Raw genomic sequence first — 113,606 nt, 5'->3', positions numbered from 1 at the left:
TGCGCAGCACGATGCGTTGATCTTTGGTGTTTTCCGGAAACAGCACGGTTTCCTCAAAGAATGTGCCCTCGGGGATGGCATTCTCGGGCCATTTGACGGCGCGCACATCTTCGCGGGTGAGGGGCTGACCGTATTTCAGGGGCTTGTCGGCCACCCAAACGGTTTTGGTCGGCACCACTTGCGCCAGCGCAGCTTGGGCCTGCGCGTTCGCGGTTTGATACTGTGAAATCCGGTCTTTCGCCAGATAAACGGCCCCGCCGGCAAGCGCTATGCCCACCAAAAGAACCAATCCAAATACGGCTCGCATGTCGTCACCTCTTTGCTATGGGAGCGAGTCTCGGCCCGCTTTGATCACCTCGGCAGATTAGCCGCCGAATATGGCGAGATTTGGTCGCCACGGCGGCGATGCGATGAAGCTTGCCGTGGTGCGTTTGTGCGGCGCCGTTGTCTTAAGCGGTCAGCTGGACCCGGATGTATTCGACAAGCCCGTCAAGGCTGTCTGAAAATACGCTCAGCACCAAGATCGCCAGACCCACCAGCGCGGCGGTCAGGACAACCCAATCAACGCTGACGGCGCCGTTTTGGTCACAGAAGAATTTCTTGAAATGGCTGCGCATACGTACCCTATGAATAGATGTGCTTTACCTTGGCATTGAAAAAGGACCGCGCCCCAAGAGGGAGGCGGTCCTAAATCTTCGTAGAACCTATCGGTTTCGCTCGGGCGTAGACTTAGGTGCCGGAAGCAGCGGGTGTCCGCGTTGCCGAAACGCCATCAATGGCGGTACCAATTTCGGTGGTCAGGTCTGCTGTGTTGTCACCGATTGTGTTGAAGGCAACCACGGCCAGGCCAACGATCGCAGCGGTCAGAACGACCCAGTCAACTGTCACAGCACCGTCTTCGTCTTTGCGGAAGTTTTTGATAAAGTTCATCATGTCATGTCCCTCCAAGGATCACTGAATAAAAGGTCTCAACCTCGCCGTCCGGTTTGCCTCGTTCTCTCATTGAGGCTGTCCGACTTGGTATGACCCTATATAGCCGTCAGATTGGGGCGCGAATTTGGCAGCAACTGCGCCTTTTTCAGACCGTTCTCATTTTTCTTGCAAAAACTTATTAACCCGTTGTTTAGTCTAGGTTTATTTGTTCTACTGCAGCTTCCTGCTGCGCTTTCCCGTCGTCTGAGAGGGTAATTGCGGCGAAATCGCCATGATCCCCGCCTCAAACGCTGGCCCGATTCCACGATTCGTGAGATATTGCCGAACAAAGGCGCGTCAGACGCAAGGTAGAGCAGGCATGTATCGTATATTGGCATTCTCGCTGGTCACGGCCCTTATGGCCCCTGCCGTTGTGGCAGAGGGCCCGAAACCCTTTCCTGAGTTTTCCGCCAAACGGGTCGGCCCGCCCAAGACGGGAGCGAAACGTATCACAGTGCAAATTGACCCAGCCGCACGCGCAGCTGCCGCGGCAAAGGTCGACACAGGCCCCGCCGTGGCCGCCACGCCAAGCGGCGCGATTGCGCCTTTGAAGGCGGGGCAGTTCGATTGGTTCTGGGATAAGGTCTCTCCCGCAGCAGACCGCGGCGGGGCGGGGCGGTTGGCGCCTGCGATGGCGGCGCTTTCAGCGGGCAAGGTGCCCGCGCCGCGCCTGCAGCACCTGCAAGATATCGCGCGCAGCAATGGGGTGGACATCCTGCGCGCCACGGTCGGCACGAATGTCTCTCCGGCGCTCGTGCTTGCGGTGATCAGCGTGGAATCGGCGGGACGTACCGATGCGGTAAGTCGGGCCGGGGCGGCTGGACTGATGCAATTGATGCCCGATACCGCTGCCCGCTTTGGCGTGGGCGACAGTATGGTCGCAGCTGAGAATATCTCAGGCGGGGTCAAATACCTTAATTGGCTGATGGGTGAGTTCGACCGCGATCCGATTCTCGTACTGGCGGGCTATAACGCGGGGGAGGGGTCGGTGCGCAAACATGCGGGCGTGCCGCCTTTTGCTGAGACGCGCGATTATGTGCCCAAGGTGTTGGCCGCTTTTCAAGTCGCGCAGGGGCTTTGCCTGACACCGCCGGAACTGATCAGCGATGGCTGCGTCTTTGCCGCGATGAACTGATCGCGAAAGCCGTGCCCCCGGCGGATGCCGCCGAGGGGGGCCGCCGGGGCGGTTGTTAAACGATGGTCGCTTGGGTCGCGGCGCGCAGCTCGTCCTCGGTCACGCCATCGGCGCATTCGACGATCTTCAGACCGCCGTCGACCACGTCGAGCACGCCAAGGTTGGTGATGATCCGGTCGACCACGCCTTTGCCGGTCAGCGGCAGGGTGCATTCTTTCAGCACCTTCGACTCGCCCGCTTTGTTCTGATGGTCCATCACCACGATGACCCGTTTGACGCCGGCGACAAGGTCCATCGCGCCGCCCATGCCTTTGACCAGCTTGCCGGGGATCATCCAGTTCGCCAGATCGCCGTTCTCGGCCACCTCCATGGCACCGAGGATCGCCGCCGCGATCTTGCCGCCGCGGATCATGCCAAAGGACATGGCGCTGTCGAAATAGGCCGTGCGGCTGAGCTCGGTGATGGTCTGTTTGCCAGCGTTGATAAGGTCGGGGTCTTCTTCGCCCTCAAAAGGGAAGGGGCCCATGCCCAGCATGCCGTTCTCGGATTGAAGGGTAATGTCTTTGTCGCCGACGTAGTTCGCCACCAGCGTCGGAATCCCGATGCCGAGGTTCACATACATGCCGTCTTCGAGTTCCTCTGCAGCCCGCGCCGCCATTTGATCTCTATCCCAAGGCATTATGCTTCCTCCCGCTGGCGTGTCGTGACCTTTTCGATGCGCTTTTCGTGATCGCCTTGGATGATGCGATGCACGTAGATGCCCGGCAGGTGGATTTTATCGGGGTCGAGGCTGCCACGCGGGACGATCTCTTCGACCTCGACGATGCAAACCTTACCGCACATGGCCGCTGGCGGGTTGAAGTTGCGCGCGGTCTTGCGGAACACAAGGTTGCCAGTGTCGTCGGCTTTCCATGCCTTCACGATAGACAGATCGGCAAAGATGCCCTCTTCGAGGATGTAATCCTCGCCCCGGAATTGTTTGACCTCTTTGCCCTCGGCGATCTGGGTCCCGACGCCGGTCTTGGTATAGAAACCCGGGATGCCCGCACCGCCCGCGCGCATGCGCTCGGCCAAGGTGCCTTGGGGGTTGAACTCCAACTCCAACTCACCGGAGAGGTACTGGCGCATGAACTCGGCGTTTTCGCCCACGTAGGAAGAGATCATCTTCTTCACCTGCCGCGATTGCAGCAGAATGCCGATGCCGAAATCATCGACGCCCGCGTTGTTCGACGCAAAGGTGAGGTCTTTGGCCCCGTTTTCCTTGATCGCCTGCAACAGCAATTCCGGAATGCCACAAAGGCCAAAGCCCCCCGCGGCGATCAGCATGCCATCCGACAGAACGCCTTCCAGCGCTTCGGCGGCGGATCCATAGATTTTGTTCACGGGCGACCTCCCTCTGGTTTCGTTGCGCCATATGTGACCCTGCGTCGTCGCAGTGTCAATTACGTGGTGCTACGCAGCGAGGCCGCCCAGAAGGGTCAGATGATACGCACTTGCGTGCCGACGGGGCACATGCCGAAAAGCTCTTCGATCTTCTCGTTGTAGAGACCGATACAGCCGTCCGAGGAGCGACGCCCGATCTTGCGGGTGTCATGGGTGCCGTGAATGATATAGGCAGGCCAGCTGAGATACATCGCGTGGGTGCCGAGCGGGTTATCGGGGCCCGGCGGCATATATTTGTAATGCGGGAAGCGTTCCATCATCGACGCGGTGGGGGTCCAATCGGGGCCCTCTTTCTTGCGCACGATCTCGGTGTAGCCGCGTTTGGTCAGCTCTTCGGTGGCGGGCACGGAGGTCGGGTAAACCTTGTAGGTCTGGCCGTCGGCGCTCCAATAATGCAGGGCGCGGCTGATGGTGTCGGCCACGATCGCGCCTTTGCCAAGACTGTCAAAGTGGTCCTGCCAACGCTGCGTGGCAAAGCTCGACGCATTGCGCGAAACAGGGGCTTCGTTGGAAAACTCGCGGGCCGCTTGGCCGAATTCCTGCGCGCGCAGGATCTGCGGGGTCATCAGCGCCGCACCGCTCGCGGCGATCACGCCACGTCGGGTGAATTTAATGCCTGACATCTATCTGCCTTTCATATTGGTCTTGCCGCCTCCCCTGATCTGAAAATCGAAGGGAGATGGCAAATCACATATTCATGATGTTGGATGTAACCGCCGTCCACAGGCGGAACCGCGCCGATTGTCGGCGCGGCTGCTGTGGTCTCAGCGCGTCATTACGCGCTGTCGGCCTTTTTCGCCGCTGGCTTCTTCGCGGCGGGTTTCTTGGCCGGAGCCTTTTTGGCGGGCGCTTTCTTGGCTGCCGTCTTCTTTGCTGCGGTTTTTTTGATCGCGGCTTTTTTCGCCGGTGCCTTCTTGGTCGCTGCCTTGCGTTTGGCGGGGGACTTGGCGAGCTTCTCTTCGATCAACTCCACCGCGCGCTCCATGGTCAGGTCTGCTGGTTCGATCTCTTTCGGGATCGTCGCGTTGACCTTTTCCCACTTTACGTAAGGCCCGTATTTGCCTTCCATGACATTGACCGCGCCGCCCATATCCGGGTGCTCGCCCATCTCACGGATCGGTTTTGCGGCCTTGCCACGGCCACCACGGCTGGCAACCTTCTCGGCCAAAAGCTGCACCGCGCGGTTCATGCCGACGGTCCAAACCTCATCGATGCCCTCAAGGTTGGCATTGGTGCCGCCCCGGTCCGAGGTGCTTTCGGCGTGTTTGATGTAAGGCCCGTAGCGGCCGATATTGGCCCAGACCATCACGCCGTCCTCGGGGTGGGGGCCGATTTCACGCGGGAGCGACAGCAGCATCACGCCCTGTTCAAGCGTCAGATCCTCGGGCACCCAATCCTTGGGGATCGATTGGCGCGGGGGTTTTTTGTTTTCCTCGGTCACCGGCCCGCGCTGTACGTAAGGCCCGAAACGGCCTTTGAAAACGCGGATTTCGTCGCCCTGATCCTCACCCAAAAGCTTGCCATCAGGCGGAATGGCCGAGGCTTCGGCCTCCGGATCCGGCGGGCCAAAGGGGCGGGTGTAACGGCATTCGGGGTAGTTCGAACAGCCGATAAAGGCGCCGCCCGAACGGGCCGTGCGCATCGACAGGCGGCCAATTTCGCAATTGGGGCAAAGCCGGGGGTCGCCACCGTCTTCGGTCGGCGGGAAAAGATGCGGCTCGAGCACCTCGTTGATCTTTTCCAAGACCTCGGTGATGCGCAATTCGGATGTCTCTGCAATCGCCGCCGAGAAATCACGCCAGAAGCGACGCAGCACTTCCTTATAGGCGGCATCGCCCGCGCTGACCTTATCAAGCTGGTCTTCGAGGTCGGCGGTGAAATCATAGCCGATGTAGCGGCGGAAGTAGTTTTCGAGGAAGGCGGTCACGAGCCGTCCCTTATCCTCGGGGATCAGACGGTTGCCGTCCTTGCGGACATATTCGCGGTCCTGAATCGTGGTGACGATGCTGGCATAGGTCGAGGGGCGGCCGATGCCGAGCTCTTCCATGCGTTTGACCAGCGTGGCTTCGGTGTAGCGCGGCGGCGGCTGGGTGAAATGCTGCTCCGGGGTGACGGCGCGTTTGTCCATCGCGTCGCCTTGGCTGATCTGCGGCAGACGCTTGTCGTCCTCATCGACCACATCATCACGGCCTTCTTCATAGACCCGCAAGAACCCGTCGAACAGCACGACTTGACCATTGGCGCGGAGGCCAACCTGACCGTCGTCGCTGCCGACCTCAACCGTGGTGCGCTCCAGCCGGGCGCTTTCCATCTGACAGGCCAGCGTGCGTTTCCAGATCAGGTCATAAAGCTTCGCCTGATCCGCATCGAGCTTCAGGGTCTTGGCGTCTTTGGTCATATCCGTGGGGCGGATACATTCGTGCGCTTCCTGAGCGTTTTTCGCTTTGTTTTTGTAGATGCGCGGCTCTTTCGGCACGTAATCCGCGCCAAAGCGGTCTTTGATCGCATCGCGCGCCATGCTCACCGCTTCGGGCGCCATGTCGATGCCGTCGGTCCGCATGTAAGTAATGTGACCAGCCTCGTAAAGGCGCTGCGCGGTTGACATGGTCTGGCGCGCGCCCATGGAGAATTTGCGGCTGGCTTCCTGCTGCAGGGTCGAGGTCATAAAGGGTGCCGATGGGTTGCGGCTGGCGGGTTTCGCCTCGACGTTCATCACTTTCAGCGCGCGGCTGGTGATCGCCTGCACGGCCATCTCGGCCTGCGTGGCGTCGGCCAGATCGAAGCGATCCAGCTTTTTGCCTGCAAGCGAAACAAGGCGTGTCTCAAACTCTTGGCCGCGCGGCGTAGCGAGCAGAGCTTTTACCGACCAGTATTCACGGGCGCGGAAAGCCTCGATCTCCATCTCGCGCTCAACGATCAGGCGCAGGGTGACCGATTGCACACGTCCGGCGGATTTTGCACCGGGCAGCTTGCGCCACAGCACGGGGGAGAGGTTGAACCCCACCAGATAGTCCAGCGCGCGGCGGGCGAGATAGGCCTCGACCAGCGGCATGTCGACCTGACGCGGGTTCTGCATCGCCTCGGTCACGGCCTTTTTGGTGATCTGGTTAAAGACGACGCGGCTGACGGGCGTGTCTTTCTTGATCGACTTGCGCTTGGTCAGCGCCTCTTGCAGGTGCCAGCTGATCGCCTCGCCTTCGCGGTCGGGGTCAGTCGCGAGGATCAGTGCGTTGTCTTTAGCCAGCGCGTCGGCGATGGCTTTGACGTGTTTTTTGCTGTCAGAGGCGACTTCCCATTTCATGTCGAAATCGGCGTCGGTGTCGACCGATCCGTCCTTTGGCGGCAAGTCCCGGACGTGGCCGTAAGAGGCGAGAACGGTGTAATCGTCGCCCAGATATTTGTTGATCGTTTTGGCCTTGGCTGGGGATTCGACAACGACGACGGGCATAAATACAGGCACCTTAGATCAAAAGTGAGGGCGGCTTTGCGCTGTCTCATGTGGGATGGCGGGGGTGTTTGTCAATGCGGCTGCTGCGGATGAGGGGTTTGGCGCGCAGCGGTTTGGCAGGGCGGATGGGCCGTATTGCCGCCAATGACGGGCGGCTTTCGGCGGCGCCTTGGCCGGGGCCGTGCCTTGCGGAGGCGCCACGGCGCAGCTATGGTTTGAGCGGGCCGAAATGTGCGACGCCGTCAGGCGGGACGGCTTAGCAACCCGCCCGGCTGACGCTGAATTTCCCCCTCCATCTCAAGATCAAGCAGGGCAGGGGCCACGTCACTGCTGGGCACTTGCAGATCGCGGATCAACTGATCCTCTGCGACTGGGGCGGGGCCGAGGCGGGCGAGGATTTGCGCATGGAGCTTTGCGACGGGGCCGCGGTTTGGCGGAGGCGTTTTTGCCCGAAGTGGGGGCGGTGCCGGCTTGCGTCGGGGTATTTCGGACCCCGGTGTGGCCAGCTCCGGCAAAACCTCCAACACGTCAGCGGCGGAGCGGACCAGCACTGCGCCGTCGCGGATCAGCATGTTGCAGCCCGCCGCGCGCGCGTCCATCGGGTGGCCGGGCACCGCCAGCACGTCGCGCCCCTGATCCAATGCATCGCGTGCGGTGATCAAACTGCCCGAGCGGGCCGCCGCCTCAACCACCACGGTTGCCCGGCTCAGGCCAGAGATGATGCGGTTGCGGCGTGGGAAATGCCGCGCCATCGGTTGCAGCCCCATTGGTTGCTCTGACAGGCGCAGCCCCTGCGCCGCGATCTTTTCCGCCAGTTCTGCATTCTCGCTTGGGTATATAATGTCGACCCCGCCCGCCTGCACGGCGATGGTGCCATGGGCCAGCGCGGCCGAATGGGCAGCGGCGTCGATGCCCCGCGCAAGGCCGGAGACGACGACAAACCCGGCCTCCCCAAGCTCTGCCGCGAGGGTGCGTGCCATGCGAAGCCCAAGCGAGGAGGCATTCCGCGCACCGACCAATGAAATCATAGGCCGGTTGAGGAGGGATGGGTCACCGATCACCCACAAAAAGGGCGGGGCATCATCGAGATCTTTCAACAGGTCAGGGTAGGGTGTTTGTCCCTGAACCAACAGCCGCGCCCCGGCGGTGCGGGCAGCATTGAGTTCGGCCTGAACAACCCCTTCGGGGCAAATGCGATAATCCGAAATGCCTGCGGCCTGCGCCACTTCGGGCAAGGCGATCAGCGCATTGATCGCAGAGCCATGTTCATCCAGCAGACGCCGGTAGGTGGAAATGCCCACCCTGCGTGAGCGCAACAGACGAAGCCGGGCAAACTGTTCATCTTCCTGGGTGGGTGGGAGTGGGGGGTGAGTGGAAGAAGGATGTAGGTCCTTGTCAGTCATCCCGAAGCTCCGTCCGTTGCAGAATCAGGTATAGGATTTAGTGCTTAACAACCTATGAATTTTCTTCCACTCATTCGATTCAACTCAGGCGTGTCGTCAGGTCGCGGCCCCGCCCACGGTCAGCCCGCCGATCATCAGGGTCGGCTGGCCCACGCCCACTGGCACCCATTGGCCTTGCTTGCCGCAGTTGCCCATGCCGGGGTCCAGCGTCGGGTCATTGCCAATGGCGCGGATCTGCTGCAGCGCCGTGGCCCCGTCGCCGATCAGTGTGGCTCCTTTGACCGGCGCGCCGATCTTGCCGTTCTGCACGCGGTAGGCCTCGGTGCAGGAAAACACGAACTTGCCGTTGGTGATATCGACCTGACCGCCACCAAATCCGACGGCATAAATCCCATCTTTAAGGTCGGCCACGATGTCCTCCGGTGCCGCATCGCCGCCTAGCATATAGGTGTTGGTCATGCGCGGCATCGGGATATGCGCATAGGATTGCCGTCGTCCATTCCCGGTCGAGGCTCCGCCCATCAGCCGCCCGTTCTGACGGTCCTGCATATAGCCCACCAGCACGCCGTCCTCGATCAACACATTGCGCGCCGAGGGGGTGCCTTCGTCATCGACCGAGATTGAGCCGCGCCGGTCGGGGATCGTGCCATCGTCCAGCACGGTCACGCCCTTTGCGGCGATCTGTTGGCCCATCAGCCCGGCAAAGGCGCTGGAGCCCTTGCGGTTGAAATCGCCCTCCAGCCCGTGGCCGATGGCCTCATGCAGCAGGATGCCGGGCCAGCCGGGGCCAAGCACCACGTCCATCACGCCGGCGGGGGCAGGAACGGCTTCGAGGTTCACACAGGCGATGCGCAGCGCTTCGCGGACCTTGGCCTGCCAATCCTCCGGTGCCAGCATCCCATCAAGCCCGATCCGCCCACCACCGCCGACACCGCCGCTCTCCCGGCGGCCGTCCTGCTCGACGATGACCGAAACATTGACCCGCGTCATGGGGCGCACGTCGCGCACCGAATGCCCCTCGGGGCGGAGGATCTCAACCTCTTGAATGCTGGCGGCGATCGTGGCGCTCACCTGTACCACGCGGGAATCGAGGCTGCGGGCATAGGCGTCGATCTCGCGCAGGGTATCGACCTTGACCGGAAAGGCATGGCCCGCGATCGGGTCTTCGTCCGTATAAAGCCGTTTGTTGCTGGCCTGCGGAGCATCGGCCCATGTGCCGCCGCCGTCGCCCACCGCCAGCCGCGCCGTTTCTGCCGCGCGGCGCAGGGCGGCTTCGCTCAGTTCGGTCGAATGGGCATAGCCTGCCACTTCGCCGCGCACGGCGCGCAGGCCAAAGCCTTCGGCGGCATCGTAGCTGGCGGTTTTGAGACGTCCGTCGTCGAAGACCAGTGCCTCGGAGCGGCGCCGTTCGAGGAACAATTCGCCGTCATCGGCACCGGCCACAGCCTCGCGCAGCACGCTCAGAGCGGTTTCTCGGTCCAGATCGGCCTCGAAGGGGGTGAAATGCGCGCGGCTCATTGGGGGTATCCTTGCTTGCTGTCACAAAACTGTCTCGCGCGGCTCTATGACGCAAGCATGTGACTTTATCTTGTAGCCAGAATATGATTGTAAGCACTTAGGATTACAACGGCACCGGATCGCAGCAGCGGTTTGGGGTGCCTTATCGGCTTCTTAATGGTCACAAGATCAGGACGACATATGAAACATCTACTCCCCCTTTCCGGTCTTTTGACCAGCCTTGCCGCCCTGCCTGCACTGGCACAGGACAGCCTGCGCATTGACGGGCTTGATGTCATCGGCAGACCTGTTGACGGCGAGACAGGCTTTCAACCCGCTGTGACGCGGTTGGCGCAGGATATTCACGATCTGGATTACCTGATTCTCGTGATCATCACGCTGATCACCATTTTCGTAACCGGTCTGATCGTCTGGGTCATGATCCGCTACAACAAAAAGCGGAACCCGAACCCCTCGTCCTTCACGCACCACACCCCGATTGAGATCGCTTGGACGATCCTGCCGATTCTGGTCCTTGTGCTGATCGGTGCCTATTCTCTGCCGATCCTGTTCCGCCAGCAGGAAATCCCCGAAGCGGACATCACCATCAAGGCGATCGGCAACCAGTGGTACTGGACCTATGAATATGTCGACGAAGAGATTGCCTTTGACAGCTATATGATCGGTGCCCCAGCCACGCTGGGTGACGGCGACGAAGATGTGACCCCCTTCGTGTTGAACGACGCGATGGTCGCCAAGCTCGAAGACGAAGGCTACTCCCGCGAAGACTTCCTGTTGGCCACCGACACATCGGTGGTGATCCCCGTGGGCAAGACCATCGTCGTGCAGGTCACGGCAAGCGACGTGATCCACTCTTGGACCATCCCTGCCTTTGGCGTGAAACAGGACGGCGTGCCGGGCCGTTTGGCGGAACTGTGGTTCACCGCCGAACAGGAAGGCGTCTACTTCGGTCAGTGTTCCGAGCTTTGCGGGCAGGCCCACGCCTATATGCCGATCACCGTCAAAGTCGTCTCGGAAGAGGCCTATGCGGAATGGCTTGGCAACGCCAAGGCGGAATATGCTGGCATCGAACAGCCGCTGACCGTCGCCTCTAAGTAAGCCAGTGCCACGGGGCAGGGCGCAGGCCCGTGCCCCGTGTTTACCCTTGGAAGGTTCGGGATGACTGACATCACCAATACGCCAACACGTGAATACGACGCGCAGCTGGGGGATTACTTCGCCCTGCTGAAACCGCGCGTCATGTCGCTTGTCGTCTTCACGGCCTTCGTGGGGCTGTTGGCCGCGCCGGTCTCGGTCAATCCCGTCATCGGCTTTTGCGCGATCTTGTTCATCGCCATCGGCGGCGGCGCCTCGGGCGCGCTCAACATGTGGTGGGATGCCGATATCGACGCGGTGATGCGTCGCACGCGCGGGCGCCCGATCCCCTCGGGCCGTGTCCAACCCGGGGAGGCGCTGACCCTCGGTGTGGCGTTGTCGGGTCTGTCGGTGATGATGCTGGGCTTGGCGACCAACCTTTTGGCGGGGGGGATGCTGCTCTTTACCATCCTGTTCTACGCCGTGTTCTACACCATGTGGCTGAAACGTTTGACGCCGCAGAACATCGTCATCGGCGGCGCCGCCGGGGCCTTCCCGCCGGTGATCGGCTGGGTCGCAGCCACCGGCAGCTTCTCGGTCGAGGCATGGTTGATGTTCGCACTGATCTTCATGTGGACCCCGCCGCATTTCTGGGCGCTGGCGCTCTTCATGCGCTCTGACTACGACGATGCCAAAGTGCCGATGCTGACCGTGACCCACGGCCGCCCGGCGACACGGCTGCACATCCTCGTCTACACGGTCCTGCTTGCCGCACTGGCCATTGGCACGGCCTTTACCGCCATCGGTGGCATCTTCTACTTCGCCGTGGCGCTGGTCTTGAACGCCGCCTTCCTGCTGGGCGCCTGCCGCATCTGGAAGCGGGACGAGGTCATGGCCGAGGGTGACGATTATGCCGAAGAGCGCAAGTTCTTCCGCCTCTCGCTGGCCTATCTCTTTTTGCACTTCGGGGCGATTCTGGGCGAAGCGGCCCTGCGCACCTTTGGATTGGGGGGCTGGTAATGGGCATTCGACCAGAACACGAGCTTCACGAACGCCGCCGGGGCCGCAACATTGGCGTGGGCCTGATGCTGGGTGCCTTCGTGGTGCTGATCATGGCGCTGACCTACGTCAAGATCACGCAAACGGATTTTGAATTGCCAGCTAATCAGCGTGAGGTGACCCAGTAATGGCGCTTTCCGGTCCTCAGAAAACAGTAATGCAAACCGTGAGTGTCGTGGTGCTGATGGGCGGTTTGGCTTGGGCATCTGTTCCTTTTTACGACTGGTTCTGCCGCGTGACAGGCTTCGGCGGGACGCCGGGGCAGGTATCGGCAGGCAGCGCGGATGTGCTGGACCAGACCGTCAAGGTTCGCTTTGACGGCTCGCTCAACGACGGCATGCCGTGGGAATTCAAACCCGTGGTGCGTGAAATGGAAGTGCGGATCGGCGAGACCGGACTGGCCTTCTATGAAGCCTACAACCCCACCGACCACGCCGTCGCGGGGCAGGCCAGTTACAACGTCACCCCCTATACCGCCGGGCCGTTCTTTGAAAAGATCGACTGCTTTTGCTTCACCGAACAGGTGCTGGCACCGGGCGAGCGCGTGCAAATGCCAGTAAGCTTCTTTGTCGACCCGGAAATGGTTGAAGACCGCGATGGGAAGTTTGTACATACCATCACTCTGTCCTATACATTCTACGAAATTGACCTGCCCGAGGGCTATGCCGCCCTCGATCAGGACAGCGCCACAACAACGAATTAACGACCTGATTAAACAAAGGTGAGGGACCCGCAACCATGGCCCATGCAAAAAACCACGACTACCATATTCTCCCCCCCTCGACCTGGCCGCTTTTGGGGTCGGTAGGCGGATTTGCCATGCTGGCGGGCGCCGTCCTGTGGATGCACGGAATGACGCCCTTCGTTTTCTTGGGCGGGCTGGTCGCTACACTTTACGTCATGTTCGCATGGTGGGCCGAAGTGGTCTCTGAAAGCGAAGTGGGCGATCACACCGGTGTGGTGCGGATCGGCCTGCGCTATGGCTTCATCCTGTTCATCATGTCCGAGGTCATGTTCTTCGTCGCGTGGTTCTGGTCCTTCTTCAAACAGGCCCTTTACCCGATGTACGAATATGTCGGCTCAGAGTACGTCCAGCCCGAAATCCACGCGGTTGACGCCTTTCACCTGCCGCTGATCAACACGCTGGTGCTGCTGCTGTCGGGCTGTGCCGTGACATGGGCGCACCACGCGCTGGCGCATGAGAACAACCGTAAGGACCTGATCTCGGGCCTGACCATCGCCGTGATCCTCGGCGTGCTCTTCACCGCGTTGCAGGCTTACGAATACTACGAACTGCTGGTCCACGACGATTGGACATTCGGTGGCGACATGTATTTCTCCAGCTTCTTCATGGCGACCGGTTTCCACGGCTTCCACGTTGTGATCGGCACGATCTTCCTCTTCGTCTGTCTGCTGCGCGCCATGCGCGGCCACTTCACCCCCGAACGCCACGTCGGCTTCGAGGCGGCGGCGTGGTACTGGCACTTCGTTGACGTGGTCTGGCTGTTCCTCTTCTTTGCCGTCTACATGTGGGGCCAGCCCTAAACATAAGGCGGGGTTGCATCCGCGCCCCACACCCGTAAAACCCAAACGCGCGAAGCCCTCTTCGCGCGTTTGTCGTTTCAGCCAGAGAGATTCGAATGCGGCGCAGCCTGTTCTTCATCATCGTCGGCCTTGGCGGGGCAGCCATCCTCGTCGCACTCGGGGTCTGGCAGGTGCAGCGGCTGGCGTGGAAAGAGGCGATCATCGCCGATATCAACGCCCGGATCACCGCCGCTCCGGTGGCCTTGCCCCGCGATCCTGACCCACAAGCAAACGCCTATCTGCCCGTCATGGTCAGCGGAGAGATCGGGGCCGATGCGCTGCATGTGCTGATCAGCCAGAAGCAGAAAGGCGCAGGCTACCGTGTCATCGCGCCTATGACTTTGGAGGATGGCCGCCGCATCCTCATCGACCTCGGCTTTACCGCCACAGCGAACAAAGACGCCATCGCCCCTGCGGGCAGCGCCACCCTGACCGGCAACTTGCAATGGCCCCAAGAGGTCGACAGTTTCACGCCCGAAGCCGATACCGAAAGCAACATCTGGTTCGCCCGGGATGTGGAGGTCATGGCTGACGCGCTCAACACCGAGCCGCTCCTCGTCGTGGTCCGCGATGGCAGCGGGCCGGGCCCCAAGATCACGCCGCTGCCCGTGGATACCGCCCGCATCCCCAACGATCACTTGCAATATGCGATCACCTGGTTTTCCCTCGCCGCCATCTGGCTGGCGATGACCGTTCTTTTCCTGCGCCGCCGCCGCGCCCCTGCAACGCCGAAAGTCGACTGACCCTATGCGCTATATCTCTACCCGTGGCTCCGCCCCCGTTCTGTCCTTCGAAGAGGCGATGCTGACTGGCCTTGCCCGTGACGGCGGGCTCTATGTGCCTGAAACGATCCCGACACTCAGCGCGGACCAGATCACTGCCATGCAGGGCCAAAGCTACGAAGAGGTCGCCTTTACGGTTATGCGCCCCTACATCGGCGACACGTTTACCGATGACGAATTTCGCGCGATCATCGCCCGCGCCTACAAGGGTTTCGGCCACACTGCCCGCGCACCCATGGTGCAACTGGCCCCGAACCACTTCCTGCTAGAACTCTTCCACGGGCCGACATTGGCGTTCAAAGACTTCGCCATGCAGTTGATCGGGCAGATGTTTCAGGCCGCTCTGGGTCGCAAGGGCGAGCGGGTGACCATCGTCGGCGCGACCTCCGGCGACACCGGCTCGGCTGCGATCGAAGCCTTTAAGGGGCTCGATAACGTCGACGTCTTCATCCTCTACCCGCACGGCCGGGTGTCTGACGTGCAGCGCCGCCAGATGACCACGCCAGCGGAGTCCAACGTCCACGCGCTGGCCATCGATGGCGATTTCGACGACTGCCAAGCGCGGCTCAAGGACATGTTCAACGACTTTGACTTCCGCGATTCCGTGCGGCTGGCGGGGGTGAACTCGATCAACTGGGGCCGGGTGCTGGCGCAGGTGGTCTATTACTTCACCGCCGCCACTAGCCTCGGCGCGCCCCTGCGCGAGATCAGCTTCACTGTGCCCACCGGTAACTTCGGTGACATCTTCGCGGGCTACATCGCCAAACGCATGGGCCTACCCATCGCCGATCTGGTGGTCGCCACTAACCAAAACGATATCCTGCACCGCTGTCTCTCAGGCCAAGGCTACCACAAAGGCGGCGTAACCCCCTCGATCAGCCCCTCGATGGACATCCAAGTCTCGTCCAATTTCGAGCGCGCCCTCTTCGACGCATACGACCGCGACGCCGGGGCCGTGGCGCAACTCATGGACGAATTGGGGCAGGGCGGTTTCGATGTCTCCCAAGGCGCCATGCAGGCGCTGCAAGACACCTACCGCTCGGGCCGCGCCTCGGAAGAAGAAACCAGTGCCACCATCACCGACCGCCGCCGCACCACGGGCGAGCTTCTCTGCCCACATTCCGCCGTTGGCGTGAAAGTCGCGGATGAGCAGCGCGACCCGGCCACCCCGATGGTCACCCTAGCGACCGCGCACCCGGCGAAATTCCCCGACGCGGTCGAAGCCGCCACCGGCATTCGCCCCCCGCTGCCGCCCCGTATGGCGGACCTTTTCGACCGGGACGAACGTTTCACCCGGCTGCCCAATGACCTCGACGCGCTGAAAGCGCATATCAAAGGAAACCTCCCCGCGTGAGCCTTCAACAGACCAAATTGCCCAACGGCTTCCGGATCGTCACCGAACATATGGAGGGGCTCGCCTCCTCCGCCATCGGCGTCTGGGTGAACGCTGGCGCACGGCACGAAACGCCCCAACAAAACGGCATCGCGCATTTCCTTGAGCATATGGCTTTCAAAGGCACCGCGACCCGTTCCTCGCTGCAAATCGCCGAAGCCATCGAAGACGTGGGCGGCTATATCAACGCCTATACCTCGCGCGAAGTCACCGCCTATTACGCCCGCGTGCTGGAAAACGACGTGGCGCTCGGCCTCGACGTGATCGCCGACATCCTGCGCAACCCGGTGCTGGACCCTTCCGAAGTCGAGGTCGAACGCGGCGTGATCCTGCAAGAGATCGGCCAAGCGCTCGACACGCCCGACGATGTGATCTTCGATTGGCTGCAAGAGCAGGCCTACCCCGATCAGCCCATCGGCCGCACCATCCTCGGCCCATCCGAACGCGTCTCGGCCTTCTCCCGCGACGATCTGAAACTTTTCATCGCAGATCACTACGGGCCTGAACAGATGATCCTCTCAGCCGCCGGGGCGGTGGACCACGACAAAATCGTCAAACTCGCCGAAACCCTCTTTGGCGACATGCCGTCCAAGAAGCTCTACGAAGTCGACAGCGCCCGCTTCGGCGGCGGTGAGTTCCGGCAGGTCAAACAGCTTGAGCAGGCGCATTTCGCCCTTGGCTTTGAAAGCCCCGGCTACCGCTCCGACGATATCTATATCGCGCAGATCTACGCCTCTGCCTTGGGCGGCGGCATGTCCTCGCGCCTGTTTCAAGAGATCCGCGAAAACCGCGGCCTCTGCTACACGATCTTTGCCCAAGCAGGCGCCTATGCCGATACGGGCATGACCACGATCTACGCCGGCACCAGCGCCGAGCAACTGCCCGAATTGGCAAACATCACCATCGACGAGATGAAGCGCGCGGCCTCTGACATGTCCCCCGCCGAAGTTGCCCGCGCCCGCGCCCAGATGAAAGCCGGGCTGCTGATGGGGTTGGAAAGTCCCTCGAACCGCGCCGAACGTCTGGCCCGCCTCATCCAAATCTGGGACCGCGTTCCGCCCCTCGAAGAGACCGTGGCCCAGATCGACGCCGTCACCACAGGCGATGTGCGCGATTTCGCCGAGCGCATGGCGACCCAAGCTCCGGCGGCATTGGCCCTCTACGGCCCGGTCGACAGCGCACCAACGCTCGACGAGCTTCACAGCAGACGCGCTGCCTGATGCTGCTGGGGCGACGCAAACTGCGGATCGAAACGGAACGGCTGACCCTGCGTCCGCCGATCCATGCCGATTTCCGCGCCTGGTCCGCCCTGCGCCGCGCCAGCAACGATTACCTGCGCCCGTGGGAGCCGACATGGGCCGAGGATCACCTGACCCGCAAAGCCTTTACCAACCGTGTCTACTGGGCGCAGCGCTCGGTCTCCTCCGGCAACGCCATGCCGCTCTTCCTGATCCGGCGCAGCGACCAAAACCTCGTCGGTGCCATCACGCTCGACAATATCCGCCGTGGCCCCGCGCAATCCGGCACGCTCGGCTATTGGACGGGCGAACCCTTTGCCCGCCAAGGCTACATGCGCGAGGCGATCGAAGCGACGGTGCATCAGGCCTTCACCCGGCTCGACCTGTCGCGCATCGAGGCCGCCTGCCTGCCGGAAAACCAAGCCTCCCGCGGCCTGCTCGAAAAGGCGGGCTTTAAATACGAAGGCGTCGCGCAGAGCTATTTGCAAATCGATGGCCGCTGGCGAACCCATGTGCTCTATGCCTCCCTGCGCAAGGATCGGCGCGGGCGCACAGACGTAGGCTAAGCCTTAACGCGGAACACCTCGCTGCTAATAAAAGCACCGCCGGGGCATTATTGCCCCGCCTCACGCCCCGCATTCTCCCAGCCGTTCCGGCGCTTTGCTCTTGCATCCGCGCGCCCCGCGCAGGATCAAAGGTCCATGACACTGAACCCCGCCGACACCGCCTTCATCGACGCCCTGCGCGCACAACTGCCAGACGATGTGCTGCGCGACCCCGAACAGCGCTACCTCGAAGAACCCCGCGGCCGCTACGCGGGGCAGGGTGGCGTCCTGGCCATGCCGCGCAACACCGAAGAGGTCGCCTCCCTGATCCGCGCCGCCCATGCCGCCCGCGTGCCGGTCGTGCCCTATGGCGGCGGCACCGGGCTTGTTGGCGGGCAGATCAGCAGCGATGGCCCGGCACCGCTGATCCTCTCCCTTGAGCGCATGAACCGCATCCGCGCCGTCTTACCCGAAGAGAACGTACTGGTCGCCGAAGCGGGCGTCATCCTCGCTGATGTCCAAGCCGCCGCCGAAGAGACAAACCGCCTCTTCCCCCTGTCCCTCGCCGCCGAGGGCACCGCGCGCATCGGCGGCACGCTTTCGACCAACGCGGGCGGCACTGGTGTACTGCGCTACGGCAATGCCCGCGACCTCTGCCTCGGCCTCGAAGCCGTCCTGCCTGACGGCCAAATCTGGCACGGCCTCACCCGCCTGCGCAAAAACAACACCGGCTACGATCTGCGCAACCTGCTGATCGGCGCCGAAGGCACGCTTGGGGTGATCACCGCCGCCGCCCTCAAACTCTACGCGCGCCCGGCCCGCAGTGGCACCGCGCTGATGGTCGTCGAAAGCCCAGGGGGAGCGCTGACGCTCCTCTCCCTCGCGCGCGCCCACTTGGGCGAAATGATCAGCGCTTTCGAATTGATGCACCGCAGAGGTTTCGATTTCCTTAACGAAACTTTGCCCAACATCCGCCAACCCTTCGCCGAAACGCCCGAATGGTGCGTCTTGCTCGATATCGGCACCCCCGGTGAGATCGACACCGACGCCGCGCTAGAGGCGCTCTTCGCCGCAGCCCTCGACGCGGGCCTCGTCTCAGACGGCCTCATCGCGCAAAACGCCCAGCAGGCCCAAGACTTCTGGACCATCCGCGAAACCATCCCCGAGGCCAATCGCCTGATCGGCTCGGTCTCAAGCCACGACATCTCAGTGCCCCTCGGCGCGATCCCCGAATTCATCACCCGCGCCACCGATGCGCTCTCGGCGCTCGGCGACTTCCGCATCAACTGTTTCGGCCATGTCGGGGACGGCAACCTGCACTATAACGTCTTCCCCGCAAAGGGCAAAACCCGCGCCGATTACGAAGATCAACGCGACGACGTGAAACGTCTGGTCCACGATCTCGTACATAAATTGGGCGGGTCATTCAGCGCGGAACATGGCGTGGGCCGCATCAAGGTCGACGACCTCGAACGCTATAGCGACTCCGCCAAACTCACCGCCATGCGCGCCATCAAAACGGCGCTCGACCCCCAAGGCATCATGAACCCCGGTGCCGTCCTAAGGGCTTAAAGCCCGTCAAAAGCGCAGAGCGCATGGACCTCTTTGCCAAGCGCTTCCAACCGCTTGCGCCCGCCCAATTCGGGCAGATCAATGATAAACGCGCAAGAGACGATCTCGCCCCCCAAACGCTCAATCAGCTTGATCCCGGCCTCTGCCGTACCACCCGTGGCCAGCAGATCATCCACAACCAAAACCTTCTCACCCGGCTTGATCGCATCGTCATGCAGCTCAACAATGGCCTCGCCATACTCAAGCTTATATTCCTGACTGATCACCGTGCCGGGCAGCTTGCCCTTCTTGCGGATCGGCACAAAACCCACGCTCAACTGATGCGCAATCGCCCCGCCCAGAATAAAGCCACGCGCTTCGAGCCCCACCACCTTGTCGATATTGATCCCCGCATAGGGGTGCAGCATCTGGTCGATCGCCATGCGAAACCCGCGCGGATCGGCAAAAAGCGTTGTCACGTCACGAAACATGATCCCCTCATGGGGGAAATCTACGATCGTGCGAATATAGTCCTGAACCTGTTTCATGCCGCCCTTCCGCGTGTTTGACCGGACCCGTCTTAGCGCAACGCGCCGCCCGGGCGAACCCCCCATCTGCGCCCGCCGCACAACATCCGAAAAGGGGCGCCAAACCCCCTCCCTTCATCCTTTCTTAAATACCTTCCGCACTCAGCCAAGCAGAGCCGCCGCCCGCGGTCAAAACATCCGCCCCGCCACCGCATCCAGCTTGGCCAGCAATTCCGGATCCCGCGCATCCGGCTGGGTCAGGATCGCAAATTCCAGCGCCCGGTCACAGCCATGCGGGCAGGGCGCGCGCTCGGCCCCCAAAAGCGCGGGCAGCCGCGAAACCATGGCGCGGCCCTTGTCGGCATTGCCCATCAGCGTGGCGATGATTTGGGTCACATCCACCTCGCCGTGGTCGGGGTGCCAACTGTCGTAATCTGTGATCATCGCCACGCTCGCATAACAAAGCTCGGCCTCGCGGGCGAGCTTTGCCTCGGGCATATTGGTCATGCCGATCACATCCGCGCCCCAGCTTTCGCGGTACATTTTCGATTCCGCCAGTGTCGAGAACTGCGGCCCCTCCATTGCCAGATAGGTGCCGTCGCGATGTACGTTGATGCCCGCGTCCCGTGCGGCAGTCTCGCAAGCGTCGCTCAGGCGCGGGCAGGTGGGGTGGGCCACACTCACATGCGCCACGCAGCCGGGGCCGAAAAAGCTTTTCTCGCGGGCCATGGTGCGGTCGATGAACTGATCGACGATCACGAAATCCCCCGGTGCCATCTCCTTGCGGAACGACCCGCAGGCGGAAACGCTGATCACATCGGTACAGCCCAATCGCTTGAGCGCGTCGATATTCGCGCGGTACGGGACAGAGGTCGGCGTATGCACATGCCCCCGGCCATGGCGCGGCAGAAAGACCATGGCGACCCCGTTCAGCGTTCCGGTCAGCACCTGATCCGACGGCGCGCCCCAAGGAGTCTCAACCGTGACCCAATCGGCATCCTGAAGCCCGTCGATGTCGTAAATGCCGGAGCCGCCGATCACGGCGATTTTCGTATCTGTCATGGAGGGAGCCTGTGCCTTGGATGGTTGCCGGTAAGGCCCAAAGAACCTCATAGAATGCCACGGGGATCAAGTGTTTTTGCCACGAGAGGCGACACGTCTGCGTCAGGGGATGTCGGTCCTGCGCCGCTTACTCGGCCCGCAAAAGCGTTTCTGCATTGCAGCAAACTCTGCCCGGGGGGAGGCAATACGCTTTTCTTCGCGGCGAAATTCCTCTAGATGCAGCCCAAAGCGCCCCGCATCCGCGGTCAGGGCGCTATATCCGTTTTCCGAAAGTCAAAGGACGCCCCTATGCGCGCCACGCTGCACAATTTTGCCAAGAACCTTGATGTGACTGATCTGCGTTGGATGCCGGACGACGGTTTCTCCATCGGGCGGCTGCGGATCGAACTGCTGTCGGGGCTAACGGTGGCGCTGGCCTTGGTGCCCGAGGCGGTGGCTTTTGCTTTTGTCGCCGGGGTACACCCTCTGGTCGGGCTCTATGCTGCCTTCCTCGTGGGTCTCATCACCGCGCTGATTGGTGGTCGGCCGGGTATGATCTCGGGTGCCACGGGCGCGCTGGCGGTGGTCATGGTCGCCTTGGTGGCGCAGCATGGGGTTGAATACCTCTTTGCCACCGTGGTGCTGATGGGGCTTTTGCAAATTTTCGCAGGCGTCATGCAATGGGGGAAATTCATCCGGCTGGTGCCGCATCCGGTGATGTTGGGCTTCGTCAACGGTCTAGCGATAGTGATTTTCTTGGCCCAGATGAGCCAGTTCAAAGTGCCCGGCACCATGGTCGACACGGGCCACGGCATGGGCGGTGGCGAATGGCTTTCGGGCCAGCCGCTCTACCTGATGCTGGCTCTGGTGGCGGCGACCATGGCGATCATCTGGATCACCCCGCGCATTACCAAACTGATCCCCGCGCCGCTTGCGGGCATCGGGATCATCGCCGCTTTGGTGATTGGTTTCGGCCTCGACGTGCCGCGGGTGGGTGATCTGGCTTCGATCCAAGGCGGATTGCCGAGCTTGCACATTCCCATGGTGCCGCTGACGTGGGAGACCTTTGAGATCATCCTGCCTTACGCCGTCATCCTCGCCGCCATTGGCCTGATCGAAAGCTTGCTGACACTGAACCTTGTGGGTGATCTGACGGGCAAGCGCGGCGGTGCGAGCCAAGAGTGTATCGCCCAAGGTGTGGCCAATACGGTTACCGGTTTTTTTGGCGGCATGGGCGGCTGTGCGATGATCGGTCAGTCGATGATCAACGTGAAATCCGGTGGTCGCACCCGTGTCGCCGGGATCGCGGCGGCGGTATTCTTGCTGCTCTTCATCCTCATCGGCTCTTCGGTGATTGAACTGATCCCGCTTGCCGCCCTCGTTGGCGTGATGTTCATGGTGGTGATCGGCACCTTCGCCTGGAACTCGCTCACCATCCTGCGCAAAGTGCCGCTGATGGATGCTTTCGTCATCATTCTGGTGACGGTGGTGACCGTGATGGAAGACCTCGCCGTGGCGGTGGTTGTGGGCGTGATTGTCTCGGCGCTGGCCTATGCGTGGAACAACGCCCGCCGCATCCACGCAACCACGCGCGAGTCGGTGACCGAGAAGGGCGCCAAGGTCTATGAAGTCCACGGGCCGCTGTTCTTCGGCTCCTCAGACGGCTTCGTTGAGCTCTTCGACGTGGAGAACGACCCCGAGGTGGTGATCGTCGATTTCGCTGATAGCCGGGTGGTGGATCAATCCGCGCTACAGGCGATCGAGGCGATGGCCGCGAAATACGAGGCCGCGGGCAAACGTCTGCAGCTGCGTCATCTCAGCCGGGATTGCCACCGTCTGTTGAACAAGGCGGGGCATCTGATGGTCGATAGCGATGATGACCCCGATTATGAATTGGCCGTGGATTACGACGTGCGCACCGGGGTTCTGGGCGGGCACTAAGTTAAAAGCCCGGCGCCGAAAGGTGCCGGGTTTTGTTTTTTTGTTCGAGGTTACCACCGGCACGGAATCAAGCCGCAGGCGCCGGGCCATCGCCTACCCGCCCCACCGGGTAGGCGATTGAGAGAGGCTTTGCGCGACATTGAGAACACACATCACGGCTGAGCCATAAAGTGGCCCGACCCTAGCGTCGCATCGCCGACCCGCGGGCAGGCGATACCCCTCGTCATTCAATCATCCGGTCGCTTCAACTCAAACACATCCCGCACCACCGTGTAATCACGATACCCCAGACGCGACAGCGGCTGGAACCGGGTCACGTCGAACCGCCCATCGACCACGCAATCGTCGCGCATATGCACGCCCACGACCTCTCCGAAGACCGCGAAGTTCGCCTCTCCCGGCAGTTGCACGATCTGCGTCAGCTTGCATTCGAGGCTGGCTGGCGCATTGGCGACCCGCGCGCAGGCGATCCGTTCGCATTGGGCCTTGTCGATCCCGGCGCGGGCGAATTCGTCCTCGCCATGGGGCAGGGTGGCCGAGGTCACGTTCATTACATCGCGCGCCGCATATTCCACCACGTTCACGCAAAACACCCCGGTCTCGCGGATGTTGGCTACGGAGTCCTTGGTGCCGTCCACGTCTTCCTTGGCGCTGGTCGAGGCGAACATCACCTGCGGCGGCACATAGGCCACAGCGTTAAAGAAAGAATAGGGCGCGAGGTTGTCGCGGCCCTGCCCATCGCGGCTGGAGATCCAGCCGATGGGGCGGGGGCTGACAATGGCGTTAAACGGGTTATGCGGCAGACCATGGCCGTCTACGGGACGATAGAACATGAACACTCCTTGATGGTTTGCACCCATGGCTAGCCTCATGCTACGTCCAGCGCCACCCGCAATTGCTCCTGAAAGCCTCCGGCCTTGCATCAGACGCCCTACAAGATGACCCCGGAGGTGCCCGCCGACCATTGGGAGGTCGAAGCGCTTTATGATACCTGTTTTGCGCCGGGGCGTGAGGCGCTCTCGTCTTACCGGCTGCGCGACGGCGTGCCGCCCGTGGCGGGGCTGAGCCATGTGGCGCGCGATAGCGGTGGCATTTTGGCAGGCGCGATCCGCTATTGGCCGGTGCGCATTGACGCGACGCCGGCGCTGTTGCTGGGCCCCGTTGCCGTCCACCCCACACGGCAGGGCGAAGGGCTGGGCGCGGCCTTGATCGAAACCTCACTGGCGCAGGCGGCACCGCTGGGGTGGGAACGTGTGATGCTGGTGGGCGACGCGCCTTACTACAACCGCTTTGGCTTTACCCTGCTGCAAGATGTCGAGATGCCGCCGCCCACGAACCCTGCGCGCATTTTGGGCCGCGCCTTGGCCGAGGGGGCTTGGGCCGGGGTCACCGGCAAGGTTCGCCGCTGGCACGATTGATTTTACCCCAGACCCGACCCACATTGAGCCTAAGCTCAAAGAGGGACGCCCATGCAGATCGAAAGCAACCTGCCCAGCACCATCGACGTCGATGCACGACTGGACGAGATCGCCCGCCGCTATAAGCAGGCCGGGGGCGTGGGCATCCATGTGCTGAACCTGATCGGAGGCAGCGCGGATGGGTTGATCGACCGTTTGCCGGGGGCGGTGCGCCGCAACCTCGAAGGGGCGACGATGAAGGCGCTCGGCCATGCCATGCAGGCCGCCCATTCAAGCCGCAGCTATGTAAAGGACCAGCAGGGCTGGCTGAACCAAGCAGTCTCAACCGCCATGGGGGCCGCTGGCGGGGCCGGGGGGCTGCCCACGGCGCTGGCCGAGCTGCCGGTGACCACAACACTTCTGTTGCGTGTCATCCAAGGCGTGGCGGCAGAACATGGGTTTGATCCGGCGGCTGAGAATGTGCAGTTCGACTGCGTCCATGTCTTCACCGCTGCAGGGCCGCTAGCGGATGACGATAGCGCCGATTTGGGGTTTTTGACGGTCCGCATGGCGCTGACGGGCCGCGCGATGAACGCGGTGATCGCCCGTGTCGCCCCGCGGCTGGCAATGGTGATGGGGCAAAAGCTCGCCGCGCAGGCGGTGCCGGTGCTGGGCGCAGTGGCGGGGGCGGCGACGAATTATGCCTATACCAGCTATTATCAGGACATGGCCCATGTGCATTTCGGCCTGCGCAGACTGGCGATAGAGGCGGATATCCCCCAAGAGGAACTGGTTGCCCGACTGCGACAGAAAATGGGTCGGACGCCGCCCAAGATCTGATCAGCGCCCGATACTGCCCGGCGCTACGGTGGTGGCCTTGATGATGGCGTAGCACCCCATCCCCTCGCGCAGATCAAGATCGCGCACTGCCCGCGCCGTGACGCGGGCAAGCAGGCGGTCACCGCCTGCGTCGAGCGCGATGGCGGCGCCCGGCCCGTCACCGGGATGCACCGCATCCACCCGCACGGGCAGAATGTTGACCGAAGACAGCCCCTCGGGCCGCGCGCGGGACAGGATCACATCCTGCGCCAAGACTCGCAGCCGCACCCGCGTGCCAACCGGCGCTTGCACCCCCGGCAATTCCAGTTGCCCCGCCCGCACGGCGAGCGTCGAAAGCCCGTCTTCGGCATGGGCGATGACGTCAGCCTCCAGCACCGCACCCGCTTCGCGCACGCCGAGCAACGGCACGGCGGCGGGGTCGGCCATGACGTCAAACAGCGCGCCTTGCGCCTTTAGCCGCCCGTTTTGCAACAAGACCAGCCGATCGGCGAGCCGGGCGATCTCATCCACCGCGTGGCTGACGTAGAGGATCGGCAGGCCCAATCCCCCGTCGCGCAGCCGTTCGAGATAGGGCAGAATCTCTTGCTTGCGCGGGCCATCAAGGCTTGCCAATGGTTCGTCCATCAGCAGCAGGCGCGGATGGCAAAGCAGGGCGCGACCAAGGGCAACACGCTGTTTTTCTCCGCCCGACAGGGTCGCCGGGGCACGGTCGAGCAGGGGCTCTAGCCCCAGAAGCGCCACGGTATCCTCAAAGCCTGGACCTTGGTTGCCACGCGGGGCATAGCGCGCGCCGAAGGTCAGGTTCCGGCGCACGTCAAGATGCGGAAAAAGCCGCGCGTCTTGAAAGACATAGCCCAGCCTGCGGCGATGCGGCGGCACCCAGATGCCGCGCTGCGTATCCAAGAGCACCTCACCCTCCAACACCACGCGGCCGACATCAGGGCGCAGCAATCCGGCAAGCGCGTTGATCACCGTCGTCTTGCCCACACCCGAGCGGCCAAAAAGCGCGGTGATGCCCCCTTCGGTGGTGAATGACAGGTCCAGATCGAAGCCGTCGAACCGATGGCGCAGCGTGACCTCCAGCATCAGCGCGCCCCCGAGATGCGTCTGGCGACCCGCCGGGCCAAAGCTTCGGAAAGCAGCACGGCGGCCAGCGCCACCAGCCCGGCCAGCGCGGCCATGACCAGGGCACGGCTCTCGCCGCCCGGCACCTGCAGTGCCGTCCAAATCGCGCTCGGTAGGGTTTGAGTCTGGCCGGGGATATTGGCAACGAAGGTGATCGTAGCACCGAATTCGCCCATCGCTTTGGCAAAGCCCATCACCGCCCCGGCGAGGATGCCGGGAAAGATCAGCGGCAGGGTGACGCGGCAAAATACACTCAGGCGCGGCGCGCCGAGGGTGGCGGCGGCGTCCTCGATCCGGGGGTCGACCGCCTCGATCGCCAGCCGCATGGCGCGGACCATCAGCGGAAATCCCATGATCAGAGCGGCCAGCACTGCGCCGGTCCAATGGAAGGCAAGGCCGATGCCGAGGCTCTCTAACAGACGACCCATGGGGGCGTTGCGGCCAAAGCTGAGCAGCAGCAGATAGCCCGTCACCACTGGAGGCAGCACCAGTGGCAGATGGACCAGCGCACTCAGCAGACCCTTGCCGCAAAACTCCTTGCGGGCAAGAATCCACGCGACCCAAAGCGCCAGTGGCAGCGAACAGAGCATCGCCACGGTTGCCACCCGCAGCGACAACAAGAGCGCGGCCCAAGCGGCAGCGTCAAGATCCATGATCGGCCCGAAGGAAACCATGATCTTCAAGGATCGCCTGCGCCCTTTCCGTGGTCAAGAAGTCGACCAGCGCGGTGCCTTCCGGCGTCAGGGCCGTGGCGGGATAGGTGATGGGGGCATGGGTGTCGGCGGGCACCTCATAGACGATCTGCACGTCATGCTCGGCATGGGCGTCGCTGCCATAAACCACACCAAAGGGCGTATCGCCGCGCGCGACCAAGGCCAGCGCCGCGCGGACATTGTCGGTCTCGGCCAATTGGCTTTGCAGGCCCTCCCATAGACCCTCATGCGTCAGCCATTCGCGGGCATAGCTGCCTGCGGGCACCGCGTCGCGTTGGCCCATGGCGAGCCGACCCGTGGGGCCCAGCCGGGAGGGCAGGTCGGCTGGCTGGGACAGCGCGGCGGTGCCTCGGGGGGCGATCAGCACCAAGCGGTTGCGGGCGACGATCTGGGCCTTCTCGGCAGCGGTAACTCCTTGATCCGTCAGCCAATCCATCCAATCTGTGTTCGCGAGCAGGACGACATCCGCAGGCGCTCCGGCAGCGACCTGACGCGCCATCGTACCCGACCCACCGTAGGCCACGACCATTGGCGCGGGGAACGCTTCCGCGATCTCCTCCAGCGTGCCGCGCAGGCTGGCGGCGGCAAAGACGGTCAGCGGTGCCTCGGCCCGAAGGGGGAGGGCAAGGCCGCAAAACAGGGTCAGAAGGGCGCAAAATCTTATCATTTTGGTAGTATCTTTGATGCATTGAAGGGGGGCAAGTGCATATGGCCAGACAAGGATTGCCGCGCTAGGGTGAAGGCGAAAACAACCAGCCAGAGGGCGCGGCTGCGACGGATGACGACACAGGCACCGATATCGCTGAACGGCGGGCAAAAGGACGATCTGCGCATTCAATTTGCAGCGCTTTGCTGGCGTCGTAAACGCGGCAAGTTGCAGATCTTGCTGATTACCTCGCGCGGCAGCAAGCGTTGGATCATTCCCAAGGGCTGGCCAATGGACGGTAAAACCCCCGCCGCTTCGGCTCTGGTCGAGGCATGGGAGGAAGGCGGCGTCGTGGGGCAGGTGCGCGGGCAATGTCTGGGCGTTTATAGCTATGCCAAAACCGGGGAGGATGGGGCAGTGCCCTGTTTGGCGATGCTTTACCCGGTGAAGGTCAAGACATTGGCGAAACAGTTCCCCGAGAAGGGACAGCGCAAGCGGCTGTGGTGCTCGCGCCGGAAAGCTGCGCGGCTGGTGGATGCGCCCGATCTGGCGCGGCTGATCCGCGATTTCGATCCGCGCAGCGGCGGTCTGGCGGGCTGACCGCGCGACAATGGCGCGTGCGGGCCGATCCCGCCTGTCTTGACCTCTTTCCTGCGGCAGCCCATTTAGAGCAGAGAGTTCAAGGACCGGGTGAATGATCCGTTATGCGTTGAAATGCGAGGCCGGACATGGCTTCGACAGTTGGTTCCAATCGGCGGCGGCCTTTGACAGCCTCGCCCGCGGCGGCCATTTGAGCTGTGCCGTCTGTGGGTCGGCCGAGGTGCGTAAATCGCTGATGGCCCCGCGGGTCACCTCAGGCGAGAGCGCCCCCGAAGCGGTCGAGAAACCGCAGCCCGCAGAGAAACCCGTGCCGGCTTTGTCCAACCCGGTGAGCGATGTGGAAAAAGCGCTGACCGCGCTGCGCAAAAAGGTCGAGGCGACCTCGGACTATGTTGGCAAGAATTTCGTTCGGGAAGCGCGCGACATGCACGCGGGGCGCACGCCCGAACGCGCGATCTATGGCGAAGCGCGGCTGGATCAGGCCCGCGCCTTAGTCGAAGAAGGGGTCCCGCTGATGCCCCTGCCGTTCAAACCCAAACGCCAACTTTCTTAAAGGCGCATTCTCGCAAAGGCCCATTCTGATAAAGGACCCTCCATGACCATTGTGATCACCGGCGCGAGCCGCGGCATCGGCGCGACGCTGGCCGCACAGTATAAAGATGCAGGCGAAGAAGTGATCGGCACCGCCCGCGGCGCGGGGGCAGGGGCCGTGTTGGATGTGACCGACCCGGCAAGCCACACCGCTTTTGCCGCAAACCTCGCGGACCGTCCGCTGGACCTGCTGATTTGCAATGCAGGCGTCTATCTGGATAAGGGCGATGATCTGGACGCGGGCTTTGGGCCTGACCTCTGGACGCAGAGTTTCGCGACCAATGTGACCGGGGTTTTTCTGACGGTGCAAACACTCATGCCGAACCTGCGCGCGGCAAAGAGCGCGAAAATCGCGATCATTGCTTCGCAGATGGGGTCTTCGACGCGGGCACCGGGGGGCAGCTATATCTACCGTGCCTCCAAGGCGGCGGCGATCAATCTGGGACGCAATCTGGCGGTCGACCTCAAGCCCGAAGGCATCGCCGTGGGCATCTACCATCCCGGCTGGGTGCGTACCGATATGGGCGGCGATCAGGGCGAGATCAGCGTCGCGGAGTCTGCGCGAGGCCTTGTGCAACGGATTGCCGCGCTGGACCTCGCTCAGACCGGCGCGTTTGAGACATGGGATGGACGTCCGCATCCGTTATAAGCGGCAGAGCATAACCTCATGTTAAATAGGCTTGCCCTTGCCGTGCCGTGGGCTTAGACCGCGCTGGACTGTTGCGCGGGGGACAATATGCCTGTTCTGGTTATGAAATTCGGTGGGACTTCGGTCGCCACCTTGGACCGTATCCGCCGCGCGGCAAAGCGCGTCGGTGTCGAGGTTGCTAAGGGCTATGACGTGATCGTCATCGTTTCGGCCATGTCGGGCGAAACGAACAAGCTGGTGGGCTTCGTCAATGAGACCTCGCCGCTCTATGATGCGCGCGAATATGACGCCATCGTGTCGAGTGGCGAGAATGTTACCGCAGGGCTGATGGCGCTGACCCTGCAGGAGATGGACGTGCCCGCACGCTCGTGGCAGGGCTGGCAGGTGCCGGTGCGTACCACCGATGCCCATTCCGCCGCGCGGATCGAAGAGATCCCCACCGACAACATCAACGCCAAGTTCGGCGAAGGCATGAAGGTGGCCGTGGTCGCAGGTTTCCAAGGCATCAGCCCGCAGGGTCGGATCACCACGCTGGGCCGGGGCGGATCGGACACGACAGCCGTCGCCTTTGCCGCCGCTTTCGATGCGGAGCGCTGCGATATCTATACCGATGTGGACGGCGTTTACACCACCGACCCACGGGTGGAATCTAAGGCCCGCAAACTTGACAAGATCTCCTTTGAAGAGATGCTGGAATTGGCCTCTCTCGGGGCGAAGGTTTTGCAGACCCGTTCGGTCGAACTGGCGATGCGCTACAAGGTTAAACTGCGGGTGCTAAGCAGTTTCGAAGAACAATCTGACGATGCCGGGACGCTCGTCTGCGATGAGGAGGAAATCATGGAAAGCAATGTGGTGGCCGGGGTCGCGTTTTCCCGTGATGAGGCAAAGATGACTTTGGTGTCCGTGGCAGACCGCCCCGGAATTGCGGCGACGATCTTTACCGCGCTCAGCGAGGGTGGCGTGAACGTCGACATGATCGTCCAGAACATCGCCGAAGAAGGTCGCACTGATATGACATGGTCTTGCCCCGTCGATCAGGTAATCCGCGCCGAAAAGGCGATGGAGAAAGCCCATGAAGACGGCATCATCAACTACCAAGAGTTGATCGCTGATAAGGGTGTGGCCAAAGTGTCCGTGGTCGGCATCGGTATGCGCAGCCATACCGGTGTGGCTGCCAAGATGTTCAAGGTGCTCTCGGATGAGGGGATCAACATCAAGGTTATCACCACCTCTGAAATCAAGATCAGCGTGTTGATTGACCGCAAGTATATGGAGCTGGCCGTGCAGGCGCTTCATGATGCTTTCGAGCTGGATAAAGCCGCTTAAGCATCTGCGATCAAATGGGTTTTACGCGAGGTTGCGCCTTGCGTAAAACTGCAGCATCCCGCCGATATGCTGGCAGAGGATGCAGGGTATGTCGCGAATAGCATTTCTATCCTTGCGCGAGTGCGCTAAACCCTGATCCAGAGGGACAGGGACCAGATCATATGGCCGAACGGGTTGAGACAGAGAGCCGCAAGCTGCTGGGGCGGCTGCGCGATGCGATGGCCAGTGATGTGGCGGGGCAAGCGCGGCTGGATAAGATCACCCAGTTAATCGCCAACTCGATGGGCTGCGAAGTTTGCTCGATCTATCTGTTCCGTGATGAAGACACTCTTGAGCTTTGTGCGACCGAAGGTCTGAACGAGGCGGCGGTGCATGAAACTCGTATGAAATTGGGCGAAGGTCTGGTGGGGCGCGTGGCTAAGCGCCGCACGGTGATCAACACGCCCGATGCCCCGCAGGCCGCCGGTTTCCGTTTCATGCCAGAGACGGGGGAGGAGATTTATTCCTCGTTCCTTGGCGTGCCGATCCAGCGGTTGGGTGAGACGCTGGGCGTGCTGGTCGTGCAGTCCAAACAGGCGCGGGAATTTTCGGCGGATGAGGTTTACGCGCTTGAGGTCGTGGCCATGGTGCTGGCCGAAATGGCCGAGCTTGGTGCCTTTGTCGGCGAGGGCGCGGCGATGTCGGCCCGGCACAGCCAGCCGGTGTTGCTGCGCGGCACCGTGGGGCAGGAGGGCGTGGCCGAGGGCCATGTCTGGCTGCATGAGCCGCGCGTCGTGGTTTCCAACCCCATCGCCGATGACCCGGAACGCGAGACTGAGCGTCTGACCGAAGCGGTCGAGCAATTGCGAGTCAGCGTTGACCAATTGTTAAGCCTTACCGCCGACAAAGAGCAGCAACAGGTGCTCGAAGCCTACCGCATGTTCGCCAATTCCAAAGGCTGGATGCGGCGCATGGTGGAGGATATTCAAAGCGGGCTGAGCGCCGAGGCCGCGGTCGAGAAAGAACAATCCATGGCCCGCGCCCGTCTAGGGCAGGTCAATGACGCTTATCTGCGGGAGCGGTTATCGGATCTGGACGATCTGTCGAACCGTTTGCTGCGTCATCTGACGGGGCAGGGCAGTGACACGGGCGCAGAGATGCCCGTCGATCCGATCCTTGTGGCGCGCAACATCGGCCCGGCCGAGCTGCTGGATTACGGGCGGTCGCTGCGCGGTATTGTATTGGAGGGCGGCTCCGTCGGGTCGCACGCGGCTATTGTCGCGCGGGCGCTGGCAATTCCGCTGATTGTCCACGCGAGCCGCATCACCAATGACGCGCTGAATGGCGATCACATCATGGTGGATGGGGAACAGGGTGTTGTTCATCTGCGCCCCGACGATACCGTGGCCACGGCCTTTCGTGACAAGATCGCGATGCAGGCGGCCGCGCAGGAACGCTATGCCTCGATCCGCGACAAACCGGCTGAGACGAAATGCGGGCGGATCATCAGCCTGCAGATGAACGCGGGGTTGATGGCCGATTTGCCCTCGCTCGAAGGGTCGGGGGCCGAGGGCGTGGGGCTGTTCCGCACCGAATTGCAGTTTCTGGTGCGCAACCAGATGCCCCGCCGGACCGAGCTTGCGGCGCTTTACGCGCGCGTGCTTGATGCCGCGCATGGCCGCCGCGTGGTGTTTCGCACGCTCGACATCGGATCGGACAAGGTGCTGCCCTATATGAAGCCTCATGATGAGCCGAACCCGGCTTTGGGCTGGCGCGCGATCCGGGTGGGACTGGATAAACCCGGTGTCATGCGCATGCAGTTGCAAGCCCTGATCCGCGCCGCTGCGGGCCGCCCGCTGGCGGTGATGTTTCCCTTTATCGCCCAGTTCGAAGAATTCCGCGCCGCCCGCGCCGAGGTCGACAAGGCGATGGAGCGTGAGCGTATTCTTGGCCATGTCTTGCCCGAAAAGCTGGAGGTTGGAGCTATGTTGGAGACCCCCAGCCTCGCCTTTGCCCCAAAGAAATTCTTTGAAGAGGTCGAGTTCCTGTCGATCGGGGGCAATGACCTGAAGCAGTTCTTTTTTGCCGCCGACCGTGAGAACGAGCGTGTGCGGCGGCGGTATGACACGCTGAACGTTTCTTTCCTGACCTTCCTTGAAGGTATCGTCGAACGCTGCGCCGAAACCGATACGGCACTGTCTTTCTGCGGTGAGGATGCGGGCCGCCCGGTCGAGGCGCTGTGTTTCGCGGCCATCGGGCTCAAGACCCTGTCGATGCGCCCGGCCTCAATCGGCCCGGTCAAAAGCCTGCTGCGGCGCTGCAACCTTGATGACGTGCGCGAGGTTATCCACGCGGCGCGCGAGCGAGGTGAGATGTCGGTAAGAGGCGCGGTGATGGACTACGTGCGTCAGCAGCACCAGCATTGAGGCCCCGCAGCTATTTGCCGTGATAGTCGCGAAACCAAGCGACGAAACGCGCGATGCCTTCGTGAATGTCGGTTTGCGGGCGATAGCCGGTAAGCCGGTGTAGCAGCGTCGCATCGGCCCATGTGGCCGGGGCGTCGCCCATCTGCATCCCCATGCAATTGCGGATCGCGCGCTTGCCGAGCGCGGCTTCGATCGCTTCGACGAAATCAAGCAGGCGGACCTTTTCGGAATTGCCGATATTTACCACCCGGTAGGGCGCTGCGGGGGAGAGCGAATCCCATTCCGGCGGCGGCGGCGCGCTGCCCGGTTGGGGCGGAACGCAATCCATCAGCAGACGGATGCCGCGCACCAGATCATCGACACAGGTGAAATCGCGGTACATCTCGCCGTGATTGTAGATATCGATCGGACGCCCATCGAGGACCGCATCGACGAATTTGCTCAAGGCTAGGTCGGGGCGCCCCCAAGGCCCGTAAACGGTGAAAAAGCGAAACATCGTCGTCGGCAGGTTCCACAGATGGGCATAGGCATGGGCCATCCCCTCATTCGCCTTTTTCGTGGCGGCATAGATCGACAGGGGCCGGTCGGTGGCCCCGGTTTCGCCAAAGGGCATATCGGTATTGCCCCCGTAGATCGAAGAGGATGAGGCCATGAGCAGATGTTTGACCTCAAGCCGTCGCGCGGCTTCCATCACGTTGAAGGTGCCGGTGATATTGGCGTCGAGAAAGGCGCGGGGGTGGTCGATGCTGTGACGCACGCCCGCTTGCGCCGCGAGGTGGACGATCATGTCTGGCTGAAAGTCATCGGCCAGCGCATCGAAGGTCTCGCGGTCTTCCAGCAGCGCCTCTTTGGTCGTGAAATGCTCATGCTGAAGCAGCATCGCGTGGCGGCGTTGTTTCAAGGCGACGTCGTAGTAATCGGTCATCCCGTCATAGCCCTGCACCCGCGCGCCCTCGGCCAGCAGCAGGCGGGCAAGGTGAAAGCCGATGAAGCCGCCCGTGCCGGTGACCAGTATCCTCTGCGTGCTGTCCATTCTGGCATCCTCGCTCATGCGGCATGCCGGGCCCATTGAGCCTGCGGCTTGAGTCGCCTTTCCCATGTCCCGATCAAGGATGGGCGGTGAATGCTGAAAATTTGGTTAAACTTGGCATGGAAAACGGCAAAGCACTTGCTGGCGGGGCGTCAATCAAGCCCCGGCAAGGCAAAACGGTTCGCGGGCTGCGCGATCAGAGGGCGAGGGGAAGCGCGAGGATTTAAATCAGCGCGCGCGCTGAAACGTGATCTGACCGTCCATAATGGCGGTGATTGCATTCACTTCGGTAATCGTGTCGGCGGGCGATCGGGCCAGATCATGGCTCAGAACGGCAATGTCGGCGTCCATGCCTTCTTTCAACCGTCCGCGTGTATTCTCGGCAAACTCCGCCCAAGCGTTGTCGAGGGTATAGCTTGCGAGGGTATCTTGAAGGGTCTGGGTCTGATCCGGCCAATCGCCGCCGAGGTCCAGCGGCGCGATGGCCGCCTTGAGCGTGGACATCACATCTACCGGGATGACCGGCCAATCAGTTGAAAAGATCACCCGGGCCCCGGTGTCACGAATGGTTTGCCACGCATAGGCCCCTTTGATCTGTTCGGGGCGGATATAGTCCCCGACGCCAGAGGGCGGAAAGACATGACCCCGGGGCGCGTGGCCGGGCTGGAGGGAGGCGACGATGCCCAGCTCGGCGAGCCGGGGAATGTCATCGGGGTGGATCACTTCGATATGCTCGATCCGGTGGCGGCTGTCGCGTTTTCCATTCGCCATTTGGGCGGCCTCATAGGCGTCGATCGTTCGCCGCACGGCGGCGTCTCCGATGGCATGAACTGCGGTCTGAAACCCCAGACGATCCGCTTCGACACAGGCGGCGACGAAATGCTCTTGGGTGAAAACCTCATCGCCGCAATTGCCGTCTTTGCCCATCTCCCCCGGATAGGGCTGCAGCATCAGTGCGGTCCCGCTTTCGATCACCCCGTCGATGAACATTTTGACGTGACTACAGCGGACCTTATCCCCTTGAAAGTCATCGCGCAGGGCAGGGGCTTCGCGGGTCAAACGCGCGACAGGGTCGGTGCCTTTGAGGTGAAATGGCACATGACAGCGGCAGAGCAGGCGGCCCTCGGCCTCCAACTCAGACAGAAGTTCAAGCTGATAGCGGTTGCCATCCATCAGATGCAGACCGGTAATGCCCTGCGCGGCGCAATGGGCCAGCCCGCGTGCGATAACGTCCTTGTCCATCGCGCGCTGCGCAGGTGTGGCGGGCGGCTCGGGGTCGCGACCGGCGGTAAGGCCCAACATATCGCGCCCGCCATATCGGGTGAGCGATAGGATCGGGCTATAGGCGCCGGGCTCAAGCAGTTCCCCATTGGCGAGCCCATCTTCCCCCATCACGATTTCAGAACCTGCATCGACCTTGCCGCCTTGCAAGAGCCCTGCCGCCTTCAGCGCGGCGGTGTTGGCCCAGACCGTGTGGTGGTCGGGGGCGAACATGGCGAGCGGTCGGTCGGACAGGATGGCATCAAGGTCATGCCGGGTGAGGGTCTTGCCGGTGCCCAAAATGCCGTAGTCTGCCATGACGCAGAACAGCATTTTATCGTCGGGGTTTGCCTCGGCATAGGGCAGGATCGCGCGGCGCATCTCCTCCAGCCCGGTGAGGCCATAGAGGTTGAGATATTCCAGTTCGACGGACCCGCCAAAGAGATGCACGTGGCTGTCGATAAAGCCCGGCAGCACCGTGCCGCCCTGCGCATCAATCACCTTGGTGTCTGGGCCGATCAGCGCCGTGATCTGGGCATCCGACCCGACCGCCGAGATCTTATTACCGGTGATGGCCAAAGCGCTGGCTTGGGGCTGATCCGGGTCAAAGGTGATCAGCGCGCCGTTGTAAATGACGATATCTGCCGGCATGGTCTTAGGGTCCTTATTGCGATGCGCGCCCCGACCAAGGGCCGGGGCGCAATGTGTTTATCGAACAAAGCGCGCGTTACTTCTGAAGGTCGGTCCAGATCGCGGTATAGAGCTTTTGCGCCTCGGGCGGGCAGACCTTGGCGACATAGGCGGCGCCCTTCAGGTCTTCGGGCACAACCACTTCGGGCGCGGACTTCATGTCTTCTGGCATGAACGCCTCTGAGCCCTTGATGCCGTTGGCATAGCGGGCGAACTCGGACAGCATCGCGGCATTCTCCGGGTCCATGATGAAGTTGAGGAAGGTCTTGGCTTCTTCGACGTTCTGCGCGTCCGCCAAAATCGCGGCATTGTCCATCCAGACCGGGTAGCCCTCTTGCGGATAGCCGAAGGCGATGTCGGGGTTCTGGTTGCGGGCGCGGAAGGATGCGCCGTTCCAGTTCACCCCGGCGGCGAGGTCACCCTTGGCGTATTTCTCGATATTGCCGTAGTCCATCGACAACCAATTGGGCTTGGCCTCGCGCAGAATGTCGCGGACTTTTTTCAGCATTTCCTTGTCGGCTGTGCACTGCTCGCCGCCCGCATAGTGGATCGCCATACCCATGACATCGTTCATCTCGGGCACCACGTTAATCTTGCCCTTCAGCTCTTCTGGCGGGTCAAAGATCACGGCGGCGGTATTGATGTCGCCGTCATAGACCGCGGTGTTTACCGTTACGCCGACGGTCCCCCACTGCCATGGCACGGTGTAGTTGCGGCCCGGATCGAACTCCACATCGACCCACTGCGGGTCCATGTGCTTGAAGTTCTCCATCTCGTTGGGCTTGCTTTCCATCAGCAGTCCTTCACCCACGAAAATCGGGACATAGGTGCCCGAGGGCACGACGATGTCAAAGCCGTGACCGCCCGCTTTGATCTTGGCCAGCGCTGTATCGTTGCTGTCATAGTCCGTGATGGTGACCTTGATGCCGGTCTCTTTCTCGAACTTCTCGATCATGTCGGGGCTGGTGTAGTTGCCCCAGTTGTAGATGTTCAACTCGCCTTCGGCCATGGCGGGCCCCGCGAGGATGAGCGTGAGTGCCGTGAGTGTCTTTTTCATGTCTAGCTCCCGTTGGTTAATTATTTTTTGACTTTGCTGAGCAGGGTATAGGCGATCACCATCGTCACCGAGATCATCAACAGAACGGTTGAAATCGCGTTGATCTCAGGTGTCACCACCCGCCGTAGTTGGCCCAGCATATAGGTCGGCAGAGTGTCCTGCCCGGCGGATTTCACAAATTCGGTAATGACCACGTCATCAAGGCTGATGACAAAGGCCAGCATCGCCCCGGCGAGGATGCCCGGCCAAAGCTGGGGCAGGGTAACATGGCGGAAAACCTGAAACGGCGTGCCATAGAGGTCCGCCCCCGCCTGTTCGAGGGTCAGGTCCATGCCCTGCAGCCGTGCGCGGATCGGAAGATAGGCAAAGGGAATGCAAAAGGCCGAATGCGCGATGATCAGATACATCAGCCCTGTATAGCCCGTGACGACCTTGATCGAGGCAAAGAAGATCAGCAGCGCCACCGCGGTCACGATTTCGGGCACCATAAGCGGCTGGTGGATCAAGGCAAAGACAGCGGTCTGTCCCCGAAACTTGCCCGTGCGGGTGGTGCCGAGGGCGGCAAGCACCGCGACACTGGTTGAGATGGCCGCGGCAGAGACCGCGATGATAAGGCTGCGCACCGTGGCCTCTTGGACCATTTCGTTGTCCCAAGCCGAGACGTACCACCGCCAAGAAAACCCTTCCCAGATCGCGACCGACGTGCCCGCGTTGAAGGAATAGACCACCAGCAGGATGATCGGCATGTAGAGCATGAAAAAACATGCCATCGCGATGCTGGAAAAGCCCGTAAGCTTGCGAATGTCGAACCCGCGATTAGCCATGCTGCACCTCCTCATTTCCGGCGGCGCGGACATAGGCCAACAGTGCCACCATCACGATAGCCAGCAGCGTGATCGACAGCGCCGCGCCCAAGGGCCAGTTGCGCCCCTGTCCGAACTGCAATTCGATCAGATTGCCGATCATCAATTGATTGCCACCGCCCATGACGCGCGGCGTGACATAGGCCCCAAGCGAGGGCACCAGCACAAGGATCGACCCCGCGATCACCCCCGGTTTCACCAGCGGCAAGATCACCCGGCGCAGCACGTGAAAGCGGGTGGCGTAAAGGTCATAGCCCGCTTCAACGAGCCGGAAATCCAACCGCTCAAGCGAGGCATAGATCGGCAGAACCATCAGCGGCAGGTAGACGTACACCATGCCCAGAATGATCGAAAACTCGGTGAAAAGCATCTGGATCGGCTCATCAATGATGCCAAGCGCGATGAGGATCGAATTCACGGTGCCTTCGTTGCGGATCAATTCCAAAATGGCGAAGGTGCGGATCAGCAGGTTCGTCCAGAAGGGGATGATGATCAGCAACATCCAAAATTCGCGCTGCTTTTTCGGCCGTGTGGCGATGAAGTAAGCTGTGGGGAAACCAAAGAACAAACAGGCAAGCGTTGTCAGGATCGACAATTTGAGCGACCGCCAGAAGATGCTGAGATGGGCATCCGACCAGCCCAATGTGTCGTCGAAAATGTCGCGCTGCATCAGCACGCCAAACCACGCATCGGTCGAGAAATCCCAGACCACCCCGCCATAGTCGCCGGGGGTGAGGAAGGAATAGAACAGCGTGATCAGCAGCGGCCCGCTGGCGGCAAAGATCAGGATGATCAGCGCGGGCGTCAGCAGCAGCCAGCGGTTTCGGGCGGCGCGTTTTGCAACGGTGTTTGAAAGCTCTGCCATGGGTCAGTCCCTCAGAACCTGAGCGGCACCGGCGGGGAAGGACACCCCAACCCGATCGCCCGTCACATAGGAATGTGTGACCGTGGGGCCATTTTGTTGGCGCAGGACAAATTCGCTGCCATCGTCGAGGCCGACGTGAAAATGCGTATCGGTCCCGAAATAGACCACCTCGCGCAGGCTCCCGGCCAAGAGCCCATCTGCTTCGGAGGTCAATTCCGCATGTTCCGGTCGCAGGGCCAGCGTGACCCGGCCCGTGGCGGCTTCATTCGCATGGGCCTGCACAAGCTTGCCTGAAGGCAGACGCAACTGAGCACTCTCCACCTCGCGGCCAATGATTTCAGCCGGTAAGAAGTTGGTATCGCCAATGAAATCCGCCACGAACCGGTCTGCTGGACGGTCGTAAATCTCGCGTGGGCGTCCGACCTGACGCACCGCGCCGTTGGACATGACCGCGATGCGATCCGACATGGTCAGCGCCTCTTCTTGGTCGTGGGTCACGAAGATAAAGGTGATGCCGGTTTCGGTCTGAAGCCGTTTTAGCTCCAGTTGCATTTTCTTGCGCAGTTTGAAGTCCAAGGCGCTCAGCGGTTCATCCAACAGCAGGATCTTGGGCCGTGGCGCCAGAGCGCGGGCAAGGGCAACGCGCTGCTGTTGCCCACCGGAGATCTGGCTGGTTTGCCGATCCGCCATCTGGGTCATCTGCACCAGTTCCATCATCTCTTCGACGGTCGACTTGATCGCGGATTTGGGCGTGCCGAGCATTTGCAAGCCAAAGCCGATGTTTTCGGCCACGGTCATATGAGGAAACAGGGCGTAGTTTTGAAAGACGGTATTGATGGGGCGTTTGTAGGGGGGCAATGCGAGCAGGCTTTCCCCGAACATGTCCAGCCTGCCGGATGTGGGATGCTCAAACCCCGCGATCAGTCGCAGCAAGGTCGTCTTGCCACAGCCCGAAGGGCCCAGCAGCGTGAAGAATTCGTTGTCCTGAATTTCGAGGTCGATACTCGCGAGCGCTTCGACCGGCGGGTTGCCGGGATACACTTTGCGCAGCGCCTGTGCGGTGATTGCCTTGGTCATCTTTCCCCCTGATCGCCCAATTCGGTTCTTGGTTTTGAGCAAAGCTTGCCCTGCATGATTGCGCCAATAGTAATTGGTGAATATACCCCTTGTGGGGTAGTGTTCTTGAGATTTTGATCAGATTTTGGAGTATCTTTGGGCGATAGGCTGACAAATTTGGCGATTGAGCAATTGCGCGATGCGCTTCGGGCCGTCGGCAGCCCGGCTTTTTTCGAGGCCTATAAGACCTTTTTCAGCACCCGCATCGCCTTCGGCACCTTCTTGATGTTGCGCTTTGATGCGGACCAACCGCCCTTACTGCTGGATCACTGGATCGAGCCGGGCAAATTGATCGGGCGACCTCTCGAAGGCTATATGGAGAGCAGCTATGCCTTTGATCCCTTCTATCTGTATCGCAGCCTGCCGAAGGAGGGCGGGCTGTTTCGTTTGGCCGACATCGCGCCGGACCGGTTCTTTTCCAGCGAATATTATCTGCAATATTACCGTGGCACCGGGCTTTGTGACGAGGTTGGTCTGCTCATCCCGCTACAGGATGGCGGCGTTGCGCATCTGTCGCTGAGCAGACGGGATAGGCAGGGGCCATTTCGGCGCAGTGAGCTTCGCAGCGTGGAACGCTATGCGCCCTTGTTGCTGGAGCTTCTGGCGCAGCATTGCAATGCCGTGGCCCCGGCCCCCGTCGACCAGCTCGGAACGGCCCGCCCCCCGCTGTCCGATGCCATCAGAAGCCATGCTGCGGATCGCCTGAGCATCGGTCTAACCCTGCGGGAGGCGCAGATCGCGGGGCTGGTGCTGCAGGGCCATTCGAATGCCTCCGCCGCGAAACTGCTCGATATCGCGACGGAAACTTGCAAGGTCCATCGTCGGAACCTTTACCGCAAGCTCGTCATCTCAACACAGCGCGAACTCTTCGGCGTGTTCAAACATTTGTTGTAGTTGGTCTTCGACCCGATGGCTCTGGGCGGGGCATTCGAAATGTGCGGGTTGAGCGGCGATGGTGATACTTTGACGCGCCAATATTCGAAGCGCGGATGCGCAATCAGTGACCCCGCAGGGCGGGCGTTTCACATCTGCTGAGCCGACTGACCAGCCCTCACCTGTCCGCCACCGTCCCGAGCGGGGGCAGAGCGCGACACGCGAGGGCTGGGTTGATAGCTCAGATCCTGCCTGCCATCACTGTTGCGGAGGCGCGGGCATGGCTGCACGCAGGGCGTCTTCATCGACCCCCAAAGCCTCTGCGACCTTGGCCAGATCGGCGCCGCGTCCGCCTGCGTCTTCCATGGCCTGTCTCAGGGTTTCGGCATCCACGTTGAGGGTCTCGGCAATCGCGTCAAAATCGGGGCCTCCGCCCGGCCCACCGGGGCCACCGCCAGCATTCGCAGACCCGATGCCGTTTGCCGCATTGGTCGCGAAGTTGTCCTGCGCGACCACGCCTGCCAGACAGGCGGGCAGGTTCGGAAAGGTGTTGCCCGCGTGATAGTGATACTCGGCTTCTCCGTCCGCTTCGGTCAGGCCGACATGGCCGCCGCATTCATCCAGATCATAAGGAAGGGATCCGTCGTGGTTCAGCGGGCCAAACATCGCGAACCCGTCAAACGCAAAGCCAAACTGTGCCGTCTGATCCTGAGCGACGTTCACACATTCCGCATCGACACCTTCGGAGTCATAGATCGCGTTCACATCCGTGGCGGTCGCATGCCAGTGGTACCAGCCGCCCGGGTCGACATGGCCGCCGCAGGTATCGAGCGCGGGCATATGCCCGGTTTCCAGCACCGAAGGGGCGTCGGCGAAGATCGGGACGCCGTCCAACCCGATGCCGACCTTTGCAACAGTGCCAAGGCTGGTCGGCTCATCCGCCATCACCGGGTTCGTCGGAATGAGGACCGTCATCTCGACATCGGGATCGACCGAACCTTGGATGCACTCATGCGCCTCGGTCGGCCCTTCAATGCGAATGTCGAAAGAATAGACCTCTCCGTCTGCGTTGAAGAAGGTGTAGCCCTGCGCGTCCAACATCCGCAGGAAATCGTCGTCAATCCGGTAGAGCCCCGCCTCCTCGCCGTCCCAGTGCCAAATGCCGCCCTTGTCCTCCAAGGTTGCCGGACAGAACGGACCGATCTCAAGGTCTTCGGGCAGATATTTCACCACGTAGCGCGCGCATTGTGCAGCCTCTCCGGTCTCAAGCGTGCAATTCACGATCTCGGCGGGGCTGACCAGCGCGGCATCCGCCACCGAATGCGCGTCGGGGTGCGCAAACGCAGCTGCCGGTGTGAAAACTGCGCAGATTGCGCAGGAACGTAGAAATCTCATCGCCGGGTCTCCTGTCTCGTTACTTGTGGGGTGTTGTCGGACGCCAAGCCGGGCACCTTGCCGCCGAGGCGGTCTCGGAGGCGGCGATTGAGCGTGGCGTGCGCGGCGGCATCCTCCGCGCCCAGTGTCTCGGCGATCAGCGTGTCGATATCGCGCCAAGCGGCATGGACATCTGCCAGCAACGCGCGCCCGCGCGGTGTCAGTTCCACGATATTGCTGCGCACTTCGGTCGGATCGACTTTGCGGGTGATGATGTCTGCCGCGATCAGCCGCCCGGTCATGGTGCTCATGCTGGCGGGTGTAACGGCGAACTCGCGGGCGAGGGTGATTTGCGAAACGGCGCCCATTCGGGCAAGTGCGTCGATCACTCGGGCCTGACGGGGCGATATGCCGATTTCGGAAAGCCGGTGGCGCAGCTTTTCCTCTACCAGAGTGGCTGCATGGAGCAAATAATGTAATTTTACTGTGTCGAACCGCATGCTAACAGTTAGTAGGCTAATTAACTGCGAAAGGCAAGATTGGGCATGGCCGAGCCGAAGATAGGAGCAGCTGACGTGAACGCCGCGCATGGGGCGTTTGGCCCACGGGTTGACGGGAGCCGACATTTTTCATCGAAGCGACAATATTTTTGCGACGGAATATTCTTCGTCCTCCGTTTGAGAAGAAGCACATGTATCGCAAGGACCTTTCCAACACCCAAATTCGCACCGCTCGCCCCTGTTTAAATCGCTCAGCCACGCCTTCGTTCGCGGCCGGGTTGTTCTGACGCGGGGGGCGGTTTGGCAAGGCCATGAAACTTTATCCCACAGCGCCTTTCAGGAGCCTGAAGACTTTGAAAAGATTAACCTACGCCGTCCTCTCCATCGTCATCATTGCAGGCGCATATGGCATCGCATTCCGCGTGCCCGATGAGGTTGCGCAGCTTTGGGGCGGCAGTGTCACCCAGACGGAGGATGCGCCTCAGAACGCGCGGGCCGGGCGGCGCGGCGGGCAAGGACGGACGACCACTGTTGTGCTGACGCCACTGGAGGCGGGCGCTTATACGCTCGTCCTGCGCACGGTGGGCAGCGCGGTGTCCCTTCGCCAGACGGAAGTGACCGCGACCGATGCGGGCGAGGTGGTCGAAACCGCGCTTGCCGCCAATACGATGGTGGAAAAGGGCGATGTCTTGCTGAAACTGGACGACCGCACCGAGCGGCTGGCACTAGAGATCGCCGAGGCCAACCGCGATCAGGCGCAGGACACCGTTACCCGCTATGAGGGGCTGCGCAGCAACGGCAGTTCCGTGGTTACCGACGTAAGCCTTTCCGAGGCGCGGGTCGCCTTGCGCTTGGCCGAAGCCAATGTGGGGCTGGCCCAAGTGGCGTTGGATGACCGCACGATCAAAGCGCCGATCTCTGGCCGTTTGGGGCTGAGCGATATTAGTCTGGGCGATCGCCTGTCGAGCGGGGAGGCCATCGTGACCATCGACGACACCACCCGCCTGCTTGCCACATTCGAAGTGCCGGAACGCTCCATCGGTCTTTTGGCCGAGGGTAAACCGGTTCTCGTCTCCACGCCCACCTATGCGGGGCGCATTTTCGAGGGGACGATCACCGCCTTTGACAGCCGGCTCGACAGCGTGACCCGCAGTGCGACGGTGGAGGCCGAGATTGAAAACCCCGAGGGGCTGCTACTTGCCGGCATGACCTTTGCCATCCGCATGACCGAAGAGACCGACCCGCTGCCCGTTGTGCCTGCAACCGCCATTACATGGGACCGCAGCGGCGCGGGCATCTGGGTCGCCGATGAGGGCAGCACCGCCCGTGTCCCTGCTACCATCCGCTACCGCGAGGGCGACCGGGTCTGGGTCGAAACCGAAGCCCCCCTGGGCGCGCAGATCGTGGCCGAAGGCGCGGCGAAGCTGCGCGAAGGCGCGCAGGTTACCGCCGCTGGCGCGCGCGGGGGGCCAGACGCATGAGTTTCGAGAAAAAGGCGCACAAGGCCGGTCTTGCGGATATTTTCGTGGCGCGGCCCATCTTCGGGATCGTGCTGAACCTGCTGATTATCATCGCCGGGCTTGCGGCCTTCAGCAGTGTCGATATTCGCGAGATGCCGGACGTGGACCGGCCCGTGCTTTCGGTCAGAACCGACTACGAAGGTGCGGTGCCAAGCACGGTAGACACCGAAGTGACACAAGTCCTCGAAGACGCGCTCAGCGCGCTTGATGGCATGTCCTATATCGAATCCACGTCAAGCATGGGGTCAAGCCGCATCACCATCGACCTCTCGGATGGCACCGACGTCAACGTCGCCGCCAATGAGGCGCGCGAGATCGTATCGGGCGCCTTGCGGTCCTTGCCTGACGATATCGAAGACCCCAGCGTCAGCAAAAGCGACAGCAATGCCGACGCGATCATTCGCCTTGCGTTGCTGGGCGATGCCAGCCTCGACACGCTGACCCAACTTGCCGAAGGGGCGGTCTATGAACGGCTTTCGCTGATCGATGGCATTGCCGAAGTGACCCTGCGCGGGGACCGTGCCAATGAGTTCCGCGTGGCGGTGAACATGCCGTCATTGCTGAGCCGGGGGCTGACCATCTTTGACGCTTCCACAGCACTTGCGCAGCTGCGCGACGACACCGCTCTGGGCTCGCTTTCCAGCGAAACGCAGACCCTCTCTCTCAGGGTCGGCAGCAAGGACGTCACCGTTGAGACCATCAACCAACTGCCGATCAATGACACGACCCAAGTCGCCGATATCGCGTTTGTGCAACTGATCCCCGAAGACGCCAGCGTCTATACCCGTGTGAATGGGGAGACGGCGATTGGTCTTGATATCACCCGGCAATCGGTGGGCAACACGCTGGAGATCTCGCGCGATGTGGGCACCGCAGTCGAGGAGTTGCAGGCGCAACTGCCCGAGGGTGTGCAACTGCTGGTCACTTCGAACGACGGTATCTTCATCGAAGGGTCGATCAACGAGGTCATCAAATCCATCCTTTTGGCGACCGGCATCGTGGTGGTCGTGATCTTTCTGTTCCTACGCTCCCCACGGGCCACGTTGATCCCTGCGGTTACGATCCCTGTGGCTTTGATCGGGACGCTTGCAGCGATCTGGCTTACGGGGTTTTCCGTCAATACGATCAGCCTTTTGGCGCTGGTATTGGCAACGGGGATGGTCGTCGATGATGCTATCGTCGTGGTCGAGAATATCGTGCGCAAGCGCAAGTCCGGCATGGGGGCTTTCGCCGCCGCGGCTTCGGGCACGAACGAGGTATTCTTTGCCGTAATCTCCACCACCGCCACGCTTGCCGCCGTTTTCATTCCGATTTCCTTCCTGCCGGGGCAGGCGGGGGGCGTCTTTTCTGAATTCGGCTTTGTGCTGGCCTTTGCCGTTACCCTGTCGTCGATCACGGCGCTCACCCTTGCGCCCGTCCTGTCGGCTCTTTTGGACCCGGGAAAGACCTTGGGCGAGGCAGAAGCCGCCACGCCGGGCGCATTGGCGCGCGGCTTTGACCGGGTGATGGATTTCGCCATCCGCACGCCGCTGCTGGTTCTGTCGATCGCCATAGGCTTTGCCATGATCGCAATGGGGGCCGCGTTGACCTTGCCTTCCACCGTCACGCCAGAGGAAGACCGTGGCTTCTTTCTCGTACAGGCGCGCGGCGCATCGGACACGACGATCGATTACCTCGATACGCAGGTCGCGCTGGTCGAAGACATCCTCGCCCCGTATCGAGAGAGCGGGCAGATCGAGACCGTGCAAAGCATCATCGGCGTCGGCGGCGGCACCAGTGCGTTCATCGTCGTCCGCCTGCCGGATTGGGCCGAGCGCGACTTTACCCAGCAGGAGTTGATCGCGCAGATCAGTGGTCAGTTGTCCGCGGTCCCCGGCGTGCAGGTGAGCGCACGGTCGACCAACAGCCTTAACATTCGTGGCGCGGGCGGCGGGCTGAGTTTCGCGGTGACTGGCACCAATCTGGCTGAAATGACCGAAGCTGCCGACAGGCTCACGGCGGCGATGGCCCAGGATGCGACCTTTCTGAACCCGCAACTGTCCAACAACAGCGTGACCGCGCAATTGGAAGTCACGGTAGACGACAGCGCCGCTGGCGATATGGGGCTCAACAGTTCCGATGTCTCCTCCCTCGTGCGCGCCATGGTGCAGGGCGATGTGGCGGTCAGCGTCTTTTCGGATGATGTCGAAGTGGATGTGAACGTCGTCCCCGGTGGCCCGCCGATTGACGATCCGTCTGACATCGCCTCCATGTCTATCCGCCTCGACAGTGGCGCCTATGTGCCGCTGTCCGCGGTTGCCTCGCTCGAGACGGTGGTAAGCGACGCGCAGATCGAGCGTTTGGGCGGAGCGCTGTCCGTCGCAATGCAGGCGAACCTGGGCGAAGGTGTCGACCTGTCCACCGCGATGGACCGGGTGCTGACACTCTCCGAAGAGGTTTTGCCTGATGGGATGGGCATCACCTTCACCGGAGAAGCGGCGACCCTCGACGATTCCCAAGGCGGCATCTACATGGTTTTCGGCGTTGCGCTGATCGTGGTGCTTCTGGTGCTGGCCGCCCAGTTCGAGAGCTTTGCCAGTGCGGTGGTGATCATGATGACAGTGCCCTTCGGGATGGCTGCCGCATTGCTGGCGATATCGATGACGGGCGGATCGCTGAACTACTACAGCCAGATCGGTCTTGTGATGTTGATCGGGGTCATGGCCAAGAACGGTATTTTGATCGTCGAATTTGCCAATCAGCTGCGCGAAGCAGGCGAAGACATCGACAGCGCCATCCGAAGCGCGCTGCGCCTGCGCATCCGACCCGTGATGATGACGATGGTATCGACTGTTTTCGGGGGGCTGCCGCTGATCGTGACTTCTGGCGCGGGCGCCGAGGCCCGGATCGCCGTGGGCTGGGTGATCGTCGGCGGTTTGGGCTTTGCCACCGTGTTCACCTTGTTTCTCACGCCGATCTTCTACCGCTGGATCACGGTCTGGGGTGCAACCCCCGGAGGGTCTGCGCATAGATTGAAAGCCGAGGTGGAGGCGACTGCAAATGTGTAGCGCGACGGCCTTTGCGTATCGGATGCTTTCCCCTGCGCAAAGGCTGGGAGCGGCGAGAAGGTCCACGGCTCTTGCAGAGCTGACGGCGAAAAACTGTCCCGCGACAGCGACGGGAATCTTTCCGACAGACGTTAAATATGACGTAAGCAAAGAGGAGAGACCCAATGCAGAACCGGATGAAAAAATGCGCGACTGTCGTGCTATTGGCAGCCACCACAGTGGCTTTCGTGCCGATGACGGCAATGGCCGACAGGGCGGATGTCCAACACAGCCGTGTTGATCGCGGCGCCAAGGTGAAGGTGGTGAAACAACAGCGCCATCGGCATGCGGTTGGCCAGCGTCTCCGCAAACAGGATGTTGTCGTCGTCAAGAACTGGCGCGCCCGCGGCCTTTCGCGCCCGGGCCGGAATGAAGTCTATGTTGTCGATGGCAATGATATCTACCTTGCAGCCGCAGCCACGTTGTTGGTCAAGGCCCTCGTAAACTGAACTGTCGGGCGCCACCCGGGTAGGGTTTGATCCGCGATAGAAGGCCGATGTCAAAATGGACTGCGGATCAGACCTTTCCCGGTGCGGGGGCCTGCAAGAACCGCCGGATGGTCGGGACCAGAACAGTTGCTCAGGTCCCGCTCACCGTCGACGGGCCTGAGCTTTGCCGCGCTTGATGCATGCAAACGGATGGGTTAGCGTTTTTCGAGAGGCACCAACACGCCGGTTTCTAGGGGGTATGGGATCGTGAAAGCACTGAGCCGAATCTCGACAAGATCCACGCCCATCGAAGTGCTGCGCGACGATATTCTGCAAATCTGCGGTGCGTTCGAGGTGGAACCCGCGCGCCGCAATGGGCCGTCTCATGGTCGGGCGCGCAAGCGGGGGATGGGCGGCTTTGACGCCGCACTGGTCTCGCTCGACGCGCAAGAAGCAGCCCGGACCCAGACCTGCATTCGGCGCGATCCGGGCGAATATTTCTTTATGCTGGTGCAGGATGTCGGCGAATGCGTGGTGCATCAAAACGGTGCATCGACCCTCTTGCGGCCCGGCGATATGTTCATCGTCGACGCGACCCGCCCATCGAAATTTGTCTATGACGGGCAATTGGCGCATCAGATTTCAGTGCACCTCCCTCGGGATGAGATGATTGGCAGGTTTGGCGCTATCTGTGACGGCGGTGTGGCGATTGACCGCAATGATCCCCTGTGGCTGGCGCTGCGCGCGGTGCTTTACAAGATGATGCACTGCCCGCCCGAAACCGGCTTGCAGTTGAGCGAAGCGTTTTATGGGCTGATGGGGGCCTATTTCCACGAGCGGCGCAGCCAGACCTTGGATGCACGTGGGCAGGTCATGGAGCGGGCTCTACAACTCATGACCCGCCACTACCGCGACCCTGAGTTTGGACCGAGCGCTTTGGCGCTGCACTTGGGCGTATCGCTGCGCAGCTTACAGCGCTATTTCGAACCCTTGGGCGAAACGCCGGGTCAACGTCTGCTGCAACTGCGTTTGACCCAAGCGCATGCAGAACTCTCTCGCCGCGGGGGCAAAGAGGTCTCTGTCACCGACTGCGCCTACGGCTGCGGCTTTAACGATCTTTCGCATTTCTACCGGGCCTTCCGGCAGCGTTACGGCATGACCCCCGGTGCCGTTGTCGCACAGGCCCGCGACGGTGGCGCGATCGTCCAATAGGGCTGTCGCGTTATCCCAAGATGCCCGTCCAATCCGCGCCTAACCTCCTACCCGAGGAGGCGTTTCAGCACAGTGCCGGAACGGGATGACGGAGGACATCATGAAAGACACCATTGATAGCATCGGCCTGATTGCGGGCGGTACGCGGGTTGAAGCGGGCGCGCGTTTCCCCGTGGCCAATCCCGGTACGGGCGGGCAGGCGGGCACGGCGCCCGATGCCGGTCAGGCAGAATTAGACCGCGCAGTTGCTGCGGCAAAGGCGGCTTTCCCCGCGTGGTCGGGCAAATCCGACGAAGAGCGCGCCGCTGCGTGCACAGCCGTGGCCGATAAGATCGAAGCCCATGCGGAGGAACTGGCCCAGCTTGTCACCGCCGAGCAGGGCAAACCCTTGGGTGGCATCGGTTCGCATTGGGAGTTGGGCGGCGCGGTCGCTTGGGCGCGTTATACCGCCAGCCTGTCGCTGCCGATGGAAGTGCTGCAAGACACGCCTGAGGGCCGGGTCGAGATGTACCGCAAGCCGCTCGGTGTGGTGGGGTCGATCACCCCGTGGAACTTCCCCGTGCTGATCGCGGTCTGGCACATTCTGCCCGCGCTGCGTAGCGGCAATACTGTGGTCAGCAAACCATCCCCGATGACCCCGCTCGCGTCCCTGCGCATGATTGAGTTGATGAACGAAGTACTGCCAGCAGGCGTGGTCAATTCCGTCAGCGCCGCCGATGGCGCATTCAACATGGGCGCGGCCATGTCGGCGCATCCGGACATCGCCAAGATCGTCTTTACCGGCTCTTGCGGGACCGGCCAGAAGGTCATGCAATCCAGCGCTGAGACGATGAAGCGTCTGACCCTTGAGATGGGCGGCAACGACGCGGGCATCGTGTTGCCCGATGCCAATCCACAGGCGATTGCCGAGGGGCTGTTCTGGGGCGCCTTCATCAACAACGGCCAAACCTGCGCCGCGATGAAACGGCTTTACGTGCACGACGACATCTACGACGCGGTCTGCGACGCGCTGGTCGCCTATGCACGTAACATCAAAGTGGGCGAAGGCACGCAGGAGGACAGCGTCCTTGGCCCCGTGCAGAACCAGATGCAATTCGACAAGGTGGCGAAGCTGGTGGCGCAGGCCAAGGAAAGCGGGCAGGTTCTGCTGGGCGGTGAACCGGGCGAGGGGCTGTTCTACCCGCCGACGATCATCGCCGGGATGACCGCAGATGACCCGCTCGTCTACGAAGAGCAATTCGGCCCCGCGCTGCCGATCATCCGCTATAGTGATCTGGACGATGCGCTGGCGCAGGCCAATGCGCTGGACGTGGGCCTTGGTGGTTCGGTCTGGTCGTCGGACAAAGCGGCGGCCAAGGAGGTGGCGAAACGGATGGAATGCGGCTCGGTCTGGATCAACAGCCATGGCATGATTCAACCAAACGCGCCCTTCGGGGGCGTCAAGAAGTCAGGCTTTGGCGTCGAGTTCGGCGAAGAGGGGCTGAAGGAATACACCGACATTCAGGTGATTTTCGCCTGACGCTGGGAGGCGAGGGCGATCATTCGGTGTCCGCTATGGCGGGCGCCTTTAAGAAAAACATGAAGGGAGACAGCATGTTACGTAAAACTCTACTCGGCGGGGCCGCGGCCCTTGCGCTGACCGGTGGGGCGTCATTCGCGCATCCGCTCGATGGTTTTTCCGGTGAGGAATACCAAAAGATCAACGAAATTCTGCGCGCAGGCGATCTGGCGGGGAATGACACGCTCTATCCGCTGATCGAATTGATCGAGCCGCCCAAGGCCGATGTGCTGGCATGGAGCGAGGGCGACACGCTCGACCGTCGCGCGATGGTGCATATGTCCAACGCCGACAACAGCGGCTTTGTCGAGACCATCGTGAACCTGACGACCGGAGAGATCGAGAGCAGCGCGCCCACCGAAGGGCAGCCGATGATCCTTTTCAATGAGTTCGCCAACGCTATGACCGCCGCGCTAGAGCATCCCGACATGATCGCGGGGCTGGAAAAACGCGGGCTGACGCCGGATCAGGTGTTCTGCCTGCCGCTCACTGCGGGCAACTTCTTCTCTGACGAAGACGACGGCACGCGCTTGATGAAAGTGCCTTGCTACGTGTCGCCAGAAGGGTCGAACTTCTACGCCAAACCGATCGAGAACATTTATGCCGTGGTGGACCTACAAAGCGGCAAGGCGCTGCGGGTGATCGACGAAGGCAATGTAGCAATCCCCGAAGACGGTTGGGGCTACACGGGCGAAGAGATCGAGGCCCGGACCCCACAACGCGCCGCGACAAATCCCGCCGTGTTGACCCAAGAGGGCGGGCCGAATTTCACCTATGCCGATGGCGCGCTGGAATGGGACATGTGGCGCATGCGTCTACGTGTCGACAAACGCCCCGGTCCGGTGCTGTCGAACATCGACGTGAAGGATGGCGAGGAGTGGCGCACGCTGCTCTATCAGGCGCATCTGTCTGAGGTCTTCGTGCCCTATATGGACCCGAGCGCGGGGCTCTATTGGCGGACCTATATGGACAGTGGCGAATATGGTTTCGGGCTGTTCCTGACCCCGCTGGTGGCCGGGATCGACTGCCCGTCTTACGCGACCTTCCTGCCAGCAATGATCGCGGGTGACGATGGCCAGCCGCTGGAGATCCCTGACGCGGTCTGCATCTTTGAGCGCAACATCGGTGATCCGGCGTGGCGGCACTTCGAGGTCTTCGCTCAAGGCCCCGATCAATACACCCCCGCCGAGGGTCGGCCCGAGACCGAGTTGGTGGTGCGCACAGCGTCCGAAGTGGGCAACTATGACTATCTGATCGACTACCGTTTCAAGCAGAACGGTCAGATGGAGATTAAGATCGGTGCCACAGGTCTCGACGGTGTGAAAGGCGCTGATGCGACTTCGATGGATGATCCTTCGGCAGCGCGAGAGACGGAGTATGGCACGCTCATCGCGCCTAATCTGGTGGCGGCGAACCATGACCACTACTTCAACTTCCGGCTTGATTTCGACATCGACCAGCCCAGCAACCGCTTCATGACGATGGACATCGTGCCCGCCGAAGTGGCCGAAGACAGTCCGCGCCGGTCCCTATGGAAGGTCGAGCATAACATGCCCAAATCCGAGGCCGAGGCGACCTATCAGGTGTCATCGTTCAAGCCGCGCTACTTCATGCTGCAAAACCCCGACCGCAAAGGCCCGTTGGGGCACAAACCGGGCTACATGATCCACCACGGCAGCGTCGCCTATGGGCCTTTCGACTTTGAGAACGACCCCCCGATGATCCGCAACGCCTATATCGAGAATTCGGTATGGAACACGGTGCATGATCCTGAGGAACGTTATGCTGGCGGCAAGTTCGCTTTGCAAAGCGACGGCTCCGACACGCTGGCGCAATGGGTCAAGGAAGACGCGCCCTTGCAGGATCAGGATATCGTCACATGGTTCACGGCAGGCTTCCACCACGTGCCGCGGACTGAAGACTGGCCTGTTATGTCGACCGAATGGAAGACCGTGCACATCATGCCGCATAACTTCTTCCCGATGAACCCGGCGATCACCATCCGCGATCCTGAATAAGAACGCTTGGGAAAAGAGGGAGGCGGGAGGCTCAAGGTCGCTCGCCTTTCCCAGCCGCATGGTGAAATTATTCCCTGCGCAGAAACAGCTCTACTAGAGCGTTGGCATCCAAGTCATGGCCAATACGGCGGGCAGCGCCGAAGAGCGGCCGCTAGACCCTACCGCGCAAAACCCAACGCGGTATATCAACCTTCCTTCGCATCGGGCACGGGGATCAGCAGGGTCAGTCGATCTGGGTTCATTTCGGCGATCACGATGGTGCCATCGTCCTGCACAGCCAATCCGTGACCATAGGTTGAAAAGGTGCGGCAGCGGCCAATCAGCTCACCGTTTGGGGCGTAGGCCGATAGGCGCGGGGTTTGGTCAGTGACCAGCAACAGGCCATCCGGTGTCAACGCCAGCGCCATTGGTTTGTGCAGACCTTCGATCTGACCCAGCCAGATGCCTTCGGGGTCAAATAACTGAACGCGGTTGTTTTCGCGGTCTGCCACGCAGAGCCTGCCTTGGCTGTCGAATAACAGGCAGTGCGGGGTCGAAAACGCGCCCGCTTCGGCCCCGGGATGCCCAAAGGTCTTGAGGTGGCGCAGCGCTGGGTCAAAGATATGAACGGCGCTGTTGCCATATCCATCAGCGACATAATAGCGTCCGTCCGGACCTTGGGTGCAATCGCAGGGATGATTGAAGGGCCGCTCCAAGCCGGGATGCTCTGCGCAGTCCATACGGGCGGTTTCTTGCAAGGTGCCATCAAGCAACACGACCTTGTGGCCGTCCATGTCCGTGGCGGCAACTTGGCTGGCGGAGGTCGCGCGCAGGCCATGGCCGCAAACGAACTGCGGCAGATCAGCGGTTTCGTCCAACATTGTGCCGTCCAGCCCGAGCATGACCAGTTCAGGCGCTTGCCGTCTGAGGACCACGATTCTGTCGCCTATGACCGCGACATCGGAAATGCCCGATAGCATGGGATCGCTAACATGGGTCACACGGTAGCGCTGGGCGCCTAAGGCCACATAGGCAGAGGGGCGCTTGGCCGTTTCGCTCACAGCGCGCCCTGCAATGTCTCTGCCATATTCATCAACATCGCATCCCGGCCCGCAGACGCGGTCAGCATCAGCCCCGCGCCGGGGTGGCTGGTGATCGGCATGCTGACCGAACAGCCGTCGATCACATTTGCAAAGCTGGTGTTGCGCAGCGCCAGCAGATTGATGCGGTCATAGGTGGCATCCTCGTGCAGATCATCCAGCTTTGGCGGCATGATGGCCACGCTCGGCAGGGCGACCGGCGTGTCGCCAAACAGATGCGCCGCCCGTGCGATCAGTGCTTCTCGCGCGGCTATCGTGCGGGCAAATTCGATCCCGGTGACACCATCCGCCCGCGCCATACGTGATGCCACACGCGGATCAAGCTCTGCGCGGGCGTCGTCGAATTGCGCCCCGTGATGGGCGCGGGATTCCACTGCCGAGAACTGCCAGACGGGCAGGGCGCGGTAGTCATCGAAGAAGTCGAGCGTTTGTCGACGTAGGCTCACGCCGGATGCCTGAAGCGCTTCGAGGGCGGCTTCGAAGGCCTCGGCAACCTCGGGGTCCAGTTCGTCTATGCCGAAATTTTCCGGCACGATGACGGCACGCGGCGCGGCAGACGCGGCGAGCGGCTGGTCGCGTAGCACGTTCAAAACCGGGCGCAGCAGGCCGACTTCTCGGGTCAGCACGCCGACACTATCAAGCGAATGGGAAAGCGGCACCGCCCCCGCGCGGGAGATCGTCTGTGCCGTGGCCTTGAACCCGATGAGCCCGCAAAAGGCCGCCGGGATACGCGCAGAGCCGCCAGTGTCTGTCCCAAGCGCAATGTCAGCCACGCCCCGCGCCACGGCAGAGGCACCGCCCGAGGTCGAGCCGCCCGCGATACAGCCTTCTTTCAAGGGGGTGAGGGGGGTGCCGTAATGTGGATTCAGGCCGAGGCCGGAATAGGCAAACTCGGTCATATTGGCGTGGCCGATCAGCCCTGCGCCTGCGCTGCGCAGCCGCGCGACAGCCGCGGCATCCTTGCTGGCGGGCGCAATGGCTTTGCGGACCTGCGACCCCGCGTGGGTGACTTGGCCCCGCACGTCGAACAGGTCTTTGACCGCGACGTTCAGCCCCGACAGCGGCCCTTCGCCTTCGACCGGATCATCGAAGGTCCGGGTGAAATCGGGTGCGGCAGCGCGGGTGCGGGCCGCGTCGAGGAGGGATTGAGGGGTGTGTGTCATCAAATCAGCCTTTAAATCGTTTGTTCCACAAGCCACGTCGCGATGCCGGGGAATGCCGTCAGCAGGATCACGGCCAGCACCAAGATCATGAAATAGGGGATGATCATGCGAGTAATCTCAAAGATCGATTTACCAGTCAGGCTCTGGATCACAAACAGATTGAACCCCAGCGGCGGCGTGATCTGCGCCATTTCGACGACGATGATTAGATAAATCCCAAACCACACCGGATCGATCCCCACGGCAGCCACGGCGGGCATCACAACCGAAGTCGTCAGCACAACGATGGAGATCCCGTCGAGGAAACAACCAAGGAGCACGAAGAACACGGTCAGCACGGCGATCAAACCCGCAGCGCTCAGCCCGCTGGCGGAAATGAGTTCGGCCAGTTGCCCGGGCAAGCCCGAAAAGCTCATCGCGGAGGTGAGAAAGGCCGCGCCGAGCAGGATCAGCCCGATCATCGCAGAGGTGCGGGTGGCCCCCAGAAGCGAGGCGATGAAGGTCTGGGCGTTCAGCGACCGGCCAAAAGCCGCGATGATCAGCGCCCCGGCCACCCCGATGGCGGCGGCCTCGGTTGCGGTGGCGACACCGGCATAGATCGAGCCGATGACCCCGATGATTAACCCGACCACCGGCAGCAACATGCGCAGGCGGCGCAGGCGCTCACCCAAGGGCATGCGGGGTTCGGGGTCTGGGACGCCATCGGCGTTCATTTTTGCCCAGATCGCGATATAGCCCGAAAACAACGCCATGAGCATCAGCCCCGGCACCACGCCCGCAATGAACAAGCGGTTCACAGACACTTGGGCCGCGACGCCATAGACGATCATAACGATTGACGGCGGGATCAACAGGCCAAGCGTGCCCGATCCAGCCAAAGAACCGATGGCAAGTCGGTCGGCATAGCCGCGCGATTTCAGCTCTGGCAGGGAAATGCGGCCAACGGTGGCGGTGGTGGCAGCCGAAGACCCCGAGACCGCCGCAAAGATACCGCAGCCCACGACGTTGACATGCGCCAAGCCGCCGGGCAGCCGCCCGACCCAGGGGGCCAGACCAGAAAACAGGTCTTCGGCCAGACGTGTGCGGTAAAGAATTTCGCCCATCCAGATGAACAGCGGCAGCGCCGTCAACGTCCAGCTGGCGGAATGGGCCCACATGGTGGTGCCGAGGATCGCATCGACCGGCGTAGAGGTGAACATCAAGAAGATCACGACGCCCGAAGCCATCAGCGCCACGCCAACCCAAATGCCCAAGCCCAAAAGCACAAGCAAGGTCACGACCAGAACGGCCGATTGCAGAAAAATATCCATGATTATTCGCCCCGACCTTGTTCGTTTGTATCGTCGCTTTCGACTGGCAGCCCGAGGATCAGGCGCAGGGTGCGCTCGGCAAAGGCCAGTGCAAACAGAACCGACCCCAGCACCATCGCGGATTGCGGCCACCACAGTGGGACGGCCACCACGCCTTGGCTGACTTCTTTGTAGGTCCAGCTTTCGTGGACATAGCCAAAGATCGCCCAAGCGACCCAGCCCATCATCACGGCGGCAAAGGCCGCCGCCAGAATATCGGCGATATGACCCAGACGTTCCGGCATCAACTGCCGCAACGATGTGACGCGAATATGATCGCCCCGTATCAGCGTGGCCGGCAGCGCGAGGAAGATCGACGCACTCAGCCCCCATGCCGCGAAATCATCGGCTGAGGGGATTTGGCTTCCCATCAGGCGCAGGCCAATCTGCGACAGGATCAAGACCGCGATCCCCAGCAAGGACAGCGCGGCCAAGGCTCCGCAAAAGTTGAAGAGATGGCGGGTCAGCATCATGGCGACGGGCTCCGAATAAAGGGGCGGGGAGGGGGCGAATACCCCCGGTCTATGTGGCAAAAGGCCCGGGCAAACGACTGCCCGGGCCTGCTGAGATCAGTTCATCGCGTCGACGATTTTCTGACCTTCTTCGCCAGCCTGTTCCAGCCATTCTGCGCGCATCGTCGCGGCGATGGTTTCAAAGTCGCTGGCCAGCCCTTCGGGGGTCGGCAGGACGTTCATACCATTGTCGGCCATTGTTTTGGTTGCTTCGCCAGTGGCTTCCTCGGCCATTTCAAAGCCACGGGTTTCCGCCAGTTCAGCCGCTTCTTGCAGCGCGGTTTTCACCTCGTCAGACAGTCCGTCGTAGGCGCCTTTGTTCACGATCACCATGTTCTTGGGCAGGAAGGCCTGAACGTCATAGTAATGCGACACGAAATCCCAGGCTTGGCTGTCGACACCTGTCGAGGGCGAGGTGATCATGCCGTTGATGACCCCGGTCGAGAAGGCTTGGCTGATCTCTGAGGTGGCGATGGTGGCGGGAACGGCACCCAAAAGCTCGGCCAGACGCGCGGTCGAGGGGTTGTAGGCGCGGAATTTGACACCTTCGAAGGAGGAGGCGTCGGTCACTTCCTGGTTCATGTAAACGCCCTGCGGCGGCCAGGGGGCGGCAAACAACAGCACCAGACCATCTTCGGCCAGCTTTTCTTCGTAGATCGGGCGCGAGGCTTCCCAAAGCGCGCGGGCCTCGTCAAATGTGGTCGCCAAAAGCGGCACGGCATCGGCAGAGTAAACCGCGTCTTCGTTGCCAAGCGCCGAGATCAGGACTTCGCCGATTGGAACGATGCCGCGCTACACGCCGCGCTTCAGTTCGGGGCGCTTGAGCAGGACCGAGTTCGACACAACATCGATTTCCAGCGCGCCATCCGACAGGCGGGCCACGTCATCAGCGAAGGCGCGGATGTTCTGGGTCAGATAGTTGCCGTCGGGCGCATCGGCCGACATTTTCCACGTTTCGGCATGGGCAAGACCGGCTGTCAGGGCCGCGATCGCGGTTCCGATGAGAAGGTGTTTCATGTGTGGTATCTCCTGTTGGGGTGGTTTGTTGTTCTTGCCCCGCCGTTTTGGCAGGGCAGGGTGGTTCACTCAGTCTTCCAATGCGGGCAGGTCTTGCGCGTCCAGCGACCACATCAGGCGGAAGGTTTCGGCCTCGCGCACCGCGCCGCCCAGCTTTTCGGTCAGTTGGCGCAGGGTCGCTTCGGCGATCGGCTCTGACGTCACATCCACCGCGATGCAAGGCGCCAGAACGCGCCCTTCGGTGTTTTCAGATGGCAGCGGGGTCGAAAGGGTTGCGTCGGGGATCATGTGATGCACGCGCAGCACACCCTCTTCGGCCATCAATTTACCAAGCACGTCGGCGACGGCGTCGCGATCCATGGCATCTGGCACCAGTTCGATCAGCACCAGCGCGCCGCCCCAGCCAAAGCCGCCCTCTTGCGCGACCTGCATCACCCGACGGCGGGTGTTGGACATGCGCCCGAAGTTGGTGATCGACCATTGGGTCTGTTTGGTAAAGGCTTTGCGGTAGGCTTCGGAGGTGAAATCGGCAAGATTGCTGGCACGGTAAAGCGCGAGGTAGCGCCGTGCCGAGCCCGATACCGCACGATAGCGCCGCGCGCCGGTGAAGCCCGGAATGCGAACGCGCTCTTCCATATGCTCCCGGTCATACCACTGGTTAAAGTCAGCCTCATGATCGGGGTCGATATCGCTCCAGACGAAAAGCTGTGCCTGATCGGTTGTACGGATATTGCTCATTCTGCATCCTGATCCTTGGACAAAGCTTTCCCGTCACGTGGCGGGGCACGGCCCGTCTCCGTCGAGGTGCGGTCAAGCTCTGTCGATTGTTGTTGGGGCACATTTGCCGAGATGGGGGCCAACGACAAACGGGATTATTCAGGGGGGGGTGATAGGGTTTTCCGATCAGGCCAATTCAGGCCATGTCAGGTCTGCCGCTGATGACGCTCTGCACAGGCCCGCGCAAGATCGGCAATTGCCTTGTAGGTGGCTACGTCGGAACTGCGGCGCCAGATGCAATAGAGGGGGAGCGGCGGCAGTTGCGCATCGACATCAAGCTCATAGATTCCCGGCCCGGCCAAATCGCAGGCCAGCGGCAGGGTCGCGATGCCCAGCCCGCGCTGCGTCAACCGCGCAATCGCAGCCATTGAGGTGATGCAATGCACGATCGAAGGCCGCAGGCCACGATCGCTGAAAAGCGCAAGAACATTGGCGTGCGGGCGTGAATTGCGGGTGAAGGTGATCAGCGGACTGGTGACAACATCGGCAAGGGACAGTTTCTCGTCGCGCATCCCCTCGGGGCCGAACCATCCCATGGCCAGCGGCGGCAAATCCGCGCAAACGCAGGTTTGGTCGTGGCGGTCATCTGTCGTCAGCAACATATCCAGCGCGCCGCGTTCAAAGGCCGCGGCGATGTTCGGCGTGGGCTCGACCGTCAGTTCAAGCTCCAGCCGGGGATAGCAGCGCGCCACCTCTTCGATCAGATCACAAAGCCAAGTATGAACGACCGAAGACACCAATCCCAAACGCACCCGCCCCGCGGCAGTGGTGGGATCGGAGAGCGTGTTGCGCAAATTGCGCTCCGTCGCGAGCATCTCTTGCGCCTTGTCGAGGATCATCGCCCCGGCAACCGTGATCCGGGTGGCGTGGAATTCACGGTCAAACAGGTCTACCTGAAGGTCCGTCTCAAGCGAAGAAATCCGGCTGGACACCGTCGCTTGGCTGACATTCAACTGCTCGGCTGCCGCCCGGAAGCTTCCCAAGTTGGCGACCGTGACGAAGGTTTCTAAAAAGCGCGTGTTCACCAAGAACCTCTATTCTTATGTTTCGGTCGCGAAGAACGAGGGTAGGTTAAGCTGGCGGTAAAGTCACCTGTTCTCAATGGGCTTATGGCCCGGAAAGCCCTAGGGGAGGGCCTGTAGCGCGTGCTGCGTTCGAACGGTCCGGCATGGTTGGCAGCACGGCTAATTAGTGTTTTGTCTGGATGGCCCCACTGAACCCCACCAAGTCCGCCCGGGGAAAGGGGCACTTCGGCCACTATCTGATTTGCCCAACGGAGCCGGGGTTGGCCCGCGCTGGCTGGTCCTCTCTATCCGCAGGTGGATGTCACGACTATGGGGAAAGAAGTCCAGACCGTCGCGGCCAAGCCGGACAAGGCGGTTGCAAGATTTACTTTACGGTAGAAATCCGAGGTCGAACGAAAAGACCATTTCCCCACCGCCAGCAGAAGAAGCAGTTGCAGCACAATCGCGGCGAGCCAGGCTATCAGCAGCGCCCAGCGAAAAAGGGACAAGCCGAGCCAAGCGGCCTCCATCCAGCCAAGGGCGCAGCCGAGGCCGTGCAGGCCGTAGATCGCGCTGAAACTGGCCAGCCAGACCAGCAGTGGCAGGAGAATGCGCAACAACTCCCTCACACGATCATCCCCGGCAGATGCGCCGCAAGCAGGATCAGCACCGTGATCGCTGCCAGATAGTCGGACCAGAGCGCCACAATGGCGAATCCCGCCCGACGCTGAGGCGAGGTGAAACCACGCCGGACCTGCAGGATCAGAAAGCCCTGCATCAGCCCGACGAGCAGAGCATGGGCCAGCCCATAGGCGCCGAGGATCAGCAGCGTTGCGGCATAGGCATGGCCGTCCGGGGGCGGCAAGCGCAACAGCAGGGCCCCTAACGCCACCGCCGTGGCGACCGTCGCCAGCAACGCCGGAGCAAGGGCGATCATCGGGGCGGTGCCTGCGCGGTTGCGGCGGGCGCTCAGGTGCTGGGCCAAGGCGGCGACGAGCGCTGCACCGATGCCGAAGGCAAGCTCGGCCCAAGAGGGGGCGAGCCATTGGGCTGGGGGCCAGCCGGGCGCGGCGGTCCAGAGGAAGGCATAGCCAAAGAGGAGGGAGCCGAAGAAGGTTGCATCGGCCACCAGCAGGAAGGTCGAACCCCACCAGCCCGGCGATCTGTCGCCCTCGCTCGCCAGAGGCAAGGTCGTGCCGTGCCCGACCTCCTGTGGGCCTTGATCGGCGCGCGCGCCCAATTGCCAAACCCAGACCACCGCCAAGGCCGCCACGCCGGCGAGTGCCAGAGGGGTGAGCCAAAAGAGCTTGAGCAGGATCGACAGGAAGAACCCGCCCGTCACCGCCGCCATCAGGATCGGCAGCCGTGTGTTGCCGGGATAGATGACCAGCGCTTCGGGGCGACCGCTGGCGGCATCGACCATCAAGGTCTCGCGCCGGACCACCTCGGGCGCGCCGAGGTAGCCTTCGCCCTTGGCCAACCGGTTGGCCAGATCTGGCGTGTCGTAAAGCGGGGCACGCCCGCCCACCATCGGCAGGCTGGCAAAGTTATAGGAAGCGGGCGGCGACATGCCGGCCCATTCCAGCGTCCCGGCGCGCCATGGGTTGCGCGGACCGCGCACCGCGACAAAGCTGTGGATGATAATGTCGACCAGCACCATCGCAAGGCCGATCGCCATGACGAAACTGCTGACCGAAGAGATGAAGTTGATGAGCCCCCAGCCGGTCTCGGCGTCATAGGTCTCGATCCGGCGGCGCTGGCCCAGCAGGCCGACCCAATGCATCGCCAGAAAGGTGCCGTGGAAACCCACGAAAATCAGCGCGAACGCCAGTTCGCCAAGCCGGAACAGCCGCTTGCGCCCGCTCACCAGCGGCAGCCAGTAGTAGATCCCCGCCAGCATCGGAAAGACGAAACCGCCGAACAGCACATAGTGCAGATGCGCGGTGATGAAGGCCGTGTCGTGGGCCTGCCAGTCGAAAGGCACCACGGCCACCATCACGCCGGTCAGCCCGCCGATGATAAAGGTGACGAAGAACCCGAGGATGTGCAGCATCGGCATGTGCAACTCGGGCCGCCCCTTCCACATGGTGCCGATCCAGGCAAAGACCTGCACCCCCGTCGGCACCGCCACCAGCGTCGAGGCGGCCGAGAAAAACGCCAGCCCCATATGCGGAATGCCGGTGGTGAACATATGGTGCACCCAGAGCCCGAAACTGAGGAACGCCAGCGCCAAAGCGCTCGCGACGATCCAGCCGTAGCCCAGCAACGTGGTGCGCGCCATCACCGGGATCACGGTCGAGATCACCCCGGCGGCGGGCAGGAAGATGATATAGACCTCCGGGTGGCCGAACAGCCAGAACAGGTGCTGCCAAAGCAAGCTGTCGCCGCCCAGATCGGCTTGGAAGAACGGGAGGCCGAAGACGCGCTCAACCTCAAGCAGGACCGAGCCGAGGATCAGCGGCGGAAATCCGGTAAGGATCATCAGCGAAGTGACCAGCGCGTACCAAGCAAAGATCGGCATCTTGTCGAGCGACATGCCGGGGGCACGATATTTCAGGATCGAAACGGTGAATTCGACGGCGGCGCAGATCGCGGAGATCTCGACGAAGGTGATGCCGATAAGCCAGAAATCGGTGTTGATGCCGGGCGAATGCAGCGGCCCGGTCAGCGGCGGATACATGAACCAGCCGCCATCCGGCGCGATGCCGAAGAACAGCGCCACCAGCAGCATCGCGCCGCCGAAGGCATAGCACCAGTAGCCGTAAGCGGTGAGCCGCGGGAAGGCGAGGTCGCGGGTGCCGAGCATCTTGGGCAGCAGATAGATCGCCAGCCCCTCGAAGGTGGGAATGGCGAAGAGGAACATCATGATCGTGCCATGCATGGTAAAGAACTGTGCAAAGGCACCGGCATCCACGAAAGCAGAGTCAGGCGTCGCCAGTTGCGCGCGGATAAGCATCGCCAGCACGCCGCCGACGAGGAAGAAGAAGAAGGCGGTAAAGAGGAACATCCGCCCGAGGTCGGAATGGTTCACGCTGCTGGTCCAGCCCTTCCAGCCCGGCTCTGAGGCCCAGATCGCATCCAGCTTGCGGTGACGGCGCAGCGCGTTCATGGCGTCTCCTTCGCGGTAAAGGCGGCCCAGCCCGCCGGGTCATGGGCCTCGACCGAGAAGGTATGGCGGCTGTAGCCCTCGCCGTTGTACTCGGCGGTCAGGCCCTGGTAGGTGCCGGGGGCATCGGCCTCAATCCGCAGCACGTTGACATGGCCGGGAATGGCGTCCAGCTTGCCAGCCAGACGCGGCACCCAAAAGCTGTGCACCACATCCCGGCTGGTGATCGCCACATCGACAGGCCGCCCGGCGGGGATATGCAGCAGGTTCTCGGTGACATGGCCAGGGCGGTCGTCATAGGAAAAGCGCCAAGCCCATTGCCGGGCCTCGGCCTCGACCCGCACCACATCCGCCGCGGCGCGGGGCATCAGCCGCTCGCCGGTGACCAGACCATAGGCCAGCAGGGCCGCGAGGACCGCGATGGAGAAACACAGGCCCAGACCGATGATCCAGACCTTTTCATCCCGCGTGGCATTCTCCGCCTGCCGGGGTGGCCTGAACGCGCCGATCACCAGTGCCGCCACCAGCGCGAGAATCAGCCCCGCGCCGATGAACATCACCCACCAGAGCGTCGCGATGGCGCGCGCCGCCGGGCCCGCCGGATCGACCACCGACAGATCGCCGCTGCAACCAATCAGCACACCGCACGTTGTCCCTGCAATCACCCCCCGAAGGAGTCTGCCCCGATGAGCGAGCAAAGCAATGAGACGGGTGAGGACCGGTTGATCGACCCGATCGCCTCTCAGCCCGGCTATGAAGAGACCGAGACCCGCATCGCGCTTGAGGGCCACCCGATCCACGCCATGAGCGTGGCCTTTCCCATCGCGCTGTCCTTCTGCCTGCTGGGGGCCGATCTGCTCTATTGGTGGACCGGCGATGCCTTTTGGGCGCGAGCGGCCCTCTGGGCGGCGGGGACGGCGTTCTTCTTTGGCGTGCTGGCGGGGTTTTCCGGCGCTGCCGAGCTTTTGCTTGTGAGCGGCATCCGCTCCCGCGCTGCCGCTTGGACCCATGCGATCATCGCCGTGACCTTGCTGGCGGTCTTGGGCGCGAATTGGGGCCACCGGCTCTATGGTTATGAGGCGGCGGTGCTGCCTTACGGCATCCTCCTGTCGGGGCTGGGCGCGGTGATGGTAGGGTTTACGGGTTGGCATGGGGGCAAATTGGTCTTTGATTATCGTTTGGGCACGTCGAAGGGCAATTGACCGCCCCGCGGTTCAAGCAGCCAGCCGGGCAGGGGGAAGTCCCAGAGGTCGGGCTTGCCTAAAACCAGCATGAGGATCACGATGACGGGGATGCCGACGGCAGTGATCGGCAGGTAGGATCGGGGCAGGCGGTGTTTCTCTGGCTTCTCGGCCACCTGCACCACCAGATGCCCAATCCAAGCATGGGCGGCGGCAAGCGCCGCGACAAACAGCAGCTTGGCATAAAGCCAAGGGACGAAAACCTCACGAAAGAAGATCAGCCATGTGCCCGCCACCACCGCCACGACAGCAGCGGGGGTGACGAGGATGGCATAGGTCGTATGAGTGGCGCGGCGGATGCGACTGTACTCCTCCGCCGTGCCAGCGGGATCATGGCGGGACAGCATCAGGGGCAGGGCAAGCAGCCCGGCGCACCACAGGATGAGCGCGGCGATATGCACGCCTTTGAAGAGCGTGATGAGAACCGGGAACCAGCCGCTCACGCGGAGCCCGCCCGCAGGGTCGCCCATCCGTGCCGTGCTACGGCCCCGGCGACGACCGCATAGGGCAGTCCCGCAGGCACCCACATCAGGATACCGCCAAGCTGTTGGTCGGCCAGCGGCGAGAAGCCCCAGTCCATGGGGGCAACGGCATGGGCGGCATAAAGCGCTTCGGGCGCGAAGGTCAGGATCGCCCCCAAAAGACCCATCTGAGCAAAACCGGCGATGAGCAGGGTCAGCGCCTCGACGGGCGTGCGACCGGGGGCAAACACTGCGCGCCAGAACCACAGGGCAGCGCCGAGCAGGCTAATCTGCATCAGCCAGTATACCCCGACATGTGAGAGTGCGAGATCATAAGCCATCGGCAGATGCCAGCCCCAAAGCACCACGGTCGAGACGGCGAAGGCCGCCATCGCACCACCCGCCCGCCGCGAGGGCCATGCGCGGGCCAACAACGGCGCGGCAACGGCGAAGAGCAGCACGTGATGCACCACCCGCGCCGAAAACAGTGCCGAGGAAAGCGCACAAAGGGGCGAGACTAAGGCCAGCACCAGAACCCCCACGGCGGCCATCCCGTGGCGGCTACGCGCGCGCAGGACAACGAAGAAGAGCAAAGACAGAGCGGCCAGAAGAAGCGGATCGAAGTTCCAGCGAAACCAAAAATCCTCCGGCCCCGGTGCCGGTCCACAATAGGTTCGGATCCAAGCATCGCTGAGCAAGGTCTATTTTCCCTTTGGTCGTTCCTTAGCAGGAACGCCGCGCGCGCGCAGTTCGTTCCAAACAAATTGAGTGGCGGTTGGGTTTCTCCAGAGCCCGATCAATTTTCCTTGACCCCCGGTAAAAGCGATCCAGCTTCTACCACAGGGCGCATTACGCCCCGAGGCTATACGCATCACTTGGAGGGGTCACTTGTCTTTTCCGACGCGCCGCAAAATTCTGAAATCCTTGCTGTTCGGCGGCACCGCCATCGCCGCCCCTTCGGCTGTCTTCGGCGCGATCTATGGCCGGGGCGAGGGGATGCCTTGGGAGCCCCTGAAGGGCCAGCCCCCGTATTACGGCACCCATGAGGATTGGTTCTTTACCCCCGATGAACGCGAGGCCGTCGCCGCGATCTGCGCGCGGCTGATCCCGTCGGATGGGGACGGGCCGGGGGCGGTTGAGGCTGATGTGATCACCTTCCTCGACCGGCAAATGGCGGGGTTCTATGGCCGTGGGCAGCATTGGTACATGAAGGGCCCCTTCCGCGAAGGCACGGCGACCCAAGGCTATCAAAGCGAGTACCCCCCGGCAGAGCTTTACCGTCACGCGCTTGCTGAACTCGACGGCTATTGCCGCGCGCAGCAGGACGCCGGGTTTGCCGCGCTGAGCGCGGCGCAACAGGACGAGATCCTCAAGGGGATGGACGACGAGGAAATCACCTTCGACGGGGTCTCGGCCAAGGCGTTCTTTGACCTGATCCTGAAAAACACCATCGAAGGCTATTTTGCCGATCCAATCTACGGCGGCAACCGCGACATGGTGGCGTGGCACTACGTCGGCTTCCCCGGCACCCGCTATGATTACCGCGATTTCGTGGGCCACAACGGCGCGCGCATTGATCTGCCGCCGGTCAGCCTGATGGGCCGTCCCGGCTGGAACAGCTCTGAATAAGACACGAGGTGACACGATGACGAAACAGCTTCCAAAGGTCGACGTGGTTCTGGTCGGTTTCGGCTGGACCGGGGCGATCTACGCCGAGAAGCTGACCGCCGCCGGGATGGAGGTGCTGGCACTGGAACGCGGGCCGTGGCGCGACACGCCCAAGGATTTCGCCACCACCTTCGCGCAGGACGAACTACGCTATTACTGGCGCCACGGGATGTTTCAGGAAGCCTCGCAATCCACCGTCACCTTCCGCAACAACGGCGCACAGACGGCGCTGCCGATGCGGCACTGGGGGTCCTTCCTGCCGGGCAATGGCGTGGGCGGTTCGGGCGTGCATTGGAACGGCCAGACCTACCGTTTCCTGCCGTCGGATTTTGTCGCGAAAAGCCATAATGAAGAACGCTATGGCCCGCTGCCCGAAGGGATGACGGTGCAGGACTACGGTGTCACCTATGAGGAGTTGGAGCCGCATTTCGACTATTTCGAGAAGATCTGCGGCATCTGCGGCACGGCGGGCAACCTGCGGGGCGACATCCGTAAGGGCGGCAACCCTTTTGAGGGGCCGCGCAGCGATGACTACCCCAATCCGCCGATGCAGATGACCTTTTCGCAGGACCGGTTCGAGGCTTCGGCGCGGGATATGGGGTTGAACCCTTTCCCGGTGCCCTCGGCCAATATGTCGCGCGCCTATGTCAATCCGCTGGGGATGCAGCTGGCCCCCTGCACCTATTGTGGCTTTTGCGAGAAACACGGCTGCGGCAACTATTCCAAATCTTCGCCGCAGACCACGATTATCCCGGTCTTGATGAAGCGGGAGAATTTCACCCTACGCACCGATTCCGAAGTGCTTTCGGTCGAGAAATCCCCTGATGGCACCCGCGCCACCGGGGTCACCTACATCGATACTAGTGGCGAGGAATTTTTCCAGCCCGCCGAGGTCGTGGTGCTCTGTGCTTACCCGCTGGAGAACACCCGGCTGATGCTTTTGTCCGACATCGGCACGCCATATGATCCGCAGACCGGTGAAGGCGTGGTAGGCAAGAACTACTGCTATCAGGTGATGTCCGGCGCGACGGTCTTTTACGATGAGGAATATACCAACGGCTTTGTCGGCGCGGGCGCGCTCGGCATGGCGGTGGATGAATACAATGGCGACAATTTCGACCATTCCGGGCTGGGCTTTATCGGGGGTGGCTATATCGCCTGCTACACAACCAACGCGCGGCCCATCGAAAGCCATCCGGTGCCCGAGGGCGTGCCGGGCTGGGGCAGCGAATGGAAACAGTCGGTCCGGGCCAATTTCCTCAAGACCACCACCGTGGGCGTGCACGGCGCCTCGATGGCACATCGCAGCAACTACCTTGATCTTGATCCCACCTATACCGACCGACATGGCAGGCCGCTCTTGCGCATGACCTATGATTTCACGCTGAACGACCGCCGGCTGACTGCCCATATCACCCCGGTGGCCGAAGAGATTGCCCGAGGCATGGGCGGGCGCGAGGTCAACGTGGCCGAGCGCAAGGGATCCTACGACTCGATGCCCTATCAAACCACGCATAACACCGGCGGTACGATCATGGGGACTGACCCGCAGACCAGCGTTTGCAACCGCTATTGCCAGAGTTGGGACCTGCACAACCTCTTCGTCGCCGGGGCAGGGCTGTTTCCCCAAAACGCGGGCTACAACCCGACCGGGACCGTGGCGGCGCTGGCCTATTGGTCGGTCGCGGCGATCATCGATCAATATATGGCCGACCCCGGCCCGCTGGTGCAGGCATGAAGCGGTTGGCCCTGATCACCGCCCTCTGCGGCGCGAGCCTTGTCCCGGCTGAGGCGCAGGAGCTTGCCTCCTCCGAAGTGGAGCGGGGCCGCTACCTGACGCAGGCGGGCGACTGCAAAGCCTGCCACACGGATATCGACAACGACGGCATCCCCTTTGCCGGGGGCCGGGCGCTAAAAACACCCTTCGGCACGATCTATTCCGCTAACCTCACTCCGGATGACGAGACCGGGCTGGGCCGCTGGTCGCGGGAGGATTTCTACAATGCGTTGAACGAAGGGATCGACGACGAGGGGCGGCATCTCTACCCGGCGATGCCCTATCCCTATTTTACCCTGATGACCCGACAGCAGACCGATGCGATCTTTGCCTATCTGCAATCGCTCGAACCGGTGCATGTGAAGGAAGAGGAAAACGATCTGCCGTTTCCGCTCAACATCCGCATGTCGGTGAGCGGCTGGAAGTTGTTGTTCTTCGAGGACGCGGAATTCGAGGTCGACCCGGACCGTTCCGAGGCATGGAACCGTGGCCGTTTCCTCGTCGATGGGCCGCTGCACTGTGGCGGCTGTCACACCGGCAAGAACCTCCTCGGTGCCAGCAAGGATGGTGAATACCTGCGCGGCGGTACGCTGGAGAATTGGTTCGCCCCAAACATCCGCGGCGGTGAGAACGGCGGCATTGCACATTGGAGCGAGGACGACATCTTCGAGTTCCTGAAATACGGACGCGCCAAACATACCGCCCCGATGCAGCGCATGGGCGAGGTTGTTTCGATTTCGACCCAGTTTCTGGAAGAGAAAGACCTGCGGTCCGTCGCCACCTATCTCAAAACCCTCGACGACACGGCGCGCGAGCTGGAAGAGGCCCCCGAGACGGCGCGGATGGAGGCCGGGGAAGGGCTTTACTTCGACAATTGCGCCGCCTGTCACGTGGCCGATGCCTCGGGCGTGCCCTATTTCTTTGCGCCGCTCAGCACGTCGAACAAACTACACGCCAAGGATCCTTCGACCGCGATCCGTGTCATCCTCGGCGGTGCCCGCGCCCAGCCGACCGAAACGATCCCCAGCATGCTGGCCATGCCACCCTTTGCGTGGAAACTCACCGACACGCAGATCGCCGACCTGCTGACCTACCTGCGCAATACCGGGAACCGCCAGAGCGGCGCGGTCTCGGCGGAGGCCGTGGCCGAGATGCGCGAATATCTAGCTGAGGAATATTGAGGGTGATCCGATGAGAACTGCCGAGCCATCGCTTGTCGCGACATTGAGCCTTGCGCTGTGCTTCTCGGGCGCGGCGATGGCGGAACCGCTCTATCTTGGCGAAGTGGAACACAATACCGATGACCGCGCTGTCATGATTGCGATCGTAGAGCATTGTGCTGGTCTGCAGGCAGAGGTTGAGGCAGCAGAAATCGCCGGGCTTTCAAGAGATGATGAGGAGGGCATTAAGGAAGCTGGTGCAAAACAGCCAAAGCCTTTTGCCAACTCCCGCGGCATTACAGTTGACCGCCTTGCCTCAGGTAACGGGACGGGTGAACTGCCGGACCTCTCTCACGTAGCTGCGAGGGACTGTGCCGCGGCTGGCATTACCTATTAGGGGAAAGCCGCCATTTTTTTTTGGGGGGGGCTCGCCTGCAGATGTTAAGGGCCGCTTTCGGCTAACACAGCGTCCCCCAACGGGGGCAAAACAACCGGATATGCATAGAGATAAAATGGAGGCGAGTACCGGAATCGAACCGGTGTACACGGATTTGCAAGACTTTGAATGTATCCGAAATCATTGAGAAAAATGTTTAGAAGTAGGGTGAGATACGGTGGAACATAGGGTGAATGTTTAGACCGTGTTTCTGGTGACATCGGTAGATATTGACGGAAGGCAGAAGCTGAAACTACGGAGCTTCCTCGCCCGCCAGAGTCCGTCTAACAACCGAGCCGCCAAAATGGTTATAGATGAACGGCTTGCCGGAATGCCTCGGGAAAGATTATTGAAGCCTAAGAATGATTTGGCTGCATCAAATTCCTTCGCCAATGCGATCAAACTCCTTCGGGTCAGATAGAGGCCATTTCGCGAAAAAATCTTTCGCCAACCTAGTATTCGTCAAACCAATATCATTCCGCATTGCGCGGTACAGTGGGTCAATAGATCGTAGAATTTGCTTGGGAGTGGGTTGTGATGTACTGAGTGTTTGGAAGTCTACTAGTGCTTGCAAAACTTCCTCGGAACCCCATAGTAGGCAGTCAGTTTTGAACTCAATCAATTTCTTTACGAGTTCTCCTTCGTCAAGAGGTTCTAAGCCTAGTTCATCTTTATGTGCCATCATCACCCGCTCTATCAACTTGATGAACGAAAAGTATATCTCCGTCTTCTTTGCTCGGTGTGCGTCGTCGATCTCACGTTTTCGGATTCTATTCTGTGTGTAAAGCGCGCCAGTTAAGCCCACAGCGGCGGTTACAAAAGCAACGAATAAAGGGACGTATTCGTTTGGTTTTAATTCTTTTGCACCTACCAAAACATATGCTGTCAATTTATAGAGGAACCAAAGTATAGTGCCTAAGGCTGTGACGGTGAGCAGACCTATCAATAGTTTGAAAAAAGATTTCATACGATCATCCTGATGAAATATTATAGCCATTCTAAATAAAATAGCGCAACTGGACACCCTCGCGAAGCCGCAGTCATTGTAGTTAAACTTATTGCCGGTGCACGTGTCGGACGAAGCTGCGCAGGTTCGCAAGTCTTTCATCACCCAATGGAATGTCCTGTAGCAATTTGGTAACGAATTTAGGCCCGTGGAGACCGATCTCAGGGGCGTAATTTTCTATCTCGCCAACCGGTACAACAACAATAGATAAGTTATCCAGTGCGGCAATTAAGGTTGCGTAGTCTTTTTGAGCCTTTCCGTTCGGAATAGCACGTGTTCCAAACTTCTTCACTTCCGCCCATGGCTCGCCTCTTTTCAGTAGCTCGTGAATATCACCTTTAGGCAAAGCATCATCGCCGCTTTCAGTGAGACGCGCAATAATCTGCTGTTTGATTTCCGTATTGGTTGGCGGAGTCACGCCCGCTGTGACAGCTGCATTCACCCGGCGCCAAAGAGGTTCAATGATAGACCAGTCGCCTCCAAAGCCTTCAACTGTGGTTTTTACGAGGACTGCATCTGACAGGAAGTCGATGTCGAAAACGCCAGTAACAGGAACGCCTATTTGACCAAGAACACGTGCGATTTTGTGAATCGAATGTTTTCCCCCGGCGGGTACGTAAGCTGTGTCTTTCCAGTTTTCTTCTGCTTCGCGTTCCATGTGATCTGCAATGGAATTGAATAAACGACAGTCGCTGTCATCCTCACAGATTATCGTTTGCTCATGAAAAATGCCTTCTAGTGCATTCGAATACCGAAGGTCTGGTTGCTCCCAAAGTGTCTTAATCGTAGCAATTGAGGCTTCAGTTACCTGATTTACATCCCCATTGCGTTGCATCCGTAAGATGCGAACTGCTCCACTTGTACCCGTAAGAAAACCTCTCATTATATCGCTGCTGTGAGTAGCTACCAGTAGTTGGCCTCTGACTTCTTCGGCTAAAGTTTCGCCCAGCCGTCGCATTTGGGGAGGATGTAAGAAAGCTTCGGGTTCATCAATTAAGGTGATATCTCTTTCAGTTGCGACGGCCTCAAACAATATCCCGGCGAAGCTTTTGACCCCATCGCCCTGTTCATGAAGTAAGGGGAAAGAGTTGACTTTCGCCACATAAGTGTCGGAGACACGATCTTCGCCTGCTTCGACGATTGGCCGGCTTCCAACGTGGATGGGTAAGCTTGCACCACCGCGAAAATTAAAGAATAAGTCGTCTCCGAAAGCCCTTCGAAACAATCGGCTGATGCGCTCCATAAGGTCTTGCTCGTCATACAATACCTGCTGCGGCTTTGTTCGCTGGGCTCCTACAGACACACTATTCTGGAGACCGGTAATGTTGAGGCGGGTTTCTGCTACGATGTTCTTGATAAAACCCTCAGCGCTTTGCCAAAGCATTGGCTGCTTGAACCAGTGCTCTACGAAGCCTTCATTCATTGTCCAGTCTCGCACTTGGTAGGATTGTCTCTGACTATCGTAGGTTCCGCTCTCTTCTAAGAATGCGCGGAATGCTTCCTCGTCGCCTGTCTTCTCAAAGCTCATGCCTTTGACGACCTTATTGCGCTGAAAGTTGCCGAGCTGGCTTTCTGCAGACGTTACGACCTCCCTCAATGTAAGCGACTTGCCACTGTTATTCGGGCCAACCAACATCAGTTTTTCATTTCGGCCTAAATGAAATGTTTGACCGTCTGAAAAAGTGATCGAAGAAAGTGAGGCAATCGGTTTAGTCATTAAATGGGTGTCCTTGTGCTCACCCAGCATCGAGACATTTTCTCTCAATCGAACTTTTAAAGTAAAAATGGTGACGATACGTCGATAAACGCGGCGAGAGAATGACTTTGGGTGCTATGTTATATTTTCCGTTCTAAGGGGAGATATCGAAAGACATCAAGCAAAAAGATTTGTCTGGATAAACGTGCCGACCAATATTAGTTTTTTCTCTAACGGTGCTGGGTTAGCTGCCTATCCGTTGGCAGCTAGCTTCCGCGTCCGGCCCGTTGTAGCTCGTTAAGTTTCGGTTGTTGTCGCAACACTAGTCTCGCGCCTTCCTAGATTTAAAATTCGGAAGGGGCGCGTTAGGCAGGTCGTGCACCCTCTGCCGCAATCGGCACACCGAACTTGACACAGCGCGTGTTCTGAATCACATCAGTAACACGCGCTTATGCGTATACCCCTCGATACAATACTGCATCTAGTGGTGGCACCTCGGATTGCCGCCTGTAGAAGCTGGTGCCGGAAGCACCTCTGCTGAGATGAAGCACCTCTGCTGAGATCACGATTTGTTTCAGTCGTTTATATGCACCTAGTGGTGGGCGCAGGCTTGCTCGGATTGCGCCGCCTAAAAAACTCTGTCCTAGCTGTCTTAAAGAGCGGTTTGCATGGGTCCTTTCCCATTCGTCCGACCGGACGCGCGAACCCGAATTTGGAAAGATGTCAGCGATGGACAGTATATCTAAGTTTCTGGGCATTCGGGCATATCTGCGCGATCTATTCTGCAGGTTATTGAACAGGTTCATTTCGGCAGAAACCTATCGAGCAGTCGCGCAGCCGAACCGTCAAACGGGCGGCGAAGCTAAGCCGCGTCTGCGGCGCATATTTCCCTTCTGCAACACTTCACCAGACGGCATCGGGGGGTTGCCACTAGTATCCCTCTCAAGGTGGACCTGATGTCCACCTCTAGCGTTGAGCAACGTGCTCTCTCCCTGCTTAGGGCGTTCGAAAATGCAGGCAAAGCAGTGAGCCGTGTCACAGTTGAAGGCAAAAGGATTGAACTTGTGCTATCTAAAGAGCGTGAGGATGATGAGTACGCGGGGATAGACATGCGCCATGACCAAACGTGAGCTGCCAAAGCACGTCTACAAGCAGCGCAACGGGCTGTATTTCCAGCGGCGTGGATGGTCGTCCCAGAAATTCGAGCATGAGTTCGGAACGCCCGCATTCTGGAAGGAATACGCGGACATACTCAGTCAAAAGGACAAGCCGCGCGTTGTCACGTCTCGAACCTTTGATGCGCTTATTAAGAGCTATCACAAGTCGCCCCGATACGCGAATTTGAAGACCCGCACGGCGCTCGATTACGACAAGCACCTCGTCTTCTTCGCCACCATCATGGGGGACCGGAACCCGGCCAAGATGCAGCGCAAGGATGTGATCCGCTTGCGCGACGCAAACGCCCACAAGGCGTATTTCGCGAACTACTCGCTCCGGGTCCTCAGGGTGCTCATGGAGCACTGTGTGGACCTTGGCTGGCGTGACACCAATCCGGCACGTGGTGTTCCCGAGCTCAAGACCGTCAGGCAGGAGCGTCAGCCATGGCCTCAGGAGCTTCTGGAGGCCTATCGGGATGATTGTCCCATCGGGACACGTGAACGGCTTGTCATGGAGCTGTGCGTCGGTACGGGCCAGCGGATCGGAGACGTTTTGGAAATGCGTTGGTCCGACATTCAGGACGGCGCATTCTTCGTGCGGCAGAGTAAGACGAAGAAAGAGTTGTGGGTTCCAATACTCGACGAGCTGCAAGCCGCTCTCGACGCGGCAAGCCGTCACTCAGTATTCATCGTAACAAATGAGCGTGGGACTAACCGATGGTCTTACCGGGGTGCCTCTGCTGCGGTCAGAAAGGTCCGGGACCGTATCGGTGCCCTAGACTATGATATCCATAGCTGGCGCTATAACGCAGCCTGTGAGTTGGTCGAGTCAGGCTGCAGCGATGATCTCGTAGCTGCGGTAACGGGCCAGAGTCCGGCCATGGTGCTACACTACACGAAGAAGGTTCGCCAGCGGATCAGAGCTGTCGAAGCCCAGCAACGGCGCGCCAGGCAGCGCGACCAATAGTTTCAAGTATTCTTTTTTGCCAATGCGCCGGATATGGTCGTTAACAGCCCAACCACAATACCCCAACCAATGTACTCCAATCCCTGATCGATGGATTGGCCCGAACTCTTAGTTCCAAGATAGCGCGCAGACGCTGCCTCATATGCCGCTTGGTCGACGAAATTGTATGCTACGTAGAGACCGAGCGCTGTAAGTAGCAGCCCTCGAAGTAGAAGACCAAAGGCCAAAATCCTTCCAAGCCATGTGAAAAACATTGGTATCCTCAGTCTGATAGTTCCCTTGAGCTGGGGTGGTTGGCAGCGGGCTCCTGATCCAACCCAGAAAACAGTGGGAAGTTCCTTCGGTTTGAGGTTCAAGCACTGTTGTTGGGCGCTAGTCAAAACGGAACGGAACAAAAACAGAATGTTTAGACATTTGTTTAGACACGCGGGAGCGCGTTTCTCAATAGTCAGCTAAGCTATTGACTTTTAATGGAGGCGAGTACCGGAATCGAACCGGTGTACACGGATTTGCAATCCGCTGCGTAACCACTCCGCCAACTCGCCGACCGGTGGTTGGCGCACTGCTAACGGATCACGAGGAAGGCCGCAAGACCCATATGCGTGTGAAAATGCGGTCAGGGCGTTGCCGCTGGCCCGGCAATGTGGCACATCACTCTTCAGACACCCTGAACGAATGAGTTTAGCTGATGAGTGATTTCGCCGCCCGCCGCGTAACCATGGTAGATACGCAGGTCCGCCCTTCGGATGTGACCAAGTTTCCAATCATCGACGCGATGTTGACCGTGCAGCGCGAAGACTTCGTGCCCGCCGCGCAGCGCGAGGCCGCCTATCTGGGTGAGAACCTTGATCTGGGGCAGGATCGCGTGCTGCTTGATCCGCGGACATTGGCCAAAATGCTCGATCACCTCGACATCACGAACGACGAGCTGGTGCTCGATATCGGCTGCGCAATGGGCTATTCCAGCGCCGTGATCGCCCATATGGCCGAGGCCGTCGTCGCCGTTGAGGAAGACGAGGCGATGGCCGCCGAGGCGCAGGAGGCGCTGGCGCAGGCCGGAGCGGACAATGTGATCGTGCATGTCGCCCCGCTGACCGAAGGCGCGCCGCAGCATGGTCCCTATGATGTTGTGATGATTCAAGGGGCGGTGGGCGACGTGCCTGAAGCCTTGTTCGAGCAGGTGAAAGAGGGCGGGCGTATTGCTTGTCTCTTTATGGATCGGGGTCTGGGCGAAGTGCGCGTGGGCTATAAACGCGGTGGCCAGGTGTCCTGGCGGCCCGAATTTAACGCCGGTGCGCCGGTGCTGCGTGGCTTTGAACGTCAGGCAGAATTCCAGCTGTAAGCGGAATGAATGGCGCGCCGATCCGTATCGCGCGCCGCGTCGCTTTCAGGGTAGGGGCACCCGTCCCGATCGGCCCATGGGCCGGTCTAAAAGGTCTAAAAAAGCCATTCAGGGGCATTGAGCCATGAGCGCAAATAGTTTCACGAAAACCCTTAAACGTTTTGCCATCGCAGTGCCGGTGAGCCTTGTTTTGGCGAGCGGCGCTGCCCTGCCGCGGCAGGCCTCGGCGGAAACATTGGCCGATGCGCTGGTGGGGGCCTATGAGCATTCAGGTCTGCTTAACCAGAACCGCGCGCTGTTGCGCGCCGCCGATGAGGATGTGGCAACGGCGAAGTCGGCGCTGAAACCCGTGCTACAGTGGGCGGCGGGGCTTACACAAAGCTTCGGCACCACGCGCAGCTCTTCGCTGCTGCCGGCGCAGTCGACGGAAAGTCTCAAGGCGTCGATCAGCTTGATCGGTGAGCTGTTGCTCTATGATTTCGGCGCGACCGCCTATCGGGTGGAGGCCGCGAAAGAAACCGTGCTGGCCACCCGTCAGACCTTGGTGAACCTAGAGCAGCAGGTGCTTCTGCGCGCGGTTGCGGCCTATATGGGCGTGATCGAAGCCTCGGAAACGGTTGAGCTGCGCAACAACAACTTGCGGCTGCTGACACAAGAACTGCGCGCCGCGCGGGATCGTTTCGACGTGGGCGAGGTTACCCGCACCGATGTGGCCTTGGCCGAAGCGCAGCTTGCCGATGCCCGCAGCGGGCTGGCAGGCGCTGAAGGCACGCTGCTGCGTGCGGTCGAGGAATATCGCAACGCGGTGGGCCGTGCGCCCGGCAACCTCAGCCAACCGCCGAGCCTGCCGAATATCGGCGGTGATCTCGCGTCGGCCAAGGCCTTGGCCGTGCGCACCCATCCGTCGATCATCGCCGCACAGCATCAGGTGGCGGCAGCCGATCTTGGCGTCGAAGCCAACGAGGCGGCCATGGCCCCTCGGATCACGCTGAACGGCCAATATGGCCTGAATGAGACCTTCGACAGCAATGCCTATACCCGCAGCGGCAGCGTCGGGGTGGAGGTTGGGCAGACCATCTATCAGGGCGGGGCGCTGTCCTCGGCCGTGCGCAGTTCGATGGCGCAGCGTGACGCACAGCGTGCGAACCTGCATGTCGTCCGCCATGATGTAGAGCAGGAAGTGGGCAACGCCTATGCCACGCTGGCCTCGGCGCGCGCGCAGTTGGAGGCCTCTGACAGGCAGATTCGTGCGGCGCGTATCGCTTTCCGCGGCATCCGCGAAGAAGCCACCCTCGGCGCGCGCACCACATTGGACGTGCTGGATGCCGAACAATCGCTGCTGGATGCGGAATCGACCCGCGTGTCGGCCCGCGCCAACCTCTATGTGGCGGCCTATTCCGTGCTGGCGGCCACGGGGCGTCTGACAGCGCAGGACCTGAAGCTGCCGGTGCAGATCTATGACGCGGGGGCCTATTACAACCTTGTTAAGGACGCCCCTGCTAAATACTCCAAAGAGGGCCAAGCGCTGGATCGCGTGCTGCGCGCGTTGCAAAAAGACTGACGTTTCGCACGGTCGTTTGGCATTTTGCACCGCCCCATTGTGAGAATCCTCCCGCGCGGTTAAGCTATCCGCGAGGCAAGAGTGGTAGAGAAATATGTCCGAACCCGTCACAAATGCGGAGGTGGAAGACGTGCTGTCGTCGATTCGCCGATTGGTGTCCGAAGACAAGCGTCCCCTGCAAACGTCCAGCCCCGCGTCGGTGCCCAGCCCCGTTGAGGCGCCCGATCCTGTAACCGACGCCGAGGCTCAGGCTGCTGCCCCCCAGCAGCAGGACGATGGGGCAGAGTTCAAAAGCATGCGTTCGACCGCGGCGGACAAGATCACGTCGGAAGACTTCACTTCGCATCTGTCGCTGCGCGCCACCTCTGCCAGCCCAGCACGCCCCAATTCTGATGATGAGACCAGCGAGCCGCCCAAGGCCACGCCGCAGCCGCTGAGCCTTACCCAAGCCATGCAGACCGAAGAGGAAGACAGTGCCGAGGAGGCAGAGCGTCCCTTCGTTTCCGCTCGCCATCCCGCCACCCCGCCAGCCGACAAAACGCTAAGTGCGTCGAGCGACCGTTTGGTGCTGACCCCGGCGCTCAGAGTAGCCACCTCGGACGGCAAAGACCGCCCGCAGCCCGCTGCCGTTGATCCCGCCAAGGTCTCGCCTTTGGATTATGACATGCTGCATGACGATCCCAGCGATCTGCATGCCGAAGACTACGGCACCCCCGCTTCTGAACCCGTGTCAGAAACCGCGGCGGAGGTTGAGGCCAAGGCTCGGGCCGTCTCGGAGACAGTGGCCAAGGCCACGGGCGCCAGCCGGAGTGACAAGCTGGCCGCGTTGGAGACAGCCATCGGCAAGATCTCTGACGATTGGGACCCCGACGCCCCCGGCGACAACGACTATTCCGGTACAGAGCCCCCGGCGATGGAGTGGAAAGACGATGCGGAGCTAGAGGCGCCAGAGGCACCGATCGCCGACACGGCAACGGTAGAGGCTAAAAAACCGGCCCCGCGCCGCCCGCAACCCTCGACACCGCAGGTCGAAGAACAGGTGCGCCGTTTCGCCGACAGCGGCCCGCGTGTCGCCGATCCGGCGGCGACCGCACCGGAATTCGGCTATACCGTCCCTACGCAAGATGAAGGCGTGGCGAGCGATGACCAGTTCCTTGACGAAGAAGCGCTGCGCGATCTGGTGACAGAGATCGTCCGCGCCGAGTTGCAGGGCGCTTTGGGCGAACGGATCACCCGCAACGTGCGCAAACTGGTGCGCCGTGAGATCCACCGCGCCCTTACGGCACAAGACCTCGAATAGGCCAAGGGGCGGCACCTGCTGGCCCTCCCCTGACAAGATGACGCTGCGCGACCCGCCGCGCGCGGCCTTGCGCGATATGCGCCGCCGTTTACATTAAGGCCAACAGGGCGGAAGGATCACCGATGAAATTGACGGTTAACGGCACGGTCCACGAAGTGGACGTGGAAGACGACATGCCGCTCCTGTGGGTCTTGCGCGACGAGTTGGGAATCACCGGGCCGAAATACGGCTGCGGCATCGCGCAATGCGGTGCTTGCACCGTGCACGTCGATGGGCTGGCCGTGCGGTCTTGCCAATTGCGGGCGGCGGATGTGAACGGCAATGTCACCACCATCGAAGGCTTGGGCACGCCGGAAGCGCTGCATGTGGTACAGGCGGCATGGGTGGAGCATCAGGTCGCGCAATGTGGCTACTGCCAATCGGGGCAAATCATGCAAGCAGCCTCGTTTCTTGAGTTGAACCCCGAGCCGACCGACGATCAGATCGATGCCGCGATGAGCGGGAACCTCTGCCGCTGCGGCACCTACCCGCGCATCCGCGCTGCGGTCCACAGCGCTGCCGCGCGTTTGCGGGGGGCCTGAATATGTCGCGCCTGCGCACCATCACCCGCCGGAGTTTTATCGTCGGCTCTGCAGCCATCGTCGGGGGCGTCGCCTTTGGCACCTATCTTTATAAACGGGACCTGAAGAACCCGCTGCTTGAGGGGCTGGCCCCCGGCGCGGCGGCGATCACACCCTACGTCAAAATTGACGCAAGCGGTGTTACCCTGATCACCCCGCGCGCCGATGTGGGGCAGGGGGCATATTCTATTCAAGCTCATATGATCGCTGAAGAATTGGACGTCGACCTTGATGCGGTTCAGATCACGCCCGGCCCTCCTTCGCCAGTCTATTACAACGGCGTGGTGGGGGTTGAGGCGATGCCGATTGCCGCGACCTCGGAGACGCTGCTCGCGCGGACCGGGCGCGGGGCGTCGGATGTGGCGGGGAAACTGCTGGGCCTGCAACTGACCGGCGGCAGCTCTACCGTGCCGGATATGTATGACCGCTTGCGCATGGCCGGGGCTGTGGCACGTGAAACGCTGCTGGCCGCCGCGGTGGCGCAGACAGGTCTGGAGCGGAGCCAGCTTAAGACCGAAGCGGGCGCCGTGGTGCTGCCCGATGGGATGCGCTTGGCCTATCAAGACCTCGCCGCCGCAGCAGCAGAGATTGATCCGGTGACCGAGGTCGCGCTGCGCGATCCCAGTGACTGGCGGCATTTGGGCAAGGCGCAAATGCGCACCGATATCGTGCCGAAATCCACCGGCACCCAGACCTATGGCATCGACATGGCAATGGAAGGGATGCTCCACGCCACGACCCGCACCAATCCGGCGCAGGGCGGAAAGATTATGGGATTTGATGCAGGCCGCGCCGAAAAGATGCGCGGTGTGAAGGCGGTGTTGCCGATCACCGGCGGCGTCGCGGTCGTTGCCGACAATACATGGCGGGCCTTTCAAGCCGCACAGGCGGTGGAATGCGACTGGGGGCCGTCGCCCTATACCGGCGATACGGCGGAGCAGTTCAAAGCGGTCGCGGCCTCCTTTACCGAAGACCGTCAAGACAGCCGGTTCCGCGATGATGGCGACATGTCCGCCGCCCTAGCCGACGGCGATGTGCTGGAGGCCGAGTACCGCATTCCCTATCTGGCCCACGCCCCGCTAGAGCCGATGAGCGTCGTGGTGAAGCTTGAGAAGGGCCGCGTCGACATTTGGACCGGCACGCAGATTCCGCGTTTCATGCAGGCCAATGTCGCCGCGCTGACCGGGATCGACGCCGAGAACGTACATATCCATGTGCTGATGTCAGGCGGCAGTTTCGGACGGCGGTTGGAGGATGACTATACCCTGCGTGCCGTCGAAGTGGCGCAGCAGATGCCGGGCACACCGATCAAGATGGTCTGGTCGCGCGAAGAGGATTTCACCCATGACTTCCCCCGCCCGCTGGCCATGGCGCGGGCGCGTGGCAAAGTCACAGACGGGCAGATCACGGCCTATGATCTGGCCATCGCGGCACCTTCGACGGCGGAATCGCAGATGGCGCGGTTGAACCAACCGGTCTTCGGCCCCGACATCGCCATCGTGGCGGGGGCGTGGGATCAGCCGTTTGCGATCCCCCACTACCGCGTGACCGGTCACCGAGTGCCCGCGATGGTTCCGGTGAGTTCGTGGCGGTCGGTCGGGGCGTCGGGCAACGGCTTCCTGCACGAGAGCTTCATGGACGAGATGTGCCATGCCGCGGGCGTAGATCCTTTGGAGGAACGGCTCAGGCTTTGCACCCATGCGCCCTCGCGCGGGGTGTTGGAGGCCGTGGGCGAGATGGCGGACTGGGGCGCAGACCTTGGGCCGGGGCGGGGCCGGGGGCTGGCGTTCTGCCTGTCCTTCGGCGTGCCGGTGGCCGAGGTGGTCGAGGTCAGCCAGACCGACGCGGGGCTTAAGATCGACCGCGTTTTCGTTGCCGCCGAAGTGGGCCGTGTGATGGATCCGGTGAACTTCGAGGCGCAACTCTCAGGGGCGGTGATCTGGGGTTTGGGCCATGCGATGAACTGCGAACTGACCTATCGCGACGGGGTGCCGCAGCAGGACAATTACCACCTCTATGAAGGGGTGCGGCTGTATCAGACGCCCAAGATCGAGGTGCGCGGGCTAGAGAATGGCGGCAAACTGCGCGGCATCGGTGAGCCGGGCGTGCCGCCTGCCGCCCCGGCGCTAACCAATGCGATTTTTGCCGCCACAGGGCAGCGTATCCGTGAACTCCCCCTCTCCAAATCCGTGGATTTCGCATGAAATACCTCTCCATCTGTGCCGGGCTGATGCTGGCCGCCCCTGCAATCGCGCAGGACGATCCCAATCGCGTCGAGGGGCTGGCGGCTTGGGACCGGATCTTTACCGTCACCTCGCACCCGCGCTGCACCAACTGCCATGTAGGCGAAGAGGGCCAGCCAATGTGGCAGGCATTGGGCTATGGGCCAGAGGCGGTGCATGGCATGAACGTGCGCGCGGGCGAGAGCCGGATCGGGGCCGAAAGCATTCCCTGCGACGCCTGTCACGTCACCTCTGCTGCCGCCAATACCGTGCCCCACGCCCCGCCGCATATCGACGATGCGTGGCGGCTGCCTCCGGTGGAATTGGCGTGGCTCGGTAAGACCTCGGCAGAGGTCTGCACCCAGTTGCGCGACCCGGAAACCAACGACGGGCATGACATCGCCTCTCTGATCGACCACCTGCAAAACTCGGCCTTTGTAAACTGGGGTTTCGCCCCCGGCGCGGGGCGGTCGGTGCCCGAAGGATCGCTTGATGCGCTGGTGCATGATGTGACGGTCTGGGGCGCTGCGGGCACCCCCTGCGAAGGGGATTGACCGCTAATCGCTCATCGCGCGGGCCAGTCTGCGAATGCGCAGCGCGCGGTTTAACTCGCCGCCAAAGATCAGCACCAGTGCGGCGAGATACATGAAATACAGCGCCGCGATGATCCCCGCCATGCCCGCGTAATAGCTAGCATAGGTGCCAAAGCTGCGCAGGTAGGACGAAAAGAGCACGGCAAGCAGGGTCCAAGCGACGGCGGTTGCCACCACCCCGGGCCAGATGTTGTTAAACTTGGTGCGCCGGGCAGGCAGGATCACATGGGCAGCAAAAAGTGCCACCAGCAGGATCGTCGCCGAGACCGGGAAGCGCACAAGGCCGACGGTCACCGAACGCGGATCGAAGCCCGGCATCAACATATGCAGCCAAGACCCCGCGCGCGGGGCCAGCACCAAAAGGTATCCCACGATCACGAGGATCAGGCTCGCCAGCAGCACCATGGCCACCTGCACCGCGTAGATGGTGAAGACCGAGCGCGTCTCGCGCAGCCCATAGGCGCGGTTCAGGCCGATGCGGACCCCATCGACCCCGCCCACGGCAAACCAGACGGTCAGCAAGATACCCACGCTCAGCAAATCGCCGCGCGGCACGGTCATAACCTTTTCCACCTCTGACACGATGGGCTCGATCAGGGCAGGGGGGACGATGGCGATCAGGAAATGGATCAGGTCATCGGCCATCGACCGATCGCCGACAAAGGCGGTGAGCGAACTGGTAAAGATCAGGAACGGAAAAATCGCCAGTAGCGCGCGAAAGGCCACGTTTCCGGCCATGCCAAAGGCGTCATCGCTCCACAGGCGCAGCACCGCTTCGTGCAGAACTGCGCGCGCGACCCGCAGCCCGGTGCCGTGAAACAGGTCCTCGGGGTTCTCGCTGAGAACACCGTGGGTCAACACGACTTCGCGCTTTTGGTCCTGAGCCGATCTGGCGTCCATGCCAATGCCTCGTTTTCATCCCATGAGGCTAAGCTAGTGCCCGATGGCCCGGGCTGCCACCTTGATGACGGGCCACTGGCAAGAGCAGGCTCATGCGATTGATCTTGCCAAAGGGTGATCGCTCCACTTGACGCTCGCAGATCGATAAAATAGGAGGGAGGCCGTAGCGCGGGCGTTGTGTAATGGTAAGACCTCAGCCTTCCAAGCTGATGATGCGGGTTCGATTCCCGCCGCCCGCTCCACTCTTTTCCCAGACCGGTTTTGACCGCCGCCACCGCGCGGGATAGTTGCGCCTGCTGCGCGCAACAGGGGCGGCAGATTGTCCTCATGAGGGCGGTCCTGGTTGACCCTGCCCAGCCCCCGCGCCATGACCGATGTGGAAAGACAAAGGAAAGCCCATGGCCCGCACCCCAGCCCCCGCACAGTCCGCCAAAGATGAACGCGAAAAGTCGCGGCGGATCGGCGCACTGGCGGCGCTGATGCCCTTCATGGCCCCTTACCGCGTGCTTATGGCCGCCGCCGGGGCGGCGCTGGTGCTGACCGCGATGATCTCGCTGACGCTGCCCTTGGCCGTGCGCCGGGTGATTGACAATTTCGGCTCCGGGGAGAGCGAATTGCTCGACCTTTATTTCGTTGCCGCCTTGCTGATCGCGGCGCTGCTCGCCGTGGGCACCGGGCTGCGCTATGCGCTGGTGACGCGCTTGGGCGAACGGGTGGTGGCCGATATCCGGCGCGCGGTTTTTGACCGCGTGGTGGGCATGAGCCCCTCGTTTTATGAGCGCATCATGACCGGCGAAGTGCTGAGCCGGATCACCACCGACACGACGCTGATCCTGTCGGTGATCGGCTCTTCGGTCTCGATCGCGCTGCGGAATCTGTTGATCTTTGTCGGGGGCTTGGGGCTGATGCTGCTGACTTCGGCCAAGCTGACCGGGCTTGTGCTGCTGATCGTGCCTGCGGTGGTGATCCCGATCCTGACGCTGGGCCGCCGCCTGCGGGTGCTCAGCCGAGAGAACCAAGACTGGATCGCGGCGAGTTCGGGCAACGCCTCTGAGACGCTGGGCGCGGTGCAAACGGTGCAGGCTTTCACCCATGAGGCCGCAAGCCGGGGCCAATTCGCGCAGATGACCGAAGCCTCTTTCGACGCCGCGCAGCGCCGGATCAAGACCCGCGCCGCGATGACGGTGATCGTGATCTTTCTGGTCTTCGCGGGCGTGGTGGGCGTGCTGTGGATCGGGGCGCGGGACGTGCGCGCCGATGTGATGAGCGCGGGCGCGCTGGTGCAATTCGTGATCTATGCGGTCATGGTCGCGGGCGCGGTCGCTGCCCTGTCCGAGATCTGGGGCGAGTTGCAGCGCGCAGCGGGTGCAACGGAACGGCTGGTTGATCTGCTCCAGACCGAGGACACGGTGCAAGACCCGGCGCCCGAGGCGCAGACCACCCTGCCGCAGCCCGTGGCGGGCAAGATCGCCTTTGAGAACGTGCAATTCACCTATCCCGCCCGGCCCGATGTGGCGGCGTTGGATGGGATCGATCTGGAGATTAATCCGGGTGAGACGGTGGCCTTTGTCGGCCCCTCGGGCGCGGGGAAGACGACGATCATTCAGATGATCTTGCGCTTTTATGACCCGCAGTCGGGGCGGATCACGCTGGATGGTGTGGACCTGCGCGATGTGGCGCGGGATCACTTCCGCCGTGCTGTCGCGCTGGTGCCGCAAGACCCGGTGATCTTTGCCGCCACGGCGGCCGAGAATATCCGCTTTGGACGGCCCGATGCCAGTGACGCAGAGGTTGAGGAGGCCGCCCGCGCCGCCGCCGCGCATGATTTCATCACCGCATTGCCCGAGGGCTATGACAGCTATCTAGGCGAGCGTGGCGTGATGCTGTCTGGCGGGCAGAAACAGCGCATCGCCATCGCCCGTGCCATCCTGCGCGACGCGCCGGTTCTGTTGCTAGATGAGGCGACCTCTGCGCTGGATTCGGAAAGCGAAGGGCTGGTGCAGGCCGCTGTGGACCGTCTGAGTGCCGACCGCACCACATTGATCGTGGCGCACCGTCTGGCCACGGTGAAAAAGGCCGACCGCATCGTGGTGATGGAGGCGGGGCGCATCGCCGCCATCGGCACCCATGACGAACTGGTGGCCAGCGACGGGCTATATGCGCGTCTGGCGCGGCTGCAATTCACCGATGGGGCCGTCGCCGCAGCCTAAGGCAAGCTTGAACCACGCAACCCCGGCGTTACGTCACCCTAGTGTGACGTTGCGTTTGTTGCCTCCGATTGCTTGCGAAACGGCGCGTTTCACCGCAATCTGGCGCGAGGAGAATAAGCCGGAACACCGGCATAGGGGAGGAGACACCATGACATTCGCCGGGATCGAAGACCGCAATGCCATCGCGGCGGAAATGCCGTGGGAAGACCGCGACGTGGCCAAGACGCTCTACGGAATGCTGAGCAATACGACCGCGAAATTCCCCAACCACAACGCCGTCAGCTATCAGATATTCTCAGGCCCCAAAGACAAGGCCGAAACGCTGAGCTGGCAAGAGTTGCATGGCCGTGTGACGCAGGCCGCGAACCTGTTCCGCAGCCTCGGCGTGGGCGAGAAAGACGTGGTGGCCTATGTGCTGCCGAACTGTAACGAGACGACGATTACCCTGCTGGGCGGTGCCGTGGCCGGGACCGTCAGCCCGATCAACCCGCTGCTGGATGCCGAACAGATCGGCGCGATCCTGCGCGAGGTCGGCGCATCGGTCGTCGTTACCCTGCGGCCGTTCCCCAAAACGGATGTGGCCCAAAAGACCGCCGAGGCGGTGCGTCTTGCGCCCAAGGTGCATACGGTGCTCGAAGTTGATCTGGTCCGCTATTTGACCCCACCGAAAAGCTGGATCGTCCCGCTGGTGCGGCCCAAGGGGATGGTGAACAATCAGGCCAAATACCTCAACTTCAACGCCGAGATCGCCAAGCAGAACACTTCGCTCAACTTCGAGGATGTGCAAGAAGACCGCGTTGCCTGCTATTTCCACACCGGCGGCACCACCGGGATGCCCAAAGTCGCGCAGCACAAGTATTCCGGGCTGATCTACAACGGGTGGCTGGGGCATCGCCTGCTGTTCAGCGAGCAGGACAATATCATGTGTCCGCTGCCGCTGTTCCACGTCTTTGCCTGCCACGTCATCTTGATGGCCGCCGTGTCTTCGGGCGCGCATGTGGTCTTTCCGACGCCGCAGGGCTATCGCGGGGACGGGGTCTTTGACAACTTCTGGAAGCTGGTCGAGCGGTGGAAGATCACTTTTATCATCACCGTGCCCACGGCGATTTCGGCCAAGATGCAGCGCCCGATCGATGCGGATGTTAGCACCGTAAAGACCGCCTTCTCCGGCTCGGCCCCGCTGCCGCTGGAACTCTTCCGCCGCTTTGAAAAGGCCACAGGCGTCACGCTGGTCGAAGGCTACGGCCTGACAGAGGCGACCTGCCTTGTATCCTGTAACCCGACGGATGGCCCCAAAAAGGTCGGCTCCATTGGCATCGCATTCCCCTATTCGGATGTGCGGATCATTAAGGGCACGACAGACGGGCCAATTGACGCGGAAACGGATGAGATTGGCGAGATCTGCGTGTCGAACCCCGGTGTCTTTGCGGGCCATACCTATGTCGAAGAAGACAAGAACAAAGACCTCTTCTACCACGGCAAATACCTGCGCACTGGCGATCTGGGCCGGATCGACGCGGATGGCTACATCTGGATCACGGGCCGCGCCAAAGACCTGATCATCCGCGGCGGTCACAACATCGACCCTGCCGAGATCGAAGAGGCGCTGCTGGGCCATGAGGCCGTCGCTTTTGCCGGTGCCATCGGCCAGCCCGACCCCCATGCAGGCGAGGTGCCCTGCGCCTTTGTCGAACTGGTGGAGGGCGCCAAGGTCACCGAAGAGGAACTGCTCGCCTTTGCGCGCGAGCATGTTGCCGAACGGGCCGCCCAGCCAAAGCACCTCAAGATCATGGACGAGTTGCCCAAGACTGCCGTTGGCAAGATCTTTAAGCCCGACCTGCGCAAGGATGCAATCACGCGGGTCTATAATGGCAGCCTTGAGAAAGCGGGCTGTGCCGCGCGGGTGACCGACGTGATAGACGACAAAAAGCGCGGGTTGGTGGCTCAGGTCACCATGCACGACGCCACGCATGACGACGTATCGAAAGTGCTCAGCGTCTATACACGTCCTTGGGAGCCTGTGAGCTAAACGACTCAGACGGGTAGGCGGCCTAGATCGCCCCCATTCCCCAAATTCCCCGATTGCAGCCCCGCTGCGTTGCGCCGATGCACATTTCCTGTGTATCGGCGCAAAAATTTTAAGCTGTTTACCTGTAGTTAGCCCCCGGCCTTTCGCGACAGGCATAGCGCCTATGCAAATTCTGCGGGTTCAAAACAGGGTCAGAGCGTACTACTTCTGCATTGCAGCATTGATAATGCACTTGCAGCATTCTGAAAGGAGTTGCGCTTATGACGATGGCAATCTCACGTGGCACCACCCTGAGCTCCGCGCTCGATGGGCTTCATCACACCTACGACGGCATGCGCCGTCGTGTGGCCCAGATCAAGGCCCGGCGCGCAGCTTACAACCGAACTTTCACAGAACTTAACGTACTGAGTGATCGCGAACTGTCGGACATCGGCATCGCGCGGTACGACATCCGGCGTGTAGCGTCGGAAGAACTTTCGAAGGAACAGACCTATGAAGTATGACAACATCCTATCCGCACCTCACGGTTTCTCCCTGCGTGACGCGACCGCTCCGGTATTCGGTGCACTCGGCACCGCTGCTGGCAAAGTCGGCACCCTGCTGGCGCGTGGCGTCACCAAAATGCAGATTTCGCGTATGCAGTCCGTCCTCAACAGCATGAGCGACGCACAGCTTGAGCGCGCGGGCATCGACCGCAACCAGATCCCGCAGCACGCTCAAGCGCTGGTAACAGAAGAATACGACGGTCTGTAAGCCGCAGCGCTTATGACCTTCAGCAATCAATGTCGCGCCCTGTGCGCTGCATTGTCAGGTGCCGGACCCCGCTCCTCCTTCCCGGGTTGATCTGACACCGCATATTAACGGTCTTCCTCCTCCCGGACCCGTTATACCGACCGGCAAGCTTACCTCCTCCCAAGCTTGCCGGTCCATGCTTTTCTATCCCAATATCAAGGCGCTGCGCTGTCGAGCCAGAGGGTCACCGGCCCATCATTGACCAGTGCCACGGCCATATCCGCGCCGAACCGCCCGGTCTGCACGGGGATGTCGAGCCCGGCGAGACTGCGGGCGAAATGGGTGTAGAGCGCCTCGGCCATCTCGGGCTTCGCCGCGCCGGAAAAGCCCGGGCGGTTGCCGCGTGAGGTATCGGCGGCGAGGGTGAACTGGCTTACCACCAAAGCGCCGCCCCCGGTTTGGGCAAGGCTCAGGTTCATCTTGCCACCCTCATCCTTGAAAAGCCGCAGTTTGGAGATTTTCAGGGCCAGTTTCTCGGCAGTCTCTTCGGTATCCTCGGGCATGGCGCAGACGAGGATCAGCAGGCCGGGGCCGATCTCTCCGATAACCTCACCCTCGACCGTGACCGACGCCTCGGTCACTCGTTGCAGCAATGCGCGCATGTCAGTCTTTCCAATCGATAATCTCTGAGGGGCCCGCCCGTTCGGTGCGAAAGCCATTGGCCGGATGCTTGGCATCGGCATAGCCGAATGAGATCGCGCAGAGCACCAGCCGATCCTCCGGCAGATCAAGCACCTCACGCACCAAAGGCGCATAGGCGGCGATGGCGGCCTGCGGGATGCTGGCCACGCCAAGCGCCGTCGCGGCGAGGGTGAAGGCCGTGACGAAGCCGCCGCAGTCCATCGCACCATAGGGGCCAAGCTCGCTCGGGGCGGTCACGATGGCCACATGCGGCGCGTCAAAAAGCGCGTAGTTGCGCAGCATCTGTGCCTTGCGCGCATCGCGGTCGGATTTGGCGATGCCCACCGCGTCGTAGAGTTGGAAGCCACAGGTGCGGCGACGCTCGGCATAGGCGCCAGAATAGCCTGTGGGCCACGGCAGGTCCGGCTCCACCGGAGTATTTGCGGCTGCGGCCTCAAGCAGTGCGGCGCGAAAGGCGTCGGTGCCCGCGCCGCGCGTTACGGTCACCTGCCACGGCTGCGCATTGCACCATGAGGGCACGTGACGCGCGGCGCTGACGATCTGGGTGATGGTCTCCTCAGGCAGCGGGTCAGAGAGAAAGGCGCGACAGGAATAGCGGGCCTGCAAGAGGTCGGTGAATTGGTCGTAGCTCTGGGTCATTGCTGGGCCATGAAATAGCCGACGATGGCGGCGGCGATCAGCCCCAGCACCACGGCGAAGGTGATCTTGATCGCGGAATAGGGGCGTTCGCCCTGCACCTTGCCGGAGTGGCCATTCACCACAAAGCGATAGGTCTTGCCGCGGTATTTATACGCGGCCAGCCAGACCGGCAGCAGGATATGTTTGAAGGTCACGTCACTGATCTGCGTATTGATGTCATGCACCCGCTGGCGGTCACCGCCGATGTCGAATTTCACGTCCCGTTCAATCACCCGGTCCATATGGGCGCGGGCCTGAACAAAGCCTTCCTCCAGCGTGACGGCGTAAGCCTCTGCCCGGAAACCGGCGAGGTATTCTGGCGCATAGGGCTCCAGCGCCGAGAGGTCCCAAGGGTGCAGCGCATCGGTGTGTTTCTTGGGCAAAGAGCGCGAGGCAAGCACCAGCACATCGTCAAAGAACCGCGCAACCCGGCCCGACGCCGCCCGCCAACGGATTTTCGGCACCTGTTGCTGCACCCGTTTTCCATCGCGCATTACGGTGCGTGTGACGTAATAGACCGTGCCCCGCTCCCCGCGATAGCTGGAGGCGGTCTGTGCGTCATAGGTCCAGAACGGCACGTAAATACCCTGCATCCGGCGGCCCTTGCGGGCATATTGCTGCAGGCCATTGGGCGCGAACCAAAGACCGCCGAGCCAGTCTTTCATGGCATTGCGTGCGCTTTCTTCGGTCAGGGCAAAGGGCAGCACCGCGCGGGGTTTGATATGGCGGTTGGTGCCGGTGTCGATCACCACGGGCGTGGCGCAAAAGGGGCATTCGGCGGCGTGTTTGCCGGGCTCGAATTCCACCTGCGCCGCACAATTGGGGCAGGTGGTGACGCGGGTCTCTTCCATCTCGGCGTCGGGCAAGGCGGCCTCTAGCCCCGCGCGGAAGTCTTGCTCAGCGATGGCATGAGCGTGGCGGCCCGTGCCCTCGATAGGCTCCACATTGCCGCAGTGATCGCAGATCAGCAGCGACTGCGCCGGATCAAAGCGCATGTCAGAGCCGCAGGTGTCACAGGGGAAACGGTGCTCTTCTAGCGGGGCGGCGGGAGGCAGATCGGTGGCGGACATAAAGGGTGCTTTGCAAGGTCAAACGCGGCGGTGCGGATGGGGGGGGGCGTAGCCCTACAGGGGGCAACGGGGGGGAGGGGCAGGCCGTTTGCGCGCGAAGGTGTCACCCCGCGCGCCAGCGGATCAGACCGGAGGCGGTGGCGGTGGCATCACGGTAAAGAGCTGCGCCAGTTCGGCCACATCCTCGGCTCGCTGCCAACCATCTTGGCCCGGCGTCCAGACCAGAGAATCGCGGGTGAGGCCACCCTCACTCGCTTTGCGGCCCATCGCGGCTTTGGAAAACGGGCCGGAGGTCGCGCCATCCTTGGCGATATGCCAAACCTTTTCGACCGGCGGCGGGGGCGGCGGCACCGGTGCGGCGGCGGTGGGGGCAGGGCGCGCGCCCCAAGGTCCGGCCTGCGCAGTGGCGGCCTGCGCCATGCTCATCCCCAGCCCCGCGCCGAGGCCCGTTTGCATCGCGGCCCCACCCGCACCTTCGCGGCCAAGCGCTTCTGCAGCTTGGAACTGCATGTATTCGTTGAGGTTGCCGACCACGCCCATGGAGGTCCGCTTGTCCATCACCGCCTCGACCGCGGGGGGGAGGGAGATGTTCTCGATGTAAAGCTCGGGCATCGCCAGCCCGTATTCGGCGATCTGGGCCGCGATGTCTTTGCCGACCAATTGCCCCAATTCACGGGTGTTCGCAGCCATGTCGAGCACCGGAATGCCCGAACTTGCCAGTGTGCGCGAAAAGGCCTGCACGATGATGTTGCGGATTTGGTAAGAGATTTCATCCATGGTGAATTCACCATCGGTACCGACGATCTCGGTCAGGAACTTTGCCGGGTCGCTCACGCGGACCGAGTAGGTGCCATAGGCGCGCAGGCGCACGGGGCCAAACTCAGGATCGCGGGCGATGATCGGGTTCTTGGTGCCCCATTTCAGATCGTTAAACCGGGTGGTGTTGACGAAATAGATCTCGGACTTGAACGGGCTTTTGAAGCCATGGTCCCAATGCTGAAGGGAGGTCATGATCGGCATGTTGTTGGTCTCAAGCATATAGAGACCGGGGGTGAAGACATCCGCCAACTGCCCCTCATGCACAAAGACCGCCGCTTGCCCCTCGCGCACAGTCAGCTTGGCTCCGTATTTAATCTCATGACCCTCACGCTCGAACCGCCAAACCATGGTGTCGCGGGTGTCGTCGGTCCAGTGAATGACATCGATGAACTGGCCGGAGAGGAAATCGAAAATGCCCATGGGAATGGTCCTTATTCTTTCGTCGTAAGGGTGCGTTACACCGGCCCGTCCGTCAACTCGCGTGCGATGATCCGGGTGATCGGGTTGACCTGCTCTGCTGTCATGCCGGGGCGCAGACGCTTGTCATAGAGCATCTTGAGCAGGAGTTCGTCGTGTTTGGTCAGCAAGGCGAATTCGTCGTCATCGTTAAAGATCGACGGGCGCGCGGCAGGGCTGTCATTGGCCAGACCCAAGCCCTGGGCCAGTTCTTCGTGGATGCACGACAGCCGCAGCAGGCCGGGGTTTTCCGAGCGGATTACAGCCACGGCGGCGGTATAGACATTCGGGTTGTCGCCCGCGGCATAGGCGGCCACGGCGCAATAGGTGTCGCGGCGCATGTTGCGCATCGCACGGAGCGACGATGGGCTAACGCCCGCGACCTTTTCCGCAGCATGGGTCAAAGCATCGACCCGGTCATCCTCAGACGCCACAACCACTATGAAATTAGGCGTGCCTGTCGTTGAGATCGGATGCCCCGTAACCCGGGCAAGGCGTCGGGCGAAAGCCTTGATGCTGGTGGTGTCAGAGCGGCGTTGCGACGGGGGGATGCTATCACCAAAGATGATCTGCATGTGCACAGGCCCTTCCCAACGGCGCAGGGGGCTGGCCCCACCTTGGCCGGAAAAATTGCCGTCATATTCGTTATAAAGGGCGATCTGTTCAAAGTTGCGGACCAGCATTTCGCTGGTAAAGGGCGTGTCATCCCCGCCACCGTCTTGGCGCAGCAAATCCTGGCTCAACTGCGCTTTCTCGACCTGATGCAAATAGCTGCGCAGCATGGCGCTTTTTTGCGAAGTGGGTTTGGCCACCACAGCCGGAGAGGGGGGCTTTGCCACAGGGCGGGCCTGCGGCTTGGCGACCTGTTGCAAGACGGGCGCGGGTTCGGCGCAGGCCAGCAATAGCATGCTCAGCGCCAGCGCCCCCCCGGCGCGCAGTTTTCTGCGCAGACGTTCTTGCATTACCTGTTCCCCCACGTCGGTCTTAGCTTGGCACCGCGTTGCCTGTGGTATCGCCCAAGCCCGTTTCGCGGGCCTTGGCGGCGGCCAGCGTGTCGCGCAGACGGCCTTCCATTTCCTGCAACTCCTTCTCGGCATTGGCGCGTTTTGCTTTGCCTTCATCGGCGATTTGCAGGGATTCTTCGATGGTGCCGATCAGGTCTTCGTTGGCCTGTTTCACCGCTTCGATGTCGAAGACGCCGCGCTCCATTTCCTGACGGATCACCTTGTTGCTGTCACGCAGGTTCTTGGCGTTGGAGGTGAGCAATTCGTTAGTCAGGTCATTCGCCTCGCGCACCGCATTGGCCGCGTCACCGCTGCGCTGGATGGTCACGGCTTGGGCCAGTTGCGTTTCCCACAGGGGTACGGTGTTCACCAAGGTCGAGTTGATCTTGGTCACGAGGCTTTTGTCGTTCTCTTGCACCAGACGGATCGAAGGCAGGGATTGCATGGTGACCTGACGTGTCAGTTTCAGATCATGCACCCGGCGTTCCAGATCATCGCGGGCGGCACGCAGATCACGGAGTTCCTGCGCCCGCATCACCTGATCGTCTTCGTTCGCCTTATCCAGCGCGGTCTGTTTGGCGGGGATGGTCTTGTGATCCAGTTCAACAATCTTGGCCTCACCGGCCGAGATATAGAGCGCCAGTTCATCGTAGAATTGCAGCGTCTTTTCATAAAGCAGGTCAAGGGATTTGATGTCTTTCAGCAGCGTATGCTCATGCGCCAGCAGGTTGTCGGTGATCCGGTCGATCTGGCCTTGTACCTCTTCGAAACGCGCGGTGAATTTGGCGAATGGTGTGGCACGGCCCAGCAATTTTTCCCACCAGCTTTGTTTGCGCCGCACGTCCAGCTCAGAGACCGAAAATCCGCGGATCGCGCTGACCATGGTGCGCAGGCTATCGCCCGCGGGGCCGACATCCTTGTTGCGCACATCGGCCAGCATGGATTGGCTGATCTCTTGCAACTCGGCCTGCGCGGCAGAGCCGAAGCTGACGATGGATTGCGTATCGGTCACGTCGATCTCGGCCATACGCTTTTGGATTTCCGCGCTCTGTGCGGCATCGGCTTTGGCCAATGGCACGATGGCATTGGCATCCGTCGGTTCGGGCAAAATGGTTGCGTTCACTTCTTCCACCAACCCTTGCGATTGGGCAGCTTTTTCACGGAGGGCATCGGTCATCACTGATCTTCCTTGGTATTTGCAGGGGCGGGCTGTTCCAGTCGGACCCCCTCGCGGGAGAGGCGTTCACGCAGCACGTCGATTTCCACGTTCAGATCGCTGCGGTCGTCCAGCAGGGACTTCGCTGTGCGGGCGGCAAAGTTCTGATCCAGATCGTCGAGCAAAGCGAGGTAGTCGTCGCGGGCTTGCGCGTCTTGATTGCGGGCATAGAGGTCGGCGAATTTCACCGTCGCATCATGCGCGCCGCGCAGATAGACGACAAGGTATTTACGGGCGGCGGTCAGGTCGCGGGGGTCTTCTTCGACGGTGCGGATCAAATGGCGGGCGGTTTCTTGGAACTCGGCCAGCCGTGCTTCGGCCCGCCGGTCGCCCGCGCGCAAGATCGCTTGGCTCATGCCCGAGAGCAGCTTTTCGGCCTCATCTACCACACGGGCAACGCGGTCTTGCTGGAAGGTGTCGATCCCCTCCATGCCTTTGTTCTGCAAGGGATCAATGCCAAATGCCGCAAGGTGCAGGGCCGTGGCCGCGACGCCGTAGAGCAGGGCTGCGATAAGGCTCGGGTCATTGCTGTATGCAGCAAGGGCCGCGCCAGCACCCGCCAATACTGCGGCCAGAATTTTGCGCGGCAGGACCGGGCGGCGGGCAACTTTGCGTTCGTGGTACTCCGCCTCGGCCAGAAGGCCGTCGCGCAGTAGCCAGACGCCCGAGGCCAACAAAAACGCCCCGCCAAGGCCAAGAACCAGCGTGCCCGCGCCACCGATAAGCGAGGTTCCAGCCAGCAGGACCGGGGGCAGGAACATCAGGTTCACCCGCCCACCCACAGGATCGACCCGCAGGCGGCGGGTCGTGCGCGGTGTGCTGCCGGGGGTGGCGTCCGTGTCGGGGCTATATTTGCTGCCAAAGCGCTGCGCCATGGATCAAAGCCCCCCGAGAAAACCGCTGGTCAGCCCAAGCAGCAAAACCAGCAACGCCCCAAAGGCGATTTTCTGAAAGGTCGTTGGCGCCATCATGTTTCCCCTCTCGCCGCCCCAGATCGGGCGCAGCGCCGTGCCGGCACTGTCAGCCGCGCGCCCCAAGAGCAAGGCCGCGCCGAGGATGATAACCACGAGCGCGGCCAAGGCCACCAAAAACATCACTATTCGCAACATATTGCCCTTTTCTGCCAGCGGTTTCGCGCTGATCTTGCCTGCCGTTCTATAGTCAACGCACGCAGGTCAGCAGCGTTCCGGAAACGCGCAGGGCAACTTGGGGCATCGCCGGTCAGCGGCGGGGCTTTGACCCCCGGCCACCGGGCTTTGGCCCCGGTTTACCGTCCGGTTTGGCATTGGGGCGCCCTGCGGGACGCACCCCCGGTTTACCATTGGGTTTACCACTGGGCCTGCCTTGAGCTGCCTTGCCACGCGGTGCGTTCTTCGCCTTTCCGCCACCACGGCGGGGCGGCGGTTCATCATCTTCGCCGGGTTGTACGGGCAGACCGGGCTGGCCCGCGCCCCCAAAACCGCCGGGTTTGCGGCGTGGCGGACGGCGCAGACCCGTGGGCTTTTTGACAGCGGTGCCGCTGGGGTCTTCCAACTCAAGGCCCAGTTGATCGCGCACGACTTTGCGACGCAGTTCTTCCACCTCGCCGATCTTCAACTCGCCCAATTGGAACGGGCCGTAAGAGATCCGGATCAGCCGGTTCACGGTCAGGCCCACGGCCTCCATCGCGCGGCGAATTTCGCGGTTGCGGCCTTCGCGCAGGCCGATGGTCAGCCAAGCGTTCGCGCCTTGCTGGCGGTCCAATGTCACGTCCATCGGCTGGAAATTTTCGCCCTCCACGGTGATGCCGCGGCGCAGAGGCTCTAGCATTTCATCCGTAGGGCGGCCATTCACCCGCGCGCGGTAGCGGCGCAGCCAGCCGGTGCTGGGCAGTTCCAGCTTGCGTTTCACGCCGCCATCGTTGGTCAGCAGCAAAAGCCCTTCGGAATTGAGGTCAAGCCGGCCTACGGTCATCACGCGGGGCATATCCTCGGGCAGGGCATCAAAGATCGTCTCGCGGCCCTTTTCGTCGGAGTTTGTCGTCACCAGACCGGTGGGCTTGTGATAAAGCCAGATACGCGGCGGTTCGGGCGCGCCGACGGGGGTGTTGTCGACGGTGATCTTATCCTCAGGCGTGACGTTCAGCGCGGGCGAGGTGATCTGCTCTCCGTTCACGCGCACGCGGCCCGCTTCGATCATGCGCTCGGCCTCGCGGCGCGAGGCAATACCGGCGCGCGACAGCACCTTGGCGATGCGGTCGCCCTTGGATGTGCTGGCGTCAGCATCGGTGTCGGTGTTTTGTGGGCCTGAGCCGGAGGGGGGCGTTTTTGCGTTCATACACTGCGCTTACCCTGTTTCACGGGCTTGCGAAAGGGTGGCGTTTGCGGCCATGTGACGGAATGGAGTTTCGCTCATATATGGGGCAGGCGCTGGCCGAGGCCCGCGCCGCTGCCGCGCGCGGCGAGGTGCCGGTTGGGGCGGTTGTCGTCTCACCCGAAGGGCAGATCGTCGCGACGGCTGGCAACGAAACCCGCGCGCGCAACGATCCTACCGCCCATGCCGAGATGCTGGCCCTGCGCGCGGCCTGTGCGACTGTTGGCTCAGAACGGCTGATCGGTCACGCGCTCTACGTCACGTTGGAGCCCTGCGCGATGTGCGCCGGGGCCATTGCCGCCGCACGGCTGGAGCGCTTGTTCTATGGTGCGGCAGACCCCAAATCAGGCGGCGTGGCGCAGGGCGCGCGGGTGTTCTCGCATCCCCAATGCCATCACGCGCCGCAGGTCTTTGACGGCATCGCCGCGCGGGACTCAGAGCAGCTTTTAACTGCATTTTTCCAAGCCAAAAGAGGGGGGTAACCCATGGCAGGCAATAGGGATTTGGCGCAATTCATGCGGGGCGCGCTTAGCTCAGGCAAAAGCCGCGTGGAGATCGCCGCAGTGCTGGGCCAAGCGGGCTGGTCAGCGCAAGAGGTCAGCGAGGCATTGGAAGGTTGGGCGGATGTGCCCTTTGCCCCGCCGGTGCCACGTCCGCGCCCCGTGGTCACGGCGCGGGATTTTTTCGTCTATGCGCTGATGTTCGGGGCGCTGCTTTTTGGCGCGGGGTATCTGGTGGGGCTGCTGCATGCTTTGATCGATCACTTTCTCTCGTCGGAGGGCAGCGGGGCGACCTATCGCATCCGCTGGGCCATGGCGGTGCTGATCGTGACGTTGCCGCTGTACCTGTGGCTGGCCACGCGCGAAAACAGGCGGTTGGCTGCTGATCCGGCGCTGGCGCGCTCGGCCATTCGCAGTTGGATGACCTATGTGACCCTGCTTTTCGCCGCTGCGGTTCTGTTGGGTGATCTGGTGGCGGTGATCTATGCCTTCCTCAGTGGCGATCTGACAGTGCAATTCGCGCTGAAGGCGCTGGTGGTGGCAGGAATCGCCGGGGGCATCTTTGGCTATTACCGCCGCGATGGGCGGCAGGGGGCGACCGGGTGAACCGGCTGTTCTTTGGCGGTGCCGTGGCTGTGGTCTTGGCCGCGCTGCTGGCCGGTTTCGCCGTGGTCGGCGGGCCGGGCCATGCGCGCTCCGAAAGCCGTGACCAGACCCGTCTGGCAGACCTGCGGCACCTCGCCGATGCGATTATTTGCGAGACCGCAGAGCAGGCGGCGTTCTCGCGCGCCTGTCGCAGCGCAGAGCAGAGCCTTCACGATCCGCTGACTGGCGCCGCCTATGAGGTGACGCGAGGGGCTGAGAGCCTCGCGGTCTGCGCGACTTTTGAGGTGCCTCAGGAGAAAGCGGTCGCCTCTGGGCGGGAGCGGCTGCATTTCGACGGGGCGGTGGGGTGCCTGCGCTATCGGCGCGTCCCATCTTCGCGGCAATGGGTGGTGCAGGCGCCCTGAGCGGGGGAGGGGTGCGATTGACGGGCTGCCGCTGCTCGGCGGCCTAGGCCGGCTAAAGCTGCGCTAAGCGCGCCTTACCCGGCTCCCCAACGCAAAAGGCCACGCGCAAACCGCGTGGCCTTTTGAAACCGTTCAAAGCAGGCGATCTTACTTGATCTTGCCTTCTTTGTATTCGACGTGCTTGCGCGCAACGGGGTCGTACTTTTTGATGACCATCTTCTCGGTCATGGTGCGTGCGTTCTTCTTGGTCACGTAGAAATGGCCTGTGCCCGCGGACGAGTTCAGGCGGATCTTGATCGTGGTTGGCTTCGCCATGTGTCTTCTCCTGCTGCACGGCCGCGCAGGCGTGCGTGAATTCTGAATTTCGGGTTCTAGTCAGACCCGCGCCCGAGTCAACCGCTATTTGCCCGTCCGATGGCGAAAGACGCCGGTTTCGTCGAAAAACCTGCCTTTCGGACCTGAAAGGGCAGGAATATGCGCGGAAGGCCTATAAGCCGGATTTTGTACCTGTCCGAAAACAGGCGATGACCATTCCTCTGACTGCACCGTTGCCGATGCAGCTATAGCTGCCAACCCGGACCTGCTGGGGCAGAAGAGCCCCGCCTTTGACCCGAAGATCATCGGCGCGCGGTCCCTATTTAGCATTGCTCCCGGTGGGGCTTGCCGTGCCAGAACTGTTGCCAGCCCCGCGGTGGGCTCTTACCCCACCGTTTCACCCTTACCCCTTGGGGGTTCCGGCAAGCCGGACCAAGGGGCGGTTTCATTTCTGTGGCGCTTTCCGTCGGGTTGCCCCGCCCGGGCGTTACCCGGCACCGTTTCTTCTTGGAGTCCGGACTTTCCTCTACGTCGCTTTTGCCCCGCAAAAGCGACGCCACGGATGTCACACATGCGTGTGACGGCAGTGGTCGTCGGTCATGCGACGCGAGACGACGCAGCGGCCATCCAGCCTTCCGCGCATCCCCGCCCTAGACGCCGCCGCGTGGCGCGTCAATGGGGGCGGGCAGGGCGGCAAGGTCTGCGGGGGTGAGAGGGCCGCGCCCGTGGGGCCTGAAACGCATCCGCACGGTCTCTAGCAGCGTGGCATCGTCACAGGGCGCGGTGAAGCCTGCGGCTTGCGCGGCGGCGCGGAAGGTATCGGCTGTGGCGGTCTTTGGCGCAACGCCATCGCCCGCAGGCAAGGCCAGCCCCCGCCGCGCCAGCCGTGCCCAATCGAATCGGGGGCCGGGGTCGACCTTTCGGCCCGGTGCCATGCAGGAGTGGCCGATTATCCCGTCGGGCGGGATGCCGTGACGTTTCATGATGCCAGGCAGGAGGGTTTCGAGCGCGCGCATCTGCGGTTCTGAGAACGGGTGATCGCCGCGGTTGTCCAACTCGATCCCGATGGAGCGGGAGTTGATGTCGTCCAGACCGGCCCATTCGCCGACGCCCGCGTGCCAAGCGCGCTGGTCTTCCTTGACCAATTGCAGGATGCGCCCGTTGCCACAGATCAGATAATGCGCAGAGACAGCCGCAGAGGGGTCGCAGAGCCGATCCAGCGCCGCTTGGGCGCTGGTCATGGCCGTGTGGTGCAGGACGATAAGCCGGGGTCGCAGCCCGCCGCGCCGCGGGCCGTAATTGGGCGAGGGATGCGCCGTCACGTCAGGCGCGACAGGCATCTATCAGCCCTGCGCAGCCCGGCGGAAGGGGGTGGGATCCCAGTTGCAGGCGAAGCCATCGCCATCGGGGTCCATGCCCTCGCGGTCCTTTTCGGGGCCACCGGCCTCAAGGAAAGCAATCTGCGCTTGGTCGGCGTGGCTGTACTGCGCGCAGGCACGTTCAAACTTGCGGGCCTTGTTAAAGCCGATACGGCTATAGACCTGCTGACCGACCGATTGGTTGGATTGCAGCGCATAGGCGACGATGTTCGGGCCGACGTTCCGACGCTCGGGCAGTGCTTCGGGCTGAACCACCTGATATTGGGCGCGGTTGGCGGCCACGCGGGCCGCGTCGTCTTGAATGCTGCGCTGGCCCGACACCGCGTCAAAGTTGTTCTCGTTCGAGATGCCCACGGCGTTGACCGCTGCGGGGGGCGGATTCGACGGGCTGGCGTTCACCGGGGAAACGCCCGAGTTGGTCGTGGCATCATTGCCCAGACCGTTGCTTGCCCCGCCCGGACGGGTCGCCGCCAGAACGCGGGCAGTTTCCGCCGCCGTCGCTTCGGGGGAGCCGTCATCTAACGGCTGGGCGGTAACGTCAGAGGTGAAGCTGCCGTCGCCCGCCAGCGCCGCATCGCGTGCACGCTGCTCGGCTTCGAAATTGCTGTCGCCAAAGCCGACGCCGCGCCCGCTGTTGATGTTCCCGGAATCGGGGATCGCCGGTTGGCAGGCTGCCAAAAGACCGCCTGCTGTCATCGCTAGAAGTGTCCGTGTGATCATCTGACCCGCTCTCGCCTCTTATTCACCGCCCTGCGGCTTACCACCATTTCTCGGGCTTGGCCACAAAACCGGCCGCCTTCTCCAGCGCATAGGCGGAGGACAGCAACTCGGCCTCTTCCCACGGGCGCCCAATCAGTTGCAGACCCAGTGGCAAGCCTGTGGCGCTTTGCCCCGTCGGCAGCGCGACACCGGGAAGACCGGCGAGGTTCACCGTCACGGTAAAGACGTCGTTGAGATACATCGCCACCGGATCGGCGTCCTTCATCTCGCCCAGACCGAAGGCCGCCGAGGGAGTCGCCGGGGTCAGGATGCTGTCGATGCCTTGGGCAAAGACATCTTCGAAGTCTTTCTTGATCAGGGTACGGACCTTGCGGGCGCGGTTATAATAGGCGTCGTAGAAACCGGCGGAGAGCACATAGGTGCCCACCATCACGCGGCGCTGAACCTCATGGCCAAAGCCCTCGGCGCGGGTTTTCTCGTACATCTCGGTAATGCCATCGCCGTGGTCGAGCTTGGCGCGGTGGCCAAAGCGCACGCCGTCATAACGCGCGAGGTTCGAGGACGCTTCGGCAGGGGCGATGACGTAATAGGCAGGCAGGGCGTATTTCGTGTGCGGCAGCGAAATGTCGACGATCTCGGCCCCGGCATCCTTCATCATCGCGATGCCGTCTTGCCAGAGCTTGTCGATCTCCTCGGGCATGCCATCCATGCGGTATTCGCGCGGGATGCCGATTTTCTTGCCACGGATGTCGCCAGTGAGGGCCGCCTCAAAATCCGGCACGGCCAGATCGGCGCTGGTGCTGTCCTTGGCGTCATGACCGCACATGGCTTCCAGCATGATCGCGGCGTCGCGCACGGTTTTGGTCATCGGCCCGGCTTGGTCGAGGCTTGAGGCGAAGGCGACGATGCCCCAACGCGAGCAGCGGCCATAGGTCGGCTTGATGCCCACAGTCCCGGTAAAGGCCGCAGGCTGGCGGATCGAGCCCCCGGTGTCGGTGCCGGTCGCGGCGAGGCAGAGGTCAGCAGCCACGGCAGCGGCGGAGCCGCCCGAGGAGCCGCCGGGCGTCAGTTCGGCGGTGTCGCCCGCGCGGCGCCACGGGTTCACCGCGGCGCCGTATACGGATGTCTCGTTCGACGAGCCCATGGCGAATTCGTCCATGTTGAGCTTGCCCAGCATCACCGCGCCGCTGTCTTTCAGCTTTTGGCTGACGGTGCTTTCATATTCGGGCAGGAACCCTTCGAGGATGCGGCTGCCCGCTTGGCTCGGCACGCCTTTGGTGCAGAAGAGATCCTTGATGCCGATGGGCAGGCCGCACATGGCAGGCGCGTCACCCTGTTTGATGCGGGCATCGGCCTCGGCGGCCTGTTCCATCGCGATCTCGGGGGTACGGTGCACGATGGCGTTCAGCGCGCCTGCGCCGTCAATGGCTTTGAGGCAGGCTTCGGTCAGGTCTTTCGAGGTGGTCTCACCCTTGCGCAGCGCGTCGCGGGCTTCGGCAAGGCTCAGTTTGTTCAGATCGGTCATTATTCCACCACCTTCGGCACGGCAAAGAACCCTTCACGGGCATCGGGGGCATTGGCCAGCACGCGGTCCTGCTGGTCGCCATCGGTGACCACGTCCTCGCGCCGTTTCAGGCGCTGCGGGGTCACGGAGGTCATCGGCTCGACACCGTCGACATCCACCTCGGACAGCTGCTCGATGAAGCCGAGGATGTTGTTGAACTCTTCCGCCAGCGCCGGAAGCGCCTCGGGTTCAACCTTGATCCGGGCCAGTTTCGCCACCCGTGCGGCGGTGTTTTCGTCGATCGACATGAACATCTCCATCTCTTTGTGGCTCCTCTACCGTTTGGGGGCGGGCCTCGCAAGGGTTTGAGAGGGGCGAAGCAGAGCCGGGCAGCGCCAAACCGGGGGATGGCGCCTGCTTCGAAGCAGTTGGGCAATTTATGTTTGCTGGGGTATTGCGCGATGGCGGGATGGCGTCCGGCTTGCAGAGGCGCCAGCCCGTTGGGCCGGTCCGGCGCTGCCCGGCGGGCATGCGCCCTCGATTCCGGGCTGGTGGCATGCGGAGACGTTTACTTGATTCCGCGCTTCGGAGGGTCAAATCTGACGTAAAACCCATACTACTCAGGAGGACCCCCATGAACATCATCTGGCTCGGCCACGGATCATTCCGCATCGAGATCGAGGACCAAGTGCTGCTGATCGACCCCTGGCTCAAAGACAACCCCATGTTGGACGACGCGCACCATGCCGATGCAATCAAAGGTGCGACCCAAATCCTCGTCACTCACGGCCATTTCGACCACACGGCTGACATCGCCGATATTGCCAGCCGGACCAATGCGCCGGTGGCGGGGATGGTCGAACTGATGGGCTGGCTGGAAAGCAAAGGCGTCGCACAAACCACCGGCTTTAACAAAGGCGGGACGATCCGCGCGGGCGAAGTGGCGATCACCATGGTCCCGGCCTCGCATTCCTCATCCGTGGAAGGCGACAACGGGCCGATCTACACCGGGATGGAGACGGGGTTCATGATCTCGGGCGAGGGGCATACGATCTATCATTCTGGTGACACGGCGATCATGGCGGATATGGATTGGATGGGCGACTATCACAAACCCGACATTGGCATTCTATCCGCAGGCGGGCATTTCACGATGGACATGGCGCAGGCCGCCTATGCCGCGAAACGCTATTTTAATTTCAAGACGGTTATCCCCTGCCACTACCGTACCTTCGACGCACTGGAGCAATCGGCGCAGGTGTTGACCGATGGCCTGCCCGGCGTCGATGTTGTGGAGCCACAGGTGATGCAGGCGATCACCGTCTGACCAACTGCCCCGACCGCCTTGCACGCCAAGGCGGAACGGGGGATACCTGAATGAACCACCGGGGAAATGCCATGTTTGCCAAATTTACTGCCGTGATCTTGTTGCTGACGCTGGGGGCCTGCGCCCCGCTGGACCGGGCCGAGCCTACCGGCAGTGTCGGCTTTACCGGCGTGGGCGGTGACCGGCCAGTCATCTTCCCCGCGCACCTTTTGGTGTACCAGCCGCAATAGACGTAAGGCGGCTGAGATGCCCAAAGAAGGTCACTTTATTAACCGCAGCAATTGGCTGCGCGCTGCCGTTTTGGGGGCCAACGATGGTATCGTCTCCTCTGCCAGTCTGCTGGTGGGGGTGAGCGCAGCTGGCATGGCGCAGGGCAATGTCTTGCTGACCGGGCTTGCGGGGCTCACCGCCGGTGCGCTGTCAATGGCGGCAGGGGAGTATGTCTCGGTCTCTGCACAGGCGGACGTTGAGAAGGCCGATCTGGAACGCGAGCGCGTGGCCCTGGTCGAAGACCCGGATTACGAGCTGAGCGAACTTGCCGAAGGGCTGGAGAACCGTGGCGTGGAGAGTGACCTCGCCTTGGAAGTCGCAGCACAGATGACCGACCATGACGCTTTGGGCGCCCACGCACGCGAAGAGTTGGGCATGTTCGGCCTTGCCGGTCAGGCGGATCCGCTGCAGGCGGCGGGCGCCTCGGCGCTGGCCTTTGCCATGGGCGGCGGGCTGCCCTTGTTGGCGGCTGTTCTGGCCCCTGCGGGGGCGCGTGGACTGACGATCACATTGGTGGCGTTGCTGGCGCTGGTGCTGCTTGGCGCGGGCGGGGCCCAACTGGGCGGTGCGCCGAAATGGCCCGCCATAAGGCGTGTCGTTTTCTGGGGCGGTTTGGCCATGGCCGTGACCGCCGGGGTCGGGCATCTTTTCGGAGCGATTGCCTGACGGCTTCAACTTAAGATGCCGCCAAAGAAAAAGGCCGACCCCTTTCAGGGCCGGCCTTTCGCATCAGATGGCACAGCGGTTATTCGCGGTTGCCGAAGAGCGACAGCAACATCATGAACATGTTGATGAAGTCCAGATAGAGGCTCAGCGCGCCCATGATCGCGGCCTTGCCCAGCCACTCAGTGTCGCCGTGATGTGCGTGGGCCAGATACTCGGTCTTGATCTTCTGGGTGTCATAGGCGGTCAGACCCGCGAAGATCAGAACACCGATGGCCGAAATCGCGAACATCAGCGCCGAAGAGGCGAGGAAGATGTTAACGATCGACGCGACAACCAAACCGATCACACCCATGATCAGGAAGCTGCCCCAGCCGGAGATGTCCTTCTTGGTGGTGTAGCCCCAAAGCGACAGACCGGCAAAGGCGATCGACGTGATCAAAAAGACCTGCGCGATAGAATAGCCGGTGAAGACCAGAAAGATCGAGCTGATCGAGATGCCCATGACGGCAGCAAAGGCGTAGAACACGACCTGCGCCGTGGCCGCAGACATTTTATTGATCATCGCGCTAAAGCCAAAGACAAAAGCGAGCGGCGCGAACATCACGACCCATTTCAGCGGCGAGGCATAGAGCGCATAGCCCAACTGCGTCAGGTACTTGTCTTGGCTAAGCTGCGCCACGGCGGCGGAAGGGTCGGAGGTGACCGACAGCCCAGAGATGGCCCAGGCCGCGGCGAAGGTGATGAGCATGCCGATCGACATGGTGCCATACACCTTGTTCATATGAGCGCGCAGACCCTCGTCGATCGCGGCGACGCGCGACCCGGCAGCAGAGCGAATTGAATTGACGTCAGCCATTTAGTGACTCCCATTGGCAAAGTTGCGTGTCGAAACTCGGCCGACACGTTCTTGGCTTTGAATATCGGGCCTGCAGGGGCGAATTTCAAGTGTCTTGCGGCCTGATATCACGGCAATAATCGCGGGTTTCGCCCTGGATTTGTCAGGGGCGCGCGCCGAGGGTCGGTAAGACCTTCGTTTTCAGCGGGCGGGCCGCCCAAGGCGCGGTGATCGGCGGAAAAGCACCGATGCTTTGGCGGCGCGGCGGGGCGCGGGTAACGGTGACGTGAACCACCCGAGAGCCAGAAAAACAGCATTTGAACTACTGCGGGGGGAACCGATTGATATCCTTCGCGTTCATCCAGTGGTTGCCGAGCGGGAAACCACTACAGCCAAGGAAACTTGGAGATTCAACGCCCGCCGGTCAAAGAGAGAGAGGGGCAGTGCACCGCCTGAGGTTGCAGTCGAAACGGAACAGATTTTTACCATCACGTGAAATTTCTTTGCCGAATTCAACGCAACCGCTATGATAGGAGGTAGGACCTTCACGCAACTCCTGCGGTATTGCGTGAAGCAACGGCACACTTCGTCCTTGTTTGGAACAGAGATTGGCACGGTCGCATGTGCCCTATAAGGATTAAAGAATATGGTGCATGTGGTAGACGTACATGTGGGTAAGCGTATCAGGCAGCGGCGCTGGTTGACGGGGATGACCCAACAGAAACTGGCAGAACTCGTCGGGATCAAATTCCAGCAGATACAGAAATACGAAACCGGCGCGAACCGCGTCAGCGCCTCGCGGCTTTGGGATATCGCGGATGCCCTTGGCGTGCCTGTGTCTTTCTTCTTTGAAGGACTGAAAGATGAGGAGGGCGCAGATGGCCCAGCGGTGGACGGGCTGCCAGCCGATCTCATGGCTGACAAAGAGGCGATGGAGCTGGTGCGTTCTTACTATGCTATCCCCGAGAACCAGCGCCGCCGGTTGTTCGAACTGGCCCGCGTGTTGAGCGATGTGGCCTGATCCCATCCGGGTCGTCTTTCTTGGCCTAGCTTTTCAAGGGCCAGCATTCTAGGGCCCGACTTTCTAAAGCATTGGCAGGCTTGCGCAAACCCGCGCAAACTGTCAGGTCTTCGTCATGATGAACGCCACTGATTTTGATCCCGATATTCGCCGCGTCGCCCATCTGATGGCGGATGCGGCGCGTCAGGTGATCCTGCCCTATTTCCGCAGCCTTGATTTGCAGGCCGACAACAAGCTTGGTACCGGTTTTGATCCTGTGACCGAAGCAGACCGCGCCGCCGAACGGGCGATGCGCGATATCTTGGCGGCGGAACGGCCCGCCGATGGCATCTTGGGCGAGGAATATGGCGCGCAGCCCGGTACATCGGGGCTGACCTGGGTGCTTGACCCGATTGACGGAACGCGCGGCTTTCTCAGCGGCACGCCGACTTGGGGCGTGCTGATCGCGGTCAGCGATGTGTCGGGGCCATTCTACGGCATCATTGACCAGCCCTATATCGGCGAGCGGTTTGAGGGCGCACCGGATGGCGCGCTGATGACCGGGCTGCATGGAGGCCGCCCCTTGCAGACCCGCGCGGCGCGGGACCTGCGGCAGGCCATCGTTTTCACGACATTCCCCGAGGTCGGCAGCAGCGATGAGGCCAACGCCTTTCGGGCCGTGGCGTCGCAGGCGCTGCTGACCCGCTATGGCATGGATTGCTACGCCTATGCTTTGGTCGCGGCCGGGCAGGTCGATCTGGTGATCGAGGCAGGATTGAACGCCTATGACATCCAAGCGCCCATCGCGGTGATCCAAGCGGCGGGGGGGCTCGTCACCGATTGGCAGGGCAACCCGGTGCATGAGGGCGGCAGGGCGCTTGCGGCGGCCAACCGCGAAATCCACGCGCAGGCGCTTGCGATCCTTTCCGCCTATTGATCCAATTGTCGGAACCCGCGGATTGACCGGCCCCGGCGGGATGCGATAACTCCCGTAAAGGCCGGTTCTCTCGCCCGTTTTCCATCGGCCACACACACTTTGCATGAGACGGGCATAGCGAAAAGTGTGACCTATGGCAGAGACCCTCATCCGCGGCGCGGATTACCTCATCACGATGGACGATAACCGGCGCGAACTTGCCGGTGCAGACCTGTTGCTGCGCGACGGGGTGATTGCCGAGATCGGACAGGGCCTTCGGACGGAGGGCGAGATTGTCGAGGCGAACGGCTGTGTCGTTACGCCGGGCCTCGTGAACACGCATCACCATCTTTACCAGAGCATGACCCGCGCCGTGCCGGGCGCACAGGATGCGCTGCTCTTTGGCTGGTTGCAGCGGCTCTATCCGATCTGGGCGCGTATGGGGCCGGAGCATATGTTCGTCTCGGCGCAGATCGGGCTGGCGGAACTGGCGCTCTCGGGTTGTAGCCTGAGTTCGGACCATCTTTATCTCTACCCAAACGGCGTGCGGCTGGAAGATACGATCCATGCCGCCGCCGAGCTTGGCCTTCGGTTTCACCCCACGCGCGGCTCGATGAGCATAGGCGAAAGCGACGGCGGCCTGCCGCCCGATGCGCTGGTGGAGCGTGAGGCGGCGATCTTGGAAGATTGCATCCGCGTGGTCGACGCCTTCCACGATCCCGCGGAAGGGTCGATGTGCCGCGTTGGCTTGGCCCCTTGTTCGCCCTTCTCCGTCAGCCGCGAATTGATGCGCGACACGGCCCTGCTGGCCCGTGACAAGGGTGTCATGCTGCACACCCATCTGGCCGAAAATACCGAAGACGTTGCTTATTCGCTAGAGACATTCGGCTGCCGCCCCGGCGAATATGCCGAAAGCCTTGGTTGGCTGGGCGATGACGTCTGGCATGCCCATTGCGTGCAACTGGACGCGTCCGAGATTGACCTCTTTGCCCGGACCCGCACGGGGGTGGCGCATTGCCCCTGTTCGAATTGCCGCCTTGGGTCAGGCATCGCGCCGGTGCGGGCGATGCTGGATGCGGGGGTGTCGCTGGGGCTGGGCGTCGACGGGTCGGCCAGCAATGACAGCGGCAATTTGGCCGCCGAGGCACGGCAGGCGATGCTGTTACAGCGCGTGACCCGCGGCGCTGATGCGATGAGCCCGCGTGCGGCGCTGGAACTGGCGACGCGGGGCGGGGCAGATGTGCTGGGGCGCGCTGATTGCGGCCGCCTGATGCCCGGCAAACGGGCCGATGTGGCGATCTGGGATGTCTCGGGTGTGCAAAGCGCGGGCAGTTGGGATCCGGCTGCGCTGCTTCTTGCCGGTCCGACGGCGGTGCGCGACCTTTTCGTTGAAGGCCGTCAGGTGGTGCGCGATGGTCGCGTCACCACGATTGACTTGGCCGCACAGGTGGCGCGGCAAAACGAATTGGCGAAAGGCTTGGCTGAATGAGGCCATTTTTTCTATCGATCCTGATGCTGGCGGGCATGCCGGCATTAGCCGACCCCATGGGGTTGGAGCGCGTAAATGCGTTGCGGGATGTGCAGGGGCTCAAACCTCTTGTCTATGATGGCCGTTTGGCGCAGGCGGCTCAAACCCATGCCAGCGATATGGCAGAGCACGACTATTTCAGCCACAAGGGCCGCGATGGCACGGATGTGGGCCGTCGTGCCGCGATGGCGGGCTATCAATGGTGCTTTGTGGCCGAGAATATCGCCAAGGGGCAGCAGTCCTTGGATGAGGTCATGACCGGCTGGACCAACTCACCGGGGCATTACCGCAATATGGTCGACAGCCGCGCCGAAGAGATGGGGTTGGTGCAGGCCGATAGTGAGGTTTGGGTGATGGTGCTGGGCGCGCCCTGCTGAGGCAACCCAATCGCGGGTGGTGCGTTACACCGTGCCACCCCGACGCGCACCCGCAACCCAAACATCTGCAATCGCGCGGTCATCGCCCATCATGATGGTGGCGAAGAGGCTTTCCCAGATATCCTTGGCAGCCGCGTGACGCTGTGCGATGGCGGGGGTCGAGTCGAGCGACAGCACGGTGATATCCGCTTCCATCCCTTCGGCCAGACTGCCGATGTGATCCTGCAAATGCAGACTGCGGGCCGAACCTGCGGTGGCGAGCCAGATCAACTGCGCCGCATGTAGCGGCGTGCCGCGCAACTGGCCAACCTCATAGGCAGCCGCCATGGTGCGCAGCATCGAAAACGACGAGCCGCCCCCGGTATCCGTCGCCAGCGCCAGCGGAATGCCCCGCGCGGCAAGGCCGGTCATGTCAAACAGTCCCGAACCGATGAAGGTGTTGGAGGTGGGGCAGTGGACCAGTGCGCCACCAACCTCGGCCAGCCGGTCGATCTCGCGCGGCTCTAGGTGGATCGCATGGCCGTAAAGGCCTCGTTCGCCCAGCAGTCCGTGGGTCTCATAGGTATCAAGGTAATCGCGCGCCTCTGGGAACAGGCCGCGCACCCATTCGATCTCATCCGTTTGTTCGCTAAGGTGGGTCTGCATCAGACAGGTCGGATGCTCTGCCCAAAGCGCGCCGAGGGCCGAGAGTTGCTCGGGCGTCGAGGTCGGAGAGAACCGCGGCGTGATCGCATAGCTCGCGCGGCCCTTGCCGTGCCAGCGCTCAATCAGCGCTTTGCTGTCGTCATAGGCCGATTGCACTGTGTCGCGCAGCCCTTCGGGGGCGTTGCGGTCCATGCAGGTCTTGCCTGCCACGATCCGCTGGCAGCGATCCTCTGCTGCCTGAAACAGCGCATCGGCGCTGTGGGGATGGATCGTGCAATAAGACGCAACAGTGGTGGTCCCATGGGCCAGCGTCAGATCCAGATAACGCGCGGCGATCTCACCCGCATAGGCCGGATCGGACAGGCGCATCTCTTCGGGGAAGGTATAGGTGTTGAGCCAGTCAATCAGTCGCTTACCCCAAGAGGCGATGATCGCGGTCTGGGGATAATGCACATGGGCATCGACAAACCCCGGGCAGATCAGCGCATCGGCGTAGCGCGTCACCTCGGCCTGCGGATGCGCGGCGCGCAGGGCGTCTCCATTGCCCACGACGGCAATGCGGCCGTCTTCGATCATGACACCGCCTTCGGTGTCGATCTTCACGGCATCCTCCCAGGCGCTTTGCATCGGGTTGCCGGAATAGCTGAGCGTCGCGCCCAAAAGGAGTCGTTGATTTGTCATGCCAGTGGTTTAGGTGAGGGCGAGACGGGGAACAATACCGAAGCGTCGCGGGTGCCGTTGTACCCCCGAGGCCGCTCGCCTATTGTCGCCTCTAACAAGGGCACAGGCACGGAGAGCAGCGGATGGCAGAGCATATTGAAGAGCTGGATCCGGCGGTAGCCTCTGAAGAGACTGCCGAAGCCTATATGCTGGACCGCAGGGCCGTTGCCGCGATCCTTGAGACCGTAGAGGCGAACGATCAAGCCCATCTGACCCAGTTGATGGAACCGCTGCACGCGGCGGACATCGCTGACCTTTTGGAGCAGATCGACGAGGATGACCGCGCAGCATTAATCCGGCTTTACGGGCAGGAATTCGACGGTGAGATTCTATCGGAACTCGACGAGTCGATCCGAGAGGAAGTCATCTCCATCCTGACGCCGCAGGTTCTGACGCAAGCGGTGCGTGAACTGGACAGCGATGATGTCGTCGACCTGATCGAAGATCTGGAAGACGCGCAGCAGGAAACCATCCTCGATGCGCTGGAGGAAACTGACCGGGTCGCCGTTGAACAGGCGCTGAACTGGCCGGAATATTCTGCCGGTCGTCTGATGCAGCGCGAGGTCGTCATGGCGCCCGAGCATTGGACGGTGGGCCAGACCATCGACCATCTGCGCGCCACCAAGGAAGAAGACCTGCCAGACCAGTTCTATCACATCGTCATGGTGGACCCGCGTCTGCACCCGGTGGGCAATGTGACACTGGGCAAGCTGATGCGCTCGCGCCGCGAGACGCGGCTGGCGGATATCTTGGAGGAAACCTTCCAGATCATCCCCGCCATGCGGGACGAGGGCGATGTGGCCTATGCGTTTAATCAGTACCACCTGATCTCGGCCCCCGTGGTCGATGAAGAGGGGCGATTGATCGGTGTCATCACCATCGACGACGCCATGGCGGTGCTCGACGAAGAGCACGAAGAAGACATCCTGCGATTGGCGGGTGTGGGCGAGGGCTCGCTTTCTGACCGGGTGGCGGAGACGACGAAGCAGCGTTTGCCGTGGCTCGCGGTGAACCTCGTGACGGCGATTGCCGCATCAATGGTGATTTCTCAGTTCGAAGCCGCCATCGCGCAGATCGTGGCGCTGGCGGTGCTGATGCCGATTGTGGCCTCCATGGGCGGCAATGCAGGCACCCAAAGCCTGACCGTGGCAGTGCGTGCGATTGCGACGAAAGACCTTACCGGCTCCAACGTCTGGCGGGTGATCCGGCGGGAGGTTCTGGTGGGGCTGGTGAACGGGCTGATCTTTGCGGTGATCATGGGGATCGTCGGCGTGATCTGGTTCGGCTCTCCGGCGCTTGGCTATGTGATTGCGACCGCGATGGTGATTAACCTCGTAGTGGCGGGGCTTGCGGGCACCGGTATCCCGATTTTGCTAGAGCGGTTCGGGATTGACCCGGCGCTCGCCTCGGGGGCCTTTGTGACTACGGTGACGGATGTGGTTGGCTTTTTCGCCTTCCTCGGACTTGCGGCGCTGGTGCTGCTGTGAGCGATTGCGCCACCCGGAAGGCCGAAGCGCGCAAGGCGGCATTTGCCCGGCGCAAGCCGTTGTTTGAGGCGGCGAATGCGGCGCAGGCGGGGTATCTTTCCGAAGTTTTGGCAGGCTATCGCGGCGTGCTGCTTTCGGGCTTTATGCCCATTCGTACCGAAATCGACCCCCGCCCGGCCATGGCCGAGGCCTGCGCCCACGGCCCGGTCGGCGTGCCGGTGATCATGTGGCCCGACCACCCGCTGTCCTTTTCGCGCTGGACACCAGAGACGCCGATGGTCGCGGGCACTTTCGGCGCGATGATCCCAGAACATAACGATTTTTTCGAGCCCGAAATCGTGATCGTGCCGCTGCTGGCCTTTAACCGCGCGGGCGCGCGGCTGGGCTATGGCGGCGGATTTTATGACCGGACACTGGCGATGCTGCGCGCGCGCAGGGCCACGATGGCGATCGGTTTCGCCTTTGCCGGGCAGGAGTGCGATGACATTCCGCTCGAGGAAACCGATGAGCCGCTCGATCTGATCGTGACTGAGGCTGGCGTAATCGAAGTGGCGCAACGCTAACCCGGCCCTAGGCGGAATAAGGGTTGCCGCCAAGCCGCGCGCGTCCTAGTCCATAGTTTATGAAGATTTTGTTTCTTGGCGATGTGATGGGCCGGGCCGGACGGCGGGCGATCACCGAAAATCTGGCGCGGCTGCGGCGTGACTGGAAGCTCGATTTTATTGTGGTGAATGGCGAGAATGCGACCGGGGGTATGGGCCTGTCGGGCGCGCATGCCAAAACGTTGCTGGATGCCGGAGCTGACTGTCTGACCCTTGGCGATCACGCTTTCGACCAGAAAGACATGCTCAGCTTTATCGAGCAGGAGCCGCGCGTGATCCGCCCGCTGAACTTCTCCAAATCCGCGCCGGGCAAGGGGGCCAAACTCTTCACAGCGCAGAACGGCAAAAAGGTTCTGGTCACCCAAGCGCTTGGCCAAGTCTTTATGAAACGGCCTTTTGATGACCCTTTTTCGGCGCTGGAGCCGGTGCTGAAAACCCATCCTTTGGGCGGCATGGCGCAAGCGATCATCGTCGATATGCACTGCGAAGCCACCAGCGAGAAAATGGCCATGGGCCACTGGTGCGACGGGCGGGCGAGCCTTGTTGTCGGCACCCATACCCATGTGCCGACTGCCGATGCGATGATCCTGCCGGGCGGCACGGCCTACCTCAGCGATGCGGGCATGTGTGGCGATTACCATTCGGTGATCGGCATGGACAAGGCCGAGCCGCTGCGCCGTTTCATCACCGGCATGCCGCGTGAACGCTTTACCCCCGCCAATGGTGAGGCGACACTCTCAGGCGTTTATATCGAAACTGATGACCGCACGGGCCGTGCCACGCGGATCGTACCGGTGCGCGAGGGCGGAGCCCTACAGGCCAGCGCGCCCTGAGGTCTGACACTGCCGACCCATGCGTCAGGCTTGCGCAGGGCGCGGCAATCGGCGTAACTGGACAACGGCCTTTTGCCCGAATGACAGGTTCTTGATGGAATTTTTCAGCTTCTCTCCGACGGAGACGGCGGTGCTCACCCTCGTGGTCGTCGGCATGATGTTCGTGCTTTTCCTGCGCGAAGCTTTCCCCACCGAAGTGGTCGCCATCGCTGGTGCCGCGCTTTTGCTGGCCATCGGTGTTTTGCCCTATGACGATGCGCTGGCGGTGCTGTCGAACCCCGCGCCTTGGACCATTGCGGCCATGTTCATCATCATGGGGGCCTTGGTGCGGACCGGGGCGTTGGATGTGCTGACCCGGCTGGCCGAACGGTCGGCCAAGACCCATCCCAAGACGGCGGTGGCGGGGGTGATCCTGTCGGTCATGGCGGCCAGTGCGATTATGAACAACACGCCCGTCGTTGTGGTGATGATCCCGGTGGTTGTGCAGCTGACGCGCACGCTCAACACCAAAGCCTCTAAGCTGCTGATCCCGCTCAGCTACGCCGCGATCATGGGCGGTTCTCTCACGCTGATCGGCACATCGACCAACCTGTTGGTCGATGGTGTGGCGCGGTCGCAGGGGATGGCGCCTTTTGGGATCTTCGAGATCCTTCCCGTGGGTCTTGTCGTATGCACATGGGGTTTGATCTACATGCTGTTTTTCGCCGACAAACTGCTGCCCGCGCGCGACAGCATGGCGAATATGCTCTCGGACCGCTCCAAGATGAAGTTCTTTACCGAGGCGGTGATCCCCCCTGAAAGCAACTTGATTGGCCGCGAAGTGCTGGATGTGCAGCTGTTCAAACGCGAAGGCGTGCGGTTAATCGACGTGGTGCGAGGCGACGATTCATTGCGTCGCAACCTCAAAGGCGTTGAGCTTCAGGTCGGGGACCGCGTGGTGCTGCGGACCCAGATGACCGAGCTATTGAGTCTGCAGAACAACAAAGAACTGCGCCGGGTCGACCAGCTTTCGGCGGTGGAGACCACGACCGTCGAAGTGCTGATCACCCCCGGTTGCCGGATGGTGGGGCGCAGTTTGGGCTCCATGCGGCTGCGGCGGCGCTATGGCGTCTATCCGCTGGCGGTGCATCGGCGGAACCAGAATATCGGCCAACAGCTTGACCAATTGATCGTCAAAGTGGGTGACACGCTGCT

At 61.7% G+C, this 113,606-nt stretch carries 113 protein-coding genes, 2 tRNA genes and 1 other RNA gene (2 of these 116 cut by a window edge); 59 read left to right on the top strand and 57 right to left on the bottom strand.

The features are described 5' to 3' along the window. From cpaB to O4H31_RS13710, 3 genes are all read right to left on the bottom strand, one after another. Window positions 1–307: the 5' end (the start) of a Flp pilus assembly protein CpaB gene (gene cpaB / locus O4H31_RS13720; RefSeq protein WP_067621983.1), read on the bottom strand. Its footprint begins 554 nt before the window's first position; 307 of the gene's 861 nt are visible here — the first part of the coding sequence; the start codon lies at window positions 305–307; its stop codon lies off the left edge, out of view. 142 nt (window positions 308–449) lie between these two features. Further along, complete coding sequence (locus O4H31_RS13715) at window positions 450–617, bottom strand: hypothetical protein (RefSeq protein WP_201722008.1); 168 nt, start codon at window positions 615–617, stop codon at window positions 450–452. Window positions 618–729: 112 nt separating this feature from the next. Further along, entirely contained in the window at window positions 730–933 is a 204-nt protein-coding gene (locus O4H31_RS13710; protein ID WP_259945735.1) for a Flp family type IVb pilin, read from the bottom strand. Window positions 934–1,291: 358 nt separating this feature from the next. Here O4H31_RS13710 and O4H31_RS13705 point away from each other — a divergent pair, with 358 nt between their 5' ends. Next, on the top strand, window positions 1,292–2,107 hold the full coding sequence (locus tag O4H31_RS13705; protein WP_269346655.1) for a lytic transglycosylase domain-containing protein: 816 nt from the start codon (window positions 1,292–1,294) through the stop codon (window positions 2,105–2,107). Window positions 2,108–2,162: 55 nt separating this feature from the next. Here O4H31_RS13705 and O4H31_RS13700 read toward each other — a convergent pair whose 3' ends face one another. The 6 genes from O4H31_RS13700 to tldD form a co-directional block, all read right to left on the bottom strand. Next, window positions 2,163–2,786, bottom strand: coding sequence for a CoA transferase subunit B (locus tag O4H31_RS13700; protein WP_269346654.1), 624 nt, complete (start codon window positions 2,784–2,786; stop codon window positions 2,163–2,165). Next, entirely contained in the window at window positions 2,786–3,490 is a 705-nt protein-coding gene (locus O4H31_RS13695; protein WP_269346653.1) for a CoA transferase subunit A, read from the bottom strand. The genes O4H31_RS13700 and O4H31_RS13695 overlap by 1 nt, the downstream gene beginning before the upstream one ends. 95 nt (window positions 3,491–3,585) lie before the next feature. After that, window positions 3,586–4,173: a L,D-transpeptidase gene (locus O4H31_RS13690; protein ID WP_067622006.1), complete on the bottom strand. Its 588-nt coding sequence runs from the start codon at window positions 4,171–4,173 to the stop codon at window positions 3,586–3,588. Window positions 4,174–4,325: 152 nt separating this feature from the next. Next, on the bottom strand, window positions 4,326–6,998 hold the full coding sequence (gene topA, locus O4H31_RS13685; protein WP_269346650.1) for a type I DNA topoisomerase: 2,673 nt from the start codon (window positions 6,996–6,998) through the stop codon (window positions 4,326–4,328). A gap of 242 nt (window positions 6,999–7,240) precedes the next feature. Continuing rightward, window positions 7,241–8,401, bottom strand: a complete 1,161-nt coding sequence (dprA, locus tag O4H31_RS13680; protein WP_269346649.1) for a DNA-processing protein DprA — start codon at window positions 8,399–8,401, stop codon at window positions 7,241–7,243. 96 nt (window positions 8,402–8,497) lie between these two features. Next, window positions 8,498–9,919 carry a metalloprotease TldD gene (gene tldD, locus O4H31_RS13675; protein ID WP_269346647.1) on the bottom strand — a complete coding sequence of 474 codons (1,422 nt, stop codon included), beginning with the start codon at window positions 9,917–9,919 and terminating at the stop codon, window positions 8,498–8,500. 180 nt (window positions 9,920–10,099) lie between these two features. On the opposite strand from tldD, the gene coxB reads away from it, so the two are divergent. The 10 genes from coxB (at window position 10,100) to O4H31_RS13625 (ending at window position 19,166) form a co-directional block, all read left to right on the top strand. Next, window positions 10,100–11,017, top strand: coding sequence for a cytochrome c oxidase subunit II (gene coxB, locus O4H31_RS13670; protein ID WP_269346645.1), 918 nt, complete (start codon window positions 10,100–10,102; stop codon window positions 11,015–11,017). A 60-nt stretch (window positions 11,018–11,077) separates the two neighbouring features. Further along, window positions 11,078–12,013 carry a heme o synthase gene (cyoE, locus tag O4H31_RS13665; RefSeq protein WP_269346643.1) on the top strand — a complete coding sequence of 312 codons (936 nt, stop codon included), beginning with the start codon at window positions 11,078–11,080 and terminating at the stop codon, window positions 12,011–12,013. After that, on the top strand, window positions 12,013–12,180 hold the full coding sequence (locus tag O4H31_RS13660; protein WP_120351631.1) for a cytochrome C oxidase assembly protein: 168 nt from the start codon (window positions 12,013–12,015) through the stop codon (window positions 12,178–12,180). Before cyoE ends, O4H31_RS13660 begins: the two co-directional genes overlap by 1 nt. Continuing rightward, window positions 12,180–12,755 carry a cytochrome c oxidase assembly protein gene (locus O4H31_RS13655; protein WP_067621902.1) on the top strand — a complete coding sequence of 192 codons (576 nt, stop codon included), beginning with the start codon at window positions 12,180–12,182 and terminating at the stop codon, window positions 12,753–12,755. Before O4H31_RS13660 ends, O4H31_RS13655 begins: the two co-directional genes overlap by 1 nt. Before the next feature lie 35 nt (window positions 12,756–12,790). After that, entirely contained in the window at window positions 12,791–13,597 is an 807-nt protein-coding gene (locus tag O4H31_RS13650) for a cytochrome c oxidase subunit 3 (protein WP_259945718.1), read from the top strand. 95 nt (window positions 13,598–13,692) lie between these two features. Further along, window positions 13,693–14,379, top strand: coding sequence for an SURF1 family protein (locus tag O4H31_RS13645; protein WP_269346638.1), 687 nt, complete (start codon window positions 13,693–13,695; stop codon window positions 14,377–14,379). A 4-nt stretch (window positions 14,380–14,383) separates the two neighbouring features. After that, entirely contained in the window at window positions 14,384–15,772 is a 1,389-nt protein-coding gene (thrC, locus tag O4H31_RS13640) for a threonine synthase (RefSeq protein ID WP_269346636.1), read from the top strand. After that, window positions 15,769–17,031, top strand: coding sequence for a M16 family metallopeptidase (locus tag O4H31_RS13635; RefSeq protein WP_269346633.1), 1,263 nt, complete (start codon window positions 15,769–15,771; stop codon window positions 17,029–17,031). Before thrC ends, O4H31_RS13635 begins: the two co-directional genes overlap by 4 nt. Beyond that, complete coding sequence (locus tag O4H31_RS13630) at window positions 17,031–17,615, top strand: GNAT family N-acetyltransferase (RefSeq protein ID WP_067621886.1); 585 nt, start codon at window positions 17,031–17,033, stop codon at window positions 17,613–17,615. The genes O4H31_RS13635 and O4H31_RS13630 overlap by 1 nt, the downstream gene beginning before the upstream one ends. A 135-nt stretch (window positions 17,616–17,750) precedes the next feature. Next, entirely contained in the window at window positions 17,751–19,166 is a 1,416-nt protein-coding gene (locus O4H31_RS13625) for an FAD-binding oxidoreductase (RefSeq protein WP_269346630.1), read from the top strand. Here O4H31_RS13625 and O4H31_RS13620 read toward each other — a convergent pair. Both O4H31_RS13620 and O4H31_RS13615 read right to left on the bottom strand, forming a co-directional pair. Beyond that, a complete protein-coding gene (locus O4H31_RS13620; protein ID WP_067939895.1) occupies window positions 19,163–19,693 on the bottom strand; it encodes an adenine phosphoribosyltransferase in 531 nt (176 codons plus the stop codon). The two genes, O4H31_RS13625 and O4H31_RS13620, sit on opposite strands and share 4 nt — an antisense overlap. 168 nt (window positions 19,694–19,861) lie before the next feature. Then, a complete protein-coding gene (locus O4H31_RS13615; RefSeq protein WP_269346628.1) occupies window positions 19,862–20,734 on the bottom strand; it encodes an S-methyl-5'-thioadenosine phosphorylase in 873 nt (290 codons plus the stop codon). A 288-nt stretch (window positions 20,735–21,022) separates the two neighbouring features. Here O4H31_RS13615 and O4H31_RS13610 point away from each other — a divergent pair, with 288 nt between their 5' ends. Beyond that, on the top strand, window positions 21,023–22,654 hold the full coding sequence (locus O4H31_RS13610) for a SulP family inorganic anion transporter (RefSeq protein WP_269346626.1): 1,632 nt from the start codon (window positions 21,023–21,025) through the stop codon (window positions 22,652–22,654). Between the two features lie 227 nt (window positions 22,655–22,881). Here O4H31_RS13610 and O4H31_RS13605 read toward each other — a convergent pair whose 3' ends face one another. Next, complete coding sequence (locus O4H31_RS13605; protein WP_269346625.1) at window positions 22,882–23,487, bottom strand: flavin reductase family protein; 606 nt, start codon at window positions 23,485–23,487, stop codon at window positions 22,882–22,884. Between the two features lie 105 nt (window positions 23,488–23,592). Here O4H31_RS13605 and O4H31_RS13600 point away from each other — a divergent pair, with 105 nt between their 5' ends. Continuing rightward, complete coding sequence (locus tag O4H31_RS13600) at window positions 23,593–24,072, top strand: GNAT family N-acetyltransferase (protein ID WP_269347206.1); 480 nt, start codon at window positions 23,593–23,595, stop codon at window positions 24,070–24,072. A 51-nt stretch (window positions 24,073–24,123) separates the two neighbouring features. After that, a complete protein-coding gene (locus O4H31_RS13595) occupies window positions 24,124–24,891 on the top strand; it encodes an EcsC family protein (protein ID WP_269346623.1) in 768 nt (255 codons plus the stop codon). Here the strand turns inward: O4H31_RS13595 and modC are convergent, their stop codons facing one another. From modC to modA, 3 genes are read right to left on the bottom strand one after another with little or no spacing between them, the layout of a single operon-like run. Continuing rightward, window positions 24,892–25,977 (bottom strand): molybdenum ABC transporter ATP-binding protein, encoded by a 1,086-nt coding sequence (modC, locus tag O4H31_RS13590; protein ID WP_419723603.1) that lies wholly within the window; start codon window positions 25,975–25,977, stop codon window positions 24,892–24,894. Further along, on the bottom strand, window positions 25,977–26,669 hold the full coding sequence (gene modB, locus O4H31_RS13585) for a molybdate ABC transporter permease subunit (protein ID WP_269346622.1): 693 nt from the start codon (window positions 26,667–26,669) through the stop codon (window positions 25,977–25,979). The genes modC and modB overlap by 1 nt, the downstream gene beginning before the upstream one ends. Beyond that, window positions 26,659–27,396, bottom strand: coding sequence for a molybdate ABC transporter substrate-binding protein (modA, locus tag O4H31_RS13580; protein ID WP_269346621.1), 738 nt, complete (start codon window positions 27,394–27,396; stop codon window positions 26,659–26,661). The genes modB and modA overlap by 11 nt, the downstream gene beginning before the upstream one ends. A gap of 111 nt (window positions 27,397–27,507) precedes the next feature. Here modA and O4H31_RS13575 point away from each other — a divergent pair, with 111 nt between their 5' ends. From O4H31_RS13575 to ptsP, 5 genes are all read left to right on the top strand, one after another. Continuing rightward, on the top strand, window positions 27,508–27,975 hold the full coding sequence (locus O4H31_RS13575) for an NUDIX hydrolase (protein WP_269346620.1): 468 nt from the start codon (window positions 27,508–27,510) through the stop codon (window positions 27,973–27,975). A 94-nt stretch (window positions 27,976–28,069) separates the two neighbouring features. Then, complete coding sequence (locus tag O4H31_RS13570) at window positions 28,070–28,528, top strand: DUF1178 family protein (protein WP_269346619.1); 459 nt, start codon at window positions 28,070–28,072, stop codon at window positions 28,526–28,528. A 42-nt stretch (window positions 28,529–28,570) separates the two neighbouring features. Then, entirely contained in the window at window positions 28,571–29,215 is a 645-nt protein-coding gene (locus tag O4H31_RS13565; protein WP_269346618.1) for an SDR family NAD(P)-dependent oxidoreductase, read from the top strand. 87 nt (window positions 29,216–29,302) lie between these two features. Continuing rightward, window positions 29,303–30,541, top strand: coding sequence for an aspartate kinase (locus tag O4H31_RS13560; RefSeq protein WP_067935742.1), 1,239 nt, complete (start codon window positions 29,303–29,305; stop codon window positions 30,539–30,541). Between the two features lie 161 nt (window positions 30,542–30,702). Next, entirely contained in the window at window positions 30,703–32,946 is a 2,244-nt protein-coding gene (ptsP, locus tag O4H31_RS13555; protein WP_269346617.1) for a phosphoenolpyruvate--protein phosphotransferase, read from the top strand. A gap of 10 nt (window positions 32,947–32,956) precedes the next feature. Here the strand turns inward: ptsP and O4H31_RS13550 are convergent, their stop codons facing one another. The 6 genes from O4H31_RS13550 to O4H31_RS13525 all read right to left on the bottom strand — a co-directional run bounded on the left by O4H31_RS13550 (window position 32,957) and on the right by O4H31_RS13525 (window position 39,788). Next, window positions 32,957–33,979: an NAD-dependent epimerase/dehydratase family protein gene (locus O4H31_RS13550; protein ID WP_269346616.1), complete on the bottom strand. Its 1,023-nt coding sequence runs from the start codon at window positions 33,977–33,979 to the stop codon at window positions 32,957–32,959. Between the two features lie 225 nt (window positions 33,980–34,204). Then, on the bottom strand, window positions 34,205–35,887 hold the full coding sequence (locus tag O4H31_RS13545) for an amidohydrolase (protein ID WP_269346615.1): 1,683 nt from the start codon (window positions 35,885–35,887) through the stop codon (window positions 34,205–34,207). A gap of 76 nt (window positions 35,888–35,963) precedes the next feature. Further along, window positions 35,964–36,983, bottom strand: coding sequence for an extracellular solute-binding protein (locus tag O4H31_RS13540; RefSeq protein ID WP_269346614.1), 1,020 nt, complete (start codon window positions 36,981–36,983; stop codon window positions 35,964–35,966). Window positions 36,984–37,003: 20 nt separating this feature from the next. Further along, window positions 37,004–37,807 carry an ABC transporter permease gene (locus tag O4H31_RS13535; RefSeq protein ID WP_269346613.1) on the bottom strand — a complete coding sequence of 268 codons (804 nt, stop codon included), beginning with the start codon at window positions 37,805–37,807 and terminating at the stop codon, window positions 37,004–37,006. Further along, entirely contained in the window at window positions 37,800–38,711 is a 912-nt protein-coding gene (locus O4H31_RS13530; protein ID WP_067626922.1) for an ABC transporter permease, read from the bottom strand. Before O4H31_RS13530 ends, O4H31_RS13535 begins: the two co-directional genes overlap by 8 nt. Before the next feature lie 3 nt (window positions 38,712–38,714). Further along, window positions 38,715–39,788: an ABC transporter ATP-binding protein gene (locus tag O4H31_RS13525; RefSeq protein WP_269346612.1), complete on the bottom strand. Its 1,074-nt coding sequence runs from the start codon at window positions 39,786–39,788 to the stop codon at window positions 38,715–38,717. A gap of 156 nt (window positions 39,789–39,944) precedes the next feature. Between O4H31_RS13525 and O4H31_RS13520 the strand changes: the two genes are divergently transcribed. After that, window positions 39,945–40,721, top strand: coding sequence for a helix-turn-helix transcriptional regulator (locus O4H31_RS13520; RefSeq protein WP_269346611.1), 777 nt, complete (start codon window positions 39,945–39,947; stop codon window positions 40,719–40,721). A 237-nt stretch (window positions 40,722–40,958) separates the two neighbouring features. Here O4H31_RS13520 and O4H31_RS13515 read toward each other — a convergent pair whose 3' ends face one another. Continuing rightward, complete coding sequence (locus tag O4H31_RS13515; RefSeq protein WP_269346609.1) at window positions 40,959–42,095, bottom strand: YHYH protein; 1,137 nt, start codon at window positions 42,093–42,095, stop codon at window positions 40,959–40,961. Continuing rightward, complete coding sequence (locus tag O4H31_RS13510) at window positions 42,092–42,544, bottom strand: MarR family winged helix-turn-helix transcriptional regulator (RefSeq protein WP_269346608.1); 453 nt, start codon at window positions 42,542–42,544, stop codon at window positions 42,092–42,094. The genes O4H31_RS13515 and O4H31_RS13510 overlap by 4 nt, the downstream gene beginning before the upstream one ends. A 383-nt stretch (window positions 42,545–42,927) precedes the next feature. Between O4H31_RS13510 and O4H31_RS13505 the strand changes: the two genes are divergently transcribed. From O4H31_RS13505 to O4H31_RS13475, 7 genes are all read left to right on the top strand, one after another. Beyond that, window positions 42,928–44,055, top strand: a complete 1,128-nt coding sequence (locus O4H31_RS13505) for an efflux RND transporter periplasmic adaptor subunit (protein WP_269346607.1) — start codon at window positions 42,928–42,930, stop codon at window positions 44,053–44,055. After that, window positions 44,052–47,141 (top strand): efflux RND transporter permease subunit, encoded by a 3,090-nt coding sequence (locus O4H31_RS13500; protein WP_269346606.1) that lies wholly within the window; start codon window positions 44,052–44,054, stop codon window positions 47,139–47,141. The genes O4H31_RS13505 and O4H31_RS13500 overlap by 4 nt, the downstream gene beginning before the upstream one ends. Window positions 47,142–47,305: 164 nt before the next feature. Next, complete coding sequence (locus O4H31_RS13495; protein ID WP_269346605.1) at window positions 47,306–47,629, top strand: RcnB family protein; 324 nt, start codon at window positions 47,306–47,308, stop codon at window positions 47,627–47,629. Between the two features lie 47 nt (window positions 47,630–47,676). Continuing rightward, complete coding sequence (locus O4H31_RS13490; RefSeq protein ID WP_269346602.1) at window positions 47,677–47,805, top strand: hypothetical protein; 129 nt, start codon at window positions 47,677–47,679, stop codon at window positions 47,803–47,805. A gap of 70 nt (window positions 47,806–47,875) precedes the next feature. Further along, a complete protein-coding gene (locus tag O4H31_RS13485) occupies window positions 47,876–48,820 on the top strand; it encodes a helix-turn-helix domain-containing protein (RefSeq protein WP_269346600.1) in 945 nt (314 codons plus the stop codon). A 100-nt stretch (window positions 48,821–48,920) separates the two neighbouring features. Next, entirely contained in the window at window positions 48,921–50,339 is a 1,419-nt protein-coding gene (locus O4H31_RS13480; RefSeq protein ID WP_269346598.1) for an aldehyde dehydrogenase family protein, read from the top strand. A gap of 74 nt (window positions 50,340–50,413) precedes the next feature. After that, a complete protein-coding gene (locus O4H31_RS13475; protein WP_269346596.1) occupies window positions 50,414–52,396 on the top strand; it encodes a tyramine oxidase in 1,983 nt (660 codons plus the stop codon). Between the two features lie 185 nt (window positions 52,397–52,581). Here the strand turns inward: O4H31_RS13475 and O4H31_RS13470 are convergent, their stop codons facing one another. From O4H31_RS13470 to O4H31_RS13420, 11 genes are all read right to left on the bottom strand, one after another. After that, the gene (locus O4H31_RS13470) at window positions 52,582–53,436 is read right to left on the bottom strand and encodes a hypothetical protein (RefSeq protein WP_269346594.1); all 855 of its coding nucleotides are present in this window, start codon (window positions 53,434–53,436) and stop codon (window positions 52,582–52,584) included. Next, on the bottom strand, window positions 53,433–54,638 hold the full coding sequence (locus tag O4H31_RS13465) for an amidase family protein (protein WP_269346591.1): 1,206 nt from the start codon (window positions 54,636–54,638) through the stop codon (window positions 53,433–53,435). The genes O4H31_RS13470 and O4H31_RS13465 overlap by 4 nt, the downstream gene beginning before the upstream one ends. Before the next feature lie 11 nt (window positions 54,639–54,649). Further along, window positions 54,650–55,948, bottom strand: a complete 1,299-nt coding sequence (locus O4H31_RS13460) for a TRAP transporter large permease (RefSeq protein ID WP_269346589.1) — start codon at window positions 55,946–55,948, stop codon at window positions 54,650–54,652. A 2-nt stretch (window positions 55,949–55,950) separates the two neighbouring features. Further along, window positions 55,951–56,460 carry a TRAP transporter small permease gene (locus O4H31_RS13455; protein WP_269346587.1) on the bottom strand — a complete coding sequence of 170 codons (510 nt, stop codon included), beginning with the start codon at window positions 56,458–56,460 and terminating at the stop codon, window positions 55,951–55,953. Between the two features lie 96 nt (window positions 56,461–56,556). Next, window positions 56,557–57,261 (bottom strand): TRAP transporter substrate-binding protein, encoded by a 705-nt coding sequence (locus tag O4H31_RS13450; RefSeq protein ID WP_269347202.1) that lies wholly within the window; start codon window positions 57,259–57,261, stop codon window positions 56,557–56,559. A gap of 30 nt (window positions 57,262–57,291) precedes the next feature. After that, window positions 57,292–57,516 carry a hypothetical protein gene (locus O4H31_RS13445; RefSeq protein ID WP_269346585.1) on the bottom strand — a complete coding sequence of 75 codons (225 nt, stop codon included), beginning with the start codon at window positions 57,514–57,516 and terminating at the stop codon, window positions 57,292–57,294. A 69-nt stretch (window positions 57,517–57,585) separates the two neighbouring features. Beyond that, the gene (locus tag O4H31_RS13440; RefSeq protein ID WP_120351598.1) at window positions 57,586–58,254 is read right to left on the bottom strand and encodes a DUF4286 family protein; all 669 of its coding nucleotides are present in this window, start codon (window positions 58,252–58,254) and stop codon (window positions 57,586–57,588) included. 185 nt (window positions 58,255–58,439) lie between these two features. Beyond that, window positions 58,440–59,318 (bottom strand): LysR family transcriptional regulator, encoded by an 879-nt coding sequence (locus O4H31_RS13435; protein WP_067627078.1) that lies wholly within the window; start codon window positions 59,316–59,318, stop codon window positions 58,440–58,442. 284 nt (window positions 59,319–59,602) lie between these two features. Then, entirely contained in the window at window positions 59,603–59,926 is a 324-nt protein-coding gene (locus O4H31_RS13430) for a hypothetical protein (protein ID WP_269346580.1), read from the bottom strand. Beyond that, window positions 59,923–62,406, bottom strand: a complete 2,484-nt coding sequence (ctaD, locus tag O4H31_RS13425; RefSeq protein ID WP_269346578.1) for a cytochrome c oxidase subunit I — start codon at window positions 62,404–62,406, stop codon at window positions 59,923–59,925. Before ctaD ends, O4H31_RS13430 begins: the two co-directional genes overlap by 4 nt. After that, window positions 62,403–63,044 (bottom strand): cytochrome c oxidase subunit II, encoded by a 642-nt coding sequence (locus tag O4H31_RS13420; protein WP_269346576.1) that lies wholly within the window; start codon window positions 63,042–63,044, stop codon window positions 62,403–62,405. Before O4H31_RS13420 ends, ctaD begins: the two co-directional genes overlap by 4 nt. Window positions 63,045–63,089: 45 nt before the next feature. Here O4H31_RS13420 and O4H31_RS13415 point away from each other — a divergent pair, with 45 nt between their 5' ends. Beyond that, window positions 63,090–63,605 carry a DUF2231 domain-containing protein gene (locus O4H31_RS13415; protein ID WP_259986300.1) on the top strand — a complete coding sequence of 172 codons (516 nt, stop codon included), beginning with the start codon at window positions 63,090–63,092 and terminating at the stop codon, window positions 63,603–63,605. Here the strand turns inward: O4H31_RS13415 and O4H31_RS13410 are convergent. Continuing rightward, a complete protein-coding gene (locus O4H31_RS13410; protein ID WP_269346574.1) occupies window positions 63,575–64,087 on the bottom strand; it encodes a CopD family protein in 513 nt (170 codons plus the stop codon). The genes O4H31_RS13415 and O4H31_RS13410 overlap by 31 nt on opposite strands. Continuing rightward, entirely contained in the window at window positions 64,084–64,803 is a 720-nt protein-coding gene (locus O4H31_RS13405) for a cytochrome c oxidase assembly protein (protein WP_269346572.1), read from the bottom strand. The genes O4H31_RS13410 and O4H31_RS13405 overlap by 4 nt, the downstream gene beginning before the upstream one ends. Before the next feature lie 190 nt (window positions 64,804–64,993). Between O4H31_RS13405 and O4H31_RS13400 the strand changes: the two genes are divergently transcribed. From O4H31_RS13400 to O4H31_RS13385, 4 genes are read left to right on the top strand one after another with little or no spacing between them, the layout of a single operon-like run. Next, window positions 64,994–65,734, top strand: a complete 741-nt coding sequence (locus O4H31_RS13400; protein ID WP_269346570.1) for a gluconate 2-dehydrogenase subunit 3 family protein — start codon at window positions 64,994–64,996, stop codon at window positions 65,732–65,734. 16 nt (window positions 65,735–65,750) lie between these two features. Then, complete coding sequence (locus O4H31_RS13395) at window positions 65,751–67,511, top strand: GMC family oxidoreductase (protein WP_269346568.1); 1,761 nt, start codon at window positions 65,751–65,753, stop codon at window positions 67,509–67,511. Next, the gene (locus tag O4H31_RS13390) at window positions 67,508–68,731 is read left to right on the top strand and encodes a c-type cytochrome (protein ID WP_269346566.1); all 1,224 of its coding nucleotides are present in this window, start codon (window positions 67,508–67,510) and stop codon (window positions 68,729–68,731) included. The genes O4H31_RS13395 and O4H31_RS13390 overlap by 4 nt, the downstream gene beginning before the upstream one ends. A gap of 10 nt (window positions 68,732–68,741) precedes the next feature. Then, on the top strand, window positions 68,742–69,107 hold the full coding sequence (locus tag O4H31_RS13385) for a hypothetical protein (protein ID WP_269346564.1): 366 nt from the start codon (window positions 68,742–68,744) through the stop codon (window positions 69,105–69,107). A 415-nt stretch (window positions 69,108–69,522) separates the two neighbouring features. Here O4H31_RS13385 and O4H31_RS13380 read toward each other — a convergent pair whose 3' ends face one another. Beyond that, the gene (locus tag O4H31_RS13380; RefSeq protein WP_269346562.1) at window positions 69,523–70,113 is read right to left on the bottom strand and encodes a hypothetical protein; all 591 of its coding nucleotides are present in this window, start codon (window positions 70,111–70,113) and stop codon (window positions 69,523–69,525) included. 88 nt (window positions 70,114–70,201) lie between these two features. Then, entirely contained in the window at window positions 70,202–71,869 is a 1,668-nt protein-coding gene (locus tag O4H31_RS13375) for an ATP-dependent nuclease (protein WP_269346560.1), read from the bottom strand. 935 nt (window positions 71,870–72,804) lie between these two features. Here O4H31_RS13375 and O4H31_RS13370 point away from each other — a divergent pair. After that, window positions 72,805–72,978, top strand: a complete 174-nt coding sequence (locus O4H31_RS13370) for a hypothetical protein (protein ID WP_269346557.1) — start codon at window positions 72,805–72,807, stop codon at window positions 72,976–72,978. Next, window positions 72,965–73,972 carry a tyrosine-type recombinase/integrase gene (locus O4H31_RS13365; protein ID WP_269346555.1) on the top strand — a complete coding sequence of 336 codons (1,008 nt, stop codon included), beginning with the start codon at window positions 72,965–72,967 and terminating at the stop codon, window positions 73,970–73,972. The genes O4H31_RS13370 and O4H31_RS13365 overlap by 14 nt, the downstream gene beginning before the upstream one ends. Before the next feature lie 471 nt (window positions 73,973–74,443). Here O4H31_RS13365 and O4H31_RS13360 read toward each other — a convergent pair. Next, window positions 74,444–74,517, bottom strand: a tRNA-Cys gene (locus O4H31_RS13360). 143 nt (window positions 74,518–74,660) lie between these two features. On the opposite strand from O4H31_RS13360, the gene O4H31_RS13355 reads away from it, so the two are divergent. From O4H31_RS13355 to O4H31_RS13330, 6 genes are all read left to right on the top strand, one after another. After that, a complete protein-coding gene (locus O4H31_RS13355; RefSeq protein WP_269346553.1) occupies window positions 74,661–75,314 on the top strand; it encodes a protein-L-isoaspartate O-methyltransferase family protein in 654 nt (217 codons plus the stop codon). Window positions 75,315–75,438: 124 nt separating this feature from the next. Beyond that, window positions 75,439–76,875, top strand: coding sequence for a TolC family outer membrane protein (locus O4H31_RS13350; RefSeq protein WP_269346551.1), 1,437 nt, complete (start codon window positions 75,439–75,441; stop codon window positions 76,873–76,875). A gap of 94 nt (window positions 76,876–76,969) precedes the next feature. After that, entirely contained in the window at window positions 76,970–78,175 is a 1,206-nt protein-coding gene (locus O4H31_RS13345; RefSeq protein ID WP_269346549.1) for a hypothetical protein, read from the top strand. Between the two features lie 122 nt (window positions 78,176–78,297). After that, on the top strand, window positions 78,298–78,756 hold the full coding sequence (locus tag O4H31_RS13340) for a (2Fe-2S)-binding protein (RefSeq protein WP_269346547.1): 459 nt from the start codon (window positions 78,298–78,300) through the stop codon (window positions 78,754–78,756). 2 nt (window positions 78,757–78,758) lie between these two features. Next, entirely contained in the window at window positions 78,759–80,999 is a 2,241-nt protein-coding gene (locus O4H31_RS13335; RefSeq protein ID WP_269346546.1) for a xanthine dehydrogenase family protein molybdopterin-binding subunit, read from the top strand. Further along, the gene (locus tag O4H31_RS13330) at window positions 80,996–81,571 is read left to right on the top strand and encodes a hypothetical protein (RefSeq protein WP_269346545.1); all 576 of its coding nucleotides are present in this window, start codon (window positions 80,996–80,998) and stop codon (window positions 81,569–81,571) included. Before O4H31_RS13335 ends, O4H31_RS13330 begins: the two co-directional genes overlap by 4 nt. Before the next feature lie 3 nt (window positions 81,572–81,574). On the opposite strand, the gene O4H31_RS13325 is transcribed toward O4H31_RS13330, so the two are convergent. Then, window positions 81,575–82,510: a YihY/virulence factor BrkB family protein gene (locus O4H31_RS13325; RefSeq protein WP_067916052.1), complete on the bottom strand. Its 936-nt coding sequence runs from the start codon at window positions 82,508–82,510 to the stop codon at window positions 81,575–81,577. 168 nt (window positions 82,511–82,678) lie between these two features. On the opposite strand from O4H31_RS13325, the gene O4H31_RS13320 reads away from it, so the two are divergent. The 5 genes from O4H31_RS13320 (at window position 82,679) to O4H31_RS13300 (ending at window position 87,502) form a co-directional block, all read left to right on the top strand. Then, window positions 82,679–82,752 (top strand) — tRNA-Gly (locus O4H31_RS13320). 156 nt (window positions 82,753–82,908) lie between these two features. Next, entirely contained in the window at window positions 82,909–84,720 is a 1,812-nt protein-coding gene (locus O4H31_RS13315; RefSeq protein ID WP_269346541.1) for an ABC transporter transmembrane domain-containing protein, read from the top strand. Between the two features lie 148 nt (window positions 84,721–84,868). Next, window positions 84,869–86,749 carry an acyl-CoA synthetase gene (locus O4H31_RS13310; protein ID WP_269346538.1) on the top strand — a complete coding sequence of 627 codons (1,881 nt, stop codon included), beginning with the start codon at window positions 84,869–84,871 and terminating at the stop codon, window positions 86,747–86,749. 260 nt (window positions 86,750–87,009) lie between these two features. Then, the gene (locus O4H31_RS13305; RefSeq protein WP_067626693.1) at window positions 87,010–87,252 is read left to right on the top strand and encodes a DUF1127 domain-containing protein; all 243 of its coding nucleotides are present in this window, start codon (window positions 87,010–87,012) and stop codon (window positions 87,250–87,252) included. Next, window positions 87,242–87,502 carry a hypothetical protein gene (locus tag O4H31_RS13300; protein WP_269346536.1) on the top strand — a complete coding sequence of 87 codons (261 nt, stop codon included), beginning with the start codon at window positions 87,242–87,244 and terminating at the stop codon, window positions 87,500–87,502. Before O4H31_RS13305 ends, O4H31_RS13300 begins: the two co-directional genes overlap by 11 nt. A gap of 194 nt (window positions 87,503–87,696) precedes the next feature. Here O4H31_RS13300 and dtd read toward each other — a convergent pair whose 3' ends face one another. From dtd to O4H31_RS13255, 9 genes are all read right to left on the bottom strand, one after another. Then, window positions 87,697–88,143 (bottom strand): D-aminoacyl-tRNA deacylase, encoded by a 447-nt coding sequence (dtd, locus tag O4H31_RS13295; RefSeq protein ID WP_269346534.1) that lies wholly within the window; start codon window positions 88,141–88,143, stop codon window positions 87,697–87,699. Between the two features lies 1 nt (window position 88,144). Continuing rightward, window positions 88,145–88,822, bottom strand: coding sequence for a nitroreductase (locus O4H31_RS13290; protein WP_269346532.1), 678 nt, complete (start codon window positions 88,820–88,822; stop codon window positions 88,145–88,147). Continuing rightward, complete coding sequence (locus tag O4H31_RS13285) at window positions 88,819–89,931, bottom strand: TFIIB-type zinc finger domain-containing protein (RefSeq protein ID WP_269346530.1); 1,113 nt, start codon at window positions 89,929–89,931, stop codon at window positions 88,819–88,821. Before O4H31_RS13285 ends, O4H31_RS13290 begins: the two co-directional genes overlap by 4 nt. Window positions 89,932–90,054: 123 nt before the next feature. Beyond that, window positions 90,055–91,170, bottom strand: coding sequence for an SPFH domain-containing protein (locus O4H31_RS13280; protein WP_269346528.1), 1,116 nt, complete (start codon window positions 91,168–91,170; stop codon window positions 90,055–90,057). Between the two features lie 35 nt (window positions 91,171–91,205). Next, complete coding sequence (locus O4H31_RS13275; protein ID WP_269346526.1) at window positions 91,206–92,168, bottom strand: DUF2927 domain-containing protein; 963 nt, start codon at window positions 92,166–92,168, stop codon at window positions 91,206–91,208. Window positions 92,169–92,190: 22 nt separating this feature from the next. Continuing rightward, a complete protein-coding gene (locus O4H31_RS13270; RefSeq protein WP_269346524.1) occupies window positions 92,191–93,387 on the bottom strand; it encodes a toxic anion resistance protein in 1,197 nt (398 codons plus the stop codon). Further along, window positions 93,387–94,301 (bottom strand): 5-bromo-4-chloroindolyl phosphate hydrolysis family protein, encoded by a 915-nt coding sequence (locus tag O4H31_RS13265; RefSeq protein ID WP_269346521.1) that lies wholly within the window; start codon window positions 94,299–94,301, stop codon window positions 93,387–93,389. Before O4H31_RS13265 ends, O4H31_RS13270 begins: the two co-directional genes overlap by 1 nt. A gap of 3 nt (window positions 94,302–94,304) precedes the next feature. Continuing rightward, a complete protein-coding gene (locus O4H31_RS13260) occupies window positions 94,305–94,535 on the bottom strand; it encodes a hypothetical protein (protein ID WP_269346519.1) in 231 nt (76 codons plus the stop codon). A 112-nt stretch (window positions 94,536–94,647) separates the two neighbouring features. Beyond that, complete coding sequence (locus O4H31_RS13255) at window positions 94,648–95,742, bottom strand: pseudouridine synthase (protein WP_269346517.1); 1,095 nt, start codon at window positions 95,740–95,742, stop codon at window positions 94,648–94,650. Window positions 95,743–95,804: 62 nt separating this feature from the next. Between O4H31_RS13255 and O4H31_RS13250 the strand changes: the two genes are divergently transcribed. The 3 genes from O4H31_RS13250 to O4H31_RS13240 are packed head-to-tail and all read left to right on the top strand — an operon-like array spanning window position 95,805 to window position 97,288. Beyond that, the gene (locus O4H31_RS13250; protein WP_269346515.1) at window positions 95,805–96,260 is read left to right on the top strand and encodes a nucleoside deaminase; all 456 of its coding nucleotides are present in this window, start codon (window positions 95,805–95,807) and stop codon (window positions 96,258–96,260) included. Between the two features lie 3 nt (window positions 96,261–96,263). Next, window positions 96,264–96,884 (top strand): DUF5671 domain-containing protein, encoded by a 621-nt coding sequence (locus O4H31_RS13245; RefSeq protein WP_269346512.1) that lies wholly within the window; start codon window positions 96,264–96,266, stop codon window positions 96,882–96,884. Next, complete coding sequence (locus O4H31_RS13240; protein ID WP_269346510.1) at window positions 96,881–97,288, top strand: hypothetical protein; 408 nt, start codon at window positions 96,881–96,883, stop codon at window positions 97,286–97,288. Before O4H31_RS13245 ends, O4H31_RS13240 begins: the two co-directional genes overlap by 4 nt. A 147-nt stretch (window positions 97,289–97,435) precedes the next feature. On the opposite strand, the gene rpmG is transcribed toward O4H31_RS13240, so the two are convergent. The 6 genes from rpmG to gatC all read right to left on the bottom strand — a co-directional run bounded on the left by rpmG (window position 97,436) and on the right by gatC (window position 101,514). Further along, window positions 97,436–97,603, bottom strand: coding sequence for a 50S ribosomal protein L33 (rpmG, locus tag O4H31_RS13235; protein ID WP_007119221.1), 168 nt, complete (start codon window positions 97,601–97,603; stop codon window positions 97,436–97,438). Window positions 97,604–97,762: 159 nt separating this feature from the next. After that, an RNA gene (gene rnpB / locus O4H31_RS13230) (RNase P RNA component class A) lies at window positions 97,763–98,242 on the bottom strand. An 11-nt stretch (window positions 98,243–98,253) separates the two neighbouring features. Next, window positions 98,254–98,943 carry an N-acetylmuramoyl-L-alanine amidase gene (locus O4H31_RS13225; RefSeq protein ID WP_269346496.1) on the bottom strand — a complete coding sequence of 230 codons (690 nt, stop codon included), beginning with the start codon at window positions 98,941–98,943 and terminating at the stop codon, window positions 98,254–98,256. A gap of 3 nt (window positions 98,944–98,946) precedes the next feature. Continuing rightward, window positions 98,947–99,702 (bottom strand): hypothetical protein, encoded by a 756-nt coding sequence (locus tag O4H31_RS13220; RefSeq protein WP_260009896.1) that lies wholly within the window; start codon window positions 99,700–99,702, stop codon window positions 98,947–98,949. A 37-nt stretch (window positions 99,703–99,739) separates the two neighbouring features. Beyond that, the gene (gene gatA, locus O4H31_RS13215) at window positions 99,740–101,227 is read right to left on the bottom strand and encodes an Asp-tRNA(Asn)/Glu-tRNA(Gln) amidotransferase subunit GatA (protein ID WP_269346492.1); all 1,488 of its coding nucleotides are present in this window, start codon (window positions 101,225–101,227) and stop codon (window positions 99,740–99,742) included. Next, on the bottom strand, window positions 101,227–101,514 hold the full coding sequence (gene gatC / locus O4H31_RS13210; protein ID WP_067627510.1) for an Asp-tRNA(Asn)/Glu-tRNA(Gln) amidotransferase subunit GatC: 288 nt from the start codon (window positions 101,512–101,514) through the stop codon (window positions 101,227–101,229). Before gatC ends, gatA begins: the two co-directional genes overlap by 1 nt. A 326-nt stretch (window positions 101,515–101,840) precedes the next feature. Here gatC and O4H31_RS13205 point away from each other — a divergent pair, with 326 nt between their 5' ends. The 3 genes from O4H31_RS13205 to O4H31_RS13195 all read left to right on the top strand — a co-directional run bounded on the left by O4H31_RS13205 (window position 101,841) and on the right by O4H31_RS13195 (window position 103,469). Next, window positions 101,841–102,533: a metal-dependent hydrolase gene (locus O4H31_RS13205; RefSeq protein ID WP_269346488.1), complete on the top strand. Its 693-nt coding sequence runs from the start codon at window positions 101,841–101,843 to the stop codon at window positions 102,531–102,533. Window positions 102,534–102,604: 71 nt separating this feature from the next. After that, window positions 102,605–102,763: a hypothetical protein gene (locus O4H31_RS13200; protein WP_269346486.1), complete on the top strand. Its 159-nt coding sequence runs from the start codon at window positions 102,605–102,607 to the stop codon at window positions 102,761–102,763. A 16-nt stretch (window positions 102,764–102,779) separates the two neighbouring features. Then, window positions 102,780–103,469 (top strand): VIT1/CCC1 transporter family protein, encoded by a 690-nt coding sequence (locus O4H31_RS13195; RefSeq protein ID WP_269346484.1) that lies wholly within the window; start codon window positions 102,780–102,782, stop codon window positions 103,467–103,469. 79 nt (window positions 103,470–103,548) lie between these two features. Here O4H31_RS13195 and O4H31_RS13190 read toward each other — a convergent pair whose 3' ends face one another. After that, entirely contained in the window at window positions 103,549–104,325 is a 777-nt protein-coding gene (locus O4H31_RS13190; RefSeq protein ID WP_067627480.1) for a Bax inhibitor-1 family protein, read from the bottom strand. A 625-nt stretch (window positions 104,326–104,950) separates the two neighbouring features. On the opposite strand from O4H31_RS13190, the gene O4H31_RS13185 reads away from it, so the two are divergent. The 4 genes from O4H31_RS13185 to O4H31_RS13170 all read left to right on the top strand — a co-directional run bounded on the left by O4H31_RS13185 (window position 104,951) and on the right by O4H31_RS13170 (window position 108,125). Next, window positions 104,951–105,325, top strand: a complete 375-nt coding sequence (locus O4H31_RS13185) for a helix-turn-helix domain-containing protein (protein ID WP_269346481.1) — start codon at window positions 104,951–104,953, stop codon at window positions 105,323–105,325. Window positions 105,326–105,440: 115 nt separating this feature from the next. Continuing rightward, window positions 105,441–106,241 carry a histidinol-phosphatase gene (gene hisN / locus O4H31_RS13180; protein WP_269346479.1) on the top strand — a complete coding sequence of 267 codons (801 nt, stop codon included), beginning with the start codon at window positions 105,441–105,443 and terminating at the stop codon, window positions 106,239–106,241. Window positions 106,242–106,374: 133 nt separating this feature from the next. Further along, complete coding sequence (locus O4H31_RS13175) at window positions 106,375–107,709, top strand: 8-oxoguanine deaminase (protein ID WP_269346477.1); 1,335 nt, start codon at window positions 106,375–106,377, stop codon at window positions 107,707–107,709. Then, entirely contained in the window at window positions 107,706–108,125 is a 420-nt protein-coding gene (locus O4H31_RS13170) for a CAP domain-containing protein (RefSeq protein WP_120351562.1), read from the top strand. Before O4H31_RS13175 ends, O4H31_RS13170 begins: the two co-directional genes overlap by 4 nt. 24 nt (window positions 108,126–108,149) lie before the next feature. Here O4H31_RS13170 and guaD read toward each other — a convergent pair whose 3' ends face one another. After that, the gene (gene guaD, locus O4H31_RS13165; protein WP_269346472.1) at window positions 108,150–109,451 is read right to left on the bottom strand and encodes a guanine deaminase; all 1,302 of its coding nucleotides are present in this window, start codon (window positions 109,449–109,451) and stop codon (window positions 108,150–108,152) included. Between the two features lie 122 nt (window positions 109,452–109,573). Between guaD and mgtE the strand changes: the two genes are divergently transcribed. From mgtE to O4H31_RS13145, 4 genes are all read left to right on the top strand, one after another. Beyond that, window positions 109,574–110,977 (top strand): magnesium transporter, encoded by a 1,404-nt coding sequence (gene mgtE / locus O4H31_RS13160; protein WP_269346470.1) that lies wholly within the window; start codon window positions 109,574–109,576, stop codon window positions 110,975–110,977. Next, window positions 110,974–111,540 (top strand): 5-formyltetrahydrofolate cyclo-ligase, encoded by a 567-nt coding sequence (locus tag O4H31_RS13155; RefSeq protein WP_269346468.1) that lies wholly within the window; start codon window positions 110,974–110,976, stop codon window positions 111,538–111,540. The genes mgtE and O4H31_RS13155 overlap by 4 nt, the downstream gene beginning before the upstream one ends. 59 nt (window positions 111,541–111,599) lie before the next feature. Next, a complete protein-coding gene (locus O4H31_RS13150) occupies window positions 111,600–112,412 on the top strand; it encodes a TIGR00282 family metallophosphoesterase (RefSeq protein ID WP_259984520.1) in 813 nt (270 codons plus the stop codon). Window positions 112,413–112,506: 94 nt separating this feature from the next. Continuing rightward, window positions 112,507–113,606, top strand: partial view of an SLC13 family permease gene (locus tag O4H31_RS13145; RefSeq protein WP_269346466.1) — the 5' portion only. 673 nt of this gene lie beyond the right edge of the window; the window shows 1,100 of its 1,773 coding nt (coding positions 1–1,100); it begins with the start codon at window positions 112,507–112,509; its stop codon lies off the right edge, out of view.

Origin of the sequence: Sulfitobacter dubius (assembly GCF_027214245.1) — a bacterium.
Lineage (GTDB): Bacteria > Pseudomonadota > Alphaproteobacteria > Rhodobacterales > Rhodobacteraceae > Sulfitobacter > Sulfitobacter dubius_A.
Note: the sequence above shows the minus strand (reverse complement) of the source record. Positions and strands in the feature narration are given on the sequence as shown.

Coding starts and splice junctions, on each gene's coding strand:
- O4H31_RS13715 (WP_201722008.1), bottom strand. CDS start 617: ATGCGCAGCCATTTCAAGAAATTCTTCTGTGACCAAAACGGCGCCGTC.
- O4H31_RS13710 (WP_259945735.1), bottom strand. CDS start 933: ATGATGAACTTTATCAAAAACTTCCGCAAAGACGAAGACGGTGCTGTG.
- O4H31_RS13705 (WP_269346655.1), top strand. CDS start 1,292: ATGTATCGTATATTGGCATTCTCGCTGGTCACGGCCCTTATGGCCCCT.
- O4H31_RS13700 (WP_269346654.1), bottom strand. CDS start 2,786: ATGCCTTGGGATAGAGATCAAATGGCGGCGCGGGCTGCAGAGGAACTC.
- O4H31_RS13690 (WP_067622006.1), bottom strand. CDS start 4,173: ATGTCAGGCATTAAATTCACCCGACGTGGCGTGATCGCCGCGAGCGGT.
- topA (WP_269346650.1), bottom strand. CDS start 6,998: ATGCCCGTCGTCGTTGTCGAATCCCCAGCCAAGGCCAAAACGATCAAC.
- dprA (WP_269346649.1), bottom strand. CDS start 8,401: ATGACTGACAAGGACCTACATCCTTCTTCCACTCACCCCCCACTCCCA.
- tldD (WP_269346647.1), bottom strand. CDS start 9,919: ATGAGCCGCGCGCATTTCACCCCCTTCGAGGCCGATCTGGACCGAGAA.
- coxB (WP_269346645.1), top strand. CDS start 10,100: ATGAAACATCTACTCCCCCTTTCCGGTCTTTTGACCAGCCTTGCCGCC.
- cyoE (WP_269346643.1), top strand. CDS start 11,078: ATGACTGACATCACCAATACGCCAACACGTGAATACGACGCGCAGCTG.
- O4H31_RS13660 (WP_120351631.1), top strand. CDS start 12,013: ATGGGCATTCGACCAGAACACGAGCTTCACGAACGCCGCCGGGGCCGC.
- O4H31_RS13655 (WP_067621902.1), top strand. CDS start 12,180: ATGGCGCTTTCCGGTCCTCAGAAAACAGTAATGCAAACCGTGAGTGTC.
- O4H31_RS13650 (WP_259945718.1), top strand. CDS start 12,791: ATGGCCCATGCAAAAAACCACGACTACCATATTCTCCCCCCCTCGACC.
- O4H31_RS13645 (WP_269346638.1), top strand. CDS start 13,693: ATGCGGCGCAGCCTGTTCTTCATCATCGTCGGCCTTGGCGGGGCAGCC.
- thrC (WP_269346636.1), top strand. CDS start 14,384: ATGCGCTATATCTCTACCCGTGGCTCCGCCCCCGTTCTGTCCTTCGAA.
- O4H31_RS13630 (WP_067621886.1), top strand. CDS start 17,031: ATGCTGCTGGGGCGACGCAAACTGCGGATCGAAACGGAACGGCTGACC.
- O4H31_RS13625 (WP_269346630.1), top strand. CDS start 17,751: ATGACACTGAACCCCGCCGACACCGCCTTCATCGACGCCCTGCGCGCA.
- O4H31_RS13620 (WP_067939895.1), bottom strand. CDS start 19,693: ATGAAACAGGTTCAGGACTATATTCGCACGATCGTAGATTTCCCCCAT.
- O4H31_RS13615 (WP_269346628.1), bottom strand. CDS start 20,734: ATGACAGATACGAAAATCGCCGTGATCGGCGGCTCCGGCATTTACGAC.
- O4H31_RS13610 (WP_269346626.1), top strand. CDS start 21,023: ATGCGCGCCACGCTGCACAATTTTGCCAAGAACCTTGATGTGACTGAT.
- O4H31_RS13605 (WP_269346625.1), bottom strand. CDS start 23,487: ATGTTCTATCGTCCCGTAGACGGCCATGGTCTGCCGCATAACCCGTTT.
- O4H31_RS13600 (WP_269347206.1), top strand. CDS start 23,593: ATGACCCCGGAGGTGCCCGCCGACCATTGGGAGGTCGAAGCGCTTTAT.
- O4H31_RS13595 (WP_269346623.1), top strand. CDS start 24,124: ATGCAGATCGAAAGCAACCTGCCCAGCACCATCGACGTCGATGCACGA.
- modC (WP_419723603.1), bottom strand. CDS start 25,977: ATGCTGGAGGTCACGCTGCGCCATCGGTTCGACGGCTTCGATCTGGAC.
- modB (WP_269346622.1), bottom strand. CDS start 26,669: ATGGATCTTGACGCTGCCGCTTGGGCCGCGCTCTTGTTGTCGCTGCGG.
- modA (WP_269346621.1), bottom strand. CDS start 27,396: ATGATAAGATTTTGCGCCCTTCTGACCCTGTTTTGCGGCCTTGCCCTC.
- O4H31_RS13575 (WP_269346620.1), top strand. CDS start 27,508: ATGACGACACAGGCACCGATATCGCTGAACGGCGGGCAAAAGGACGAT.
- O4H31_RS13570 (WP_269346619.1), top strand. CDS start 28,070: ATGATCCGTTATGCGTTGAAATGCGAGGCCGGACATGGCTTCGACAGT.
- O4H31_RS13565 (WP_269346618.1), top strand. CDS start 28,571: ATGACCATTGTGATCACCGGCGCGAGCCGCGGCATCGGCGCGACGCTG.
- O4H31_RS13560 (WP_067935742.1), top strand. CDS start 29,303: ATGCCTGTTCTGGTTATGAAATTCGGTGGGACTTCGGTCGCCACCTTG.
- ptsP (WP_269346617.1), top strand. CDS start 30,703: ATGGCCGAACGGGTTGAGACAGAGAGCCGCAAGCTGCTGGGGCGGCTG.
- O4H31_RS13550 (WP_269346616.1), bottom strand. CDS start 33,979: ATGGACAGCACGCAGAGGATACTGGTCACCGGCACGGGCGGCTTCATC.
- O4H31_RS13545 (WP_269346615.1), bottom strand. CDS start 35,887: ATGCCGGCAGATATCGTCATTTACAACGGCGCGCTGATCACCTTTGAC.
- O4H31_RS13540 (WP_269346614.1), bottom strand. CDS start 36,983: ATGAAAAAGACACTCACGGCACTCACGCTCATCCTCGCGGGGCCCGCC.
- O4H31_RS13535 (WP_269346613.1), bottom strand. CDS start 37,807: ATGGCTAATCGCGGGTTCGACATTCGCAAGCTTACGGGCTTTTCCAGC.
- O4H31_RS13530 (WP_067626922.1), bottom strand. CDS start 38,711: ATGGCAGAGCTTTCAAACACCGTTGCAAAACGCGCCGCCCGAAACCGC.
- O4H31_RS13525 (WP_269346612.1), bottom strand. CDS start 39,788: ATGACCAAGGCAATCACCGCACAGGCGCTGCGCAAAGTGTATCCCGGC.
- O4H31_RS13515 (WP_269346609.1), bottom strand. CDS start 42,095: ATGAGATTTCTACGTTCCTGCGCAATCTGCGCAGTTTTCACACCGGCA.
- O4H31_RS13500 (WP_269346606.1), top strand. CDS start 44,052: ATGAGTTTCGAGAAAAAGGCGCACAAGGCCGGTCTTGCGGATATTTTC.
- O4H31_RS13495 (WP_269346605.1), top strand. CDS start 47,306: ATGCAGAACCGGATGAAAAAATGCGCGACTGTCGTGCTATTGGCAGCC.
- O4H31_RS13490 (WP_269346602.1), top strand. CDS start 47,677: ATGTCAAAATGGACTGCGGATCAGACCTTTCCCGGTGCGGGGGCCTGC.
- O4H31_RS13480 (WP_269346598.1), top strand. CDS start 48,921: ATGAAAGACACCATTGATAGCATCGGCCTGATTGCGGGCGGTACGCGG.
- O4H31_RS13475 (WP_269346596.1), top strand. CDS start 50,414: ATGTTACGTAAAACTCTACTCGGCGGGGCCGCGGCCCTTGCGCTGACC.
- O4H31_RS13465 (WP_269346591.1), bottom strand. CDS start 54,638: ATGACACACACCCCTCAATCCCTCCTCGACGCGGCCCGCACCCGCGCT.
- O4H31_RS13460 (WP_269346589.1), bottom strand. CDS start 55,948: ATGGATATTTTTCTGCAATCGGCCGTTCTGGTCGTGACCTTGCTTGTG.
- O4H31_RS13455 (WP_269346587.1), bottom strand. CDS start 56,460: ATGATGCTGACCCGCCATCTCTTCAACTTTTGCGGAGCCTTGGCCGCG.
- O4H31_RS13445 (WP_269346585.1), bottom strand. CDS start 57,516: ATGAAACACCTTCTCATCGGAACCGCGATCGCGGCCCTGACAGCCGGT.
- O4H31_RS13440 (WP_120351598.1), bottom strand. CDS start 58,254: ATGAGCAATATCCGTACAACCGATCAGGCACAGCTTTTCGTCTGGAGC.
- ctaD (WP_269346578.1), bottom strand. CDS start 62,406: ATGAACGCGCTGCGCCGTCACCGCAAGCTGGATGCGATCTGGGCCTCA.
- O4H31_RS13415 (WP_259986300.1), top strand. CDS start 63,090: ATGAGCGAGCAAAGCAATGAGACGGGTGAGGACCGGTTGATCGACCCG.
- O4H31_RS13395 (WP_269346568.1), top strand. CDS start 65,751: ATGACGAAACAGCTTCCAAAGGTCGACGTGGTTCTGGTCGGTTTCGGC.
- O4H31_RS13390 (WP_269346566.1), top strand. CDS start 67,508: ATGAAGCGGTTGGCCCTGATCACCGCCCTCTGCGGCGCGAGCCTTGTC.
- O4H31_RS13385 (WP_269346564.1), top strand. CDS start 68,742: ATGAGAACTGCCGAGCCATCGCTTGTCGCGACATTGAGCCTTGCGCTG.
- O4H31_RS13380 (WP_269346562.1), bottom strand. CDS start 70,113: ATGAAATCTTTTTTCAAACTATTGATAGGTCTGCTCACCGTCACAGCC.
- O4H31_RS13375 (WP_269346560.1), bottom strand. CDS start 71,869: ATGACTAAACCGATTGCCTCACTTTCTTCGATCACTTTTTCAGACGGT.
- O4H31_RS13370 (WP_269346557.1), top strand. CDS start 72,805: ATGTCCACCTCTAGCGTTGAGCAACGTGCTCTCTCCCTGCTTAGGGCG.
- O4H31_RS13365 (WP_269346555.1), top strand. CDS start 72,965: ATGACCAAACGTGAGCTGCCAAAGCACGTCTACAAGCAGCGCAACGGG.
- O4H31_RS13355 (WP_269346553.1), top strand. CDS start 74,661: ATGAGTGATTTCGCCGCCCGCCGCGTAACCATGGTAGATACGCAGGTC.
- O4H31_RS13350 (WP_269346551.1), top strand. CDS start 75,439: ATGAGCGCAAATAGTTTCACGAAAACCCTTAAACGTTTTGCCATCGCA.
- O4H31_RS13345 (WP_269346549.1), top strand. CDS start 76,970: ATGTCCGAACCCGTCACAAATGCGGAGGTGGAAGACGTGCTGTCGTCG.
- O4H31_RS13340 (WP_269346547.1), top strand. CDS start 78,298: ATGAAATTGACGGTTAACGGCACGGTCCACGAAGTGGACGTGGAAGAC.
- O4H31_RS13335 (WP_269346546.1), top strand. CDS start 78,759: ATGTCGCGCCTGCGCACCATCACCCGCCGGAGTTTTATCGTCGGCTCT.
- O4H31_RS13330 (WP_269346545.1), top strand. CDS start 80,996: ATGAAATACCTCTCCATCTGTGCCGGGCTGATGCTGGCCGCCCCTGCA.
- O4H31_RS13325 (WP_067916052.1), bottom strand. CDS start 82,510: ATGGACGCCAGATCGGCTCAGGACCAAAAGCGCGAAGTCGTGTTGACC.
- O4H31_RS13315 (WP_269346541.1), top strand. CDS start 82,909: ATGGCCCGCACCCCAGCCCCCGCACAGTCCGCCAAAGATGAACGCGAA.
- O4H31_RS13310 (WP_269346538.1), top strand. CDS start 84,869: ATGACATTCGCCGGGATCGAAGACCGCAATGCCATCGCGGCGGAAATG.
- O4H31_RS13305 (WP_067626693.1), top strand. CDS start 87,010: ATGACGATGGCAATCTCACGTGGCACCACCCTGAGCTCCGCGCTCGAT.
- O4H31_RS13300 (WP_269346536.1), top strand. CDS start 87,242: ATGAAGTATGACAACATCCTATCCGCACCTCACGGTTTCTCCCTGCGT.
- dtd (WP_269346534.1), bottom strand. CDS start 88,143: ATGCGCGCATTGCTGCAACGAGTGACCGAGGCGTCGGTCACGGTCGAG.
- O4H31_RS13290 (WP_269346532.1), bottom strand. CDS start 88,822: ATGACCCAGAGCTACGACCAATTCACCGACCTCTTGCAGGCCCGCTAT.
- O4H31_RS13285 (WP_269346530.1), bottom strand. CDS start 89,931: ATGTCCGCCACCGATCTGCCTCCCGCCGCCCCGCTAGAAGAGCACCGT.
- O4H31_RS13280 (WP_269346528.1), bottom strand. CDS start 91,170: ATGGGCATTTTCGATTTCCTCTCCGGCCAGTTCATCGATGTCATTCAC.
- O4H31_RS13275 (WP_269346526.1), bottom strand. CDS start 92,168: ATGCAAGAACGTCTGCGCAGAAAACTGCGCGCCGGGGGGGCGCTGGCG.
- O4H31_RS13270 (WP_269346524.1), bottom strand. CDS start 93,387: ATGACCGATGCCCTCCGTGAAAAAGCTGCCCAATCGCAAGGGTTGGTG.
- O4H31_RS13265 (WP_269346521.1), bottom strand. CDS start 94,301: ATGGCGCAGCGCTTTGGCAGCAAATATAGCCCCGACACGGACGCCACC.
- O4H31_RS13260 (WP_269346519.1), bottom strand. CDS start 94,535: ATGTTGCGAATAGTGATGTTTTTGGTGGCCTTGGCCGCGCTCGTGGTT.
- O4H31_RS13255 (WP_269346517.1), bottom strand. CDS start 95,742: ATGAACGCAAAAACGCCCCCCTCCGGCTCAGGCCCACAAAACACCGAC.
- O4H31_RS13250 (WP_269346515.1), top strand. CDS start 95,805: ATGGAGTTTCGCTCATATATGGGGCAGGCGCTGGCCGAGGCCCGCGCC.
- O4H31_RS13245 (WP_269346512.1), top strand. CDS start 96,264: ATGGCAGGCAATAGGGATTTGGCGCAATTCATGCGGGGCGCGCTTAGC.
- rpmG (WP_007119221.1), bottom strand. CDS start 97,603: ATGGCGAAGCCAACCACGATCAAGATCCGCCTGAACTCGTCCGCGGGC.
- O4H31_RS13225 (WP_269346496.1), bottom strand. CDS start 98,943: ATGCCTGTCGCGCCTGACGTGACGGCGCATCCCTCGCCCAATTACGGC.
- O4H31_RS13220 (WP_260009896.1), bottom strand. CDS start 99,702: ATGATCACACGGACACTTCTAGCGATGACAGCAGGCGGTCTTTTGGCA.
- gatA (WP_269346492.1), bottom strand. CDS start 101,227: ATGACCGATCTGAACAAACTGAGCCTTGCCGAAGCCCGCGACGCGCTG.
- gatC (WP_067627510.1), bottom strand. CDS start 101,514: ATGTCGATCGACGAAAACACCGCCGCACGGGTGGCGAAACTGGCCCGG.
- O4H31_RS13205 (WP_269346488.1), top strand. CDS start 101,841: ATGAACATCATCTGGCTCGGCCACGGATCATTCCGCATCGAGATCGAG.
- O4H31_RS13200 (WP_269346486.1), top strand. CDS start 102,605: ATGTTTGCCAAATTTACTGCCGTGATCTTGTTGCTGACGCTGGGGGCC.
- O4H31_RS13195 (WP_269346484.1), top strand. CDS start 102,780: ATGCCCAAAGAAGGTCACTTTATTAACCGCAGCAATTGGCTGCGCGCT.
- O4H31_RS13190 (WP_067627480.1), bottom strand. CDS start 104,325: ATGGCTGACGTCAATTCAATTCGCTCTGCTGCCGGGTCGCGCGTCGCC.
- O4H31_RS13185 (WP_269346481.1), top strand. CDS start 104,951: ATGGTGCATGTGGTAGACGTACATGTGGGTAAGCGTATCAGGCAGCGG.
- hisN (WP_269346479.1), top strand. CDS start 105,441: ATGATGAACGCCACTGATTTTGATCCCGATATTCGCCGCGTCGCCCAT.
- O4H31_RS13175 (WP_269346477.1), top strand. CDS start 106,375: ATGGCAGAGACCCTCATCCGCGGCGCGGATTACCTCATCACGATGGAC.
- O4H31_RS13170 (WP_120351562.1), top strand. CDS start 107,706: ATGAGGCCATTTTTTCTATCGATCCTGATGCTGGCGGGCATGCCGGCA.
- guaD (WP_269346472.1), bottom strand. CDS start 109,451: ATGACAAATCAACGACTCCTTTTGGGCGCGACGCTCAGCTATTCCGGC.
- mgtE (WP_269346470.1), top strand. CDS start 109,574: ATGGCAGAGCATATTGAAGAGCTGGATCCGGCGGTAGCCTCTGAAGAG.
- O4H31_RS13150 (WP_259984520.1), top strand. CDS start 111,600: ATGAAGATTTTGTTTCTTGGCGATGTGATGGGCCGGGCCGGACGGCGG.